Annotated in this window: 92 protein-coding genes (2 of these 92 running past the window's edge); 48 read left to right on the top strand and 44 right to left on the bottom strand. The window is 69.7% G+C overall.

Annotated elements, in window-relative coordinates; genetic code table 11:
- The 5 genes from NKJ47_RS13970 to NKJ47_RS13950 form a co-directional block, all read left to right on the top strand.
- Positions 1–547: the final stretch of a bifunctional aspartate kinase/diaminopimelate decarboxylase gene (locus NKJ47_RS13970; RefSeq protein WP_254458460.1), read on the top strand. Its footprint begins 2063 nt before the window's first position; 547 of the gene's 2610 nt are visible here — the last part of the coding sequence; its start codon lies beyond the left edge, outside the window; its stop codon occupies positions 545–547.
- Positions 531–983, top strand: coding sequence for a hypothetical protein (locus tag NKJ47_RS13965; protein WP_254458459.1), 453 nt, complete (start codon positions 531–533; stop codon positions 981–983). The genes NKJ47_RS13970 and NKJ47_RS13965 overlap by 17 nt, the downstream gene beginning before the upstream one ends.
- A complete protein-coding gene (gene murL, locus NKJ47_RS13960) occupies positions 980–2335 on the top strand; it encodes a UDP-N-acetyl-alpha-D-muramoyl-L-alanyl-L-glutamate epimerase (protein ID WP_254458458.1) in 1356 nt (451 codons plus the stop codon). Before NKJ47_RS13965 ends, murL begins: the two co-directional genes overlap by 4 nt.
- Positions 2316–3752, top strand: coding sequence for a UDP-N-acetylmuramoyl-L-alanine--D-glutamate ligase (murD, locus tag NKJ47_RS13955; protein WP_254458457.1), 1437 nt, complete (start codon positions 2316–2318; stop codon positions 3750–3752). The genes murL and murD overlap by 20 nt, the downstream gene beginning before the upstream one ends.
- 267 nt (positions 3753–4019) lie before the next feature.
- Positions 4020–4805 carry a dienelactone hydrolase family protein gene (locus NKJ47_RS13950; protein ID WP_429002538.1) on the top strand — a complete coding sequence of 262 codons (786 nt, stop codon included), beginning with the start codon at positions 4020–4022 and terminating at the stop codon, positions 4803–4805.
- Positions 4806–5073: 268 nt separating this feature from the next.
- Here NKJ47_RS13950 and NKJ47_RS13945 read toward each other — a convergent pair whose 3' ends face one another.
- Positions 5074–5337, bottom strand: a complete 264-nt coding sequence (locus NKJ47_RS13945) for a helix-hairpin-helix domain-containing protein (protein WP_254458455.1) — start codon at positions 5335–5337, stop codon at positions 5074–5076.
- Positions 5338–5351: 14 nt separating this feature from the next.
- A complete protein-coding gene (locus NKJ47_RS13940) occupies positions 5352–6350 on the bottom strand; it encodes a polyprenyl synthetase family protein (RefSeq protein ID WP_254458454.1) in 999 nt (332 codons plus the stop codon).
- A 281-nt stretch (positions 6351–6631) separates the two neighbouring features.
- On the opposite strand from NKJ47_RS13940, the gene NKJ47_RS13935 reads away from it, so the two are divergent.
- The 3 genes from NKJ47_RS13935 to NKJ47_RS13925 all read left to right on the top strand — a co-directional run bounded on the left by NKJ47_RS13935 (position 6632) and on the right by NKJ47_RS13925 (position 15235).
- Positions 6632–7153: a single-stranded DNA-binding protein gene (locus NKJ47_RS13935; RefSeq protein ID WP_209031722.1), complete on the top strand. Its 522-nt coding sequence runs from the start codon at positions 6632–6634 to the stop codon at positions 7151–7153.
- 1039 nt (positions 7154–8192) lie between these two features.
- Positions 8193–13049, top strand: coding sequence for an autotransporter-associated beta strand repeat-containing protein (locus NKJ47_RS13930; RefSeq protein ID WP_254458453.1), 4857 nt, complete (start codon positions 8193–8195; stop codon positions 13047–13049).
- Between the two features lie 422 nt (positions 13050–13471).
- On the top strand, positions 13472–15235 hold the full coding sequence (locus tag NKJ47_RS13925; RefSeq protein WP_429002428.1) for an alpha/beta hydrolase family protein: 1764 nt from the start codon (positions 13472–13474) through the stop codon (positions 15233–15235).
- A 100-nt stretch (positions 15236–15335) separates the two neighbouring features.
- Here NKJ47_RS13925 and NKJ47_RS13920 read toward each other — a convergent pair whose 3' ends face one another.
- The 5 genes from NKJ47_RS13920 to NKJ47_RS13900 form a co-directional block, all read right to left on the bottom strand.
- On the bottom strand, positions 15336–15758 hold the full coding sequence (locus tag NKJ47_RS13920; protein WP_254458451.1) for a hypothetical protein: 423 nt from the start codon (positions 15756–15758) through the stop codon (positions 15336–15338).
- Between the two features lie 445 nt (positions 15759–16203).
- Positions 16204–17769: an asparagine synthase-related protein gene (locus NKJ47_RS13915; protein WP_254458450.1), complete on the bottom strand. Its 1566-nt coding sequence runs from the start codon at positions 17767–17769 to the stop codon at positions 16204–16206.
- Positions 17770–17882: 113 nt separating this feature from the next.
- Positions 17883–18047 (bottom strand): hypothetical protein, encoded by a 165-nt coding sequence (locus tag NKJ47_RS13910; RefSeq protein WP_254458449.1) that lies wholly within the window; start codon positions 18045–18047, stop codon positions 17883–17885.
- A 50-nt stretch (positions 18048–18097) separates the two neighbouring features.
- Positions 18098–18262: a hypothetical protein gene (locus NKJ47_RS13905; RefSeq protein WP_254458448.1), complete on the bottom strand. Its 165-nt coding sequence runs from the start codon at positions 18260–18262 to the stop codon at positions 18098–18100.
- Positions 18263–18794: 532 nt separating this feature from the next.
- Positions 18795–20561: a peptide MFS transporter gene (locus NKJ47_RS13900; RefSeq protein WP_429002427.1), complete on the bottom strand. Its 1767-nt coding sequence runs from the start codon at positions 20559–20561 to the stop codon at positions 18795–18797.
- An 855-nt stretch (positions 20562–21416) separates the two neighbouring features.
- Here NKJ47_RS13900 and NKJ47_RS13895 point away from each other — a divergent pair.
- The 3 genes from NKJ47_RS13895 (at position 21417) to NKJ47_RS13885 (ending at position 27594) form a co-directional block, all read left to right on the top strand.
- Positions 21417–23375, top strand: coding sequence for an OPT family oligopeptide transporter (locus tag NKJ47_RS13895; protein ID WP_254458447.1), 1959 nt, complete (start codon positions 21417–21419; stop codon positions 23373–23375).
- Between the two features lie 470 nt (positions 23376–23845).
- Positions 23846–25915: an alpha/beta hydrolase family protein gene (locus tag NKJ47_RS13890; RefSeq protein WP_254458446.1), complete on the top strand. Its 2070-nt coding sequence runs from the start codon at positions 23846–23848 to the stop codon at positions 25913–25915.
- Between the two features lie 434 nt (positions 25916–26349).
- On the top strand, positions 26350–27594 hold the full coding sequence (locus NKJ47_RS13885) for a DUF819 domain-containing protein (RefSeq protein WP_254458445.1): 1245 nt from the start codon (positions 26350–26352) through the stop codon (positions 27592–27594).
- Between the two features lie 109 nt (positions 27595–27703).
- Here NKJ47_RS13885 and NKJ47_RS13880 read toward each other — a convergent pair whose 3' ends face one another.
- Both NKJ47_RS13880 and NKJ47_RS13875 read right to left on the bottom strand, forming a co-directional pair.
- Positions 27704–28903 (bottom strand): XVIPCD domain-containing protein, encoded by a 1200-nt coding sequence (locus tag NKJ47_RS13880; RefSeq protein ID WP_254458444.1) that lies wholly within the window; start codon positions 28901–28903, stop codon positions 27704–27706.
- Positions 28904–28937: 34 nt separating this feature from the next.
- Positions 28938–29705 (bottom strand): ankyrin repeat domain-containing protein, encoded by a 768-nt coding sequence (locus tag NKJ47_RS13875; protein ID WP_254458443.1) that lies wholly within the window; start codon positions 29703–29705, stop codon positions 28938–28940.
- A 416-nt stretch (positions 29706–30121) separates the two neighbouring features.
- On the opposite strand from NKJ47_RS13875, the gene NKJ47_RS13870 reads away from it, so the two are divergent.
- Positions 30122–30808, top strand: a complete 687-nt coding sequence (locus NKJ47_RS13870; RefSeq protein ID WP_254458442.1) for an HAD-IA family hydrolase — start codon at positions 30122–30124, stop codon at positions 30806–30808.
- Positions 30809–31200: 392 nt separating this feature from the next.
- Here NKJ47_RS13870 and NKJ47_RS13865 read toward each other — a convergent pair whose 3' ends face one another.
- Complete coding sequence (locus NKJ47_RS13865) at positions 31201–31425, bottom strand: YbdD/YjiX family protein (protein ID WP_254458441.1); 225 nt, start codon at positions 31423–31425, stop codon at positions 31201–31203.
- Positions 31425–33506, bottom strand: a complete 2082-nt coding sequence (locus NKJ47_RS13860) for a carbon starvation CstA family protein (protein ID WP_254458440.1) — start codon at positions 33504–33506, stop codon at positions 31425–31427. Before NKJ47_RS13860 ends, NKJ47_RS13865 begins: the two co-directional genes overlap by 1 nt.
- 933 nt (positions 33507–34439) lie before the next feature.
- On the opposite strand from NKJ47_RS13860, the gene NKJ47_RS13855 reads away from it, so the two are divergent.
- Positions 34440–35300, top strand: coding sequence for a pirin family protein (locus tag NKJ47_RS13855; RefSeq protein ID WP_254458439.1), 861 nt, complete (start codon positions 34440–34442; stop codon positions 35298–35300).
- An 88-nt stretch (positions 35301–35388) separates the two neighbouring features.
- Here the strand turns inward: NKJ47_RS13855 and NKJ47_RS13850 are convergent, their stop codons facing one another.
- The gene (locus NKJ47_RS13850; protein ID WP_254458438.1) at positions 35389–35856 is read right to left on the bottom strand and encodes a hypothetical protein; all 468 of its coding nucleotides are present in this window, start codon (positions 35854–35856) and stop codon (positions 35389–35391) included.
- Positions 35857–36182: 326 nt separating this feature from the next.
- Positions 36183–37052, bottom strand: coding sequence for a pirin family protein (locus tag NKJ47_RS13845; RefSeq protein WP_254458437.1), 870 nt, complete (start codon positions 37050–37052; stop codon positions 36183–36185).
- A gap of 415 nt (positions 37053–37467) precedes the next feature.
- Here NKJ47_RS13845 and NKJ47_RS13840 point away from each other — a divergent pair, with 415 nt between their 5' ends.
- Positions 37468–37749, top strand: a complete 282-nt coding sequence (locus NKJ47_RS13840) for a hypothetical protein (protein WP_254458436.1) — start codon at positions 37468–37470, stop codon at positions 37747–37749.
- Positions 37750–37779: 30 nt separating this feature from the next.
- Here NKJ47_RS13840 and nfi read toward each other — a convergent pair whose 3' ends face one another.
- Positions 37780–38496: a deoxyribonuclease V gene (gene nfi / locus NKJ47_RS13835; protein ID WP_254458435.1), complete on the bottom strand. Its 717-nt coding sequence runs from the start codon at positions 38494–38496 to the stop codon at positions 37780–37782.
- Between the two features lie 239 nt (positions 38497–38735).
- On the opposite strand from nfi, the gene gpmA reads away from it, so the two are divergent.
- Positions 38736–39485 carry a 2,3-diphosphoglycerate-dependent phosphoglycerate mutase gene (gene gpmA / locus NKJ47_RS13830; RefSeq protein ID WP_254458434.1) on the top strand — a complete coding sequence of 250 codons (750 nt, stop codon included), beginning with the start codon at positions 38736–38738 and terminating at the stop codon, positions 39483–39485.
- 36 nt (positions 39486–39521) lie between these two features.
- Positions 39522–39773: an SHOCT domain-containing protein gene (locus NKJ47_RS13825; protein ID WP_254458433.1), complete on the top strand. Its 252-nt coding sequence runs from the start codon at positions 39522–39524 to the stop codon at positions 39771–39773.
- Positions 39774–40117: 344 nt separating this feature from the next.
- Here NKJ47_RS13825 and NKJ47_RS13820 read toward each other — a convergent pair whose 3' ends face one another.
- Both NKJ47_RS13820 and NKJ47_RS13815 read right to left on the bottom strand, forming a co-directional pair.
- Positions 40118–42103: a glycoside hydrolase family 127 protein gene (locus NKJ47_RS13820; RefSeq protein WP_254458432.1), complete on the bottom strand. Its 1986-nt coding sequence runs from the start codon at positions 42101–42103 to the stop codon at positions 40118–40120.
- A gap of 29 nt (positions 42104–42132) precedes the next feature.
- Positions 42133–43536, bottom strand: coding sequence for an MFS transporter (locus NKJ47_RS13815; protein WP_254458431.1), 1404 nt, complete (start codon positions 43534–43536; stop codon positions 42133–42135).
- 187 nt (positions 43537–43723) lie between these two features.
- Between NKJ47_RS13815 and NKJ47_RS13810 the strand changes: the two genes are divergently transcribed.
- Complete coding sequence (locus NKJ47_RS13810) at positions 43724–44542, top strand: helix-turn-helix transcriptional regulator (protein WP_254458430.1); 819 nt, start codon at positions 43724–43726, stop codon at positions 44540–44542.
- A 196-nt stretch (positions 44543–44738) separates the two neighbouring features.
- Here NKJ47_RS13810 and NKJ47_RS13805 read toward each other — a convergent pair whose 3' ends face one another.
- The 11 genes from NKJ47_RS13805 to NKJ47_RS13755 all read right to left on the bottom strand — a co-directional run bounded on the left by NKJ47_RS13805 (position 44739) and on the right by NKJ47_RS13755 (position 61156).
- Positions 44739–45815 carry a protein-glutamate methylesterase/protein-glutamine glutaminase gene (locus NKJ47_RS13805; protein WP_254458429.1) on the bottom strand — a complete coding sequence of 359 codons (1077 nt, stop codon included), beginning with the start codon at positions 45813–45815 and terminating at the stop codon, positions 44739–44741.
- A gap of 28 nt (positions 45816–45843) precedes the next feature.
- Positions 45844–46650, bottom strand: a complete 807-nt coding sequence (locus NKJ47_RS13800; protein WP_254458428.1) for a CheR family methyltransferase — start codon at positions 46648–46650, stop codon at positions 45844–45846.
- An 11-nt stretch (positions 46651–46661) separates the two neighbouring features.
- Positions 46662–47912 (bottom strand): EAL domain-containing response regulator, encoded by a 1251-nt coding sequence (locus NKJ47_RS13795; RefSeq protein ID WP_254458427.1) that lies wholly within the window; start codon positions 47910–47912, stop codon positions 46662–46664.
- Between the two features lie 61 nt (positions 47913–47973).
- Complete coding sequence (locus NKJ47_RS13790; RefSeq protein WP_254458426.1) at positions 47974–48507, bottom strand: chemotaxis protein CheW; 534 nt, start codon at positions 48505–48507, stop codon at positions 47974–47976.
- Positions 48508–48516: 9 nt separating this feature from the next.
- On the bottom strand, positions 48517–50439 hold the full coding sequence (locus tag NKJ47_RS13785) for a HAMP domain-containing methyl-accepting chemotaxis protein (protein ID WP_429002426.1): 1923 nt from the start codon (positions 50437–50439) through the stop codon (positions 48517–48519).
- Between the two features lie 42 nt (positions 50440–50481).
- The gene (locus NKJ47_RS13780; protein WP_254458424.1) at positions 50482–52749 is read right to left on the bottom strand and encodes a methyl-accepting chemotaxis protein; all 2268 of its coding nucleotides are present in this window, start codon (positions 52747–52749) and stop codon (positions 50482–50484) included.
- 186 nt (positions 52750–52935) lie between these two features.
- Entirely contained in the window at positions 52936–54987 is a 2052-nt protein-coding gene (locus NKJ47_RS13775) for a chemotaxis protein CheA (RefSeq protein WP_254458423.1), read from the bottom strand.
- 26 nt (positions 54988–55013) lie between these two features.
- Positions 55014–55322, bottom strand: coding sequence for an STAS domain-containing protein (locus tag NKJ47_RS13770; RefSeq protein WP_254458422.1), 309 nt, complete (start codon positions 55320–55322; stop codon positions 55014–55016).
- A 446-nt stretch (positions 55323–55768) separates the two neighbouring features.
- The gene (mfd, locus tag NKJ47_RS20835; protein ID WP_254458421.1) at positions 55769–59428 is read right to left on the bottom strand and encodes a transcription-repair coupling factor; all 3660 of its coding nucleotides are present in this window, start codon (positions 59426–59428) and stop codon (positions 55769–55771) included.
- A gap of 101 nt (positions 59429–59529) precedes the next feature.
- Positions 59530–60072, bottom strand: a complete 543-nt coding sequence (locus tag NKJ47_RS13760; protein WP_254458420.1) for a GNAT family N-acetyltransferase — start codon at positions 60070–60072, stop codon at positions 59530–59532.
- A gap of 226 nt (positions 60073–60298) precedes the next feature.
- Complete coding sequence (locus tag NKJ47_RS13755; protein WP_254458419.1) at positions 60299–61156, bottom strand: 23S rRNA (adenine(2030)-N(6))-methyltransferase RlmJ; 858 nt, start codon at positions 61154–61156, stop codon at positions 60299–60301.
- A gap of 246 nt (positions 61157–61402) precedes the next feature.
- Here NKJ47_RS13755 and NKJ47_RS13750 point away from each other — a divergent pair, with 246 nt between their 5' ends.
- The 12 genes from NKJ47_RS13750 (at position 61403) to NKJ47_RS13695 (ending at position 74457) form a co-directional block, all read left to right on the top strand.
- Complete coding sequence (locus tag NKJ47_RS13750) at positions 61403–63337, top strand: GGDEF domain-containing protein (RefSeq protein ID WP_254458418.1); 1935 nt, start codon at positions 61403–61405, stop codon at positions 63335–63337.
- 245 nt (positions 63338–63582) lie between these two features.
- Complete coding sequence (locus NKJ47_RS13745; protein ID WP_254458417.1) at positions 63583–64248, top strand: response regulator transcription factor; 666 nt, start codon at positions 63583–63585, stop codon at positions 64246–64248.
- Complete coding sequence (locus NKJ47_RS13740) at positions 64245–65678, top strand: ATP-binding protein (RefSeq protein ID WP_254458416.1); 1434 nt, start codon at positions 64245–64247, stop codon at positions 65676–65678. Before NKJ47_RS13745 ends, NKJ47_RS13740 begins: the two co-directional genes overlap by 4 nt.
- 96 nt (positions 65679–65774) lie before the next feature.
- Positions 65775–66143, top strand: a complete 369-nt coding sequence (locus NKJ47_RS13735) for a YgiW/YdeI family stress tolerance OB fold protein (protein ID WP_254458415.1) — start codon at positions 65775–65777, stop codon at positions 66141–66143.
- Between the two features lie 58 nt (positions 66144–66201).
- On the top strand, positions 66202–66912 hold the full coding sequence (gene creB, locus NKJ47_RS13730) for a two-component system response regulator CreB (RefSeq protein ID WP_254458414.1): 711 nt from the start codon (positions 66202–66204) through the stop codon (positions 66910–66912).
- A 1-nt stretch (position 66913) separates the two neighbouring features.
- A complete protein-coding gene (gene creC / locus NKJ47_RS13725) occupies positions 66914–68356 on the top strand; it encodes a two-component system sensor histidine kinase CreC (RefSeq protein WP_254458413.1) in 1443 nt (480 codons plus the stop codon).
- A gap of 256 nt (positions 68357–68612) precedes the next feature.
- Entirely contained in the window at positions 68613–69971 is a 1359-nt protein-coding gene (gene creD / locus NKJ47_RS13720; protein ID WP_254458412.1) for a cell envelope integrity protein CreD, read from the top strand.
- Between the two features lie 22 nt (positions 69972–69993).
- Complete coding sequence (locus NKJ47_RS13715; RefSeq protein ID WP_254458411.1) at positions 69994–70431, top strand: hypothetical protein; 438 nt, start codon at positions 69994–69996, stop codon at positions 70429–70431.
- 465 nt (positions 70432–70896) lie between these two features.
- Entirely contained in the window at positions 70897–71502 is a 606-nt protein-coding gene (locus NKJ47_RS13710) for a GNAT family N-acetyltransferase (RefSeq protein ID WP_254458410.1), read from the top strand.
- Positions 71499–72383, top strand: coding sequence for a carbon-nitrogen hydrolase family protein (locus NKJ47_RS13705; RefSeq protein WP_254458409.1), 885 nt, complete (start codon positions 71499–71501; stop codon positions 72381–72383). Before NKJ47_RS13710 ends, NKJ47_RS13705 begins: the two co-directional genes overlap by 4 nt.
- A 162-nt stretch (positions 72384–72545) precedes the next feature.
- Positions 72546–73952: a glutamate--tRNA ligase gene (gene gltX, locus NKJ47_RS13700; RefSeq protein ID WP_254458408.1), complete on the top strand. Its 1407-nt coding sequence runs from the start codon at positions 72546–72548 to the stop codon at positions 73950–73952.
- Between the two features lie 16 nt (positions 73953–73968).
- Entirely contained in the window at positions 73969–74457 is a 489-nt protein-coding gene (locus tag NKJ47_RS13695; RefSeq protein WP_254458407.1) for a transcriptional repressor, read from the top strand.
- Between the two features lie 215 nt (positions 74458–74672).
- Here NKJ47_RS13695 and rtcR read toward each other — a convergent pair whose 3' ends face one another.
- Positions 74673–76283 (bottom strand): RNA repair transcriptional activator RtcR, encoded by a 1611-nt coding sequence (gene rtcR / locus NKJ47_RS13690; RefSeq protein WP_254458406.1) that lies wholly within the window; start codon positions 76281–76283, stop codon positions 74673–74675.
- Between the two features lie 184 nt (positions 76284–76467).
- Here rtcR and NKJ47_RS13685 point away from each other — a divergent pair, with 184 nt between their 5' ends.
- The 3 genes from NKJ47_RS13685 (at position 76468) to rtcA (ending at position 81158) form a co-directional block, all read left to right on the top strand.
- Complete coding sequence (locus NKJ47_RS13685) at positions 76468–78015, top strand: VWA domain-containing protein (protein WP_254458405.1); 1548 nt, start codon at positions 76468–76470, stop codon at positions 78013–78015.
- A gap of 807 nt (positions 78016–78822) precedes the next feature.
- Positions 78823–80043, top strand: a complete 1221-nt coding sequence (locus NKJ47_RS13680; protein ID WP_254458404.1) for an RtcB family protein — start codon at positions 78823–78825, stop codon at positions 80041–80043.
- Between the two features lie 95 nt (positions 80044–80138).
- A complete protein-coding gene (gene rtcA / locus NKJ47_RS13675) occupies positions 80139–81158 on the top strand; it encodes an RNA 3'-terminal phosphate cyclase (protein ID WP_254458403.1) in 1020 nt (339 codons plus the stop codon).
- A gap of 61 nt (positions 81159–81219) precedes the next feature.
- Here rtcA and NKJ47_RS13670 read toward each other — a convergent pair whose 3' ends face one another.
- Both NKJ47_RS13670 and NKJ47_RS13665 read right to left on the bottom strand, forming a co-directional pair.
- Entirely contained in the window at positions 81220–81819 is a 600-nt protein-coding gene (locus tag NKJ47_RS13670; protein ID WP_254458402.1) for a hypothetical protein, read from the bottom strand.
- A 1-nt stretch (position 81820) separates the two neighbouring features.
- Positions 81821–83563: a S8 family serine peptidase gene (locus tag NKJ47_RS13665; protein ID WP_254458401.1), complete on the bottom strand. Its 1743-nt coding sequence runs from the start codon at positions 83561–83563 to the stop codon at positions 81821–81823.
- Positions 83564–84101: 538 nt separating this feature from the next.
- Between NKJ47_RS13665 and NKJ47_RS13660 the strand changes: the two genes are divergently transcribed.
- The 3 genes from NKJ47_RS13660 (at position 84102) to NKJ47_RS13650 (ending at position 87149) form a co-directional block, all read left to right on the top strand.
- Complete coding sequence (locus NKJ47_RS13660; RefSeq protein ID WP_254458400.1) at positions 84102–85250, top strand: winged helix-turn-helix domain-containing protein; 1149 nt, start codon at positions 84102–84104, stop codon at positions 85248–85250.
- Positions 85251–85491: 241 nt separating this feature from the next.
- Positions 85492–86541, top strand: coding sequence for an XdhC family protein (locus tag NKJ47_RS13655; RefSeq protein ID WP_429002425.1), 1050 nt, complete (start codon positions 85492–85494; stop codon positions 86539–86541).
- Positions 86541–87149, top strand: a complete 609-nt coding sequence (locus NKJ47_RS13650) for a nucleotidyltransferase family protein (protein ID WP_254458398.1) — start codon at positions 86541–86543, stop codon at positions 87147–87149. The genes NKJ47_RS13655 and NKJ47_RS13650 overlap by 1 nt, the downstream gene beginning before the upstream one ends.
- Positions 87150–87493: 344 nt before the next feature.
- Here the strand turns inward: NKJ47_RS13650 and NKJ47_RS13645 are convergent, their stop codons facing one another.
- The 3 genes from NKJ47_RS13645 to NKJ47_RS13635 are packed head-to-tail and all read right to left on the bottom strand — an operon-like array spanning position 87494 to position 91518.
- Positions 87494–89689, bottom strand: coding sequence for a xanthine dehydrogenase family protein molybdopterin-binding subunit (locus NKJ47_RS13645; RefSeq protein WP_254458397.1), 2196 nt, complete (start codon positions 89687–89689; stop codon positions 87494–87496).
- A 22-nt stretch (positions 89690–89711) separates the two neighbouring features.
- Positions 89712–90713 carry an FAD binding domain-containing protein gene (locus NKJ47_RS13640; RefSeq protein WP_254458396.1) on the bottom strand — a complete coding sequence of 334 codons (1002 nt, stop codon included), beginning with the start codon at positions 90711–90713 and terminating at the stop codon, positions 89712–89714.
- On the bottom strand, positions 90700–91518 hold the full coding sequence (locus NKJ47_RS13635; RefSeq protein WP_254458395.1) for a 2Fe-2S iron-sulfur cluster-binding protein: 819 nt from the start codon (positions 91516–91518) through the stop codon (positions 90700–90702). Before NKJ47_RS13635 ends, NKJ47_RS13640 begins: the two co-directional genes overlap by 14 nt.
- A gap of 344 nt (positions 91519–91862) precedes the next feature.
- On the opposite strand from NKJ47_RS13635, the gene NKJ47_RS13630 reads away from it, so the two are divergent.
- Positions 91863–92195, top strand: a complete 333-nt coding sequence (locus NKJ47_RS13630) for a DMT family transporter (protein WP_254458394.1) — start codon at positions 91863–91865, stop codon at positions 92193–92195.
- A gap of 45 nt (positions 92196–92240) precedes the next feature.
- Here the strand turns inward: NKJ47_RS13630 and NKJ47_RS13625 are convergent, their stop codons facing one another.
- Positions 92241–93158, bottom strand: coding sequence for a LysR family transcriptional regulator (locus NKJ47_RS13625; RefSeq protein WP_254458393.1), 918 nt, complete (start codon positions 93156–93158; stop codon positions 92241–92243).
- A 112-nt stretch (positions 93159–93270) separates the two neighbouring features.
- Here NKJ47_RS13625 and NKJ47_RS13620 point away from each other — a divergent pair, with 112 nt between their 5' ends.
- Positions 93271–94044: an SDR family oxidoreductase gene (locus NKJ47_RS13620; protein ID WP_254458392.1), complete on the top strand. Its 774-nt coding sequence runs from the start codon at positions 93271–93273 to the stop codon at positions 94042–94044.
- 113 nt (positions 94045–94157) lie between these two features.
- On the opposite strand, the gene NKJ47_RS13615 is transcribed toward NKJ47_RS13620, so the two are convergent.
- On the bottom strand, positions 94158–96230 hold the full coding sequence (locus NKJ47_RS13615; RefSeq protein WP_254458391.1) for a TonB-dependent receptor: 2073 nt from the start codon (positions 96228–96230) through the stop codon (positions 94158–94160).
- A 154-nt stretch (positions 96231–96384) separates the two neighbouring features.
- Between NKJ47_RS13615 and NKJ47_RS13610 the strand changes: the two genes are divergently transcribed.
- Together NKJ47_RS13610 and NKJ47_RS13605 are read left to right on the top strand one after the other, a co-directional pair.
- On the top strand, positions 96385–96798 hold the full coding sequence (locus NKJ47_RS13610) for a MerC domain-containing protein (protein ID WP_254458390.1): 414 nt from the start codon (positions 96385–96387) through the stop codon (positions 96796–96798).
- Between the two features lie 111 nt (positions 96799–96909).
- Positions 96910–97095 (top strand): 30S ribosomal protein THX, encoded by a 186-nt coding sequence (locus NKJ47_RS13605; RefSeq protein ID WP_254458389.1) that lies wholly within the window; start codon positions 96910–96912, stop codon positions 97093–97095.
- A 167-nt stretch (positions 97096–97262) separates the two neighbouring features.
- Here NKJ47_RS13605 and NKJ47_RS13600 read toward each other — a convergent pair whose 3' ends face one another.
- From NKJ47_RS13600 to NKJ47_RS13585, 4 genes are all read right to left on the bottom strand, one after another.
- A complete protein-coding gene (locus NKJ47_RS13600) occupies positions 97263–98696 on the bottom strand; it encodes a chloride channel protein (RefSeq protein WP_254458388.1) in 1434 nt (477 codons plus the stop codon).
- A gap of 64 nt (positions 98697–98760) precedes the next feature.
- A complete protein-coding gene (locus tag NKJ47_RS13595) occupies positions 98761–100026 on the bottom strand; it encodes an ectonucleotide pyrophosphatase/phosphodiesterase (RefSeq protein WP_254458387.1) in 1266 nt (421 codons plus the stop codon).
- Positions 100027–100136: 110 nt separating this feature from the next.
- A complete protein-coding gene (locus NKJ47_RS13590; protein WP_254458386.1) occupies positions 100137–100664 on the bottom strand; it encodes a methylated-DNA--[protein]-cysteine S-methyltransferase in 528 nt (175 codons plus the stop codon).
- Positions 100661–102133, bottom strand: a complete 1473-nt coding sequence (locus tag NKJ47_RS13585; protein ID WP_254458385.1) for a DNA-3-methyladenine glycosylase 2 family protein — start codon at positions 102131–102133, stop codon at positions 100661–100663. The genes NKJ47_RS13590 and NKJ47_RS13585 overlap by 4 nt, the downstream gene beginning before the upstream one ends.
- Positions 102134–102342: 209 nt before the next feature.
- Between NKJ47_RS13585 and NKJ47_RS13580 the strand changes: the two genes are divergently transcribed.
- From NKJ47_RS13580 to ubiM, 5 genes are all read left to right on the top strand, one after another.
- Positions 102343–103386, top strand: a complete 1044-nt coding sequence (locus NKJ47_RS13580; protein WP_429002537.1) for a hypothetical protein — start codon at positions 102343–102345, stop codon at positions 103384–103386.
- 87 nt (positions 103387–103473) lie between these two features.
- Positions 103474–103734: a hypothetical protein gene (locus NKJ47_RS13575; protein ID WP_254458384.1), complete on the top strand. Its 261-nt coding sequence runs from the start codon at positions 103474–103476 to the stop codon at positions 103732–103734.
- Between the two features lie 70 nt (positions 103735–103804).
- The gene (locus NKJ47_RS13570; RefSeq protein WP_429002424.1) at positions 103805–104407 is read left to right on the top strand and encodes a DUF4019 domain-containing protein; all 603 of its coding nucleotides are present in this window, start codon (positions 103805–103807) and stop codon (positions 104405–104407) included.
- Positions 104408–104450: 43 nt separating this feature from the next.
- Positions 104451–104840, top strand: coding sequence for an MAPEG family protein (locus tag NKJ47_RS13565; RefSeq protein WP_254458383.1), 390 nt, complete (start codon positions 104451–104453; stop codon positions 104838–104840).
- A 99-nt stretch (positions 104841–104939) separates the two neighbouring features.
- Entirely contained in the window at positions 104940–106127 is a 1188-nt protein-coding gene (gene ubiM / locus NKJ47_RS13560) for a 5-demethoxyubiquinol-8 5-hydroxylase UbiM (RefSeq protein ID WP_254458382.1), read from the top strand.
- 170 nt (positions 106128–106297) lie between these two features.
- Here ubiM and NKJ47_RS13555 read toward each other — a convergent pair whose 3' ends face one another.
- Positions 106298–106651 (bottom strand): hypothetical protein, encoded by a 354-nt coding sequence (locus tag NKJ47_RS13555; RefSeq protein ID WP_254458381.1) that lies wholly within the window; start codon positions 106649–106651, stop codon positions 106298–106300.
- 64 nt (positions 106652–106715) lie between these two features.
- Positions 106716–106937, bottom strand: coding sequence for an RNA-binding S4 domain-containing protein (locus NKJ47_RS13550; RefSeq protein WP_254458380.1), 222 nt, complete (start codon positions 106935–106937; stop codon positions 106716–106718).
- 265 nt (positions 106938–107202) lie between these two features.
- On the opposite strand from NKJ47_RS13550, the gene NKJ47_RS13545 reads away from it, so the two are divergent.
- From NKJ47_RS13545 to NKJ47_RS13535, 3 genes are all read left to right on the top strand, one after another.
- The gene (locus NKJ47_RS13545; RefSeq protein WP_254458379.1) at positions 107203–109170 is read left to right on the top strand and encodes a DEAD/DEAH box helicase; all 1968 of its coding nucleotides are present in this window, start codon (positions 107203–107205) and stop codon (positions 109168–109170) included.
- Between the two features lie 145 nt (positions 109171–109315).
- Positions 109316–110035, top strand: a complete 720-nt coding sequence (locus NKJ47_RS13540; RefSeq protein ID WP_254458378.1) for a pseudouridine synthase — start codon at positions 109316–109318, stop codon at positions 110033–110035.
- A 133-nt stretch (positions 110036–110168) separates the two neighbouring features.
- On the top strand, positions 110169–111236 hold the full coding sequence (locus NKJ47_RS13535; protein ID WP_254458377.1) for a GGDEF domain-containing protein: 1068 nt from the start codon (positions 110169–110171) through the stop codon (positions 111234–111236).
- Between the two features lie 162 nt (positions 111237–111398).
- Here the strand turns inward: NKJ47_RS13535 and NKJ47_RS13530 are convergent, their stop codons facing one another.
- The 3 genes from NKJ47_RS13530 to NKJ47_RS13520 all read right to left on the bottom strand — a co-directional run bounded on the left by NKJ47_RS13530 (position 111399) and on the right by NKJ47_RS13520 (position 114414).
- Positions 111399–112346, bottom strand: a complete 948-nt coding sequence (locus NKJ47_RS13530; RefSeq protein ID WP_254458376.1) for a DMT family transporter — start codon at positions 112344–112346, stop codon at positions 111399–111401.
- A gap of 53 nt (positions 112347–112399) precedes the next feature.
- Entirely contained in the window at positions 112400–113374 is a 975-nt protein-coding gene (locus NKJ47_RS13525; protein ID WP_254458375.1) for a 2-keto-3-deoxygluconate permease, read from the bottom strand.
- Positions 113375–113574: 200 nt separating this feature from the next.
- Positions 113575–114414: a DUF72 domain-containing protein gene (locus NKJ47_RS13520; protein ID WP_254458374.1), complete on the bottom strand. Its 840-nt coding sequence runs from the start codon at positions 114412–114414 to the stop codon at positions 113575–113577.
- 352 nt (positions 114415–114766) lie between these two features.
- On the opposite strand from NKJ47_RS13520, the gene NKJ47_RS13515 reads away from it, so the two are divergent.
- Positions 114767–114996, top strand: partial view of a serine hydrolase gene (locus NKJ47_RS13515; RefSeq protein WP_254458373.1) — the beginning only. It continues 1387 nt past the right edge of the window; the window shows 230 of its 1617 coding nt (coding positions 1–230); the start codon lies at positions 114767–114769; its stop codon lies off the right edge, out of view.

Below are 114996 nucleotides of genomic sequence, written 5' to 3'. Positions count from 1 at the left end.
CGACGAACTGGCCGGCTTCGCGCGGCGCATCGGCAGCGTCGAGGTCATCGACATCGGTGGCGGCCTGCCGATCCCGTACAGCGCCGACGACGAACCGTTCGACCTGGACAGCTTCGCGCAGGGCCTGGCCGAGGCCAAGGCGGTGCATCCGGCGTTCCGCCTGGCGATCGAACCGGGCCGCTACCTGGTCGCCGAATGCGGCGTGCTGCTGGCGCGCGCCACCCAGGTGATCGAGAAGGACGGCATCCGCCGGGTCGGCCTGGACGCCGGCATGAACGCGCTGATCCGCCCGGCGCTGTACGACGCCTGGCACGATGTGGCGAACCTGAGCCGATTGGAGCAGCCGGCCGAGACCGTGTTCGACGTGGTCGGGCCGATCTGCGAGTCCAGCGACGTGTTCGGCAAGCGCCGGCGCCTGCCGGCGGGCACCGCGCCCGACGACGTGATGCTGATCGCCGACGCCGGCGCCTACGGCTACAGCATGGCCAGCACCTACAACCAGCGCGAGTTGCCCCGTGAGGAGGCGATCGATGGGCGCGCAGGCTGAGTTCGTCGCGGGCAGCGCCGCCGCCGGTGCGGTGGCGATGGCCGCGGCCACCGCGCTGGACCAGTCCGGCACGGCGCTGCCGTGGACCGACAGCCTGAAGTGGGCGTTGCCGGCGCTGGTCGCGGCTGCGGCCGGCGCCTGGCTGGCGGTGCGTTGGCAGCGCCGCGGGCCCGCGGCGAGCACCGGCGCGCTGGCCCTGCGCACCTCGTTCCTGGCCGCGCTGGCCTACCTGCCGGCGCTGGCGCTGTATGTGCTGGTGGCCGTCCTGGCCTCTGCCGCGTCGGTGCCAGCCGGACAGCATTGGCAACTGCTGCTGATGGCCTTCGTGTTCGGCTGCCTGCCGCTGCTGTGGGCCGCCTTGCCGTTTTCGATGATCGAATTTCTTCTGTGCCGCCGCTACCTGCGGCACACCCGTGTGCTTGCAGGACGTCCATGACCGCTTTCGACAAACAGCAGATCGCCACCTTCCGCTTCGTGCGCTGCGGCTTCGACGCCGACAGCGGCGTGGCGCGCCTGGTCTATGCGTTCGACGACGGCCCGGAGCTGGTGGAGACCATCACCGTGCCCGGCGCGCCGTTCGCACTCGACCCGGCGCGCGCGCAGGCGGCGCAGCGCGCCCTGCGCCTGCTGCACCTGATCGCCGGCGTCAGCTACTACAAGGCGGCGGTGCCGCCGCGCATCGTCATCGACGACTACGCCATCGATGCCGAGACCGCCGCGCTGCTGGACAGCGTGTACCTGCATGGCCTGGGCGAATTCGCCTACCGTAACGGCCTGGACCTGCGCGGACGCATCCGTTTCCCGGCCGCGGACGCTGCCGCGGCCGACGCGGCGGCGCTGGGGCTGCGCGCGCAGGCGCTGGTGGCGATCGGTGGCGGCAAGGATTCGCTGGTCAGCATCGAAGCGCTGCGCGCGGCCGGCGTGGCGCAGACGGTGACCTGGATCGGCGGCTCGCAGCTGATCCGCGCCTGCGCCGAACGCACCGGCCTGCCGACCTTGAACATCGGTCGCACGCTGGCGCCGGAACTGTTCGAACTGAACCGGCAGGGCGCGTGGAACGGACATATCCCGGTGACCGCGGTGAACTCGGCGATCCTGGTGTTCGCCTCGGTGCTGCACGACGCCGGCCAGGTGGTGTTCTCCAACGAGCATTCGGCCAGCTACGGCAGCCAGATCGCCGGCACCGGCGAGGTCAACCACCAGTGGTCCAAGGGCTGGGCCTTCGAGCAGGTGTTCGGCGCCCAGGTGCAGCGCTACGTGGCCGCGGACCTGCACTATTACTCGCTGCTGCGCCCGCTGTCGGAGCTGGCGGTGGCGCGGCAGTTCGCCAAGACCGACCACTACGACGCGCATTTCTCCAGCTGCAACCGCAATTTCCACATCCTCGGCGAGCGTCCGGCGCACCGCTGGTGCGGGGTCTGCCCGAAATGCCATTTCGTGTTCCTGGCGCTGGCGCCGTTCATGCCGAAGACGCGGCTGGTGCGGATTTTCGGCCGCAACCTGCTTGACGATGCCGGCCAGGCCGGCGGCTTCGACGCGCTGCTGGAGTTCCAGGACCACAAGCCGTTCGAGTGCGTCGGCGAAGGTCGCGAGTCGCGCGCGGCGATGGCCGCGCTGGCGGCGCGCGCGGAATGGAAGGAGGACGCGCTGGTGGCGCGCTTCATCCGCGAGATCCAGCCGCAGCTCGACCCGGCCGACCTGCGCGTGGAGCCGTTGCTGGAACTGGACGCGCAGCACCGCATCCCGGCCGACCTGTGGGAACGCGTGCGTGCGAATTTCGCAGCTTGAGGCGCGTCGCGTCGCGCTGTGGGGGTGGGGCCGCGAGGGCCGTGCGGCGTATGCGGCGGTGCGTGGGCGGGAATCGGGAATCGGGAATCGGGAATCGGCGGCGCCGCTGCCGCTGACGGTGTTCTGTTCGGCCGAGGAGGCCGCGGAAATCGCCGCGCTGCACGATCCCGACCTGCGCGTGGAGACCGAGGCCAGCGCCGAGCGCCTGGCCGCGTTCGACGTCGTGATCAAGTCGCCCGGGATCAGTCCGTACCGGCCCGAGGCGCAGGCCGCGGCCGCGCGCGGCACGCGCTTCGTCGGCGGTACCGCGCTGTGGTTCGCCGAACACGCCGGGGCCGACGGGGTGGTGCCCGGCAGCGTCTGCGTCACCGGTACCAAGGGCAAGAGCACCACCACCGCGCTGCTGGCGCACCTGCTGCGCGCCGGTGGCCACCGCACCGGCCTGGTCGGCAACATCGGCGTGCCGCTGCTGGAAGTGCTGACGCCGACGCCGGCGCCGCAGTATTGGGCGATCGAACTGTCCAGCTACCAGACCGGCGACGTCGCCCGCAGCGGCGCGCGGCCGCAGCTGGCGCTGGTGCTGAACCTGTTTCCCGAGCACCTGGACTGGCACGGCAGCCAGGCGCGCTACATCGCCGACAAGCTCGAGCTGGTCACCCATGCGCGGCCGCGCATCGCGCTGCTCAATGCCGCCGATCCGCAGCTGGCGGCCCTGCAGCTGCCCGACAGCGACGTGCGCTGGTTCAACCGCGAGGACGGCTGGCACATGCGCGGCGAGGTGGTCTATCGCGGCGACACCGCGGTGTACGACAGCGCGCAGGCGCCGCTGCCGGGCCGGCACAACCGCGGCAACCTGTGCGCGGTGCTGGCCGCGATCGAGGCGCTGGGGCTGGACGCGGCGGCGCTGGCGCCGGCGGCCGATCGTTTCCGGCCGCTGCCGAACCGGCTGCAGACCCTGGGCACGCGCGACGGCGTGACCTATGTGAACGACTCGATCAGCACCACCCCGCATGCCAGCCTCGCGGCGCTGGAGTGCTTCCGCGGACGGCGTATCGCGCTGCTGGTCGGCGGCCACGACCGCGGCCTGGACTGGCAGGACTTCGCCGGGCACATGCGCGATGGCGGCGCGCCGCTGGAGATTGTCACCCTGGGCGCCAACGGCCCGCGCATCCATGCGCTGCTGGCGCCGCTGGCCGCCGACGCCGGCTTCGGCCTGCATGCCGCGGCCGACCTGGCCGATGCGGTGGCGCTGGCGCGCGCGGCACTGGGCGAGCAGGGTGGCGTGGTGCTGCTGTCGCCCGGCGCGCCCAGTTTCGGCGCGTACCGCGACTACGTGGCGCGCGGCCGCCATTTCGCCGCGTTGGCCGGGTTCGACCCGGACACGATCAGCGCCATTGCGGGGCTGGGCATCGCCTGAGTCGCGCGCGGCGTCGGCGCACGCGCTGCGCTGGTGTCGCGCTGGCCGCCGCGCGTGCCGCACGTTGCGATGCGTGGCCCCTGGCGTGGCATGCGTGCTGCGGAAAGAGCCTGCCCGGAAGCGACCGCCGGGCCGCCACGCGACGGCGCTGTGCGCCTTGTCCCAGAGCCATCGCCGGCCGCAGTCGCCCTCACCTCGACGTGCATGGCACGCTCTAGACTGCCGCCTGGTTCCCATGGGAGAAGGGCGATGCGCACACGTTCGACGATGCGGTGGGCCGGCGTGCTCGGTCTGGCCTTGGCGCTGCCGCTGCAGGCCTGGGCGGCGATGCAGGCCAAGCCGGTGGAGTGGCAGGTCGGCAAGGACACTTTCAGCGGCGTGCTGGTCTACGACGATGCCGAACACGACACGCGCCCCGGTCTGGTGATGGTGCCGAACTGGCGCGGCGTCAACGATTCCGCGGTGGAGAAGGCCAAGCGCCTGGCCGGCGACGACTACGTGGTGCTGGTGGCCGACGTCTACGGCAAGGGCAAGCGCCCGGCGAACGATACAGAGGCCGGGCAGTTCGCCGGCGCGCTGAAGAAGGACCCGGCCACGCTGCGCGCACGCGCGTTGGCGGCGGTGGCGGCGCTGAAGGCGCAGGCCGGCAAGGCGCCGCTGGATCCGGCCCGGATCGGCGCGGTCGGCTTCTGCTTCGGCGGCACCACGGTGCTGGAACTGGTCCGCGCCGGTGCGCCGCTGGCCGGCGTGGTCAGCCTGCACGGTGGCCTGGCCACCGCGGCGCCGGCCGCCGCAGGCAGCGCCAAGGCATCGGTGTTGGTGCTCAACGGCGCCGACGACAAGAGCGTCAGCCGCGGCGACATCGTCGCCTTCGAGCAGGAGATGAACCGCGCCGGCGCCGACTGGCAGTTCGTCAACTTCAGCGGCGCGGTGCACTGCTTCGCCGAAGCCGACGCCAACAGCCCGCCGGGCTGCCAGTACAACCCGCGTGCGGCCAAGCGCGCCTACCGGATGCTCGAGAACTTCTTCGAGGAGCGGTTCGGCCGGGATTAGGCAGGTGCCGCGCGCTGCGCGCTTGGCGGGATTGGGGATTGGTAGAAGCGGTAGACCGCTCTTTGCCAATTCCGCTGCCGTACCCGACGTAGAGCGTGCGCGCCGCTGACCTGGCCGGGGAGTCCGCAACGCGTCAGGTGTCATTCAAGTCGCGTTTACGAATCCCGATTCCCCAATTCCATCCGGTTTGCGAATCCCCTCGCGGATTCCCAACCCCGTCCGGCGCGCGCAGCGCGCCGGATAGCGGCCAAGCGGGCCTAATGCACCCTTACGGCGTCTCTGAGCAGCGCTTGAGCGCGTGCGTCTGCGCCGCGGCGATAGCACCATTCATCGCTGCGCGCGCTTGCGGGCTGTTGCGCCAGCAGGTAGCGCCGAGCAGCGCCGCAGCCTGTTTGGTGAGTTGCACCGCATTGCAGGCGGCTAGCGCCTGCAGCGTATGCACGCCCAATTGTTCCAGACGCGCAACGACGGTGGGACCGACGCCTTTCACCGCCAACAGCACGGCGCGGTCCTCGGCGTTAAAGACGGTCATGTCCGGGGCGGCTCTCAGTGCTTGCGCTCGACCGCGTAGCGCGCCAAGCCACGCAGCGCGGCCACCGCCTCGTTCTCCGGCAGGCCATCCAGGGCGCGCTCGGCGGCGGCGGCGTATTCGCCCGCGCGGCGGCGGCTGTAGTCGATGCCGCCACTGGCCTGGATCGCCGCCAGCACCTCCGGCATCGCGCTGGCGTCGCCCTGTTCGACGATCTGGCGCAGGCGCGCGCGGGTGGCCTCGTCGGCATGCGCCATCGCGTGGATCAGCGGCAGCGTGGCCTTGCCTTCGGCCAGGTCGTCGCCCAGGTTCTTGCCCAGGTCGGCGGCGTCGGCGGTGTAGTCGAGCACGTCGTCGGCGATCTGGAAGGCATAGCCCAACTGCATGCCGTAGTCGTACAGCCGCTCCTGCACCGCCTCGCTGGCGCCGGAGGCCAGCGCGCCCAGGCGGGTGCCGGCGGCGAACAGCACCGCGGTCTTGCGCTCGATCACGCGCAGGTAGGCGGCCTCGTCGGTGTCCGGGTTGTGCACGTGCAACAGCTGCAGTACCTCGCCCTCGGCGATGCGGTTGGTGGTGTCGGCGAGCAGGCGCATCACCGCCATGCTGTCCAGCTCCACCATCAACTGGAAACTGCGCGAGTACAGGAAGTCGCCGACCAGCACGCTGGGCGCGTTGCCCCACAGCGCATTGGCGGTGCTGCGGCCGCGGCGCAGGTCCGATTCGTCCACCACGTCGTCGTGCAGCAGGGTCGAGGTATGGATGAATTCGATGATCGCCGCCAACTGGTGCTGCATCGGCCCACCGGCGCCGCAGGCGCGGCCGGCCAGCACCACCAGCATCGGCCGCAGGCGCTTGCCGCCGGCGGAGACGATGTGGTCGGCGATCTGGTTGATCAGCACGACGTCCGACGCCAGGCGGCGGCGGATCAGGGCGTCCACCGCGGCCATGTCCGGCGCGGCGAGCATCTGGATCTGGGGCAGGCCCAGGGCGGGGCTGAGGGATTCGGCGATGCTCATGCGGACAGGACTGGAAACGTGCGCAAAGTATAGGCTGCGCGGCCACATCCGTCCCGCGGTGGGCGCGGGCCGGGGCCGGAGGGCTTGCCGCGCCTGGGTTAGCCGCGCCCGGCGGGCCATGTGCCGGCAGGATTCCGACAGGCCAATGCGGCGTTTTCCGGGGTGCCCGCGGGCGCCTGGCGCAGGCCGGTCCAGCCCGGCGATGTTAGGATTGCTCCCCGAAATCTTCTTTACCGCTCTGCGTGCCCCCCGGCCGCGGAGACCCCAGACGGAAGCAGCTCATGGCCCGCGGCATCAACAAAGTCATCCTCGTCGGCAACCTCGGCAACGATCCCGACACCAAGTACACCCAGGCCGGCATGGCCATCACCCGGATCAGCCTGGCCACCACCAGCGTGCGCAAGGACCGCGACGGCAACCAGCAGGAACGCACCGAATGGCATCGCGTGGTGTTCTTCGGAAAGCTGGGCGAAATCGCCGGCGAGTACCTGCGCAAGGGCAGCTCGGTCTACGTCGAAGGCTCGATCCGCTACGACAAGTACACCGGCCAGGACGGCGTGGAGAAGTACTCCACCGATATCGTCGCCGACGAGATGCAGATGCTCGGCGGCCGCGGTGAAGGCGGTGGCGGCGGCATGGGCGGTGGCGACCGTCCGCAGCGCTCGGCGCCGCCGCGCCAGGAGCGTTCCGGCATGGGCGGTGGCGGTGGTGGCGGGCAGGACTATGCCCCGCGCCGGCAGCAGCCGGCGCCGCAGCAGTCCGCGCCGATGGACGACTTCGCGGACGACGATATTCCGTTCTGAGTTTTCGCCGCCGACCCTGGCGAAATGGCGGGAACCGCAGGCCTGGCCGCGCTCCCGCCGGCATACCTTCATTGGTCTTGGATCCGGCCTGCACCGGGCGATGGTGAGCAGGGTGGAAGAGTTGAAATCGATCGAGAGGTTGGTCCAGTCGGGGGCAGGGCTGGAGCACGCCTTGGGGCGGACCTAACAGCGCGTGTGCGATGCATATGGCATGGGGTCGACGCTTGCCGGTATCTCGGCCAGGCAGTTCGGGGAGTAGGCGCGGGATCTGGCGGCAACGTGCGCCTGGCTCCAGTGTGGCTGAACCATTGCCGGGCCTGGTACCTGTCTGCAATCGTCCTCTGAGACTGCGTCCGCTTGGGCGCCTGATTGCCCTGGGCCTGACGCCACACCATGTCCGTTTCCCCTGCGGACATCGTTGGCTTCCAGTGTGCGCCGCCTCAACTGGCTGCCCGCAACGGGCGACAACGACAGTGCGTGCTGCAACCTGTGCGGCCATGGTACCGACCTGGCGCAAAGGCGGGGCGTCAACCATCCCGCACTGAATCAGACTTTCTCGCTATGGATCGGCCCGCAGCTTCTTCGCCTTGACCCTAGGCGAGCTGCGGAGATTGCCGTGCGTGCGAATACGTAGTTGCGATAGCGATGGAGACGGCGCCTTCTACCGTCGTCGGATCGCCTTTCCGTAGCGCGTGTCCCTGGGGGCGCAGGAGTGGCGTCGGGTCAGTGGTACCGCGCCAAGTTCAGTGGCGGATCAATGGAAGCGGCCACATTGATGCCTTCATCTCAATTGTGACTTTTATCACAATTTTTGTGATTGACTCTAAATTTGTGTCACACAATGTCGATACGTGATCGTTTTGTAGACAAATTCTTTGGTTTTTGTCACGAAATAGCGTTAAGCCAATGTCAATGTCGGATCGATGCGATTAGCAGGAGGTTGGCTTACGGCAAGCCCTCTGTTTTGCGTCAAGTCGCTTTCGCCCTCGGTGAGGAGGGCGAACTGCATATGAATCCAGGATCACAGGGGGCGTCATCAATGAACAAAATTTTCCGCATCGTCTGGAACCGCGCGCTCGGCCAGATGGTGGTCACATCCGAACATGCCAGATCCACCTCGCGTGGCGGCCGATCTGCTGTGCGCGGCCGGGACGGTACGCCATTTGTCCTGAATGGTATGAGCAGTCTGGCACTGGCACTGGTATTCACGTTGCCCGCGCACGCTGCCAATCTCGCCATGCCGACCGGTGCGCTCCTGGACATCAATAACGGCTCGGCGTCCAACAGCGCCAGCAATACGCCAAACCAGTTCCAGGTGTACTCCGTCAATTACACCGCAACCAGCAGCGGCAACAATTATGTGCTGTTCGCGTTTCGCCAGGATCCGTCCTACTGGACCTTCGGCAATGTCGGCCTCTACGAGATCAACAGTTCCACCAACCTCTTCGATAATCCGCTTTTCGTGCGCGGCGGCGCGGCGAATGCGCAAAGCGGACTGCAGGCGCCTGCCGGCTGGGGCATCGTCTATCAGACCGGTACGACGCCGGAAGCAGCGGGTGTCTGGCATGCTCCAGGCACGTCCGGTCCGTCGACCACGAACGTGAACCAAGCGGGCGTCGCGGGCTCCTGGTACGACGGCGCGGTCGGCAGCTTCGATGGCATCTACCAGGGCATCAGCCTTGCCGCCGGCACGACCTACACCATCAGGTTCACGGCTTCCACCACCGGATTTGCGAATACCGCGGGCGCTGGCAACAACGACATCGAGCTTGGCGTCTACGCCGGCCAATGCGTCAGCCTCACCGGTCCTGTGGCCGACTGTACTCCCAACAATCCTTATTTCACGTCCCTGGCTTCCCCGTCGCAGACGCAGAATGCGGGTGGTCCCGCCTTAACGGTCATCAATCAGCCGACCACCACGACCACGCTCGGCAGCAACAACGGCAAGTTCGACGGCGGTACGTTGTTGCCGACCCAGGACACTACCCTCAACCAGACCTTCACCATCACCGACCATGGCGGCACGATCGACCAGGCCGGCCACCAGACGACGCTGACCGGTGCCATTTCGGACGATAGCGCAGGTACCCCTGGTGCGCTCACCATCGCCAACAGCGGCCAGGGCGGTGCGGTAACACTGACCGGCCAAAACGCCTATACCGGCCAGACCACGGTCAACACTGGTGCGACCCTCGCCATCGGCGGCGCGGGCAGCATCGCCTCGTCCAGTGGCGTGACCAACAACGGCACGCTCGATCTTTCCGGCGCAGGCGGCAACGTGACGGTTCGCAATATCGGCGGTCTGGGCGATGTCGCGCTTGGCAGCCACGATCTGGTGGTGTCGCAGGCCAATGGCGGCAGCATCGCAGGTACGGTCTCCGGCAGCGGAGGCGTCGACGTCAATGGCGGCACCCAAGTGCTCGGCGGCAACAACACCTACACCGGCGGCACCCGCGTTACCAATGCGACGGTGCAGGTCTCCAGCGATCACAACCTCGGTGACGCGTCGGGCGGTCTGGCGCTGAACAACGGCACCCTGCACACCATGGGCAGCGTGGCTACCGCGCGCAATGTCGTGGTGACGGGCAACGGTACGTTCAATACCGATGCCGGCACCACCACCACCAGCACCGGTACGGTGTCCGGCAGCGGCGGCCTGGTGAAGAACGGCGCGGGCACGCTGGACATCGAAGGCGTGGCCGCGCACAGCGGCGGCACCACGGTCAACGGCGGCACGCTGGTGCTCGGCGGTGCCAACACCTACACCGGCGGCAACACGCTCAACGGCGGGATCCTGCAGATCTCCTCCGACGCCAATCTTGGCGATGCCTCCAATGGCATCGCCTTCAATGGCGGTGCGCTGCATACCACCGGCAACTTCGCCACCGGCCGCGCGCTGACGCTCAACGGCAATGGCGCGATCGCCACGGATGCGGGCACGACGCTGACCGCCAACGGTCCCGTGTCCGGCAGCGGCGGCCTGGTGAAGAACGGCGCGGGCACGCTGGACATCGAAGGCGTGGCCGCGCACAGCGGCGGCACCACGGTCAACGGCGGCACGCTGGTGCTCGGCGGTGCCAACACCTACACCGGCGGCAACACGCTCAACGGCGGGATCCTGCAGATCTCCTCCGACGCCAATCTTGGCGATGCCTCCAATGGCATCGCCTTCAATGGCGGTGCGCTGCATACCACCGGCAACTTCGCCACCGGCCGCGCGCTGACGCTCAACGGCAATGGCGCGATCGCCACGGATGCGGGCACGACGCTGACCGCCAACGGTCCCGTGTCCGGCAGCGGCGGCTTGGTGAAGAACGGCGCGGGCACGCTGGACATCGAAGGCGTGGCCGCGCACAGCGGCGGCACCACGGTCAACGGCGGCACGCTGGTGCTCGGCGGTGCCAACACCTACACCGGCGGCAATACGCTCAACGGCGGGATCCTGCAGATCTCCTCCGACGCCAATCTCGGCGATGCCTCCAATGGCATCGTCTTCAATGGCGGTGCGCTGCATACCACCGGCAACTTCGCCACCGGCCGCGCGCTGACGCTCAACGGCAATGGCGCGATCGCCACGGATGCGGGCACGACGCTGACCGCCAATGGCCCCTTGTCCGGCATCGGCGGTTTGGTGAAGAACGGCGCGGGCACGCTGGACATCGAAGGTGTGGCTGCGCACAGCGGTGGCACCACGGTCAACGGCGGCATGCTGGTGCTCGGCGGTGCCAATACCTACACCGGCGGCAACACGCTCAACGGCGGGACCCTGCAGATCTCCTCCGATGCCAATCTCGGCGATGCTTCCAATGGGGTGACCTTCAATGGCGGCAACCTCACCGTGACCAACACGATGAGCACGACGCGCGGTTTCAGCTTCGGTCCGCAGGGTGCGAGCATCACCACGCTCGACGGCGCCACGCTGTCCCAGCAGGGCGAGATGAGCGGCAGCGGCGGCCTGACCAAGCTTGGCGGCGGCACGCTGGTGGTGAGCGGCAAAAACACCTTCAGCGGCGGTACCCTCATCCAGGGCGGCGTGGTCCGTATCGACAGTGGCTCTTCGCTGGGCACGGGGCAGATCCTGCTGCAAGGCGGCATGTTGCAGACGGTGGCGACGCTGGGCACGAATCAGCAGGTTTTGCTCAGCGGCAACGCGGGCGTCGATGTGGCCACCGGCACTTCCACCGAACTGTCCGGCACCATCGCCGAGGCGTCCGGCAATGGCTGTTTCGTGAAATCCGGTGCCGGACGCCTGAACCTTTCGGGTAACGCGATCCTGGGCAGCGGAACCTGCGTGGCGGAGGGCATGCTCGCGGCGAACGGTGTGCTGGCGAGCAGCTTCGTGCAGGTCAACCAAGGCGCGACGCTGCGTGGCATTGGGGCGATCAGCGGCCCGGTGACCGTCGATGGCAAGCTGGCGCCGGGTGCCTCGCCCGGTACGCTCGTCGTCAGCGGCGATGTGAGGATGAGCGCCGCCAGTACCATGCAGATGGACATCGACGGTCTGGGAACCGCGCATGGTGTCGGCAACTATTCGCGTCTCCTGGTAGTCGGCGCCGGGCATCGCTTCTTCGCCAACGGCGTGTTGCAGCCCTTGTTGCGCGGCATGACCGGCAGCGCAAGCAATACCTATACGCCGGTTCTGGGCACGACCTTCCGCATCGTCACCGCCGATGGCGGCGTCGTCGGTCGCTTCAGCTCGATCGCTCCGTCCGATGGTCTGCCGACCAATGCGCGTTTCGTCGCCTTCTATGGTGTCAACAATGGCAATAGCATCGATCTGCGCGTCGCGCCGTTGTCCTATGCGCCCTTGCTGGGCGACGCCGCGAACCGCAACGCCCTCAACGTCGCCGGTGCGCTCGACAGCACCCTGAACGCGCAAGTGGCCGGATCGGCCACCGCTGCCCAGAGCGGACTGCTGTATGCGGTGTCGTCGTTGGGCGCGACGCAAGTCGCGCCGATGGTCGCCAGTCTCGGCGGCGAAGTGCATGCCGATCAGGCCGCTGCCGCGCGCGTGGCGGGCCTCGGCATCCAGCGCGACGTCGCCGATCATCTCGGCACCGATGCGCAGGCCGCGGCCGGGCACCAGGCCTGGGCCAATGTGACCCGCGACGGCAACCGCACCGTCGCCGACGGACAGGGCTCGGGCTTCGATACCGGAACCGACCGCACCAGCGCCGGCATCGATCTGTATGCGGATGGCGGGACTGTCGTCGGCGTGGGCGCCAGTCACCACGACACCAGCGTGATGTCGCACGGCGGCCGTGGCAATGTCCGCGGCAACGCGGGCATGCTCTACGCGCAGCAGCAGGCGGGTCGTGTCGTGCTGGATGGCATCGTCGCCTACGGCTCCACGGATTGGCTGACGCACCGTGCCGATCCGCTGGGCGGCGCATCGATCGAAAGCCGGACATCGGGCAAGGACCTGATGGCTTCGACCGGCATGCGTTTCCCGATCCAGACGGCGGCGGGTAACCGCGTGGAGCCCTATGCCAGCGTGATCTGGCAGAAGGTCGAGCGCGACGCGACCAGCGAGCGCGGCGGTTCGCTGGCGGCGCTTTCGCTCGACGCCCTGTCGCAGACCGGCACACGGATCCTCGCGGGCGTGGCGTTGGGTTCGAAGGATGCCGATCCGCTCGCCGCCGAGCAGACCTGGCGTGCTGGTGTCGCGGTGGGCGCCGACACCGGCGACCTGCTGGATCCGACGGTGCACAACACCCTGGCCGGCCAGCGCTTCGAGACGGCGGCGCCCGAGATCGGCCGCGGCTTCGTGCAGTTGAACGCCAATGGCACGGTAAGGCTGGCCCAGAGCACCTATGTCTACGTCGGCCTGAACGCGGAAGTCGGAAAGAACCGCTCGGCGTACGGCATCACTGGTGGCCTGCGCGTCGCGTTCTGATCCAACGCAGGCGGTGGCAAGGGGAGGGCGGCCGTAAGGTCGCCCTTTTCGTTTTCGGCAGGCAGCGGCGATCGTGGCCCGTTGTTGCGCGCAATGCCATCTGCGCGGCCCACGTGCGCGGTGCCGGAAGTCGCAGCGCCGCCGGCTGTGACGGATTACACTTCACGCGTACGTCACGCCACTAGGAAACAGGGGAGCAAGGAATGAAGAAGGGGCTGCGCGCAGTCGCATTGTTGTGTCTGCTGGGAGCGGGGAATGCATGGGCGCAGGTGGATCTGGCGCCTTATCTGGTCAAGGAGCAGGTCGAAACATTGAAGCTGTCGCCGACCGGCGAGTATTACGCGGCGACGGTGCCGCTGGAGGATCGGACCGCGCTGGCGATCATGCGCCGTTCCGACAACAAGATCGTCGGCAGCTTCTCGATGGAGAAGAACACGCACGTCTCCGATTTCGTGTGGGTCAACGACACGCGCGTGCTGTTCAACATGGTCCAGAAGATTGGGCAGCGGGATGAGCCGTGGGGGACCGGAGAACTGTTCGCGATCAACGCCGACGGCGGGGCGGCGGAGCTGTTGGTGGGCCAGCGCGTCACCGGCAACGGGCCGGGCACGCTGATCCAGACCAAGAAAGTGGAAAAAGTTGCCGCGTATTTCGTTGGCCTGCTGCCCGGCGACGACCGCAACGTCATCATCCAGGCGGAGCCGTTCAGCACCAGCCAGGACCCTTACAGCCGCACCGAGATCATGGACGTCTATAGCGGCCGCCGGCGGTTGCTGGCCGGTTCGCCCAAGGTGCGCGGTGCCCATTTCTACAGCGATGAGCAAGGCAAGGTGCGCTTCGCCTTGGGGGCGGATGCGGACAACGCCAAGAAGCTGTTCTATCGCGATACGCAGGGCAGCGACTGGAAGCTGGTCAACGACGAAAACGTCAGTCACCACGTGGAGGCGCCGATCGGGTTCTCCGAGGACGGGCATGTCGCTTACCTGCGGGTCCAGCAGGCCAAGGGCAGCGACGTGATCGAGTCCTGGAATGTGGACAACGGGGAACGCAAGGTGGTGGCGCGCGATGCCCTGGCCGATCCCTACGCGATCATCTATCGCCATGGCACCCGCGTCCCGGTGGGTGTCCAGGTGCTGGGCGACACGCCGCGCAGCCTGTTCTTCGATAGCGCCTCGCCCGAAGCCAAGACCCAGCGTTCGCTGGAAGCGGCATTCCCGGGACAGGCGGTCTACGTCACCTCCAGCACCCGCGACGGCCGGCTCAACTTGGTCAACGTGCAGTCCGGTCGTAACCCAGGCGAGTTCTACCTGTTCGACACCGTCGCCAAGAAGGCCGATTTCGTGTTCGCACGCCGTGCCGCGCTGCAGCCGCCGAAGCTGGCGGAAGTGCGGCCGATTGCGTTGCAGGCGCGTGATGGTCTTGCGCTGCACGGCTTCGTGACGCTGCCGGCGGCGGCCAAGTCCGGCAAGGTGCCGATGGTGGTGATGCCGCACGGCGGTCCGTTCGGCGAGTCCGACAAGGGCATGTTCGATGAGGATGCGCAGATCCTGGCCAGTGCCGGTTACGCGGTGCTGCAGGTCAATTATCGCGGCTCGGGCAATTACGGGCGTGCGTTCAAGCAGGCGGGCGCTGGCCAGTGGGGCGGCAAGATGCAGGACGACGTCACCGACGCCACGCGCTGGGCGATCGACCAGGGGATCGCCGACCCGCAGCGCATCTGCATGTACGGTGCCAGCTATGGCGCCTATGCATCGTTGATGGGCGTTGCCAAGGAACCGTCGCTGTATCGCTGCGCCGCTGGTTATGTGGGTGTTTACGATCTACCAATGCTGTACGTCAAAGGCGATACTCAGCAGCGCGATTCAGGCAAGACCTACCTGAGCGAATGGGTGGGCTCTCCCAGCGAGCTGGCCGTGGTGTCGCCGGTGAATCTCGCCGACAAGATCAAGGTGCCGGTGTTCCTGGCGGCTGGCGGCGAGGACGAGCGCGCGCCCATCCAGCACTCCAAGAAGATGGAAGCCGCACTGAAGAAGGCCGGTGTGCCGGTGGAAACACTGTATGTCCCGACCGAAGGCCACGGCTTCTACACCGAGGAGCATCGCCGCGAGTTCTACACCCGGCTGCTGGCGTTCCTGAGCAAGTCGTTGGGTGGTGCGCAGGCGGCGCCGGCGGCAGCGAAGCAGTAGGCGGCTGTCGCCTGAAGAGGGCGCCGAGGCGCCATGCGCTACAGCTCTGCAGCATCAGAGCGGCCCGGTGCTTTCCGGGCCGCACTGATGCCGGTTGGACTCAGTAGCTCAGCGTGACCAACTGGCATTTGGAGGTCTTGCCGCCATCGTAGTCGTAGATGACGCGCAGATTCGCGCCCTTCGAATTGACCAGCGGCAGCAGGATCTGCCAGCGATTGGGTGTGCCCTCGGGGCCTTCGCTGACTTTCTTTAGGATTTCCGACTCCAGATCCGACGGCGTGTTGATGCCATCGGCCGGACCGCGATCGCGGACCCGGCTGTAGAAATGGAAGCCGTTGTCGGTCCATTGCGGCGGCAACATCTTGTTCCACGCCGAATTGGTTACCTGTTTCCATGGCTGGTCGATCTTGCCGCTCAGCCGGAACGGGTAGGGGCATGCGGCCTGAACCGACGCGCAGGTGCAGCAGAGCAATACAAGTCCGGCCAGGCCGCGCGCCGCGACGCGTTTCCAGTGTGTTTTCATGCGATCTCCCTGAGTGAGCTTGTGTGTGATGGGCCTGGTCCTGATCGGACCGGGCGCCTGCAGGTTGCACCTGCCATTGCATGACGCGGAGAAGGCATCGGTTGTGAAGCCCTGGCGTTGCGGGGGCCAGGCCGCGATCCTCGCCGGCAACCCGCTAAGCGCGCCTCATGCATCATCCGCAGCAGTGGCGGCGCGGCAAGGAAGGCCAGGGGCGCGCGACCCGCGCCGGTCCAGGCAGCAGCCAGAACCGGTACACGGACCTGGCCGCCGCCTCGGCGAGGTCGAGGAACTGGCCGTAGCGCGCGCTTTCCCAAGGCGAATGCCGCCGGCTGCCTGGCAGGTAAAACTGGCGTTGCCTCACATGCCGCCGGCCGTTTCGGCGTCGTCGTGCAGCCAGAGCTGCGTACGCTGGGACAGCGGCCTCGGTGCCTGCTGACTGCGATTGTCAGGCAAACTGTCGAACGAAGCGCTCCAGCCAAAGGAACGAGATCAGCGGCGCCGTCAGCGGGCGTGCGCGCGTCGCCACCAACTCGTCCAGCAACTGAAGGGCAGCGTCTCGGTTGACCAGGCCCAAGTCGGCAAGGGCGCACTCGCTCAGTTGCAGGGTGATCGTCTTTGCCTGATGTGCGATCAGTCCAGGAAGCACATGGGCGAACGTTTCCTTGCAATAGTTTCGTGGAAATACGTCGCCTACGTTGGCGCGCAAGTACCGCCACATCGTTTCTCGATCTTTACGGCTCTGCAGAGGCAGGAGCCGACAAAAAGAAACCAAGTGTGGATCGCTCAACGGATTGACCGGCCAAAGGCCTCGCCGAAGCAGATGGGGAGCCTGGCACGCGTTCGACGCCAATACGGATGCAGACAACAGGCCGGCGGGAGCATCAAATCCGCTGATCGAACGTGATGCATTGAGCGCTCGGGGCGTCAACAACAGGTTCGCGCGACGCTTGGCTTCTGCGACCACCCTGTCGCCAGGACTGGCAGTGGGATGGTCCTCGTCACGGTATGTTGGGAACAGCTGGTCTCCGCCAATCCCGGTGAAAAGCCATTCGCTGCCCTGTGATTGAGCGCTGTCCCATAGATTTTCGAACGCTTCGAGATAGAACTCGGCAAGGGGATAGTTCGGTCGATCCGCACTGGGTTGCAGATCGAGCGTTGGCGGAAATGAATCGATAGGGATGCGCGTGTCGCGAAGGCCCAGCCTTTCAACAAGCATGCGGCGGCGTTCGGCCTGGGTTTGACTGTGTCCCTCGTCGAGCAAGATTCCCAAGCTCAGGAAGTTGTCATGCGATCGAGTCAGGGCGCAGGCAACGGTCGCCGAGTCCATGCCTCCACTCAACTCCGCGGCCACCTGCTTCGATGCGGGTCGAATCGAAATCGCACGATGCAACAGTTGCTCGAATCGCTCTACGCCGTAGTCGATCAGTGCTTCTTCGGAAGGCGATAGGGTTTCAGCAGGCGAAGGATAGACGTAACGCGTCTTGCCCGGCTCCGCGTAAAGCGCGGCGCGTTCTGTCAGCATCACAACGCCCGAGCACAATTGCCTGGCGGAGTAGTCTGCGCTGAGTGCGAGACGCCGGCTGGTCATCTCCAGGTCGATGGTGGTGGGCCGGGAAAAAAAGTCGGCCAGATCGTAGGAGATTTCCACTGCGTCATCGGTGACCCGGCAATAGACCGGCGCCGATCCGAGAAGGCCGGCGCGCAACTTCAGTCGGCATCCGGCCTGGGCCACTTCGATCATGAGATAATCAAGCGGCCATAGAAGGGCTTCTTTGTAAAGTTGATTGAATCGATCGGCGTCGACCAACGCGCCCGTCTCGGTGTTTTCCCATGCGACATCCCTGCAACGCTCGCGTACCGTCGCGAACCATTGTCCCTGCGTGCGAACCACGACGGTTTCCACAGCGGAGTGACGGTAGGGCGCGATCTGGCTTTTGCCGAGACACAGGGTATTGTCCTGCCACACCGGGGGATGCTCGAGGTCGGGAAAAGCGATATTGGCCTTGATCATGGCGACTCGGCTGCCTGCGATCGGCGTTGTGTGGTCATCGCGCTTTCGGACAGAAGAACGCCGCCTGATGGCGGCGTTCTTTATCGTGGCGTCTTGATGGAATCGCCGTCGTTTTAGCTACCGGGTTTCGTGGAGAACCCGCGAGAATCTTCACCAAGATAGGGCTTCATCTCGCAGACGCCCGGCGCCGCGATGTTTTGCATGGGCTCGTCGAGCTGGATGGCGAACGGGTTGGAGTGAGAATCCTGTTTTTCGAGTTTGGCATCTTGAATTTTCATCGCGAAGCTCCTTTTCCTAATCGCATCGTCTTGATGGAATCGCCGTCGTTTTAGCCGCCCGGTTTGGTGGAATACCAGCGAGAATCTTCACCGGGATAGGGCTTCATCTCGCAGACGCCCGGCGCCGCAATATTTTGCATGGGCTCGTCGAGCTGGATGGCGAACGGGTTGGGATGGGAATCCTGTTTCTCGAGTTTGGAATCTTGAATCTTCATCACGAAGCTCCTTTTCCTTATGTCGTCATGCGGCGACGGATGGAACCTAGCACTGTGCTCATGGCATGACAAGTTAAGATGGATTCATCATGGTTTCATTTGAAACTTTTGAAATCAAGCCTGTTGAGCGCTGCTCTGCATCCATCTTGTTAACTGTTGCGCCTATGCATCAGTTGATGGCTGTGGCCAAGGAGCCTTCGCTGTATCGCTGCGCGGCAGGCCATGTCGGTGTGGATGAACCGCCGCTGATGTGTGTGAAGGGCGACGTCCAGCAGCGCGCCCATCGGAGCGATCGCCGTGAATGGTTGGGGCAGAGCAGCGACCTGCTGGCGGTGTCGCCGCTCATTCTGGCCGACTTGTGTCCTGGCCGCGGGCGCTCCAGCGGTCGCTATCGCGACTGCACTTGCGCCGGTCGGGTTCGGTGGCTCAGTGTGGCTGGCAGCGGGGATCGCCGTCGTCGTCACCGGCCACGCAACATGCGTCCGCGTCGACATGTGAATCGGTTGCGCCGCCGCGCGGGCGACGCCGCCGCTCAGCGCACCCCGTGCATCATCCGCCGCAGCAATGGCGCGGCAAGGAAGGCAAGGACGCCGCACCCCACGCCGATCCACAGCAGCAGCCAGAACAGGTGCGCGTACTTGGCCGCGGCGTCGGCGATGTCGAGGGTCTGGCCGTCCGGCACCTCGATCGCGGCGAGCTTGCCGAACAGCGCCGCCAGCGCCTCGGAGAACGCGGTGGCCAGGAACCAAGTGCCCATCATCAGGCTGACCACGCGCGGCACCGCGAGCTGGGTCACCGCCGACAGGCCGACCGGCGACAGGCACATCTCGCCGGCCTCCAGCACGAAGTAGGCCAGCACCAGCCACCACACGCTGGCCATCTGTCCGGTGGCGCCGACCTGTTGCGCGGCCAGCGCCAGCGGCACGAAGGACAGCCCGGCCAGCAGCAGCCCCAGCGCCGACTTGGCGGGCTTGGACGGCTCGCGTCCGCGCCGCGCCAGCCACGCCCACAGCGCGGCGAACAACGGCGCCAGCAGGACCAGGAACAGCGCGCCCAGGTAGGTCAGCGAGCCGGCGGTCTGCGGCAGCACCAGGCAGTCGCGGACCAGGAACAGCAGCATCAGCGCGCTGACCGCGACGAACAGCCGCCGCGGTGCCGACGAGCCGGGGCGGCGGTCGGACAGCGAGGCCGCCAGCACGAAGCCCAGTGGTGCCAGCAGCAGCGAGGCGATCGACCAGGGCAGGGGCGTGCCGCCCCGGATCACCAGCGACGGCACGATGTCCTTGGTCATCAGCCGGTCGGTGAAGGTGACCCACGAGCCGTAGGTCTGCTCGTACAGGGTGAAGTACACCAGCGCCATCGCGATCAGCACCATCAGCGCGATCATCTGCTGGCGCTGCATCGGGGTGCACTGGGTGCCGGTGAACCAGGCGAACCACAGCAGCACCGCGCCCAGCACCAGCAGCATCAGCAGCAGGGCCAGGGAGATTTCCCCGCCCAGGCTGAAGGCGCCGTTGGCCGCAGCCCACATCAAGGCGGCCACCGGCAGCACGCCCAGCACCGCGCTCCCGTAGATCGCCCATTCGCGCGGTACGCCGAGCACGCGCTCGCGCAGCAGCGCGGGTTGCGCAGGCTCGGCGTGGCCGTGCAGGTATTTCTGGCCCCACAGGAACATGCCCAGGCCGAGCAGCATGCCGATGCCGGCGGCGCCGAAGCCGTAGCGCCAGCCGTAGGCTTCGCCGAGGAAGCCGCAGACCAGCGAGGCGAACAGCGCGCCGAGGTTGATGCCGGCGTAGAACAGCGAGAAGCCGGCGTCGCGGCGCGGGTCGTCGGCGGGGTACAGCTTGCCGACGATGGTGGAGATGTTGGGCTTGAGGAAGCCCACGCCCATGATGATCAGCGCCAGCGACAGGTAGGTCACGCCCAGGGACGCGGTGTCGCGGACCACCTCGCCGTTGATCCGGGTGGCGGCGTGGCCCTCGAAGGCCATGCCGATGTGGCCGAGCACCAGCAGCAGGCCGCCGAACACCACCGCCTTGCGCATGCCCAGCCAGCGGTCGGCGAGCAGCCCGCCGAGCACCGGCACGCAGTACACCAGGCCGCCGTAGGCGCCGAGCAGGTCGAGCCCGGCGTCGTCGCCGAACAGGTGGTACTTGGTCAGGTAGAGCAACAGCAGCGCCTTCATGCCGTAGAAGGAGAAGCGCTCCCACATCTCGGTGAAGAAGCAGACGTAGACGCCCTTGGGATGGCCGAGGAAATCGTCGCGCGCGTCGCGCAGCGGCAGGGAGGACACGGACACGGCGACTCTCGGCGCAGGAAGGCAGCGGCGGAGTATAGGGGCGCTGGCGCCGGCCCGAATGACGGTGCGCGGCATGGGCGGTGCGGCGGGAGGTCGGACCCTCATCCCAACCCCTCTCCCGGTGGGAGAGGGGCTAGCTGCTATTCCTTCTCCCACCGGGAGAAGGTGCCCCGCAGGGGCGGATGAGGGTCGGGCAGCGCCGGTAGCGGTTGGGTGCGCTGTGCGTGCCGGACCCTCACCCCAACCCCTCTCCCGGTGGGAGAGGGGCTACTCGCTGTTCCTTCTCCCATCGGGAGAAGGTGCTCCGCAGGGGCGGATGAGGGTCGGGCAGCGCGGGTAGTGGCTGGGTGCGCTGCGCGTGCCGGACCCTCACCCCAACCCCTCTCCCGGGGGGAGAGGGGCTAGCTGCTGTTCCTTCTCCCATCGGGAGAAGGTGCCCCGTAGGGGCGGATGAGGGTCGGGCAGCGCCGGTAGTGGTTGGGTGCACTGTGCGTGCCAGACCCTCACCCCAACCCCTCTGCCGGTGGGAGAGGGGCTAACAGCGGTTCCTTCTCCCATCGGGAGTAAGGTGCCCCGCAGGGGCGGATGAGGGTCGGGTGGCGCCGGTAGCGGTTGGGTGCGCTGCGCGTGCCGGACCCTCACCCCAACCCCTCTCCCGGTCGGAGAGGGGCTGCCCGCCGTTCCTTCTCCCGGCGGGAGAGGGGCGACCATCTCTCGCTGCCTCTACGAATCCCCAATCCCCAATCCCCAATCCCCGCTCCCCAGGCATGTGCCACAAGCTGGGCGCCATGAGGCTGGACTTGCCCCGCCCCAGACGCTAGCGTGCAAAGCGTTTTTGTCGTTTCAGGGGTAACCATGAACAACGCTGCCGCGCCGCGCCAGCTCACGTTCCGTGCCGTGGTGCTGGCGATCGTGCTGGCCGTGGTGCTGTCCGCCGCCAATGCCTACCTCGGTCTGTTCGCCGGCCTGACCATCGCCACCGCGATTCCGGCGGCGGTGGTGTCGATGGGCGTGCTGCGCCTGCTCGGCGGCGGCACCATCCTCGAGAACAACATCGTGCAGACCGGCGCCTCGGCCGGTTCGTCGATCGCTGCCGGCGTCATCTTCACCATCCCGGCGCTGGTGATCATGGGCTACTGGCCGGACTTCAAGTACTGGTGGGTGCTCGGCATCGCCGGCATGGGCGGCCTGCTCGGCGTGCTGTTCTCGGTGCCGCTGCGGCGCTCGATGATCGTCGAGGATCCGCTGCCGTTCCCGGAGGGCAAGGCCGCCGCGGAAGTGCTCAAGGCCGGCGAGAATCCCGGGCCGGGGCTGAAGATCCTCGGCCTGTCGGCGGCGATCGGCGGGCTGGTCAAGCTCGGTGCGGCCAGCGGCCTGAAGGTGATCCCCGATACCTGGGCGCAGGCCGCGTACATCGGCAGCAGCAAGATGGTCGGCTACGTCGGCACCAACCTGTCGCCGGCGCTGCTGGGCGTGGGCTACATCGTCGGCCTGAACGTCGGCATCGTGGTGCTGTCCGGCTCGATCCTGTCCTGGCACCTCGCGATCCCGCTGTACCAGCAGTTCTTCATGGGCTCGGATCCGGCGCTGGCGCAGAGCCTGGCCAACGCGCCGGCGGCCGAGGCCGCGTTCGGCATCTGGGCGGCCAAGGTGCGCTACCTCGGCGTGGGCGCGATGCTGATCGGCGGCGTGTGGACGCTGTTCTCGCTGCGCAAGTCGCTGCTGTCGGGCGTCAAGAGCGGGTTCGCCGCCGCGCGCAAGAGCACCGGCGGCGGCGTGGTGGCCGATACCGATCGCGACCTGCCGATGAAGTGGATGCTGGTGGCGCTGCTGCTGTGCACGCTGCCGCTGCTGGGCCTGTACCAGGCCATCGTCGGCCAGTGGCACGTCAGCGTGCCGATGACCCTCATCATGATCGTCGCCGGCTTCCTGTTCGTGTCGGTGTCCGGCTACCTGGCCGGCCTGATCGGCTCGTCGAACAACCCGGTCTCCGGCATCACCATCTCCACCATCCTGTTCGCCTCGGCGGTGCTGGTGCTGCTGCTCGGGCGCGATTCGCCGATCGGCGCGGTCGCCGCGATCATGATCGGCGCGGTGGTGTGCTGCGCCGCCGCGGTGGGCGGCGACAACCTGCAGGACCTGAAGGCCGGTTACCTGGTCGGCGCCACGCCGTGGAAGCAGCAGCTGATGCTGGCGATCGGTGCGTTCTCGTGCGCGCTGATCATGGCGCCGGTGTTGAACCTGCTCGCCCAGGCCTACGGCATCGGCGCGGCCACGCCGCAGCATCCCAATGCGCTGGCGGCGCCGCAGGCCACGCTGATGGCGTCGGTGGCCAAGGGCCTGTTCGGCGGCGAGCTGCCGTGGAGCATGATCGCCATCGGCGCCGGCGTCGGCGCGGCGATCATCGCCCTGGACGAGTGGCTGAAGAAGACCGGCAAGCGCTTCCGCGTGCCGGTGCTGGCCGCGGCGATCGGCATCTACCTGCCGCTGGAGCTGATGGTGCCGATCTTCCTCGGCGGCCTGCTGACCCATCTGGTCGAGCGCTTCCACAAGATCCGCGCCGACGACGAAGAGGGCCGCGACCGCGTGCACCGTCCGGGCACGCTGTTCGCCGCGGGCCTGATCACCGGCGAGGCGCTGATGGGCATCGCCATCGCGGTGCCGATCGTGGCGTCCGGCCGCGCCGACGTGCTGGCATTGCCGGAGGCGTTCCACCTCAACCAGTGGTACGGCCTGGCCCTGCTGGCCTTCGTCGGCTGGCTGCTGTACCGCACCGGCCGCAAGGGCGACGCCGCGGCCGCACCGCGCGCGTAATCGGCGCAACGGCCTGCCGCAACGCAACATCCGAAGCCCGGCCCCGCGCCGGGCTTCGTGTTCGCGGCCGCGCCAGCGCGCCGCGTGCCGCATCCGTTTCTCGCCGGCTGATCCGCACCGCGTGCATCGCTTGGTCCAAGAGCGAATCGCGCCCAGCCGCGTGCGCTTGCCGATGTCGCTCTCACCACCAATGCCAGCTCCGGCACCGGCTTCCTGCGCTTGGCCAAGCCGGCGCATCGCGCTATCACTGCCGATCCCCCTCTCATCCAGCCGCGCGCAGGGCCGCGGCCCGCCCGCTCTCCACCACCTGGCCGGTGCGGATCTCCGTAGCCCCAGCCGAGCCAGCGCCTCGCTCTGACCAATCCCCAATCCCGATTCCCCATTCCCGGCCCCTCCATGACTTCAGTCCTTTGCACCACGCCCACCGCGGCCCCTACCATCGACGTTTTGCCGTGTTCCGGAGATACCCGATGACCCTGCGCTACGCCTTGCTGCCCCTGGCCCTGCTGACCGCGCTACCCGCGCTGGCCGCCACCCGCGGTTTCGATGTCCGCGACATGGTCGCGCTGGACCGGGTGTCCTCGCCGCTGCTGACGCCCGATGGCGGCACGGTGGTCTTCGCCAAGCGGCAGATGGACAAGGCGCTGGAGAAATCCAGCACCAGCCTGTGGCTGCGCGACCTGCGCACCCGCGATGCGGCGCCGCCGAAGCGGCTGACCCCGGACGGCTGGAACGTCAATTCGCCGGAGCTGTCGGCCGACGGCAAGACCGTGTATTTCCTGAGCGCCAAGTCCGGCCGCCAGCAGCTGTACGCGCTGCCGCTGGCCGGCGGCGCGCCGCGCCAGCTCACCGATTTCGCGCTGGACGTGGACACCTACCGCATCGCGCCGCAGGGCGACCGCGTGGCCTTCAGTGCCAGCGTGTTCCAGGAGTGCGGTTCGGACCTGGACTGCACGCGCAAGCGCGTGGAGGAGAAAAAGCACGCCAAGAGCAGCGGCGAGGTCTTCGATCACCTGTTCGTTCGGCATTGGGACGCCTGGAACGACGGCCGCCGCAACAGCCTGTTCGTTGCGCCGCTGCCGACCGGCGCCAAGGCCAAGCCGGTCGTCGGCGCCTCGGCGCTCAGCGTGACCCTGGCCGGCGACATTCCCTCCAAGCCGTTCGGCGGCAACGAGGACTACATCTGGGCGCCGGACGGGCAATCCCTGGTTGCCAGTGTGCGCGTGGCCGGCCGCAAGGAACCGTGGTCGACCAACTTCGACCTGTACCGCCTGGACGCCGCCGGCAAGGCCGCGCCGGTCAACCTGACCGCGTCCAATCCGGCCTGGGACGCCGGCCCGGTGTTCTCCGCCGACGGCAAGACCCTGTTCTACCGCGCGATGAAGCGCCCCGGCTTCGAGGCCGACCGCTTCGGCCTGATGGCGATGGACGTGGCCAGCGGCAAGACCCGCGAGATCGCCCCGCAGTGGGATCGCTCGGCTGGCGACATCGTGCTGTCGGCCGACGGCGCCACTGTGTACACCACCGCCGACGACATGGGCCAGCATCCGCTGTTCGCGGTCGACGTGGCCACCGGCAAGGTCCGCACCGTGGCCGCCGATGGCAGCGTCGGCGCGCCGGTGCTGGCCGGCAACACCCTGGCCTTCACCCGCAACAGCCTCAAGAGCGGCGACCAGATCGTCGTGGCCGATGCCGACGGCCAGCAGCCGCGCGCCATCACCCCCAGCGCCGGCGAGATGCTGCCCGATGTGAAGTTCGGCGACTACGAGCAGTTCTCGTTCAAGGGCTGGAACAACGACACGGTGCACGGCTACGTGGTCAAGCCCTACAACTACCAGGAAGGCAAGACCTATCCGGTCGCGTTCCTGATCCACGGCGGCCCGCAGGGCAGCTTCGGCAACGGCTGGAGCTACCGCTGGAACCCGCAGACCTACGCGGGACAGGGCTATGCGGTGGTAATGATCGACTTCCACGGCTCCACCGGCTACGGCCAGGCCTTCACCGACGCGATCAGCCAGCACTGGGGCGACCGCCCGCTGGAAGACCTGCAGAAGGGCTGGGACGCGGCGCAGAAGCAGTACGGCTTCCTCAACGGCGACAAGGCCTGCGCGCTGGGCGCCAGCTACGGCGGCTACATGGTCTATTGGATGGCCGGCAACTGGAACCAGCCGTGGAAGTGCCTGGTCGACCACGACGGCGTGTTCGACAACCGCATGATGGGCTACGCCACCGAGGAGCTGTGGTTCAGCGAGTGGGAGAACGGCGGCACGCCGTGGCAGAACCCGGCCGGCTACGAGAAGTTCAACCCGATCCTGCACGTGGACAAGTGGAAGGTGCCGATGCTGGTGATCCATGGCCAGCAGGATTTCCGCATTCCGATGGAGCAGGGCCTGGCCGCGTTCGGCGCGCTGCAGAGCAAGGGCATCGAGTCCAAGTTCCTGTACTTCCCGGACGAGAACCACTGGGTGCTCAAGCCGCAGAACAGCCTCATGTGGCACGACACGGTCAATGGCTGGCTGAAGCAGCATATCGGCCAGTGAGGAACCTGGGGCCCGGGTTTCCCGGGCTCCTTTCTGGGGCATGGCCCAGGTCCCGGGATTGGGCATTCGGGATTGGGCATTCGGGATTGGGGATTGGGGATTGGGGATTGGGGAGCTTTCCCGCGATCGCAGCAATCCGATAGCCGTTGTGGGAGGGGCTTCAGCTCCGACGCTTTAGCGGTAAGGCGTCGGGGCTGAAGCCCCTCCCACAAAAAGCAGGGGGCTTGCGGCGCGTCCGCCTTGCGAACGCGCGCGCATTGGCTGCTTTTTTGATCCTTGTCTCACCGCCAACCGCCAACCGCCAACCGCCAACCGCCAACCGCCAACCGCCAATCCCCAATCCCCAATCCCCAATCCCCAATCCCCAATCCCGAATCCCGAATCCCGAATCCCGAATCCCGAATCCCGAATCCCGAATCCCAGCCCACTGCCTAATGCCCTCGACGCCCCTGATCACCAACGACATCGTCATCTTCGGTCTGATCGCTGCCACCCTGGGGGCGGTGTTCTGGAGCGCGGCGCGGCCGTCGGGATTCTGGAAGCGTTTCTACGGCATCGTGCCGGCGCTGCTGCTGTGTTACCTGATTCCCGGCATCTACAACACCGTCGGCCTGATCGACGGACAACACAATTCGCTCTACAACCCGGTTGCGCGCGACGTGCTGCTGCCGGCGGCGCTGGTGCTGCTCACCCTGACCGTCGATCTCAAGGGCATATTGCGGCTGGGACCCAAGCTGGTGGCGATGTACCTGGGCGCGTCCTTCAGCATCATGCTCGGCGCGGTGGCGGCGTTCCAGATCATGAAGTGGCTGCACCCGGTCACCGTGGCCGGCGACACCTGGGCCGGCATGGTCGCGCTGGCCGGCAGCTGGATCGGCGGCGGCGCCAACATGCTGGCGATGCGCGAGGTGTTCCAGGTCGATGCCACCACCTTCGGCCAGTTCGCGGTGGTCGACGTCGGCGTCGGCTACGTGTGGATGGCGCTGCTGATCTTCCTGGCGCAGCGGGCGCCGGCCATCGACGCGCGCAGCGGGGCCGACACCCGCGGCATCGACGACCTCAAGCAGCGCATCGCGCGCTTCCAGGCCCAGCACGAACGCGTGGCCAGCCTTACCGACCTGATGCTGATCGTCGGCGTCGCCTTCGGCGCGGTCGGCCTGGCCCATGCGATCGCCACGCCGACGGCCGCCTGGTTCGACGCCAACGTCAGCTGGGCCAAGCAGTTCAGCCTGGGCTCGCCGTTCGTCTGGGTGGTGGTGCTGGCGACCACCTTCGGCCTGCTGCTCAGCTTCACCCGCGCGCGCACCCTTGAGGGCGCCGGCGCCTCGCGCATCGGCACGCTGTTGCTGTACTTCCTGATCGCCTGCATCGGCATGCAGATGGATCTGCTGGCGCTGTTCGACCGGCCCTGGATCTTCGCGCTCGGCCTGATCTGGCTGGTCGTGCACATCCTGTTGCTGCTGGCGTTGGGCAAGCTGCTGCGGGTGCCGTTCTTCTACTTCGCGATCGGCTCGCAGAGCAACGTCGGCGGCCCGGCCTCGGCGCCGGTGGTGGCCGCCGCGTTCCATCCTGCGCTGGCCCCGGTCGGGGTGTTGCTGGGCACCATGGGCTACGCCACCGGTACCTATCTGGCCTATCTGGTCGGGATCGTGTTGCGGGCGATGGCCGGGGCGGGGTGAGGCGCCTCACCCCGCTGTAGCGGCCGGAGCAGCCGCGACGAAGGCGTTCCGGAGACCTCCGTCGCGGTGCTGCTTGCAAGGGCGCCGCAGCGCCGCTGCGGGGCGATTGCTAGTGCTGCATCGCGACGCTGCGCTGCCGCTCTTCCTGCTGTTGCGGCGGCGCCTGCACGTTCTGCTGCTGCAACTGGCCGACGTTGGCCTGCGACGGCTCGTGGGCCGCGGCTGCGGTCTGCACCTGGCTGCGCAGGTGCGCCGGGTTCTCCGGCTGTCCCTGGACCGCGAACAGGCGGTCGCCATCGCGGCTGGGCAGCACCTGGTCGATACGCTGCAGGCCGTCCCGGCCGGCGTGCGCGGCGACGCTGGCGGCGGTGTTGAGGAAGGCCGCGTCGTCGTGCAGGCCGAGCCGGTCGCGTTGCCCGTCCAACTGCACCACCGCGTCGTTGAACAGGCGGCTGCCGGTGGACAGCGTGCCCAGTTGCGCCTGGGCCTGACTCTGATTCTGCGCCAGGTCCTCGGCCTTCATCACCGAATCGATGCCGTGCAGGTCCAGGCGGTGCTTGAGCATCATGCCGGGGATCAGGCGCTGGCCGAACGACAGCGGGTCCGGTTCCGGCAGCTGGATCTGGCGGCCGGCGGCGTCGGGCATCAGGCCGCGGGTAAGCAGGTTGTCTTCCTGCAGGTAGGTCAGCAGTTCGTTCTTAACGTGGTAGCCGCGGATCAGGCCGTCGGCGGCGTAGGCCTTGGCGGCCTCGGCGTTCAGGCCTTCGCGTTCCAGGGTCTTGTTGTTCACGCCGGCGGCGTTGAAGGTCACCGCTGGCACGTCGTTGACCATCGACGAGGCCGCGGCCAGGCCGCCGCCCAGCGAGTGCCCGGAGATCAGCAGGTTGTCGCCGAAGGCCTGCTTGGCCTGGCTGCCGAGCTGGATCGCCGAGGCGTATTGCGCGTCGGAGAAGCCCAGGCCCTGGCCGAGGTTGTGTTTCCAGTCCTTCAGTTCGTCGGTGCCGCAGAACCCCAGTACCACGTTGCCCTGCGGATTGCGGTAGAACGCGGCGTCGAAGCCGCTCTTGGCGTCGTGCTGCAGGCGGGGATCGATGCCGGCGCGCTGCAGCGCGGTGTCGTCCATGCGCGACCAGCCATCGGGCAGCGCGGCGAAGGTCTCGGCGCCGCCGGCGCGGCGCTCGGCGGCGGTGTGGTAGAGGTCCTGCAGCAGCGGCGGCAGTTGCCGGTCCACCGCCTGCGGCTGCTGGCCGCGGGCCGCTTCGGAGAAGGAGGTGGACGGGTCGGACGGGGAAAGATCGCTCTGGTTCATGCGCGGCTCCGTGCGAGTGTGGCGACCGACCGCGTCAGCGGGTCGCTTCCAGGGGGATGTTGTGGGCGCTCAGCCAGGCGCGCACGTCGTTGCGGGTCTGCTGCGCGTTGGCGTTGAGCAGGCGCTCGGGCGTGTTGAAGAAGTACGCCTGGAAGGTCTTGCCCTGCGCGTTGCGCAGGCTCGGATCGACCCCGGCCTGCAGCAGCTTGGGCACCCAGGGATTGCCGGCGCTGCTCTGCGCGGCCAGGTGCAGCAGCGAGTTGCCGGTGGCGTCGACCCGCTTGGGATCGGCGCCGGCCTTGAGCAGCATCTCGATCTGCGCGTCGCGCTTGCTCTGCACGGCGCGGAACAGCGGCGTCCAGTTCGCGCGCGCGCTCACCGGGTCGACCGGTGCGCCGTGCTGCAGCAGGAGTTGCAGGTACTGCGGATCCTTGGCCATGGCCGCCATGTGCACCACGGTTTCCTGGTCCATGCCCGGCAGCGACGGGTCGGCGCCGGCATCGAGCAGCGCCGCCAATGCGCGTGGCTGTTCGTTCCAGATGGCCCATTCGAGCAGGGTGAGGTGCTGGTCGCCGTGCGCGGACAGGTCCGTGCTGGGCGCCAGGGCGGCGATGCGGGCGACGTCGCCGCGCGCGATGGCGGCGGCGATGTCGGCGAGTGCGGGGTCGCGGAAGGCGACCGAATGGTCCTGCAGCGTGGCTGACATGGCGGAATGCTCCTTGGCGCCGGGCTGTGCGGCGCAACTGACCGAGAAGAACAGCGAGGTCGCGAGTGCGATCAGGGCGGGGACGGGCGTACGCATGCAAGGCTCCTTTCCTGTTCGCGGTCCTGGATGACGGCGCGCGTCCTGGCGCCGTTGCCGATCCTAGCAGCCGATGACTGGGCGATTGCGGTGGTTTTGTGACGACTACCTCGAATTCAGGGCGACATTTCCACGGGCGCGGGCGGTTTAACGGGAAACCAACGGAAATGGGGAGCTCCGGGCAGGCCGCCGTGGACGGGCGGGCGTGCAGGCATCGCGCCGCGTGCGCGTGTGTAGCGCGGGCACGTGGAAGCTGCGCGCGCGCAGCCGCAGGTACAGCATCGCGCCGCGTGTGCCGGCGTGGCGCGCGTCTGCTGCCCGTGCGCGATCGCGCGTGGCACCGCTGCTGCAGGCGGCTGCACAGGCCAGGGACATCTGCAGGACGGCATAATGACGGTTTTCCCAAGGAGCGCGCGATGACGGCGACCCCCTTCGACCTGTTGATCAGCGATTGCGACGGCGTGCTCGTCGACAGCGAGGTGCTGGCCGACCGAGTGATGCTCGACGCGCTGGGCGCCTACGTGCCGCGGGCCGAACTGGAGCGCTTCCTTGCCGGCAGCTTCGGCCTCACCGCGCAGGAGATCGTGCAGCGCGTGCAACGGCACTATGCGCTGGACCTGCCGCCGGGCCTGTGCCAGGAGATCCGCGCGCGCTCGGAGGCGCTGATCGCCGCCGAGGTGCAGCCGATCGACGGGGTGCGCGAGGCCTTGCTGGCGTTGCCGCTGCCGCTGGCGGTCGCCTCCAACAGCGTGCGCGAGAGCGTGGTCGCGTCGGTGGCGCGCGCCGGCCTGCGCGAGCGTGTCGGCGAGCGCATCTTCAGCGCCGACATGGTGGCGCGGCCCAAGCCCGCGCCGGACGTGTACCTGCTGGCGGCGCAGACGCTGGGCGCGGCGCCGGAACGCTGCCTGGTGATCGAGGACAGCGCCACCGGCGCCAGCGCCGCGCTGGCCGCGGGCATGACCGTGATCGGCTTCACCGGCGCCGCGCACATTCCCGCCGGGCATGCCGCGACCCTGCGCCAGCTCGGCGTGGCCGCGGTGATGGAACACATGCGCGAACTGCCGCAGACCTATGCGGATTTGGTGCGCGCTGCGGCGGCTTGAAGAGCCGGGATTGGGGAATCGGGATTCGGGAATGGGAGCAGCGCCGCGAGTGCATGGCGTCCGCATGCCTTTCCGCAGGAGCGGCTTCAGCCGCGACGCGCTATCGGTAAGGCCTCGCGGCTGAACCCGCTCCTACAGCGGCGACGCTGACACTGCTCTCCGAGCGTTGGCGGCCGTCTGTGATCAGCTCAGAACTCTGATTGTCCGAAGGCGGCACGCGACGAATCCCCAATCCCGCTCCAATCCCGGCGCTCAACAGCGAAACGGCGATGCCTGTCCCAGGCATCGCCGCGTTCTTCAGCACGTTTGCAGCCGTGTGATCCGGTCGAATGGCCAAGCGCCTCAAGGCGCCCGCCACCAATCCCCAATCCCGACTCCCCAATCCCGGCCTTTCAACAACACCGAAACCCGCTCTTGCCGCCGTAGCGCGCCTCCTGGCGCTCGCGGAAGAAGGTCTTGTAGTCCATCGGCTGCCGGTCCGGGTGCTTCTCCAGCACGTGCCGCACGTAGTTGTCGTAGTCGGGGATGCCGCAGCACAGCCGCGCGGTCTGCACCAGGCGCCGCCACAGCCGGCGGTGCGCCTGGTACTGCCCGACCGGAACCAGCGCGCCGCCCATTACAGGTCCGCCATCTGGTGCGGCTGCAAGGCCACGTACGCGGTCTCGCGGTCGCTGCGCTGCGGGTTGCGGCGCGCGGCCAGGATGGTCTTGATCGCGTAGACCAGCACCGCGAACACGACGAACAGGAACAGCACGGTCAGCCCGGTGTTGACGTAGGCGTTGGTGACGATCTGCTGCATCTGCGCCACCGACTTGGCCGGCGCGGTGACGGTGCCGCTGGCGATGGCGTCCTGGAACTTGTGCGCCTGCGCCAGGAAGCCCTGCGACGGATTGGCGTCGAAGATCTTGATCAAGCCGGCGTAGGTGGTGCAGATCAGCAGCCACACCGCCGGCACCGCGGTCACCCAGGCGTAGCGGTCGCGCTTCATCTTGAACAGCACCACCGTGCCCAGCATCAGCGCGATGCCGGCCAGCATCTGGTTGGAGATGCCGAACAGCGGCCACAGCGTCTGGATGCCGCCGAACGGATCGACCACGCCGGTGTACAGCAGGTAGCCCCACAGCGCCACGCAGCCGGCGGTGCCGACGATGTTGGCGGTCCACGACTCGGTCTTCTTCAGCGCCGGCACGAAGTTGCCGAGCAGGTCCTGCAGCATGAAGCGGCCGGCGCGGGTGCCGGCATCCACCGCGGTGAGGATGAACAGCGCCTCGAACAGGATCGCGAAGTGGTACCAGAAGGCCATCATCGCGTCGCTGCTGTTGGGGATGGCCTGGTGCAGGATCTGCGCGATGCCCACCGCCAGCGTCGGCGCGCCGCCGGCGCGATGCAGGATGGTCGGCTCGCCGATCGCCGCGGCGGTGGCGGTCAGTTGCTCCGGGGTGATGGCGAAGCCCCAGGTGGTGCTGATGTGGTGCGCGGCGGAGGCGACGTCGGCGCCGATCACCGCGGCCGGGCTGTTCATCGCGAAGTACACGCCCGGGTCGATGATCGAGGCTGCCACCAGCGCCATCACCGCCACGAACGATTCCATCAGCATGCCGCCGTAGCCGATGTAGCGCATGTGCGACTCGTTGGCGAGCAGCTTGGGCGTGGTGCCCGAGGAGATCAGCGCATGGAAGCCGGACACCGCGCCGCAGGCGATGGTGATGAACAGGAACGGGAACAGGCCGCCCTTCCACACCGGGCCGTCGCCGCTGGCGGCGAACTGGGTCAGCGCCGGCATCTTTAGTTCCGGCATCACCACCAGGATGCCGATCGCCAGGGCGATGATGGTGCCGATCTTGAGGAAGGTGGACAGGTAGTCGCGCGGCGCCAGCAGCAGCCACACCGGCAGCACCGAGGCGACGAAGCCGTAGCCGATCAGCATCCAGGTGATCTGCGTGCCGGTGAAGGTGAAGGCCGGGCCCCAGGTGGGGTCGGCGGCGACCTTGCCGCCGAACCAGATTGCCGCCAGCAGCAGGATCAGCCCGACCACCGAGATCTCGCCGATCTTGCCGGGGCGGATGTAGCGCATGTACACGCCCATCATGATCGCGATGGGCATGGTCGCGATCACCGTGAACATGCCCCAGGGGCTTTCCGCCAGGGCCTTGACCACCACCATCGCCAGCACCGCCAGGATGATGATCATGATCAGGAACGCGCCGAACAGGGCGATGGTGCCGGGCACCTGGCCCATTTCCTCGCGCACCAGGTCGCCGAGCGAGCGGCCGTTGCGGCGGCTGGACAGGAACAGCACCATGAAGTCCTGCACCGCGCCGGCGACCACCACGCCGACCACCAGCCACAGCAGACCGGGCAGGTAGCCCATCTGCGCGGCCAGCACCGGCCCGACCAGCGGCCCGGCGCCGGCGATGGCGGCGAAGTGGTGGCCGAACAGCACGTGCTTGTTGGTCGGCACGTAGTCCAGGCCGTCGTTGTTTAGCACCGCCGGTGTGGCCCGGGTGGGGTCGAGCTGCATCACCTTGTCGGCGATGAATAGGCTGTAGAAGCGGTAGGCGATCAGGTAGATCGACACCGCGGCCACCACGATCCACAGCGCGTTGATATGTTCGCCGCGGCGCAGGGCGATGGTGCCGAGACAGAACGCCGCGACCACGGCCAGTGCGGCCCAGGCCAGCTTGGAAAACCCTTTCATCAGAACACTCCCCCACAAGGTGCGTGCAAGGGTCGCCTCGATGGCCTGGGGGGTCAATGGCGGGGAGGGCCGCCGGCCTAGTACTTTGGTCGTAGACAGTGGCCTCGCGCCTACGGGGAGGGGGTTGGGGTGAGGGTGCGGGGCGAAGATCTCGCAAAACCTGCCTGCGCTGTCGGATGCTGCACGAGGCTGCGCCCGTACCCTCATCCGCCCCTGCGGGGCACCTTCTCCCGGTGGGAGAAGGGACGTCATGGCTTCGAACGGGAGAAGGCGCCATCGCACGCGCTTTAGCCCCTCTCCCCCCGGGAGAGGGGTTGGGGTGAGGGTACGGGGGGCGAAGCCCCTCGCAACCCCAACCTGCGCTGCCGGACGCCGCACGAGGCTTCGCCCGTACCCTCATCCGCCCCTGCGGGGCACCTTCTCCCGGGGGAGAAGGGAAGTCATGGCTTCGAACGGGAGAAGGGGCCATCGCAGGCGCTTTAGCCCCTCTCCCCCGGGAGAGGGGTTGGGGTGAGGGTCCGGGGCGAAGCCCCTCGCAAACCCAGGCGTGCGCTGCCGGACGCTGCATCAGGCTGCGCCCGGACCCTCATCCGCCCCTTCGGGGCACCTTCTCCCGGTGGGAGAAGGGAAGTCATGGCTTCGAACGGGAGAAGGCGCCATCGCAGGCGCTTTAGCCCCTCTCCCCCCGGGAGAGGGGTTGGGGTGAGGGTAGGGGGCGAAGCCCCTCGCAAACCCAGGCTTGCGCTGCCGGACGCTGCACCAGGCTGCGCCCGGACCCTCATCCGCCCCTGCTGCGGGGCACCTTCTCCCGGGGGGGAGAAGGGAGCAGCGGTCGCTCCGCCGCAGGCGATGGAACGATGGGTTGCGCCGGTCGCGGTTGGGCGCGCTGGCGGCGGCACCCATGGTGGGCATCTCATCAGGAGATCGCTCACCATGACCGCTTCCACCACCGTCGCCTCCGCGCGCATCCTGCGCGCCATCCGCGGCCACGCCACCGCCGACGGCGATGGGGTCAAGCTGACCCGCGTCATCGGCGGCGCTGCGCTGCCCGAGCTGGATCCGTTCCTGCTGCTCGACGAGTTCGGCACCGACCGTGCCGAGGACTACATCGGCGGTTTCCCCAGCCATCCGCATCGCGGCTTCGAGACCGTCACCTACATGCTCGACGGGCGCATGCGGCACAAGGACAACCACGGCAACGAGGGCCTGCTGACCCCGGGCAGCGTGCAGTGGATGACCGCCGGCCGCGGCCTGGTGCATTCGGAGATGCCGGAGCAGGAAGCAGGGCGCATGCGCGGCTTCCAGCTGTGGGTGAACCTGCCGGCGCGCGACAAGATGACCGCGCCGCGCTACCAGGAGTTCGCGCCCGAGCGCATTCCGGTGGCGCAGCCGGCGCCCGGAGTGACGGTCAAGGTGATCGCCGGCCAGGTCGGCGAGGTGCATGGCCCGATCGCGCAGCCGGCCACCGATCCGCTGTATCTGGACATCGCACTGGACGCGGGCGCGCGCTGGGCGTTCGAGTTGCCGGCCGGGCACAACGCCTTCGCCTACATGTTCGAGGGCGACGCGGCGCTGGGCGAGGGCGAGGCGGCGCGCGTGCTGCCGGCGCAGACGCTGGCGGTGCTCGGTGGCGGCGACCTGCTGCAGCTGCAGGCCGGCGTGCAGGGCGCGCGGCTGATCCTGGTCGCCGGCCGGCCGTTGCGCGAGCCGGTGGCGCGGCACGGGCCGTTCGTGATGAACACGCGCCAGGAACTGATGCAGGCCTTCGTCGATTTCCAGGAAGGGCGCTTCTGAGGGGCACGTTGCGCACCCGCTGTCTGTGCGCTGTGCCGTCGTAGGAGCGGCTGACGCCGCTCCTACGTCGTATCGCGGACCGCCGGCCTCAGCGCTCCAGCGCCAGGCTCGACTGGCGCATGTCCAGGCCCTGCACCAGCGATTGCAGGGTCTGCAGTTCCTGGGTGTCGGCGGCGTCGATCCACACCTGGGCGAACTGGCCTTTCTTCAGTTCCGCGACCGCGATCCGGCGCGAGGCCAGGCCCGGCAGCTCGGCACCGCCGAGGTCCGGCCGGTACCAGTACACCTGCTCGCCGGCGATGGCGCCCTTTTCCTCGCGCAGATTGCGCTGCAGCGGAATGTTCGGATCGCGTGCGGTGAGCATCATGCCCAGCACCTGACGTCCGTCGGCGTCGCTGGCGCGGCAGACGATGAATCCCGTGTCGCTGCGCTCGCTCCACTGCAGTTTGCTCTGCGGCGGCAGCGGCGGGCAGTTCTGCGCCTGTTGCGCGGTGGCGGCAGCGGCGGGCAACGCCGCCGCAGCGGTCAGCAGCGCCTTGCGCAAGAGTGTCTTCATTCGCGATGTTCCCCATACGCCGCGTTGCGACGCGTTCGATCCATACGCACGCCCGTGGCGTCGTCTGCGGGAGCGCCCATCCTGTGTGGGATCCCGGCAGTGCATCCCCCGACGCAGTGCGTGTCCCGTGTGCGGCCACGCGAGCAGCGCCGCGCCTGCACCATAGCCCAGCGCGGCTGCGCTGACAATTGGGATGCGGATTCCGGGATTTCCGCACGCACGGTACGGCGTGGCGGCACTGCGCGGGCGGTGGCGTACAAAGGCGGACGCGGCCGGCGGCATCTCGCGTGTAGGGCTGCACGGCCCAAGACGGGCCTGCCGCGGCCTCAGCGGCCCGGTTCGGGCAGCGGGATGAATTCCTGATCGTCGCCGGGGATGGTCCCGAAGCGGCCCTCGCGCCAGTCCTGCTTGGCCTGTTCGATGCGTTCGACCGAACTGGACACGAAGTTCCACCACAGGTGGCGCGGGCCATCCAGCGGTTCGCCGCCCATCAGCATCGCCTTGAGCGGGGTCTTGGCGCGCAGCCGCCCGCGCGCGCCCGGCTCGGGCAGGACCAGGTGCCGCGCCGGGATGTCCACGCCGTCCAGCTGCGCCTCACCCTCCAGAATGTACAGCGAGCGCTCGGCGTGCCGGGCGTCCAGGTCGAGTTCCGCGTCCGCCTCCAGGTCCAGGGCCACGTTGAGCGTGTCGGCGAACACCGTCACCGGCGATTCCTCGCCGTAGGCGCGACCGGCGATCACCCGCAGCCACGCGCCGTCGCGGCGTTGCTGCGGCAGGCTGACGGCGGCATGGTGGTAGAACGCCGGTGCGGTCTCTTCCGCCGATTTCGGCAGCGCCACCCAGGTCTGCATGCCGTGCAGCGGGTGCGCATGTTCGCGCAACGCCGTCGGCGTGCGCTCGGAGTGGGAGATGCCGCGGCCGGCGGTCATCCAGTTGACGTCGCCGGCGCGGATCACCTGGTCGGAGCCGAGCGAATCGCGGTGGCCGATCTCGCCGGACCACAGGAAGGTGACCGTGGCCAGGCCGATGTGCGGATGCGGGCGCACGTCCACGCCGTGGCCCGGCTCGAACACTGCCGGCCCGATGTGGTCGATGAAGACGAAGGGGCCGACGCTGCGCGCCTGCACACTGGGGACGGCGCGGCGCACTTCGAGGCCGCCGATATCGTGGACGCGGGGGGCGATCAGGGTGGGCATGCCGGCGCTCGCGGTGGCAGGGACGGAAGCGAAGCTTCGCATGCGCGGCGGCCGGGGTGCGGCGCCACGGCAAGATGGACTGTCCCGCATGCGCTGTTGCGCGCTGGCACGACCGATCCTGCGCCATGCCGGGGTATGTCGCACGGTGATGCCGCTGCGCCGGAATCGCATAGTGTGAATTGCGCAAGCTGCTTGTCTGCGACGGTGCCGTGCGCCTGTGAATAATCGGGTCGCGCCACACCGGCCGCGCAGAGCGCAGGCGTGCACGGCGCGGCATCGATTCCTCTTCCCACAAGGAGCTAGCGCAATGAAATCCGCATCCAGCGTCTGCCGTCGGCGCCCCCTCCCATCGTGCCTCGGTGCCGCCCTCGTCGCCTGCGCCGCGTTCTCGGCCCAGGCGCAAGGCGTGCCGGACATGAACGTGCCCACCGAGATCATCAACGATCTGTGGGATGCGAAGGCCTTGCTGGTCAGCGGCGGACAGGGCAGTGGCTGCTACCCGGTCGCCGACGGCCATCGCGTCGCCGGCCCGACCCTGCGCACCAATGTCCGCTATACGGCGATCGGCATGGCGACCGCCGATTGCGCCGCCGGCAGCGGCATGGCCAGCGTCAATGTCCAGTTCTTCGCGCGCCCGCGTCCGGCGGGCATGTCCCTCCACATCGTCGACAACGGCATCGTCGTCAGCAACCGATGATCGACGCGGCCGCCGGCCGCGGCGCCCGGTTCAGAACAACGATCCGGTGTCCGCGGCCGGTGCCGGCATCGCGCCGCGGCGCGATGCCAGCCGGTCGGCCAGGCGGGTCGGTTCCGGCAGGCGGTAGCCGCGCAGGTAGCGCTGGGTCCACTGCCGCGCGCTGTCCACCGCCACGCGGTGCCCGGGCGAGACGATCAGCGGATTGCAGCGCAGCTTGCTGCGCAGCGCCCAGCCGACGATCTCGCCACGGTGCACGATGGGGCTGTGGTCGCCGGGCTGCGGCCCGGGTTCGTCGAAGCGGCCGGCCAGCAGGGTCTTGGCCACGCCGATGCTGGGCAGCCCGGTGACCACGCCGAAGTGCGCGGCGATGCCGAGCCGGCGCGGATGGGCGATGCCCTGGCCGTCGACGAACACCAGGTCCGGACGCTGCCGCAGCAGGTCCAGCGCGGCCAGCAGCGCCGGCAGTTCGCGGAAGCTGAGCAGGCCGGGCACGTAGGCCATCGCGGTGGGCACGCGGGCGACCTCGGCCTGGTGCAGCTGCAGGGTTTGCGCATCGAGCAGCACCGCGGCGGCGCGGGTGACCTGGCCATCGTCCTCGAAGCCCACGTCGAAACCGGCCAGCCAGCGCGGCGGGTCGGGGACGTCGTCCTGCAGGCTGACCTGGTGCGCCAGCGTCGCCTGCAGCGCGCGCGCCTGCACGATGCTGCCGTCCCAGTCGCCGAATACGGGGTGCGAAGAAGTCTCCATGCGCCGATGATCGTGCCATGTTCGTGGCTGGGGTGTGGAGGGGCCGGGAATGGGGAGTCGGGAATGGGGAATCGTGAAAGCCGGTTCCGAGTGGCGGCTGGCGATCAGTGCGTGCCCGGGCGCCCGACTTGCAGGGGAATCCCGCCGTTGCGATTCCCCATTCCCGATTCCCCATTCCCAGCCACCAGCTACAATCCAGGGCCGCACGACCCACGCATTCCCCAACGGAGACCGTCGCAGTGACCCGCAAACTCGTACTGTTGCGCCATGGCCAGAGCCAGTGGAACCTGGATAACCGCTTCACCGGCTGGGTCGATGTCGACCTGACCGAGCAGGGCCGCCAGGAAGCCGTGGCCGCCGGCCGGCTGATGCGCGAGGAGGGGCTGCAGTTCGACGTCGCGCATACCTCGGTGCTCAAGCGCGCCATCCACACCCTGCAGGGCGCGCTGAAGGAACTGGATCAGGACTGGCTGCCGGTGCACAAGAGCTGGCGCCTCAACGAACGCCACTACGGCGGTCTGCAGGGTCTGGACAAGGCCGAGACCGCCGCCAAGCACGGCGAGGACCAGGTCAAGATCTGGCGCCGTTCCTACGACATCCCGCCGCCGCCGATGGACGCGCAGGATCCGGGCCATCCGCTGCACGACCGCCGCTATGCCACCCTGGACCGCAACGCGCTGCCGGCCACCGAGTCGCTGGCGACCACGCTCGAGCGCGTGCTGCCGTACTGGCACGACGCCATCGCGCCGCAGCTCAAGACCGGGCAGACCGTGCTGGTCACCGCCCACGGCAACTCGCTGCGCGCGCTGTACAAATACTTGAACGACGTGTCGCGCGAACAGATCCTCGAACTCAACATTCCCACCGGCATCCCGCTGCTGTTCGAACTGGACGACACCCTGCAGGTGCAGTCCTACCGCTACCTGGGCGATCCGGAAGCGGCGAAGAAGGCGGCCGAAGCGGTGGCCAACCAGGGCAAGGCGAAGTAAGCGCCAGGATCGGCACGCCGCCGGCAGGAGCACGCGATGGGTGGATTCAGCATCTGGCACTGGCTCGTATTGCTGGTCGTGCTCGCGTTCCCGCTGCTGATCGGCGTGGTGGTGTGGCTGGCGATCCGCGCCCAGCGGCACCGGCCGCCGGCCGCGGCGCCGCCGCCGTTGCCGCCCACCGCCTCGGTCGAGCAGCGCCTGCGCGTGCTGGAGCAGCTGAAGGCGCAGGGACTGATCGACACGGCCGAGTACGCGCGTCGGCGCGAGCAGATCCTGTCCACGGTGTGAGTGCGTGAGGCGGCGGCGGCGCGTCGTCGCGGCCGGCCACGACACGACACGACACGACACGACACGACACCATGCGCCGCTGGTAGCCGTACTGCACGGCGTGTCGCGTGCAGTGCGCGTTGCCGCCTCTGTACGGCCCAGGCCCTAAGTCGGAACGTCCTACCCGTCTGCTGGGAACGGACGGACGGCTGCATGGCACCTCGCATCACCGGCTTTCGCCACACGCAAGCCGGATGCAGCTTGTCCTGTAGGAGCGGCTTCAGCCGCGACGGGGCGTTCCCGGAAGGCCGTCGCGGCTGAAGCCGCTCCTACGGGAGATGTCCCGACGTGATGAGCGCTGCGCTTCAGCCGTCGCTGGCGTCCACCCACACCCGCATTTCGCCCTCGCCGCGGTTGGCCCAGGCGAAGTAGGGCACGAAGGTCAGGAGCTGCGGTTGCCGCGCCGGCGGCGGCGCATCGTAGCGGTACAGCGGCGCGGTGGCCGCGTCGACGTCGCCATGCAGGCGTTCGCCCGTGGCCTGCAGCAGCACCTGGCCGGCCAATGCGCCGGTGCCGGGCACGGCCCGCAGCGCGGCGCTGGCGGGCAGGCGCAACTGGTGCAGGTCGGCGCCGTTGTCGGCTTGCTCCAGGCAGTACACCAGCGGCCCGCGCTGCACCGCGACCTTGCCGGCCAGGTGGCGCACGCGCGGGTGTCCGCTGACCCGCATCGGCGGCATCGGCAGGCGCAACTGCAGGGTGTCGCTGGACTGCCAGCGCCGCCGCAGCACGCAGTAGCCGTGCTGGCGGTACGCATCGATCGCCACGGGGTCGCCGTTGAGTCGCAACTGCGGCGCCTGGCACCAGTCCGGCAAGCGCAGGGCCAGCGCCGCGTCCACCGGCGCGCTGCAGTCCATGTCGAAGGCGATCCGGTCCTGCCACGGATACTCGCCGCGCTGGCGCAGGCTCAGGGTCTGCCCGCCGACCTCGAACCGCGCATCGCTGCCGACGTAGAGGTTCACGTACAGGGTGTCGTCGCGGCGGGTGTAGATGTAGTGGCCGAGCGAGGTCAGCACGCGGGCGATGTTGGGCGGGCAGCAGGCGCAGCCGAACCAGCGCTGGCGCACCGGCTTGACGTGGTCGAAGGTGTGGTTGCCGTGCACCGTGGGCGGGTGCACGTCCAGCGGATTGACGTAGAAGAAATGGCGCCCGTCCAGGGCCATGCCGCCGAGCACGGTGTTGTACAGCGCCCGCTCCATCACGTCGGCGTAGCGGCCGTCCGGCGCCAGCTGCAGCATGCGGTTGGCGAACATCATCAGCCCGATCGAGGCGCAACTCTCGTTGTAGGCGGTGTCGTTGGGCAAGTCGTAGTCGACGCTGAAGGCCTCGCCGTAGCTCTGCGCGCCGATCGCGCCGGTCAGGTACATCTGCCGCTGGGTGGCGTTGTTCCACAGGCGTTCGCAGGCCGCGCGCAGGGTGGCGTCGCCGCTGTGCCGGGCCAGGTGCGCCACGCCGGCGTACAGGTAGACGAAGCGCACCGCATGGCCCACCGCGGTGTCCTGCAGCGCCACCGGCAGGTGCGCCTGGCTGTAGGCCTTGTCCTGGATCATCCAGGCCGGGCCGTGCCCGCCCCAGAAGAAGGTGTGGCCGCGCTTGGCGTATTCGGCGTCGTAGTAGTGCGGCGCGGTGCCGCGCTGTTCGACGAAGTAGCGCGCCAGCGCCAGGTAGCGGGCCTCGCCCGTCGCTTCGTACAGGCGCATCAGCGCCAGCTCGATCTCCGGATGCCCGGGATAGCCGTGCAACTGGGTCGGGCCGGGGCCGAAGGTGGCGTCGATGTGGTCGGCGAGCCGGCACACGATGTCGAGCAGGGCGCGCTTGCCGGTGGCCTGGCAATAGGCCACGCCGGCCTCGATCATGTGCCCGGCGCAGTACAGCTCGTGGCACTCGGCCAGGTTGCTCCAGCGCTCCTGCGGCGCCTTCACGGTGAAGTAGGTGTTGAGGTAGCCGTCGGCCTGTTGCGCGGCGCCGATCAGCTCGATGGTGGCGTCGGCATCGCGCTCCAGTGCCGGATCCGGATGCTGCGCCAGCAGGTAGGCCACCGCTTCCAGCCATTTGGCCACGTCGCTGTCCTGGAACACCATGCCGTAGAACGCGCCGTCGCTGCGGCCGGCGGCGATGCGGAAGTTCTCGATGGCGTGGCTGGGTTCGGCATCGGCGACGTTGTCGTTGAGTGCGTCCCACTGATAGGGCAGCACCACCTCCTGCACCAGGCGTTGGTAGCGCTGCCAGAACGGGTCGGCGATGCGCAGGTCGGAAAGCGGCAGTTCCGGAGACGGCACGGGCGAATGCGGCATGGAGCGAAGATCCTGAAGGGTGGGGGAGGTCAGTGCACCGGGCGGGCGGTCAGCTCGGCGGCGATCTTGGCCAGCAGCGGCCGGCGCAGCCGGCAGCGCACGATCACCGCGGCCAGCAGCAGGTGCAGGCCGGCGGGGATCAGGGTTTCCAGCAGGGTGATGGCCTGCAGCGAGGCCGGACTCTGCCGGGCGGCGCCGGCGCGGTAGCCGGCGTAGACGAACAGCGCGCTGATCACCACCGCGCTCGAGGCCCAGGCCAGCTTGATGCAGAACAGGTTGAAGGCGAAGTTGATGCCCGAGGAGCGCACCCGGTTCTTCCATGCGCCGTAGTCGTCGGCGAAGGCCATCAGCGAAAAGTGCAGCGGCAGCGCGAAGCCCAGCACCAGGCAGTGCACGAAGATCACCCCCAGCCACAGCGCCTGCTGCGCCGGCCCGCTCGGCAGCCACCACTGCGCCACGCCGAACGCGGCCAGCGCCAGGTTGGTGTGCAGGTACAGCGCCAGCGGGTCGAAGCGGCGGCACAGCGCGTTGACCACGATCGCGCCGAGCACCGTGGCCAGCGCCACCATCGCGAAGAACAGCGAGGCGTAGCCGCTGCCGCCGCCGAGCACGTAGGTGATGAAGTACAGATAGCCGCCGCCGCGGATGTTGTACACGTTGATCAGCAGGAACGACATCAGCAGCACCAGCCGCAACTGGTCGTTGCGCAGCAGGCCGCGCAGGTGCGCGCCGATGCCGGCGCCGCCGAGCAGGCTGGCCGGCACGCGCTCGCGCACGGCGAAGAAACAGCACAGGAACATCGCCACCGCCAGCGCCGCCAGCACGCCCACGCCGCGCTGGTAGCCGCGTGCGGCATCGCCGTTGCCCAGTTCCCGCACCAGCCACGGCAACCCGACCGACACCAGGAAGCCGGCGATGCCGCACAGCACGAAGCGCCAGGACTGCGCCGAGACCACGTCGCGGTGGTCGCCGGTCATGCTGTTGATCAGCGCGCAGTAGGGCACGTTGATCGCGGTGTAGCACAGCGACAGCAGGAAGTAGCTGGCGAAGGCATAGGCGATCTTGGCGTCGGCGCTGAGCTGCGGCGCGCTGAAGGTCAGCACGCAGGCGATGCCGATCGGTGCCGCCACCCACAGTTGCCAGGCGCGGAAGCGGCCCCAGCGGCTGCGGGTGCGGTCGGCGATCAGGCCCATCACCGGATCGGACACCGCGTCGGCCACGCGCAGCACGGTGAACAGGGTGCCGACCAGCGCCGGGGTCAGGCCGAACACGTCGGTGTAGAAGAAGGTGAGGAAATTGGCGATCAGGCAGGTGACCACCGTGCCGCCGGCATCGCCGAGGCCGTAGCCGAATTTCTCCAGGCGCGACAGGCGCGGCGTGGTCGTGGCCGGTGCGGCGTCTGCGGCGGCATGGCCGATGGCGGTCGCAGTCAACGGGGCGGCTCCTGGCGCGCGCAATCCGGCGCCAGCGCAAAGTGGCATGGCACTGCAACCGCGACAAGAGTCTGTGCGGTATAAAACCGGTACGATTCCGACCACGGTTGCCGCGCCGTCCATGCGCGGGGCCTTTTTTCAATTGCTGCAGTGCAGCGTCACGCAGGCACGGGGAGACGTTTCCGACATGCTCGAGTTCACCGTCGCCTATCCGATCCGGGTCCAGAACGGAGGCCTGTTCATCTCCCGCGGGGTGGGCGCGCATCCGGCGCGGGTGATCCAGTCCTACGAGCTGATCTTCGTCGAGCGCGGCATCCTCTCCATTCGCGAACAGGACAACGACTTCCACGTCGGCCCCGGCGAGACGCTGCTGCTGTGGCCGGGCCGCGCGCACGCCGGCCTGGGCCAGTTCCCGGATGACCTGCGGTTCTACTGGGTGCATTTCGAACTGGAACCGGGCGTGGCGCAGGCGGACCACGCGGTGCCGCTGTCGATGCCGCAGCGCACCGCGATCCGCGATCCGGAACGCTTCGTCGGCCTGTTCCGCTGGTTCCTGGCCGAGCAGGAGGAACGGCGCACGCTGCCGATGCTCGAGCCGATCGTGCTGTCGATGCTGCAATGCGTGGCCGGCGCCTGGCCGGATCCGCACGCGTCCGAGCGCGCCGGGGCGGCGCTGGCGTACCGCGCCAAGCAGTTGATCGGCACCCAGTTCCACACCGCGCTCACCGCCTCGTCGCTGGCCGCGCAACTGCACTGCAATCCGGATTATCTGGGCCGCATCTACCGGCGCAGCTTCGGCACCACGCTGACCGAGGCGATCCACCGTCAGCGTATCGCCTTCGCCGAGAAGCTGCTGCTGGTCAACACCTGCGCGGTGGACGATGTCGCGCAGCGCGCCGGCTTCAGCGACAGCGGTTACTTCCGGCGCGTGTTCCGCCAGCGCTTGGGCATGACCCCCAGCGCCTACCGGCGCCTGTACTGCAAGGAGCACATCAACTCGGGCTGAGGCGGCTGCGGGCGCATGCGCGTCGCCGCCTGCCGGAAACCTGCTTGCGGCACTGCGCGTGCCGTCGGGTGCGCGGCAGGGGCAGGGCCTGGCCTGCCCGCGTTTGCAGGAGCGGCTTCAGCCGCGACCGGCATTCATGGGAATGCTCCGTCGCGGCTGAAGCCGCTCCTACGGGAAAAGCCGCCTTTGCGCTGCTCTAGCTCAACTGCTGGCCGATCTCGCGTGCCATCGCGCTCAGCGGCAGGATCCTCTCCGCGCCGCCGCGCTTGATCGCTTCCTTGGGCATGCCGAACACGACGCTGCTCTGTTCGTCCTGGGCCACGGTGCGCGCGCCGGCCTGGCGCATTTCCAGCAGGCCGACCGCGCCGTCGTCGCCCATGCCGGTCATGATGATGCCCAACGCGTTGCCGCCGGCCGCGCGCGCGGCCGAACGGAACAGCACGTCCACCGACGGCCGGTGCCGATTCACCGGCGGCCCGTCCAGCACCTCGACGAAATACTGCGCGCCGCTGCGACGTAGCAGCATGTGCTTGCCGCCGGGCGCGATCAGCGCGCGTCCGGGCACCACGCGGTCGTTGTTGGCCGCTTCCTTCACCGCGATCTGGCACAGCGTGTCCAGGCGCGCGGCGAAGGCCGCGGTGAACTTCTCCGGCATGTGCTGGACGATGACGATGCCCGGGCTGACCCGCGGCAGCGCGGTCAGCACTTCCTCCAGCGCCTGGGTGCCGCCGGTGGAGGTGCCGATCGCCACCACCCGTTCGGTGGTCTGCGACAACGCACGCCCACCCTGCGCCGGCAGGATCACGTCGGCGGTGTGCTTGATTTCCGGCTCCGCCGGCGCCACTGCCGGGCGCGACGCCAGACGCTTGACGTTGGCGCGCGCGGCGCTCTTCACCGTGGCGATCATCTCCTCGGCCGATTCGGTGAGGAACTGCTTCAGGCCCAGCTTGGGCTTGGTCACCACCGCCACCGCGCCGGCGGCCAGCGCGTCCATGGTCACCCGCGCGCCCTTCTCGGTGAGCGTGGAGCAGATCACCACCGGAGTGGGGCGCTCGCTCATGATCTTGCGCAGGAAGGTGATGCCGTCCATCTTCGGCATCTCCACGTCCAGCACGATCACGTCCGGCCACTGCTGGCGCATCTTGTCCATCGCCAGCAGCGGGTCGGCGGCGGCGGCGATGACCTCGATGCCGGGCGCGTCGTTGAGCACGGCGACCAGCACCTGGCGGACCACCGCCGAGTCGTCGATCACCATGGCCTTGATCGTGGTCATGCGGGGTTCTCTCCTGGCGCGTCGGCGTTCATGGTTTGCGGTAGACCGACGGCGCGATCTGGACGACCTCGCCGTTGACCTCGTTGAGGCTCTCGGAGTGGCCGATGCAGAAGATGCCGCCACGCTTGAGCGTGCCCAGCACCCGCGTCACCACTTCGCGCTTGGTCTGTCCGTTGAAGTAGATCATCACGTTGCGCAGGAACACCACGTCGAACTGGCCCAGGTTGGGCAGCGGCGCGTTGAGGTTGGCGTGCAGGAAGCGCACGTGGTCGCGGATGCGGCGGTCGATCAGCATGCTGCCTTCGTACTCGCCGCGGCCCTTGAGGCAGTAGCGCTTGAGCATGGCCTGCGGCATGTGTTCGATGCGCAGCAGCGGGTAGTGGCCGGTGCGCGCCTTGGCCAGCACGCGGGTGCTGATGTCGGTGCCGACCACCTCGTAGGGGCGGCCCTGCAGGGTGTCGTCCAGCACCATGGCCATGCTGTAGGCCTCCTCGCCGCTGGAACTGGCCGCGCTCCAGCAGCGGAACGGCGCACTGCCGGTATGCGCGGCGGCGACGCTGCGCAGTAGCTCGAAGTGCTTGGGCTCGCGGAAGAAATAGGTTTCGTTGGTGGTCAGCAGGTCGATCGCGGTCTGCACCTCGCCGCTGCCCTCGCGGCTTTCCAGCAGCTTGAGGTACTGGGTATAGGTCTGCAGCGAATGCGCCTTCAGGCGCTTGCCCAGGCGTCCGCACAGCATGGCCTTCTTGGCCGGGGAGATGGTGATGCCGGTCGCGTCGAAGATGAAACGCTGGAACCGGCCGAATTCCTGCTCGGTGATGGTGTCGGTGCTGGTCATGGTCGTGCCGGTCAGTGGGTGACGCCCGAGGCGGAGGCGGGGCCGTGTTCGTGCAGCAGGCGGTGGTGTTCCAGCAGCCAGGCGTGCAGCGCGCCGCCGCCCAGCGGACGCGCCAGCAGGTAGCCCTGGCCGAAGTCGCAACCCAGCGCCTGCAGCAGGTTCCAGTCCTCCACCGTCTCGATGCCCTCGGCGACGGTGCGCAGTCCCAGCCGCTGGGCCATGCCCAGGGCCGACTCGAGGACGGTGCGCAGGTTGCGGCTGCGGTGCGCGTCGTGGACGAAAAGGCGGTCGATCTTCAGTTCGGTGAAGGGAATGCGGGTGAGTTGCTGCAGCGAGGAGAAGCCGGTGCCGTAGTCGTCCAGCGACAGGCCGAAGCCCTGCAGCCGCAGCCGCGCCAGCATGCCCAGCGCGCTGCCGAACACCAGCGAGCTTTCGGTGATCTCCAGCACCAGATCGGACGGGACCAGGCCGTGCCGGCGCAGTTGCGCCAGCAATTCGTCGAGCAGGTTCGGATCCTGCAACAGGCTCGGCGACAGGTTCAGCGCCAGGGTCAACGGGAAGCCTTCCTGTTTCCAGGCCGCCAGCCGTGCCATCGCCTGGTCGGCGACGCTGGCGGTGAGCGCATGGATCAATCCCTCGCGCTCGGCCAAGGCGATGAAGCGGTCCGGCGCGATCGGTCCGGCGCTGGGATGGCGCCAGCGCGCCAACGCTTCCACGCCGCCGACCTTGCCGCTGCGCATGTCGACCTTGGGCTGGTAGGCCACCTCGATGTCGCCGCGCTGCAAGGCCTGCCGCAGTTGCGCCGCATCGATCGCGCTGTCCGCCGCGGCGGATTCCTCGCGCGCATGCGGGTGCGGCCTGGCTTGCAGGGCCGCACCCAGTTCCTGCGCGCGCAACGGTTTCTCCAGCCCGGCCAGCATGTTCAATCCGCTGGCACGCCCGACCTGCAGGGTCGATTCGATCAAGGCCGCGCCGCGTTGCGAGGCCACCACGATCGGCATCTGCACCTTGCAGCGCGCCAGCGCGTCGAGCAATTGCACCCCGTCCATGCCGGGCATCTCCAGGTCCAGGATCAGCAGGCCCAGGGCCGGCGCGCGGAGGCAGCGCGCCAGCGCCGCATGCCCGTCCCCGGCCTCTTCCACCGCCGCCGCCCCCAGCCGCAGGCACAGCGACAACGCGTGTTCCCGCTGCACCTGGCTGTCGTCCACGACCAGGATGGTGCCGAAGTCACTCAGGATGGCGGTGTCGTGGAAGGGAGGCATGCGCATGTCCAGCGGCAGCGGTTGGCGGGGCGGAGACGCAGCGCGCGCTGCGCTGCGTGGGTCACGCCGCCATGGTTTCCTCGGCCCCCGTTTCGATGCCGGCCATGGCGACGAACTCCTGGGTCGACAATACCGCATCGGCATCGAGCAGGATCACGAAGCGTTCGCCGACCTTGCCCATACCGTGAATGAAATCACGGCGGATGCCGGCGCCGAACGCCGGCGGCGGGGCGATGTCGCTGCCGGCGATCTCCAGCACCTCGCTGACCGCGTCCACCAGCAGGCCGAGCACCTGGCGCTCGTCGCCGTTGGCCACTTCGATGATGACGATGCAGGTGCGCTTGCTGATCTCGCTGGGCGCGCGGCCGAAGCGTTGCTGCAGGTCGACCACCGGCACCACCGCGCCGCGCAGGTTGATCACCCCGCGCAGCGCGGGGGGCATCATCGGCACGTCGGTCGGCGTGCGGTACTCGATGATCTCCTTGATGCCGAGGATGCCCACGCCGAACATTTCCTTGCCGAGCAGGAAGGTCAGGAACTGGTCCGTCGCCAGCTCGCCGGCGTCGGAGGGTGAGAGGGAAGCGGGAGCGTTCATGGCCGGGCCTCAGAAGGTTTCGAAATGGGCTTCGTCCAACGTGTCGGCCAGGACCAGCTGGCCGTTGGCCACCCGCGCGATCGGCTTGGAGGGCTGGCCGACGCGACCGCGGACACCAGGACGCCGTGCGGCGCCCTTGGCGATCGGGGCGGCCTGCAGCTTGAAGAAGCTCATCAGCTGCTGCAGCTGCTCGGCCTGCGCGCTCATTTCCTCGGCGGTGGCGGCCAGTTCCTCGGAGTTGGACGCGGCCTGCTGGGTGGTCTGGTTGAGCTGGCCGACCGCGGCGTTGATCTGGCCGACGCCGGAGGTCTGTTCCTCGGAGGCGGCGGTGATTTCCTGCACCAGGTCGGAGGTGCGCTTGATCGACGGCACCATTTCGTCCAGCAGCTTGCCGGCATTCTCCGCCAGCTCCACGCTGGAGCTGGCCACGTCGCCGATTTCCTGCGCCGCGACCTGGCTGCGTTCGGCCAGCTTGCGCACTTCCGCGGCAACCACCGCGAAGCCCTTGCCGTGCTCGCCGGCGCGCGCGGCTTCGATGGCCGCGTTCAACGCCAGCAGGTTGGTCTGGTAGGCGATGTCGTCGATGATGCCGATCTTCTGCGCGATCTGCTTCATCGCCTGCACCGTCGCGCGCACCGACTCGCCGCCATCCAGCGCCTGGTTGGAGGCCTTGCTGGCCATGCCGTCGGTGATCTTGGCGTTTTCGGTGTTCTGCGAGATCGAGGCGGTCATCTGCTCCAGCGAGGCGCTGGTTTCCTCGACGCCGGCGGCCTGCTCGCTGGCCGCCTGGCTCAGCGATTGCGCGGTGGCGCTGACTTCCTCCGAGGCGCTGGCCAGCGCTTCGGCACTGCCGTTGACCTCGGCGACCACCTGCGACAGGCGCGCGATGGTGTCGTTGACGTAGTTCTTCATCTCCGCGTAGGCGCCGTCGTAGTGCTTGTCGATGCTCTGGGTCAGGTCGCCTTCGGCCAGGCCGCCCATCACCCGCACCACGTCCTGGATGCTGCCGCCGGTGGTGGTGGCCAGCTCGTTCAGGCCCTGGCCCATCTCGCGCTGGAACCCGGCCAGTCCATCGAGCGCGACGCGCTCGGAAAAATCACCGCGGTTGGCGGCCGCGACCACGCGGCGCTGGCCGTCGATGACCAGCTTCAGCCGCTCGACCATGCTGCGCATCGCAGACAGCGCGCTGCCGCTGTCGTTGGCGCGCACCGCCACGACCAGGTTCAGGTCGCCCTGGGCGACCTTGTTGGCGATCTCCGCCACGTACGCCGGCTCGCCGCCCAGCAGACGGGTGAGGATGCGCACGATGAAGAACGCCACGACGACGCCGAGCAGCAACGAGGCGACGATGGTGGTGATGATCAGCGCGCGCGCGGAGGCATACAGATCGTCGCCGCGATCGCTGGCGTCCATCCCGCCCTTGACGTTCAGATCCACCAGCTTGTCGATCGCGTCGGCGGTGCCGCGGAACAGTTGCCGCTGCTCGCCGTTCAGCACGGCCAGCGCTTCCTGCGTCTTCGCCTGCGCGTTCAGCGTCAGCAGCTGCTTGTGCAGTTCGTTGTAGCGGTCGAACTTCTTGGCGAAATCCTCGTACAGGGCGTGCTCTTCCGGCGAGGAGATCAGCGGCACGTAGGTCTTGCGGTTGTTCTCGAAGGCCTCGAGGGTCTTCGTCATGCGGGTGTCGTAGTCCTGCATCTCCGCCGGGTCGGTGGCGATGGCCCGCTGCACTTCCAGCAGGCGCAGCTTGTTGAAGTTGGCGCTCATTTCCTCGATGTTGCGGATGCTGGGCATCCAGTTGCCGGCCATCTCCGTGGACGAGCCGTTGATCCTGGCCATCTGCAACGTGGCGAAGATGCCGCTTGCCAGCATCAGCAGCAGCACCAGGCCGAAGCCGATGCCGATGCGTGTTCCGATTTTCATGTTCTTGAACATTGTGCATTCCCCCTGTGGATGCGTGTGTGGTGACTGCGGGTATCAGAAACTGTCGAAATGCAGTTCGTTTGGCGGCGCCAGCGCGAGCGCGCCGTCGCTGTGGCCGAAGCTGCGCGAGCGCGGCGGCGACCTCCTGATCGGGGCGACGCGCGGTGTTTCGACCGGACGTCGCGGCGCGACCGCCTGGTTGGTGTGGAAGAAACTCATCAGTTGTTGCAACTGCTCGGCTTGCCCGCTCATCTCCTCGGCGGTAGCGGCCAGTTCCTCGGAGTTGGCCGCGGCCTGCTGGGTGGTCTGGTTGAGCTGGCCGACCGCGGCGTTGATCTGGCCGACGCCGGAGGTCTGTTCCTCGGAGGCGGCGGTGATCTCCTGCACCAGGTCGGAGGTGCGGCGGATCGACGGCACCATCTGGTCGAGCAGCTTGCCGGCGTTTTCCGCCAGGCCGACGCTGGATTCGGCGACTTCGCCGATCTCCTGCGCCGCGACCTGGCTGCGTTCGGCCAGCTTGCGCACTTCCGCGGCGACCACCGCGAAGCCCTTGCCGTGCTCGCCGGCGCGCGCGGCTTCGATGGCCGCGTTCAGCGCCAGCAGGTTGGTCTGGTAGGCGATGTCGTCGATGATGCCGATCTTCTGCGCGATCTGCTTCATCGCCGCGACCGTGGAGCGCACCGCATCGCCGCCCTCGGCGGCTTCGCGCGCGGCCTTGGTGGCCATGCCGTCGGTAATCTTGGCGTTTTCGGTGTTCTGCGAGATCGAGGCGGTCATCTGCTCCAGCGAGGCGCTGGTTTCCTCGACGCCGGCGGCCTGCTCGCTGGCCGCCTGGCTCAGCGACTGCGCGGTGGCGCTGACTTCCTCCGAGGCGCTGGCCAGCGCTTCGGCGTTGATGTTGACCTCGCCCACCACCTGCGCCAGGCGCGTCACGGTGGCATTGAGGCTGTCGCACAGCTCCTTCAGCTGGCCTTCGCACTGCACGTTGGCCTGCCGGGTCAGATCGCCGTCCTCGATCGCCTTGAGCACCACGCGCGCTTCGTCCAGCGGGCCGATCACCGCGTCCAGGGTCTGGTTGATGCCATCGACGATGCGGCGGAAATCGCCCTGGTGCAGGCCGGCGTCGGCGCGCACTTCCAGGCGCCCGGCGCTCGCCGCCGCGACCAGCAGGCTGGTGTCGCGGATCAGCGCCCGCAGGTTGGCGCGCACCTGTTCGATGGTGTCGTTGATGAACACCTTCTTGCCCGGGAACGTCTCCAGCGGCGCGTCGAAGTTGCCGCGGCCGAACTCGGCGATGCAGGCCATCGCCTTCTTCTTCACCGCGATGTGGCCGACCACCATGCTGTTGATGCCCTCGGCCATGCTGCGGAAGTCGCCCTCGAACAGGCTGCTGTCGATGACCACGTCGATATCGCCGGCGTCGTGTTCGGCGGACATGTGGTTCATCTGCGCGATCAGGCCCAGCAGGTTGCGGCGCACCTGTTCGACGGTGTCGTTGATGAACGCCTTCTTGCCCGGGAACGTCTCCAGCGGCGCCTTGAAGTTGCCGCGGCCGAACTCGGCGACGCAGGCGATGGCCTTCTTCTTCACCGCGATGTGGCCGTTGACCATGCGGTTGATCCCCTCGGCCAGGGTGCGGAAGTCGCCGTCGAAGCGATGGCTGTCGATGACCACGTCGATGTCGCCGGCATCGTGCTCGGCGGACATGTGGTTGATCTGCGCGATCAGTTCCAGCAGGTTGCGGCGCACCTGTTCGATGGTCTCGTTGATGAAGGCCTTCTTGCCGGGGAAGGTCTCCAGCGGCGCGCGGAAGTTGCCGCGGCCGAACTCGGCGACGCAGGCCATGGCCTTCTTCTTCACCGCGACATGGCCGGCCACCGCGCGGTTGACGCCATCGGCGATGTCGCGGAACTCGCCATGCAGCGTGCTGGGGTCGATCGCCGCGTCGATGTCGCCGGCCTCATGGGCGAGGACCATCTGCTTGATGCCCTCGTTGGCGCGGCGCACGTTGCCCTGCACCTCGCGCAACCCCACCACCAGCTCGCAGGCCTGTTCGCTGCCGACCTGCGGCAGCACCGCGTCGAACTTGCCGCGCGAGAAATCGTAGAGGGTTGCGGCGGTGACGCGGACCGAGCGTGCCGCGCTGCTCACGGTCCATCCGAGCACGAGCGCGGCCACTGCGCTGGCCGCGGCGCTCAGGGTCAGCGTCGTGGCCGCCGGCAGCGAGAGCGTGTAGGCGGCGAGGGCGGCCGTCAGCGGCAGCGCAACGGCGACCGCGCTGGCGGTCCAGAGTTTGGAAGCGATGCTGAACTTGGTGGACATGGAGGCAGTTCCCGGACGGTCGGAGTGGATGGAACGATGGAGAGCGACAGGACACACACCAACGATGGCGGCCGGCGCCCCGGAGCGGAGCGCCGCGTCAATGCGAGTTACGCCCTCGAGGGCGTGGTGCGACCCCGAGGGAAATGCACAGGCGTGGCCGCGTTGCCGGACGCGGCCGCCGCCGGATCAGGCCGCGAGCGCCTCGTGCGCCGGCTCGACCTGTTGCAGCAGCGAGGGCACGTCCAGAATCAGGGCGACGCCGCCGCTGCCGAGAATGCTCGAGCCGCTGATGCCCTTGACCCCGGCGAACACCTTGGACAATGGCTTGATCACCGTCTGCCATTCGCCCAGCAGGGTGTCCACCACCAGGCCGAAGCGCTGCGCACCCTGGCGGATCACCACGATGCTCTCGCGCGCCGGGCGTTCGCCGGCGATGGCGAACAGCGAACGCAAGCGCACGTAGGGCAGGATGCCGCCGCGCAGATCGATGTAGTCGCTCTGGTAGGTGGCCTCGAACTCCACGCATTCCTCGACCGCGTCCAGCGGTACCACGAACACCGATTTGCCGACGCCGACCTGGAAGCCGTTGATGATCGCCAGGGTCAGCGGCAAGCGCACCGAGATGGTGGTGCCCACGTCCTGCTGGCTGCTGATGTCGACGCTGCCGCGCAGCGCGGTGATGTTGCGCTTGACCACGTCCATGCCGACGCCGCGGCCGGACAGGTTGGTGACCTTCTCGGCGGTGGAGAAGCCCGGCTCGAAGATCAGCGCGAACACCTCGCGGTCGGAGAGCTGGCGGCCGGGCTCGATCAGCCCGCGCTCCAGTGCCTTGGCCAGGATCTTGTCGCGGTTGAGGCCGCCGCCGTCGTCGCTGATCTGGATGACGATGCTGCCGGAATCGTGGAAGGCGTTGAGCCGTACCGTGCCGCGTACCGGCTTGCCGCGCGCCTGGCGCACCTCGGCCGGTTCGATGCCGTGGTCCATGGCGTTGCGGACCAGGTGGGTCAGTGGATCGGCGATCTTCTCCACCACCGACTTGTCCAGCTCGGTGTCCTCGCCGTTGACCACCAGCGCGATGTCCTTGCCCAGCTCGCGGGCGACGTCGTGGACCACGCGGTGGAAGCGGTTGAAGGTGCCGCCGATCTTGACCATGCGCAGCTGCAGCGCGCTTTCGCGCACTTCCTCGACCAGCCCGGCGAGGATCGAGGTGGACTCCAGCAACTGCGCGTCGCCGGTGCGCTGCGCGTTGGCGCCGGTGCTGGCGACGGCGATGATCAGTTCGCCGACCAGGTCGATCATGCGGTCGAGCTTGTCGGCGTCCACGCGGATCGAGCCGCCTTCGCCGCGGGCGCCCGCGGCCTTGGCGTTGCCGGCGGCAACGCTGCTGGCGGCCGGTGCCGCCGCCGCGGGCGTGGCTGCCGGCGCCGCCGCGGTCTCGAACCCGGCGAAGTCGTCGGCGCTGGCCTGGCTGCCGGCCTCGGCCACCAGCAGCGGCAGCGCCAGGTTGGCGGCGTCGCCGTCCGGGTCCACCGCCAGCACCTGCAGGTCGCAGTCGTCGCGCACGAACTCGAAGATGTCCTCGATCGCGGCCTGCGAGGCGTCCGAGCGCAGCAGGATCTCGAAGCCCAGGTAGCAGGCTTCCGGATCCAGGTCCGGCAGTGCCGGCACGTCGTGGTGATGCGTCCGCACCGCCTCCAGCGTGCCGAGCCTGCCCAGGCAGCGGATCAGATGCAGCGGCGAATTGCCGAAGCGCAGCGCGTCGGCGAACGGCCGCAGCGCGATCCGCCAGTAGCCGGTCTGCGCCGGCGCCGCCGCGACGGCGGCCGCCACGGCGACGGGCGCCGCAGTCGGTTGCAGATAGGTCTGCAGGCGATCCAGCAGCGGCGCGCCGTCGGCGGCCAGGGCGGCCTCGTCGGCCTCGGCGCCGGCCGCCGCTTCCACCAGCGCGCGGATGTGGTCGCAGCAGGCCAGCATCAGCTGGATCAGTTCCGAATCCAGCGCGACCGCATGTTCGCGCACCAGGTCCAGCACGCTCTCCACCACATGGGTGAAGCCGACCAGTTGCGCCAGGTCGAACAGGCCGCCGGAGCCCTTGATGGTGTGGGCGGCGCGGAAGATCGCGTTGACCGCGTCCGGGCCGGCTTCGCCGCGCTCGGCTTCCAGCAGGTTGCGTTCCATGTCCTCGAGCAGATCGCGGCTCTCGGCGATGAAGGTCTTCAGCAGATGGTCGAGGTTCATGGCCATGGGTCGAGTCGGTGGAGAAGTCAGTGGACGCTGCCGCCGGCGGGCGCCAGCTTGTCGTACAGGCCAAGCACGGCGAGCGCCTCGGCGACCGGTGCGCTGCAGTCCTGCAGATGGAATGGCCGTCCCAGTGCGCGCAAGGCCACTTGCGTGGCGAGCAGCAGCTGCACGCCGGTGGCGTCGATCTCGGTCACCTCGCGCAGCTGCAGGCACACCCCGCCCGGATGCTCCAGCGCCGGCAGCAACAAGGGCTTGAGCTCGCTGGCGCGACGGATGGTCATTTCGCCGTCCAGGTGCACCTGCAGCGGCGAATCGTCTGATGTGGAACCCATGCGTGTACTCCTTAGGCGGGGCGGCAGGGCGTGTGTGCTCGATGAGAATAAAAATCATCGAGGCGTCGCAACGTTCTCCGTGGGCTAGGTATCGGCGTGTGCGGCGGAATAATTAGCGTCCAAGACACTTTTTTTTCCGATCGCTGCAATCGATGTCATAGGGCAGCGTGTTTTGCGCCCCGCGGCGGTTTTCCGGCGCGATGTTGCGAGTGCGATAGTATTTTTATGAATTAAAAACGCCGCGCTGCCGACGCGTTTTCCAGGTGTGACTTTGTAACTTCACAAACCTAAATCGTTTTGGTTTCGATCGATCAATACACGGGATTACGGCAGGCGCTGCGCTTGCGCAGGAGCGCGATCAATAAAACGCGGGTACATCCATGAAATCATGAGGCACGGGCCGACCGGCGCGACATCGGCACGCCGGTACTCCTGTTCGCGCAGCCTCAGCGCGGCGACAGCGCCGCGAGCAGGCCGCGCGCGGCATTGAAGCGATCGGCCGCCTCCGGCAGCGGCAGCTTGAGCTTCAGCTTGTCCGGGCCGTCCATCGTGTACAGCCTGGGCTGCTTCTGGATCATCTGGATGATGGTCATCGGGTCCACGTTGGGCTTGGCCTCGAACACCAGGCGTCCGCCATGTTCGCCCAGTTCCAGCTTGCGGATGCCCAGCGCGTTGGCCTGCAGCTTCAGTTCGGCGATCGCGAACAGGTGCTTCACCGGGTCCGGCAGCAGGCCGAAGCGGTCGATCATCTCCACCTGCAGCTCGCGCAGGCCGTCGCTGTCGCGGGCGCTGGAGATGCGCTTGTACAGGGTCAGGCGGGTATGCACGTCGGGCAGGTAGTCGTCGGGGATCAGCGCCGGCACATGCAGTTCCACTTCGGCGCCGCGCGCTTCCTCGCCGGCGTCCAGGTCCGGCAGCTTGCCCTGGCGGATGCTGCGTACCGCGCGTTCCAGCAGTTCGGTGTACAGGCTGAAGCCGACCTCGGCCATCTGCCCGCTCTGGTCCTCGCCGAGCAGTTCGCCGGCGCCGCGGATCTCCAGGTCGTGGGTGGCCAGGGTGAAGCCGGCGCCCAGTTCGTCCATCGAGGCAATCGCGTCCAGGCGCTTCTGCGCGTCCGGGGTGATGCTGCGCCGGTCCGGCACCAGCAGGTAGGCGTAGGCGCGGTGGTGCGAGCGGCCGACGCGGCCGCGCAGCTGGTGTAGCTGCGCCAGGCCGAAGCGGTCGGCGCGGTTGATGACGATGGTGTTGGCGTTGGGGATGTCGATGCCCGATTCGATGATCGTGGTGGACAGCAGCACGTTGAAGCGCTGCTTCTGGAAATCCAGCATCACCTTTTCCAGCTCGCGCTCGGGCATCTGTCCGTGGGCGATGCCGATGCGCGCCTCCGGCACCAGCTCGCTCAGCTCGCGCTGCATGCGGCCGATGCTCTCCACGTCGTTGTGCAGGAAATACAGCTGGCCGCCGCGCGCCAGCTCGCGCTGGAAGGCTTCGCGCAGCAGCGCGTTGTCCCACTGGGTGACGAAGGTCTGCACCGCCAGCCGGTTCGGCGGCGGGGTGGCGATGATCGACAGGTCGCGCAGGCCGGCCATGGCCATGTTCAAGGTGCGCGGGATCGGCGTGGCGGTCAGCGTCAGCAGGTGCACGTTGGCGCGCAGCGCCTTCAGCGCTTCCTTCTGGCGCACGCCGAAGCGCTGCTCCTCGTCGACGATGACCAGGCCCAGGTCCTTGAACTTCACGTCCGGCTGCAGCAGGCGATGGGTGCCGACGATCACGTCGATGCTGCCGGCGGCGACTTTCTCCAGCTCGGCCTTGATCTCCTTGCTGCTCTTGAAGCGCGACAGCACCTCGACCTTGAGCGGGTAGTCGGCGAAGCGGTCGCGGAAGTTGCGGTAATGCTGTTCGGCCAGCAGCGTGGTCGGCACCAACACCGCCACCTGCTTGCCGGCGCTGGCCGCGGCGAAGGCCGCGCGCACCGCGACCTCGGTCTTGCCGAAGCCGACGTCGCCGCAGACCACGCGGTCCATCGGCTGGCTGCTGGCCAGATCGCGCAGGGTGGCGTCGATCGCCGCCAACTGGTCGGGGGTTTCCTCGAACGGGAAGCCGGCGGCGAACGGCTCGTACATCGCGCGGTCCACCTGCAGCGCGAGCCCGGCGCGGGCCTGGCGGCGCGCCTGGATTTCCAGCAGTTCCGCGGCCACGTCGCGCACCTTCTCGGCGGCCTTGCGCTTGGCCTTGGTCCACTGCTCGCCGCCCAGCGAATGCAGCGGCGCGGTCTCGGCCGAGGCGCCGGAGTAGCGGCTGATCAGGTGCAACTGCGCGACCGGCACGTACAGGCGGTCGCCCTTGGCGTATTCGATTTCCAGGAACTCGCCGGGCATGCCGCCGGCATCGAGCACGATCAGCCCGCGGTAGCGGCCGACGCCGTGGTCCTCGTGCACGATCGGCGCGCCCTCGGACAGTTCGCCCAGGTCGCGGATGATCGCTTCCGGTTCGCGCCCGACGCGGCGGCTGCGCCGCGGCTGGCTGGCGCGCTCGGGGAAGAGCTGGCGCTCGGTCAGCACCGCGATGCGCGGCTCCTCCAGCGCGAAACCGTCGTCCAGCGGCGCCACCGCAATGGCGAACCGCGCAGCGATAAGCCCCTCTCCCCCCGGGAGAGGGGTTGGGGTGAGGGTCCGACCGCTAGTGGAGTTCGTCTGCGCAGCCGTGGAACTTGCCGAAGCACCCGCCTTCTTCACTCCAGCCCGCGCAAGCGCCGCCCCCTCATCCGGCGCTTCGTGCCAGCGTCTCCCGCTGGGAGAAGGGAGGAAGGCCGCGAAATTCGGCAGCACCTCCGGCTTCAACTCCGCGGCGGCCAACACCTCCAGCAGCGCCTCGCGGCGGCCGGGCGAGTCGGCCGCGATCAGCACCCGGCCCGGGTAGTGGTCGAGGAAACTCTTCAGCGCCGCTGCCGGCGCGGCGTCCTTTGCCGCCACCGGCAACGGCGGCAGCGGTTGGTCGCCCAGCGCCTGCGCCTCGTCGATGCGCGGGTGGTCGGCGGCCCACACGTCGATGCGCGGCAGGCCGTTGAGGCGCTCGCGCAGCGCGTCCGGCGCCTGGTACAGCTCTTCCGGCGCCAGCAGCGGGCGCTCCACGTCGTGGCGGCGTTGCTCGTAGCGGGCCTGGGTCTGCGCCCAGAACGCATCGGCGGCGGCGCCCACGCCCGGCGCGATCAGCGGCAGCACGCGCTCGCTCAGGTAGTCGAACAGGGTCGCGGTGGTTTCGCGCGCACCGCTGCTGCCGCGCGCGTCCTGGAAGAACAGCGGCAGGTAGTACTCGATGCCCGACGGCGCCAGACCGGCCTTCAGATCCTGGTACAGCGCACTGCGCCGGGTGTCCACGTCGAAGCGCTCGCGCAGCGCGGTCAACACCCGCTCCACGCTGGCATCGTCCATCGGCACTTCGCGCCCGGGCAGCATGTGCACCGCCTGCACATGATCCAGCGAGCGTTGCGATTCGGGGTCGAAGGCGCGGATCGAGTCGATGTCCTCGTCCAGCAGTTCGATCCGCAGCGGCGCGTCGGTGCCCATCGGGTACACGTCGAGCAGGCCGCCGCGCACGGCGAAATCGCCCGGGTCCATCACCTGCGGCACGTTGCGGTAGCCGGCGCTTTCCAGCCGGCGCTTCTCCGCATCCAGGTCCAGGCGCTGACCCACGCGCAGGTCGAAGCTGCCGCCGACGATGTAGCGCAATGGCGCCACCCGCTGCATCAGCGTCTGCACCGGCACCACCACGATGCCCTGGGTCAGCGTCGGCAGCCGGTGCAGCGCGGCCAGGCGCTGGCTGACGATGTCCGGGTGCGGACTGAACTGGTCGTAGGGCAGGGTTTCCCAATCCGGGAACGGCACCACCGGCAGGCTGGGATCGTCGCCGAGCAGGCTATGCAGGTCGGCTTCGAGCTGATGCGCGCTCTGGTTGTCGCGGGCCACCACCAGCAACGGTCCGCGATGCGCGGACGCGGCGCAGGCGATGTGCCAAGCCAATGCGGTGGAGGACGCGGGAGCGCGCCAGTGCGCGCGGAGCTGGCCGGACTTGGGCAGCGGCGGAACGGGGAAGGAATGGGGCGGCATGGACCAACTAGTTTAGCAAGGTCGGGACCGGGGACCCGGAAGCGCAGGCGCCAGGGGCGCCGACGGAGCTCTGGCTTTCCCGGGTCCCGGGCCCCGAGTTTTCAGTTACCCAGTTCCAGCACCACCCGCACCAGGTCCGGATTGTCTGGGTGCGGCATGCGCTGGAAGCCCAGCGACTCGGCCAACTGAAGCATCGGCACGTTGCGTTCGAGCACGTCGCCGTAGAGCCGGTCCAGGTACTTGCGGCGCGCCCACTTGACCAGCTTGCGCATCAGTTGCCGGCCCAGGCCCTGGCCGGAGACGAAGCTGCTGACCAGGATCGCGTACTGCGCCTCGCGGGTGCCCGGGGTGATCGCCGCGCGCGCCACCGCGCCGACCACGGCCTCGCCCGGCGGCAGCGGTTCGGCCGCGACCAGGATCAGCTCCGACTTCGGATTGGGATGGGTGAGGCGTTGCGCCATTTCCTCGGTCAGCTCCTGCATCGAATGCAGGAAGCGCTCGCGGATCTCGGTCGGCCCGAGCAGGCCGAACGCGCCCTGCAGCGGCGCGCTGTCTTCCGGCCGGATCGGCCGGATCAGCAATTCGCGCCCACTGGGCAGGGTGAAGGTTTCATGCCACGGAGGCATGCGGTTGCGGGTAGCCATGGCCGTATGATCCTGGACGAAGCCTGGATTCTCGCATTACCGGACGCCCGCGCCCGTGAACGCAGCGTCCTGCGCATGTGCTGGTGCGGCGGTCTTGCGACAGTGGCGCTTCGTCCAAGGGAATGGGCGACGGTGACGACTTCGCATGCCGTCGCGTGTCCGCGGCGATCGGGCTCGGCCTGGCGGTATTGCTGGCGGTGTGCTGCTGGGGGCGCGCCTCGGCAACTCACCCCTCGCGCTTGAGCCATTCCAGGCGCGTGCTGGCGCCGCCTTCGCCCAGGTGCGCCTTCAGCGGCGGCAGCGCTTGCGCCAGCGTCTGCTCGAACTGCCAGGGCGGATTGAGCAGCAGCATGCCGCTGCCGTTGAGCCGCAGCGGCGAGTCGTCCGGACGCACCTGCAGTTCGGCGACCAGTGCCGACGCCACCGGCAGGGCCGCGGCCTTGCGGAAGAACGGCTGCAGGCTGCGGCGCTGCTTGATCGGGTACCACACCGCGCACACCGCCTGCGGCCAGCGCCCCAGGGTCTCGCGCAGCGCGGCCACGATCAGCGGATATTCGGCGTCCTGCGCCTCGTAGGGCGGGTCGATCAGCACCAGCCCGCGGCCGATCCGGTTGGCCCCGGATTTCGGCGGCAGGAACGCCTTGATCGCCGCATAGCCATCGCCGGCATGTACCTGCACGCGGCGGTCGTGGGCGAACAGTGCCTTCAGTTCCGCGGCTTCCTCGGCCTGCAGTTCGCAGGCGGCGAGCCGGTCCTGCGCGCGCATGGCCTGCGCCACCAGCAGCGGCGAACCCGGATACGCGACCAGGGCGCCCACCGGATTGTCGGCCTGCACCGCGCGCAGGTAGCGTTCCACCACCTCCGGCAGGGTCGGCTGGCCCATCAGCCGCAGCACGCCGGCGGCGGCCTCGCCGGTCTTGCGCGCCTCGTTGGCGGCGAACAGGTAGCGGCCACGCCCGGCGTGGGTGTCGAGCACGAAGAACGGGCTGTCCTTGCGCTTGAACGCATCGAGCAGCGCCAACAGCACGATGTGCTTGAGGACGTCGGCATGGTTGCCGGCGTGGAAGGCGTGGCGGTAATTCATCCGCGCAGTGTACGGGGCGCCACGCCAGCCGGCCATGCTTGGCGGCGATGCCGGCCCGGGGCCGGTTCGCGGGCACGGTACACTAGCCCGGCGACCGCCGCTGGCGGCCGCGCGGTGCCTCCCGGGCATGGTGGGGAGGTGCGGACGATGGGCCTGTGCATCCGGGCGCAGGCGTCGTCGCAGCGTTCGGGTGCGCAGTGCCAGTGCCGCGTGGGGCGGCCGGCGAGTGCCACGGTTTGCATGTCCATGTCTTCTTCCCTGTTGTTCGGTGTGCTGGCGCTGTCGTTCGCCGCATTCGGCGCCTCCCGTTCCGAGGCGTCCACTCCCCGCGCGGCGCAGGCCGCGGCGTTCGATGCACTGATCGAGGACGTCGGTGCGCACGGCAAGGACATGGCCGCCGACGAGCAGGCCTACCGCGTCGCGCACGCGCGCCTGCAGGCATTGCTGCCCGCCGACGACCCGGTGCGGCGCGCGCGCCTGGACGCCTTCGACTGCCAGCATTTTCCGCAGGGGCCGGCCGCGGCGGTGGAGCAGGCGCGGCGCGGCGAGCGCGGCGCGGTCGCGCGCGCGCATGTGCAGGTGCGCCTGGAGTACCTGTTGTGCGAGACCTACGCGCTGTACAACGACGGGCAGCGTCCGGCCTATCTGCGGCCCGCCACCACGATCCTGGCGTTGACCAGCGCGCAGCGGTTCCCGCGCCTGCGCGCGGCGGCCTTGCGCATGCGCGCCTTCGCCGAGCGCGATGCCGGCCATTACGCGCAGTCGCTGCGCACGTTGCAGGAACTGCGCCGGCTCGACGCGCAGCGCGATGGCGGCTGGGTGGCGCTGCTGACCCTGATCGGCGTCGCCGACGCCTACCTGGACATGGGCCTGCCGGACCTGTCGCACGAGGTCGTCGCCGAGGTCCTGCAGCGGGCCAGGCACGGCGATGGCGGCTACATGCAGGCGCTGGCGGTGGAGCGCGAAGGCGCCATCGCCGAGCAGCGCGGCGACCTGCCGGCGGCGCTGGCCGCCTACCTGCGCGCGGCGGAGCTGCATGGCCGGCATCCGCAGGAGGGCTCGCAGGCGTCGTTGCTGCTGCGTGCGGCCCGGGTCAACACCTTGCTGGGCCAGCTGCCGCAGGCGCGAGCGCAGCGGCAGCAGGCCGAGGCGCAACTGGTCGCGATGGGCGCCACGCGGCTGATGCGCGCGCGGCGCGACTACGTGGATGCGCTGATCGCCGCGCGCAGCGGCGACGCGCGAACCGCCCTGGCGCTGGCCGCGCAGGCCGAGCAGGGCTACCGCGCCAACGGCGACCTGCGCAGCCTCAGCGACGTGCTGGACCTGAAGGCCACCGCGCTGCGCGCGCTCGGTGCATGGCGGCAGGCGCTGGATGCGCGCGAGGCGCAGATGCGCGTGCAGCAGGAGCTGGATACGCGCATGCAGCGCGAGCAATCGCAGTTCCTGATCGCCGAGTCGGAAAGCCGCGAGCGCGACCTGGCGGCACTGCAACTGGCGCAGAAGGCCGAAACCCAGCGCAACCAGCTGCGCGCGATGGAGCGCGAGGCGACCCTGCGCCGCGCGCTGCTGGGGGTGTTGCTGCTGTTGCTGGCGGTGCTCGGCGGCGTGCTGTTCCTGACCCTCGGGCGCCTGCGTGGCGCCCGCCGCGAAGTGCGCATCGACAGCCTCACCGGCGTGGCGTCGCGGCGCCAGGTCCTGGGCGAACTGGACGCCGCGCTGGCGGCGCTGCCGCGCGGCGGCCGCATGCCGCTGTCGGTGCTGGCGCTGGACGTGGACCACTTCAAGCGCATCAACGACGAGCACGGCCATGCGGCGGGCGACCAGGTGCTGCGGCTGGTCGCCACGACCCTGCGCCAGAGCCTGCGCAGGAGCGACAGCTTCGGCCGCACCGGCGGCGAGGAGTTCCTGGCGTTGCTGCCGAGCGTGGCCCGCGCCGAGGCGCAGGAGCTGGCCGGGCTGCTGCGCGAGGTGCTGGAACGGCAGTCGTTCGATGCGATCGTGCCGGGCCTGCGCCTGACCGTCAGCATCGGCCTCGCCGAGGCCGGCGCCGGCGAGAGCAGCCAGGCACTGCTGGCGCGCGCCGATGCCGCGCTGTACCGGGCCAAGCACGGCGGCCGCAATCGGGTGGAGCTGGCGACGCCGCCGGACGCGGCGGGCACGCGCGGCGGCCGCGGCGCCTGACGCGCCGGGTCCACTTGCGCCAGGCACGTGGCCGCGACGGGCGGGTCCGGTCGCCGACGTCAGATTCGCTTAAGAACCGTCGATCACCCTGCCGCATGGCGCCGCCCTGGCAGGTGCGGACGGTCGTGGCCTGCCCATGCCGGCCCGGTACGGCGCGGTTCCTGCACGCCCTTCATCCCCGCCCGGCGGCGGCACGCAAGGTCGCGTCGTCGGCCACTCCACGCCTCTTTCGCTATGGTGACGCCATGCGCATCCTCCTGGTAGAAGACGATCTCTCGCTCGGCGACACCCTGCGTGCATGGCTGAAGCTCGATGGCTACACCGTGGACTGGCTGACCCGCGGCGACGAGGCGCGCGCCGCGCTGCGGGCGCAGCCCTACCAGTGCGTGCTGCTGGATCGCGGCCTGCCCGGGGTCGAGGGCGATGCCGTGCTGCGCGCGCTGCGTGCCGCGCGGGTGAGGACGCCGGTGCTGCTGATCACCGCGCGCGATGCGCTGGAGGATCGCGTGCAGGGCTTGGACCTGGGGGCCGACGATTACCTGGTCAAGCCGTTCGACCTGGAGGAGCTGTCGGCGCGGGTGCGCGCGGCGTTGCGCCGCGGCAGCGGCGGTGATCCGTACGTGCTGCTGCGCCACGGCGCGGTGACGCTGGATCCGGTGGCCAAGCGTGTCACCCGCGATGGCGAGGTGGTGGCGCTGACCGCGCGCGAATATGCGCTCCTGCATGCGCTGCTGGCGCGCAAGGGCCACATCGTCGCGCGCGGCGAGCTCGAGGATGCGCTGTACGGCTGGGGCGAGGAGGTGGAAAGCAACGCGATCGAGGTGCATATCTCGCACTTGCGCAAGAAGCTCGGCAGCACGCTGATCGCCACTGTCCGGCGCCAGGGCTATTGCCTGGGAGGATCGGCGTGATCCGTTGGGGGCGCGGCCGGGGCCGCGCCAACGCCGCCGCCGCCGATCGGCGCTACTCGCTGCGCCGGCGCCTGATCGCCACCACGCTGGGTTCCAGCGTCGCGTGCTGGCTGGTCAGCCTGGCGATCATCGTCGGCGTGGCCTGGAACGAGACCAGCGACGTGTTCGACGATGCCCTGGAGGAAAGCGCGCGCCTGCTCGCCGCGTTCGGCCCCGGGCTGCTGCAGGGGGCTGCGCAGGACGACGACGCTGCGGCGTCGCCGATCGGCGGGGGGCGGCTGTACTACCAGATCGTCGATCGTCACGGCACGGTCCTGCGACGTTCGCAGGAGGTGCCGTCGCGGCCGTTCGTGGCGCCGCGCCAGGTGCACGGCGAGGACGCCACGCGCACCGTGCTGCACGCGCAGCGGCTGTGGCGCGTGTACGTGCTGCATGCGCCCCGGCAGGACGTGTACGTGCAGGTCGCGCAGCCGCTGGAGGAGCGCAGCGAGTTGCTGGAGGACATGGCCGAGAACCTGGTCTGGCCGGCGCTGGCCTTGCTGGCGTTGCTGGCCGCGCTAAACGGGTGGGTCATCCGCCGGCAGCTGCAGCCGCTGGACCGGCTGATGCGGGAGATCGGCCGGCAGTCGCCGCAGGCGCTGGGGACGGTGTCGGCGCACGGACAGCCCGACGAGGTGCGTCCGATCGTGGATGCGCTCAACGGCGTGCTGGCGCGGCTCGGCGAGGCGTTGCAGTCCGAGCGTCGCTTCACCGCCGACGCCGCGCACGAGCTGCGCACGCCGTTGTCGGCACTGCGCATGAAGATCCAGTTGATCCAGCGCACCCTCGGCGACGCGCCGGACCCGGCGCAAGCGCAGCCCCTGGCGATGCTGCGCGCCGACGTGGACCGGGCTACCGCGCTGGTGGAGAACCTGCTGATGCTGGCGCGGCTGGAACCGCGCCAGGCCGGCAGCCTGGCATGCGAGACGGTGGCATTGGCGCCGTTGCTCGAGACCCTGCTGGCCGAACTGGCGCCGGCGGCCGCGGCCAAGGGCATGCGCCTGGAGGTGGCGCTGGCCGTCGACAGCGTGTGGGCGCATGGCGAACTGTTGCGCAGCGCGCTGCGCAACCTGCTCGACAACGCGGTGCGCTACGGCCGCCAGGGTGGGCAGGTGCACATCGACGCCGGCGCGTTGCGCGATGCCGCCGGCACGGTCACGGCCGTGCGCCTGGTCGTGCGCGACGACGGGCCCGGCGTCGCCCCGGCCGATCTGGCGCGCATCACCCAGCGCTTCTTCCGGGTCCTGGGTACCGCCACGCAGGGCAGCGGGCTGGGGCTGTCGCTGGTCGAGCGCATCGTCGCCCTGCATGGCGGGACCCTGCGGTTCGCGTCGGGCGAGGGCGCCGGCATGACGGTGGCAGCGACCTTGCCGCAGGGCAGGGCGGCCTGACCTGCGTCGGCAGCGGCCGGCATCAGATTCGCTTCAGCTTCGCGTGGTCCCATGGCCTCCGTGGCGATTGGCCATGATCTTTCAGTGGAGTCCCCCATGCGCAAGCCCATCCTGCCTGCACGCGTCCTTGCCGTCCTCGCCGTCCTTGTCGCGCTGCCCGCCGGCCAGGCCATGGCCCAGTACACCGGCCCCAGCAGCGTGCAGCTGACCACGGTCAAGCAGCTGCTCGATCAGGGCAAGGACGACCAGCAGGTCGTGCTGCGCGGGCGCATCGTCTCGCACGACGGCGGCGACCGCTATACCTTCCGCGACGCCACCGGCAGCATCAAGGTCGAGATCGACGCGCATCGCCTGCCTGCCGGGCGCCCGTTCGACGACAAGGTCCAGGTCGAGCTGCTGGGTGAACTCGACAAGGACCTGCGTTCGCTCGAAGTCGACGTGGACGAAGTGCGCTTCCTGCGCTGAGCCGTCGCGGCCCGCCGCACGCGCCGGGCCCCGCTGCGCAGCGGGGGGCGCTGCGGCTATGCTGCGCGGCATGTCCACGCCCGCCGCCGCCTGTGTCCTCGTGGTCGAGGACGAACCCGCCATCGCCGATACCGTGCTGTACGCGTTGCGCAGCGAGGGCTACCAGGTGCGCCACTGCCAGCTCGGGCGCGAGGCCCTGGCGCAGTTGCGCGAGGGCGGCATCGACGTGGTGGTGCTGGACGTGGGCCTGCCGGACCTGAGCGGGTTCGAGGTCTGCCGCACGCTGCGCGGTTTCAGCCAGGTGCCGGTGCTGTTCCTGACCGCACGCAACGACGAGATCGACCGCGTGCTCGGCCTGGAGCTGGGCGCCGACGACTACGTGGCCAAGCCGTTCTCGCCGCGCGAACTGGTCGCGCGGGTGCGCGCAAGGCTGCGGCGCCCGGCGGCGGTCGTCGGCGATGCCGAGGCCGGCTGGCAGCAGCACGGCGATTTCGCCATCGACCGCGACGGCCGCCGCATCCGCTGGCGCGGCGCACCGCTGGACCTGACCCGCTACGAGTACGCGCTGCTGGCGGCGTTGCTGCAGCGCCCCGGCGCCATCCTCAGCCGCGCGCAACTGATGGACCGCGGCTGGGACAGCAGCGCCGACAGCGCCGACCGGACCGTCGACACCCATATCAAGACCCTGCGCGCCAAGCTGCGCGCGGCTGGCGCCGCGCGCGACCCGATCCGCACCCACCGCGGGCTCGGCTACGCGCTGGAGGCCTGAGGTGCGGCTGGGGCTGAAGCTGTTCCTGGGGTTCTTCCTGATCGTTGGCGTGGCCGCGTTCTTCGTGATGCGGGTGTTCGTCAACGAGGTCAAGCCGGGGGTGCGCCAAGCGATGGAGTCGACCCTGGTGGACGCGGCCAACGTGCTGGCGCAGATGGCCGCGCAGGATCTCAAGGACGGGCGCATCGGCAGCGGCGGTTTCGCCCGCGACCTGGCCGCCGCGCAACGTCGCGATCCGCGCGCGATGGTCTGGCGCTTCCCCAAGCACAGCGTCGACTACCGCGTGACCATCACCGATGCGGCGGGCATCGTGGTGTTCGACTCGCGCGGGCAGGACATCGGCCGCGACAACGCGCGCTGGAACGACGTGTACCGCACCCTGCGCGGCGAGTACGGCGCCCGCTCCAGCCCCGAGGCCGACGGCGACCCCAACCACACGGTGATGCACGTGGCCGCGCCGGTCTACGACCCGGCCGACCCGCGGCGGTTGATCGGCGTGCTGACCCTGTCCCAGCCCAACCGCAGCATCGAACCCTTCATCGTCGCCAGCCAGCGCAGCATCCTGTTGCGCGGCGCCTGGCTGATCGGCATCTCCGCGCTGATCGGGATCCTGATGACCTGGGGCCTGCTGCGCGGGATCGGCCGGCTCAACCGCTATGCGCAGGCGGTCAGCGCCGGCGCGCCGGTACCGCCGCCGCCGCCGCGCCGCGACGAGATCGGCGATCTCGGCCGCGCGCTGGAAACCATGCGCCGCAAGCTGGAGGGCAAGCAGTACGTCGAGCAGTACGTGCAGTCGCTGACCCACGAGATGAAGAGTCCGCTGGCGGCGATCCGCGGCGCCGCGGAACTGCTGCAGGAGCCGCTGCCGGAGCCGGAGCGGCAACGCTTCGTGCGTAACATCGCCGAGCAGCAGCAGCGCCTCACCGAGACCATCGACAAGCTGCTGGCGCTGGCCGAGGTGGAGCAGCACGGCTGGCTGCAGCGACGCGAGCCGGTGGCGCTGGCGCCGCTGTGCGCGGACCTGGCCGAAGCGCTGGCGCCGCAGCTGCAGGCGCGCGGGCTGCAGCTGCAGCTGCAGGCGCTGGACCCGGCGTTGGCGGTGTCGGGCGATCCCTACCTGCTGCGCCAGGCGTTGCACAACCTGCTCGACAACGCCATCGCCTTCTCGCCGGAGGGCGCGAGCATCGTGCTGCGCGCCGAACGCGGCGCCGACGCACGCGTGCGGCTGTCGGTGCAGGACGCAGGCCCGGGCGTTCCCGACTACGCGCTGGAGCGGGTGTTCGAGCGCTTCTACTCGCTGCCGCGTCCGGCCACCGGCCAGCGCAGCTCCGGCCTCGGCCTGCCGTTCGTGCGCGAGGTGGCGCGCCTGCACGGCGGCGACGCCAGCCTGCGCAACCGCGACGGCGGCGGTGCGGTGGCCTGCCTGGCGTTGCCGCTGGCCTGAGCAGGATCGATTCGCGCGAGGGCACGCTGGATGTGGGGTGCCGGCGTTCCCGCGTCGGGACTGAAGTCCCTCCCACAGTGGGGCGCACGCCGCGTCGCAAGTACGCCGGCGTTCCAATCCCCAATCCCCAATCCCAAATCCCGAATCCCGAATCCCGAATCCCGAATCCTCCCACTTCACACCCACTTCAAATTCGCCTCAAACCCCGCCCACGCAGCGACAGCATCCTGGCGCCCTCCCAACACGCGAGGCGGCCATGACGTCCCTGAAACTGCTCCTGCGATTCGCCACCATCGGCGGATTGATCCTGTTGTTGCTGATCCCGTTGCTGATGATTCGCGGCACCGTGCAAGACCGCCAGCACTACCGCGAGGAGGCGGTGCAGCGGGTGTCGCAGAGCAAGGCCGGCGAACAGCGTCTGCTCGGCCCGCTGCGGGTGATCCCGTGGACCCAGGAGCGCGACGTCGCGGTGCTCGATGCCGACGGCAAGCGCGTGACCAAGCGCGAGACCGAGAGCGGCTACGTGCTGCAGGCGCCGCGGCGGCTGCAGGTCGAAGGCGAACTGAAACCGTCGCAACGCCGCATCGGCCTGTTCAAGGTGCAGGTCTACAGCTGGCATGCGCGGCTGAAGGCCGAGTTCGAGGATCTCGACTACGCCGCCGCCGACCGCCGCCGCTATGGCACGCCGTACCTGGTGATCGGCCTGCAGGACGTGCGCGGGCTGGTCGGCACGCCGAACCTGCGTGCCGATGGCCGCGCGCTGCCGCTGCAGCCGGGCTCGGAGGGATTGGCCAACCTTTCCAAGGGCGTGCACGCCTTGTTGCCGGCCTTGCACGATGCGCAGCAGGGGCGGCTCGCCGACCTGCACGACGTGCAGATGGAGTTCGTGCTCGACGGCACCCAGGCGCTGTCGATCGTGCCGGTCGGCGACGACAATCAGATCGCGCTGAGTTCGCCGTGGCCGCATCCGCTGTTCGGCGGCCGCTTCCTGCCCAACGAGCGCCGCATCGGCGCGCAGGGGTTCCAGGCGAGCTGGGCGCTGTCGTCGCTGGCGACCGGTGCGCAGGCGCAGCTGCAGTCCGCGCTGGAGACCCGCGCGCCGTCGCCGCTTCCGGAATCCGGCGGCCAGGACCTGGACGCGCTGCGCGTGGACCTGGTCGACCCGGTGGACGTGTATACCCAGGCCGAGCGCGCCAGCAAGTACGGCCTGCTGTTCGTGGTGCTGACCTTCGTCGCCTTCGGCCTGTTCGAACTGATCAAGCGCTTGCCGATCCATCCGCTGCAGTACCTGCTGGTCGGCCTGGCGCTGGCGATCTTCTTCCTGCTGCTGCTCAGCCTGTCCGAGCATATCCCGTTCTGGCAGGCGTATCTGGTCTCGGCGGCGGCCTGTATCGGGCTGCAGTTCTTCTATCTGTCCGGGGTGTTGCGCAGCCGCCTGCGCGCGGCCGGCTTCGCCGCCATGCTGACCGCGCTGTACGGCGCGCTGTACGGCCTGCTGGCCTCGGAAGACAACGCCTTGCTGATGGGCTCGCTGCTGCTGTTCGGCGTCCTCGGCGCGATCATGTGGATCACCCGCCGGATCGACTGGTACGCGCTCGGCGCGGCGCTGCGCTGAGCCGCCGCGAGGAGCGCCGGACATGCTCGCGCACCGTCATCTGCACCGCCGTTTGCAGGCGCTGTTGCCGGCCGCCCTGGAGACCCAGGGCCTGCACCCCGGCAACCTGCCGACGCTGCTGGCGCGCAGCGCGCAGGCCGCGCTGGTCACCGCCGCCGACCGCGGCGGGGCCCTCTGGCTGCGCTTGAGCGAACGCAGTTGCGCCGCCCTGGCCGGCGACGCGGCAACGTTGTTGGCCAGCGCACTGCAGGCGCGTGCGGCCTTGGCTGGCGACGCCGCGCCATGGCGCTATCGCCCCTGGCGCCCGCTACGTCGCGATGCGCCCTGGGCTGCGGGCCAGGGCGCGCAGGACGCCGCCGATGCGTCCACAGCGGGCTTCGTCACCTGGGAGGCGCAGGGCCGTGCGCGGCTCCTGGTGCTGCCGGCGCAGGCGGCGCTGCTGTGCCGCTGGTGGCGCTGAGGCCGGGCGCCCACGTCGACCGCGACCATGGCCGGCCCGATGGCCATCGGCGTCAGCCATGCCGGTGGTGGCAGGACGCCATCGTCGGTCACGGGACGGGCAGGACGCGGGTGCAGGGAAGCGGCAAGGGCGTGCGCACTCGCATCGCCACGCAGGCAGTGCAAGAGGCGCATGCGGCACAGGACAGGCAGGGCGCCCAAGCAGGGACAGTGGCAAGGCCGCGCACGCAAGGACATCGCCGGACAGACAGCGCAAGGAAACGCATGCGTCAAGGGACGGGCAGGACGCCTGCGCAGGGACGCGGCAAGGAGGCACATGCAAGGGCATCGCTAGGCAGATAGCGCAAGGAAACGCATGCGTCACGGCACGGGCAGGACGCCCGCGCAGGGAGGCGGCAAGGACGCGCATGGCAAGGGCATCGCCAGGCAGGCAGCGCCAGGGAAACGCTTGCGGTAGAGTGCACGGATGCACTCTCCGCTCTCCATTCAGCGCCTGCGCGGCGCCGGGATCGTGCCGTTCCTGGACGCGGTCGCACAGTTGCGCATCGCGGTGTTCCGCGACTGGCCCTACCTCTACGACGGCGACCTCGGCTACGAACGCGACTACCTGGCCGCCTATGCCGCCTCGCCGGACAGCGTGTTCGTGCTGGCCAGCGACGGCGAGCGGGTGGTCGGCGCCTCCACCGGGCTGCCGCTGGCCGACGACGCCGACGCCTTCGCCGCGGCCTTCGCCGGCAGCGGTATCGACCCGGCCGAGGTGTTCTATTTCGGCGAATCGGTGTTGTCGCCGCAGTACCGCGGTCGCGGCGTCGGCCACGCCTTCTTCGACGGGCGCGAGGCGCACGCGCGCGATCTCGGCCGCTTCCGCCTGACCGCGTTCTGTTCGGTGGAGCGGGCGCCCGACGATCCGCGGCGGCCGCCGGACTATCGCGGCAACGATGCGTTCTGGCGCAAGCGCGGCTACCAGCCGCAGCCGGCCTTGCGCATGCACCTGCCGTGGAACGAGGTCGACCGCGGCGAAACGCCGCATACCCTGGGTTTCTGGACCCGTGCGTTGGAGCCTGCCGCATGAAAGTCGCCGTCGCCAAGTATCCGATCGGCGCGCCCGCCGATTTCGCCGCCTTCGCCGACAAGCAGGCCGTGCTGCTCGGCGAGGCCGCGCGGGCCGGCGCGCAGCTGGCGGTGCTGCCCGAGTACCTGTCGCTGGAACTGGCCGCGACCTTCGGCACGGCCGTGTCGGCGCGGCTGCCGGCCTCTCTCGCCGCGATCCAGGCGCTGCATGCGCCGTACATGGCCTTGTTCGCCGACCTGGCGCGGCGCCATCGCCTGCACGTGGTCGCCGGCAGCTTCCTGCTGGACGGCGGGCAGGGGCGCTACCGTAATCGCGCCTACTGGTTCACCCCCGACGGCGGCCACGGCTGGCAGGACAAGCTGCAGCTGACCGGCTTCGAAAAGGCCACCGGCCTGATCGACGGCGGCGAGGCGCTGAAGGTGTTCGAGGCCGAGGGCGTACGTGCCGGCGTGGCGGTCTGCTACGACAGCGAGTTCCCGCTGCCGGTGCGCGCGCAGTACGAAGCCGGCGCGCGCCTGCTGGTGGTGCCCAGTTGCACCGACACCGAGGCCGGCGCCACCCGCGTGCGCGTGGGGTGCCTGGCGCGGGCGCTGGAGAACCGCATCTTCGTGGCCCAGTCGGTGACCGCCGGCGTCGCCGAATGGAGCCCGGCGCTGGACGTGAACACCGGCGAGGCGACGCTGTACGCACCGATGGACGCCGGCTTCCCCGCCGACGGCATCGTCGCGCAGACCCGCGGCGAGCAGGTCTGGGCGATCGCCGAGCTGGATTTCGCCGCGTTCGAGGCCAGCCGCGGCAACGCCCAGGTGGCCAACGACCGCGACTGGCGCGGGCAACTGGCCCCGGCCGTGGTGCGCGCGGAGCTGAGCCGCTTCGCGTAGCGGGAAGTCCCCTGCGACTGCGCAGACGGCTCGCCAGGATCTGTCCCCTCGGCACCAAGCCGCTTGCACCACTGCCGAATCCCCACTCCCGAATCCCGCGGCGCCAGCAGGCGCCGCCACGGCAAGGTAAAATCGCCCGATTCCCGTCGTTTCGAGCGTTCCATGGCCTGCCGCACCCGTTTCGCCCCCAGTCCCACCGGTTACCTGCACATCGGCGGCGCGCGTACCGCGCTGTACTGCTGGCTGGAGGCACGCCACCGCGGCGGCGAATTCGTGCTGCGGATCGAGGACACCGACCGCGAGCGCAGCACCCAGGCGGCGATCGACGCGATCCTGGAAGCGATGGAGTGGCTGGGCCTGGACTACGACGAAGGCCCGATCTACCAGACCCGGCGCCTGGACCGGTATCGCGAGGTCGCCGAGCAGTTGCTGGCGCAGGGCAAGGCCTACTACGCCTACGAGACCCGCGAGGAACTGGACGCCATGCGCGAAGCGGCGATGGCGCGGCAGGAGAAGCCGCGCTACAATGGCGCCGCGCGCGAACTGAACCTGCCGCACCGCGACGATCCCAACCGGGTGATCCGCTTCAAGAACCCGACCGAGGGCGTGGTGGCGTTCGACGACCTGATCAAGGGCCGCATCGAGATCGCCAACAGCGAGCTCGACGACATGGTGATCTTCCGTCCCGACGGCTACCCCACCTACAACTTCGCGGTGGTGGTGGACGACTGGGACATGGGCATCACCGAGGTGATCCGCGGCGACGACCACATCAACAACACCCCGCGGCAGATCAACATCTACCAGGCGCTGGGCGCGCCGGTGCCGAAGTTCGCGCACATGCCGATGATCCTCGACGAGCAGGGCGCCAAGCTGTCCAAGCGCACCGGCGCGGCCGACGTCATGCAGTACAAGGATGCCGGCTACCTGCCGCACGCGCTGATCAACTACCTGGCGCGGCTGGGCTGGTCGCACGGCGACCAGGAACTGTTCGGGCGCCAGGAGCTGATCGACCTGTTCGACGTCAAGGACGTCAATTCCAAGGCCGCGCGCCTGGACATGGCCAAGCTCGGCTGGGTCAACCAGCACTACCTCAAGAGCGACGATCCGGCCACGATCGCGCCGCAGCTGGAGTATCAGTTGCGCAAGCTCGGCATCGACCCGGCCGCCGGCCCGGCCGCGGCCGAGGTGGTGGTGGCGCTGCGCGAGCGCGTGCAGACCCTGAAGGAAATGGCCGAGAAGGCCGAGGTCTGGTACCGCCCGCTGACCCGCTACGACGACGCGGCGGTGGCCAAGCATCTCAAGCCGGGCGCCGAGCTGGCGCTGGGCAAGGCCCGGGAGCTGCTGGCGGCGCTGCCGCAGTGGAGCCTGGAGGGCGTCGCCGCCGCGCTGCACGATACCGCCGCGGCGCTGGAGATCGGCATGGGCAAGGTGGCGCAGCCGCTGCGCGTGGCCATCACCGGCACCCAGGTCAGCCCGGACATCTCGCAGACCGTCTACCTGGCCGGTCGCGACGAGGCCTTGAAACGCATCGACGCCGCGCTCATCAAGATCCCAGCGGGAAGCTGATTCCCGGGAGACCGCCATGTCCAGCAAGAAGACCGCCTGCACCGAGCCGCACCACCACGTCCACGACGCTGCCGACTTCGTCAAGGTGGTGGAGCGGGTGAGCCGCGAGCGCGGTCTGCGCCTGACCCCGATCCGTGCCAACGTGCTGCGGCTGATCGCCGAGGCCGGGCGCCCGGTGAAGGCCTACGACCTGCTGGAATGGGTGCGCGAAGGCAAGGGCGTGGGCGCCGACGCCCCGCCCACCGTGTACCGCGCGCTGGACTTCCTGATGGCCAACGGCTTCGTGCACAAGCTCGAGTCGGTCAACGCCTTCGTCGCCTGCCACCACCCGAGCAGTGCTCAGCATTCGGTGCCGTTCCTGATCTGCGACCGCTGCCACAGCGCGGTGGAGCTGGAGGACCGCGAGGTGGTCGCGCAACTGGAGCAGCGCGCCAAGGCGCTGGGGTTCCAGCCGCAGGCGCAGACCCTGGAAGTGCACGGTCTTTGCGCGAAGTGCGCGGGCTGAGCCGGCGCACGTTGCTGGGCGCTGCGTGGCGACCGGGCAGACAGGGCAGGGCGTTCGATTGATCTGAGCCTGGCTGTCGCACGCGCGGGGTCTGCGTGTTGCGCCGCCGCGGGTAGGGTGGTTCCGTCACTGCGTTTTCTTGGCCAGCCCGGTTGCGGCCCTTTCGTGTCTCGCAGGGTCGCATGCCCGAACGCGTGAGGTGGTCGGGCGATCACTCAGTCCTGCACCGCGGCGCGCCCGCCCTCGCGCACCTGCTCCCAGTCCAGGCCGAACCGCGCCAGGTACTTGCGCAGGCGGTCGGCGTCGTTGGTGCTGGCGCGCTGTGTGCGCGACACGGCAAACAGTTCACGTCCTGCCTGCGATAGCGACTTTGCCGTCGCGCAGACCCGGACCACGTCTTCTAGTTGTACGCGCTCGAAGCGGTCCAGGTGCGCCGCCGCCTCGCCAAGCAGGGCATCCAGCGGCGAGGGTGGGGTGCCGTCGCGCCATTGCCGGCGTAGGCGCTCGATTTCCTCCTCCACCAGCTCGAGTTGGATGCGTCCGGCATTGGCCAGCGTCGCCAGGCGCATCACCGAGGCGCTGAGGTCGCGGAAGTTGCCGTGCCAGCGCGCCTCGGCGCCGGTGGCGAAGGCGAGGTAGCGGCTGCGCGCCTCGCGATTGAAGGTCACCCGCTGGTGCTGTTCGCGCGACCAGCGTTCCAGTTCGAAGTCCAGGTTCGGCTCGATGTCCTCGCGGCGTTCGGCCAGGCCGGGCAGGTGGTAGGTCCACAGGTTCAGGCGTGCCAGCAGGTCCTCGCGGAAGCGGCCTTGCGCGACGTGCTGGTGCAGGTCGCGGTTGGTGCCGGCGATCAGCTGGAATTCGCTCTCCACCTCGCGATCGCTGCCGACCGGCAGGAAGCGCTTCTCCTCCAGCGCCCGCAGCAGCATGGCCTGCTCGTCCAGGCCGAGCTCGCCGATCTCGTCGAGGAACAGCAGGCCCTGGTGGGCCGAGCGCAGCAGCCCCGGGCGGTCGCTGACCGCGCCGGTGTAGGCGCCCTTGGTGTGGCCGAACAGCGCGCTCATGGCGCCGTCGCCGCGCAGGGTGGCGCAGTTGACCTCGACGAAGCGCCCAGGCAACTGGTGCTTGAGCTTCTTCAGTTCGAACACGCGCTTGGCCAGCTGGCTCTTGCCGGCGCCGGTCGGTCCCATCAGCAGCATCGGCGCCCTGGAGCGCGTGGCCACGGTCTCGATCTGTTCGATCATGCGGTTGAACGCCGCATTGCGCGTGGCGATGCCGCTCTTCAGCAGCGCACGGTCCTGCAGTTGTTGCTGCTGGAAGCGCTGCGCGATGCGGTCGTAGCGCGACAGGTCCAGGTCGATCACGGTGTAGGCGCCGGCCTCGCCGCTGCCCTGTTTGCGCGGCGGCGAGGTCTGCAGCAGGCGTCCGGGGAAGTGCCGGCTCTCGGTCAGCAGGAAGCCGCAGATCTGGCTGACGTGGCTGCCGGTGGTGATGTGCAGGTAGTAGTCCTCTTCGTCCGGGCGGAACGTATAGCCAGCAAAGAAGTCGTGCAGGGTGGCGTACACCCCTTCGAAGTCCCAGGGGTCGGCCAGGTAGGTGTCGTGCAGCTGCACCTGCGTCTCCGGCGAGACCTGGCCAAGGTCCTCGCTCACCAGCTGCGCCAGCTTCTGGTAGCGGCGCAGGTCGGTCAGCAGCTCCAGGCGGCTGAGCAGGAAGTCCTCGTGCATCCCCAGCGCCACCGTCGGGCGCCACTTCTCCCAGCGTCCGGGGCCGCTGCCCGCATCCAGCTGGGTGCCGAGCATGCCGAACACCACCTGTGGCTTGTCCATATCCATCCTTATAAGAATTTCGCTGAATTTATATAAATATCCACTGTAGGGCAAGCAGCTGGGTCTTGTCGATTGGAAATTATTTCTTTTAAATCAATGTATTAAATGTTTTTTGGGAAAGTTGGCACGGCCATTGCGATACCTGGGCATTACCAACGCGGGCCGTTCCCGCCAGGAGCCTGAGATGGCCAACATCACTTTGTTCTCGTCCTCGCGTGGCGCGCTGTTGCCACCGGCGACCGTGCGCAACGACGCGGGCGGCGCCGCCTATGCGCGTTCGCCGCAGGCGGCGCTGGCGCTGTACGCGGCTACCGGCTGCTTGAACGGCACCTTCCATGCCGGCGCCGAGCTGCAGCTGCAGCAGGTGCTCGGGCTGTGCGCGCAGGTCGATCCGGCCTTCGTCGCGCAGACCGCGATTTACGCACGTCAGGTCGCGCACATGAAGGACATGCCGGCATTGTTGTTGGCCACGCTGACCACCCGCGATCCGGACCTGTTCGCACGGGCCTTCCCGCGGGTGATCGACAACGGCCGCCTGCTGCGCAACTTCGTGCAGATCGTGCGCAGCGGGCAACTGGGGCGCAAGTCGCTGGGGTCGCGGCCCAAGCGCCTGGTTCGGCAGTGGCTGCAGCAGGCCTCGGCGCAGACCATCGTGCAGGCAGCGATCGGCCAGCAGCCGTCGTTGGCCGACGTGATCCGCATGGTCCACCCGAAGCCGGCCGACGCCGAGCGCGAGGCGCTGTACGCGTGGGTCGTGGGCAAGCCGTATCGCGAGGACGCGCTGCCGGCGATGCTGCAGGCGTACGAGGCGTTCAAGCGCGCCCCCTCGGGGGCGTTGCCGGAGTTGCCGTTCCAGTACTACACCGCCTTGCCGCTGACCGCGGCGCATTGGGCGGCGCTGGCACGGAACGCCTCGTGGCAGACCTTGCGCATGAACCTCAACACCTTCGCGCGGCATGGAGTGTTCGAGGATCCGGCGATGGTGGCGCAGGTGGCGGCACGCTTGCGCGATCCGGCGCAGATCCAGCGCGCCCGGGTGTTTCCGTACCAGTTGCTGGTGGCCAGCACCGCGGCCAGCCAGTTGCCGCCGCAGATCGGCCAGGCGCTGCGCGACGCGATGGAGATCGCGACGCGGCAGGTGCCGCGGTTGGACGGCAAGGTGGTGGTCGCGGTGGACGTGTCCGGGTCGATGGCCGCACCGGTGACCGGCTTCCGCCGTGGCGCCAGCAGCAGCGTGCGCTGCGTGGATGTCGCCGCGCTGATCGCGGCCTGCGTGCAGCGGGTCAATCCGCGCGCCACGGTGTTGCCGTTCGACACCCAGGTGCGGTCGCTGCGCTTGCGGCAACGCCAGGACGTGATCGCCCAGGCGCAGCAACTGGCCGCCCTGTGCGGTGGCGGGACCAGCGTCAGCGCGCCGTTGCTGCAGTTGAACGCGCAACGCGCGCCCGTCGACCTGCTGGTGCTGGTGTCGGACAACGAGAGTTGGCGCGACACCCGTAGCGGCGCGACCGCGACCATGCAGGCCTGGGCCGAGTTGAAGGCGCGGTGTCCGCAGGCGCGCATGGTCTGCATCGATCTGCAGCCTGTGGCCACCAGTCAGACGGTCGAGCGCGCCGACATCCTGCATGTCGGCGGCTTCAGCGACGCGGTGTTCGACCTGCTGGCCACGTTCGCGGCCGAAGGCGCAGGCGCCAAGCGCTGGGTCGAGCGGATCGGGTCGATCGTGGTGTGAGGCAGGCCGAAAGCAAGGTTTACCCGGCGGGCAATGGGGCCCGCCGGGCTGAGGGAGAAACACGATGCGAGTTGAAAGAGGCGGCGATGGCGGTCTCCTTGTTTCGCCGCCGGCGTCCACGAATGCCGATGGAACTACAGCCTCTTAAGCTCCAGGTCGCGGGTTCGAGTCCCGCCCACCCCAGGGATGGGGTTGGTAGCTCAGTTGGTAGAGCAGGAATGTTCCATCCCTCTTGTCGCGGACGTCGTCGGTCTTGTTGTGTGCGTTGCATGGAAGCGATGGACCCGGCGGGCAATGGGGCCCGCCGGGCTGCAGGAGACGCAGGATTTCAGTTGATGGAGGCGGCAGTTGCCGCTTCCCGGTTTCGCCGCCGGCGTCCACGAATGCCGATGGAACTACAGCCTTTTAAGCTCCAGGTCGCGGGTTCGAGTCCCGTCCACCCTTCGATGGGGTGGTAGCTCAGTTGGATAGAGCGGGAACGTTCCATCTCTCTTGTCGTGGACGTCGTCGGTCCTTTTATGCGCGTTGCCTGGCGGATGCAGGCGGGACTCCATCGGTCGCGGGTTCGAATCCCGCCCGCCGGTTGGCGGTAGCTCAGCGGTAGAGCGATCGTTCCGCAGACGGACTTGCCGCGTGAGGCGATGCGTTGGTTTTTGCGGTGAATGCAGGTGGAACTCCATCTGGTAGCCCTTCATGGGTCGGGTTCAAGTCCCGGCCGCGTGGCGGCAGAGCCGCCATGCGGAAGGTTCCACCCTTCCTCGTCACCGCGCTTTTTATTTGAAGATTCGTTGCACAAGGAGCAACACCATGAATACCGAACAGTACGACGTCATCGCGCAGCCGGGAGCGGCGCCGATCAAGCTGTGGACCCGCGGCGTGCCGCTGGAGGACGAGGCGCGCCAGCAGCTGCAGAACATCGCCAAGCTGCCCTTCATTCATCGCTGGATCGCGGTGATGCCGGACGTGCACCTGGGCAAGGGCGCGACCGTCGGCTCGGTCGTGCCGACGATCGGCGCGATCGTGCCTGCCGCGGTGGGCGTGGACATCGGCTGCGGCATGATCGCCGCGCGCACCTCGCTGGTCGCCAGCGATCTGCCGGATAACTTGGCGCCGATCCGCAGCGCGATCGAGCGCGCGGTGCCGCATGGACGTACGCCCGGCGCGCGCGACAAGGGCGCGTGGCAGACCCCGCCGGGCGCGACAGTGGACGGCTGGTCGCAGCTGGCCAGCGACTTCGCGCTGATCTGTGAGCGCCATCCGCGCCTGCGCAAGACCAATAACCTGCAGCATCTCGGCACGCTCGGCACCGGCAACCACTTCGTGGAGATGTGCCTGGACGAGACGCAGCGGGTGTGGTTCATGCTGCACTCCGGCTCGCGCGGCGTGGGCAACGCGATCGGCAACCACTTCATCCAGTTGGCCAAGGAGGAGATGCGACGCTGGATGATCAACCTGCCGGACCAGGACCTGGCCTACCTGCCGGAAGGCAGCCAGTACTACGGGGACTACGTGTTCGCGGTGGACTGGGCGCAGCGTTATGCGCGGATCAACCGCGAGATCATGATGCGCAGCGTGGTCGAGGCGGTCCGCACGGTGATCGCCAAGCCGTTCGAGGCGCAGGCCGAGGCGGTGAACTGCCACCACAACTACGTCAGCCGCGAGCATCACTTCGGCAAGGACGTGTTCGTGACCCGCAAGGGGGCGGTCAGCGCGCGCAAGGGCGAACTGGGCATCATTCCCGGTAGCATGGGGGCCAAGAGTTTCATCGTCCGCGGGCTCGGCAACGCGGACAGCTTCCATAGCTGCAGCCACGGCGCCGGCCGGGTGATGAGCCGCACCGAGGCGCGCCGGCGCATCAGCGTCGACGAACACGCCAAGGCCACCGCGCACGTGGAGTGCCGCAAGGACCAGGATGTGGTGGACGAGTCGCCGGCGGCCTACAAGCCGATCGAGGCGGTGATGGCCGCGCAGCGCGACCTGGTGGAGATCGTGCACACGCTGCGGCAGGTGGTGTGCGTCAAGGGGTAGCAAGAGGTGCCGGCCGGCGTGCCGTGCTGCCGGCCGGTGCCGATCGTCCGTGCGGATTTGTCTGCACGGGGCTTTCAACGATGGATTGTTTTGCAATGGACATGATCGAACTCGATGGCGCCGCGGGCGGCGGGCAACTGCTGCGCACGGCGCTGACGCTGAGCCTGTGCACCGGGATCGGCTTTACTTTCTTCAACATCCGCGGCGCACGTCCGCGGCCGGGCCTGATGCGCCAGCACCTGACCGCGGTCGTTGCCGCGGCCGCGGTCGGCCAGGCGTGCACCCACGGCGCGCAGCTCGGCGCGACCACGCTACGGTTCGAGCCGGGAACGGTCGTGCCCGGCGACTACCATTTCGCTACCGGCAGCGCCGGCTCGACCACGCTGGTGCTGCAGACGCTGCTGCCGGCGCTGTGGCGCGCCGGTGCGTCGTCGTGCCTGACGCTGGAAGGCGGCACCCACAACCCGCTGGCGCCCTGCGCCGACTTCCTCGCCGAGACCTATCTGCCGGCGTTGCAGCGCCTGGGCGTGAGCGTGGGGCTGACGTTGGACCGGCATGGCTTCTATCCGGCCGGCGGCGGCGCGCTGCGGGCCAGCATCGCGCCTTGTGCGCAGTTGCGGCAGGTGGACTTCGATGCACGCGGTGCGTTGCAGGCGCTCGAGGCGCAGGTGCTGGTCTCGGGCCTGTCCGGCAAGATCGGCCGGCGCGAACTGGCGGTGCTGGCCGAGCGTCTCGGGGTGGACGCCAGCCCGCGCCACGTGCACAGCGTGCGTCCGGCGATGGGGCCAGGCAACACCGCGTTGGTACGGGTGCGGCATGCGGCGCACGTGGAGGTCTTCGCCGGTCACGGCGAGCGCGGCGTCTCCGCCGAGCAGGTCGGCGAACGCCTGGCGGCGCAGGTGCGACGCTACCTCGACGGCGGCGCCTGCGTCGGCGAGCATCTCGCCGATCAGTTGCTGCTGCCGATGGCGCTGGCCGGCGGCGGCGCCTTCACCACCGACACGGTCAGCGCGCACCTGTCCAGCAATGCCCGGTTGATCGAGAAGTTTCTGCCGGTGGAGATTGCCTGGGAGCAGGTGGCTCCGCAGCAGTGGCGGGTGGTCGTGTCCAGCTGAGGGCGAGGGGACTGCCGCCATGCTGTGACCGCCCAGCATCGCTGGGCGGTCCGCCTACGCATCACAGTGCGCGGTTGAAGCCCTGTACGATCTCCATGGAGACCTCGCGCGTGCCCGGCGCTCCCTGGAGTTGCCTGGATGCCGCCATTGCCGCGTCGACCGAACCGTAGTCGATCATGGCGCTGCCATCGACGTCCGAGGCATACACCACGCTGCCGCCGCTGCGGCGGGCCAGTGCCCGGGCCACATCCGGCGTGGTGCCGAACAGCTTGAGCTTGCCGGTGACCACCACCGGCTGACCGCTGCGTTCGTCGATCGCGGCGCGCAGCGCGGTCGCGTCCGTTGCGCGGGATTGCGTAGCCGTTGCGGTGTCCGCGCGGGCATTGCCACCGAGCACGATGGCATACGGTCCGACGCGGGCGGCGACGGTGCCGCCGCCATCGGCGGCAGCCACCTGGGCGCGTTGCGTTCCGGTGCCTGCCATCTGCGGCGCCGTGCGCACCGTGGCATCGGGCAGCAGACGGTAGGTACTGCGGCCGATCTGGAAGCGCGCGCCTTTGGCTGCCTGGTGCAGTGCCTGGGCATCGGCGTATTGGGCCGATGCGGGCGCGGCCGCGGTCAGTGCAAGCACGGCGAAAAGAAAGAGCGTATTGGTCTTCATGTCAGTGGCCCACCACGCGGAGTTCGAAGTCCTGCAGTTGTTCCTCGCCGTGCGCGTCGAGCATGTCGGCGACCTCCAGGGTCCAAGACCCGGCCGCATCCTCGTCCAGGAAGGCGTTGCTGGCGGTCAGCGGGATCGACATGCCCTGGGTATAGACGTCCTTGTTCAAGGCCGAGAACGGGGTCATCACATAGCTGCGGGTGCCATGTGGAGAGATCAGCACCACGCGCAGGCGGCTGGGATCCTTGTGGGTGCCGTCGAAGTACAACTGCACCGTCTCGACCTTGAAATGCTGCTTGATGGCCACGGTCAGTCTGGCCGGCGAGGCGACGCCGCCGATGGTGCTGGCCGCGTCGGTGGTGACCTGGTAGTCGGTGTCCTGCAGCGGCGGGAGGGTGTTGAAGTGCGTGGCCGCCTCGACGGCCGCCGCGGCATCCACCAGCCCGAAGCCGTACCAGTTGCTGAAGCGATGGCCGGCGGCATTGGTGATCCAGCCGGGATCGATCACGCTGCCGTTGTAGAGCGCCTTCGGCTGCCCGCTGTCGATCGGCCGCGCGGTCGTGGCCAGGATGTATTTCACGTCGCGCCAGGTCAGTTGCGGATTCACGCCGAGCATCAGCGCCGTCACCCCTGACACCGTCGGCGTGGCCGAGGACGTGCCGTTCATGAGCCCGGTGTAGTTGCACGATGCGTCGATCGGGGACTTGCTGCCGTCCAGCGCGTTCTCCACCGGCACCCCGTCGCGGTTGTAGCCGGCGGCACAGCCGCTGAGGTCGGTGGTCACGATCGCCGGGTCGTAGTGGGGGTCGCTGGCGGTCGTCGCCGACCGGGACTGCTGGTAGCGCCTCTGCCGCCCGTATTCGCCGCCGAAACCGCTGACCCAGACCGCCGAGCCGGGGGACGAGTACGAACTGCGCACGCCTCGCGCATTCACCGCACCGACCACGATGGTGGTGATCAGGTCGTTATTCGGATCGACGTTGGCCAGGCTGCAGGCGACGTTGTAGCGCTTGGGCAGGTCCGGGCAATGATCGGCCAGCGTGCCTTGCGCGTCCGCGTAGATGAAACTGTTGAAGTCGTTGCCGGCCGCCTTGACGTAGATGGCGCCCTTGCCGTTGCGCCCGGCGCGCATGAGTTTTTCCCAGGCGTACTGCGCTTCGACCGAGACGTTGGGATAGAAATTGGAGACGATGCCCCAGCTGTTGTTGAAGATGTCCAGCGTCCTGGCCTCGGCGCCATTCCCCCAGGCATTGCGGAGCTTGTCGTCGCTCTGGTCCGAATCGAGGAAGTTGAAACCAGCCAGCGACGCGTCCGGGGCGACGCCGCGTCCGCCTTTGCCGTTCCAGCCCACCGCGGCGGCGATGCCGGCCACCGCCGTGCCGTGCGCGTCGCCGACGTCGCTGGGCTTGGGGTCGTGCGAACCGTCCAGGAAATTGTACGAGCCGTTGGGCAGGATGTTGGCGGCGAGGTCTTCGTGGTGGATGTCCAATCCGCCGTCGACCACGCCGATCTTGGCACCTGCGCCGCGGATGTGCAGTTCGTGCAGGACATCCACATCCAGGTCGACACCGGGCGTGGGAAGCGTGTCGCCGATGACCGCCTGGCCCTGGTTGTGCAGGTACCACTGATAGCGGAACAGCGGATCGTCGGCGGCGCTTGCGGCGGCCGCGGTAGTGCCTGCGGCGATGCCGAGCGCGAGTGCCGACAGCAGGACAGTGACCGGTCGTGTACAGGGAGGTGTCATGTGGCGGATCCAGGGGAGGTGAGGGACAGTCGATGGCGCTTGCCACGTGCATGCCAGGCATCGCCTGCGCAGTGCCGATCGAGGTGTTGCCTGCTGGCGTTCGCCATCGGGTCGGATACGGTCGATCGCCAAGCGCGGCGCAAGCTACCCGCATCCGGATTTCCGCCGCAAGCGCAACGCACACCGCGAAAATGACGTAGTTCGCATGTGTTTCGGTACTGTGCGGATCGCCGCGCGATGACGCGGGATTTCAGTCGAAACGCGCTGCCGGCGCGTGCAAAGCGTTTACAAAATGCTCCAGCGCGGCGTCGGCTTACGCAAGCGCGGGCAACCGGCGCGGTGCGAAGCCATCGGGAGTTGCGCACGCCATCGCCTTGCGCACGCCATCGCCTGAAGCATGCGCCGCAAGGCCGGTTCTGCGCGGGAACGTTCAACGTGGCGGATGCCGACCAGACACACCGCGACGGATGCGATCCACCTTGCGCGCCGGGGTTGTTATCCTGGCGGGCGCTGCCGCGTTGCCAGGAAGGTCGTTCCGATGCGCACTCCCATCGCCTCCGTCCCGATCGCGCCCGCCCGGGCGCGCGCGTTGTGGCTGCACGCGCAGCGCCTGACCACGCCGGCGCCGTTCGGCCGCGGTGCCGAGGCGGTGCGGCAGGCCACCGCGCACCTGGGCTACGTGCAGATCGACACCATCCACGTGATCGCGCGCAGCCACCACCACGTGCTCTACACGCGCATTCCCGAGTACCGCGAACAGGACCTGGAGCAGGCGCAGTCGCAGGACAAGTCGCTGTTCGAGTACTGGACCCATGCCTTGGCCTACGTGCCGGTCGCCGACTACCGCATGTACGTGGCGCAGATGGCCCGGCGACGTGCGCAGGCCGACGCCAGGGGCGCGGTGGATGCGCAGGACTACGCGCGACTGCTGCGGCGCATCCGCAGCGAGGGGCCGTTGTCGATCCGCGACATCGACGACGAAGTCCTGGTCGAGAAGACCCATCCGTGGGGCAGCCGCAAGCCGTCGCGGGCGGCGTTGCAGTACGGTTTCTTCGGCGGCGACCTGGTGATCAGCCGGCGCAGCGGCATGCTCAAGACCTACGAGCTGGCGGCGCGGCATTTCGGCTGGAGCCGGCGGCCGCGCCCGGTCAGCGAAGCGCAGTTCGCGCAGTACCTGCTGCAGCGTGCGCTGCGCGCGCAGGGCATCGTCGGCGTGGAGTCGATCTGCTACGGGGAGACCGCCGCCAAACCGGCGGTGCGTGCGTTGATCGCCGCGGAGGTGGCGCGCAAGCGCCTGCGCCCGGTGCATCTGCAGGGGCAGGAAGGCGTGGCCCTGTGGGCCGCGCCGGAGGTGCTGGACAGCGCGCCGCCGCCGCCGGACCCGACACGGGCGCAGCTGCTGTCGCCGTTCGATCCGCTGGTGATCCAGCGCAAGCGGCTGCAGCAGTTCTTCGGCTACAGCCATCGCTTCGAGGCCTACGTGCCGGCGCCGCAGCGGGTGCTGGGCTACTTCGCGCTGCCGGTGCTGGTCGGCGACCGCATCGTCGCCGCGCTCGACCTGAAGATGGACCGCCGCGCCGGCCGCCTGCTGGTCCAGCAATGGACCTGGCTGGAACCGCGACGCCCGGCGCTGCAGGCGGCGGTCGACGCGGCGCTGCAACGCTTCGAGCGGTTTCATCTGCCCTAGCGGCCCGTCGCCGTCACGGATGGCGGATGGCGCCCGCTCGACGGCAGCGGCATCCGCGGCGGAGCGCCGGGCGCCGGGCGCCGGCGCGGTGCCATACAGGGCCGATCGCAGGATCGCGACGGTCGCACACTTCGTGCGCTGCGGTCCCCGCGAACGCGAGGCCTGCGAACGGCGACCAGGGTCACCTCGCGACCACAGGCCGCTGCTTAGGCTCCGGATTCCCCCTTCGCCTGGCCGCCGCATGTCCGCTGCCCGACACTGTCTCCATGATGCCCTCGACGCCTGCCGTCGCGGCGCGCCCGCGGTCCTGGCCGTGGCGATGGCCCGCGAAGGCTCCACCTACGCGCATGCCGGCGCGATGGCCTTGTTCGGCGCCGATGGCGCACAGCAAGGCTGGCTCAGCGGCGGTTGCCTGGAGCCGGAGATCGCGCGGTGCGCCGCCGAGGCCGCCGTCGCCGGCATGCCGGTGTGGATGGAGATCGATACGCGCGAGGACGAAGACCTGCTGTCGGGTTCGTCCGCCGGTTGCCGCGGCCGCCTGCACCTGGCCTTGTTGCCGCTGCTCGCCTTGCCCGGTTTCGAGGAGCTGGCCCAGGCCTGGCTGCAGGGGCGCGGTGGCTTGACCCTGGCGCTGGATGTCGACGGCGGCATCGCCGCCAGCGTGGCCGATCAGGCGTTGCGGTGGTGCCTGCCGTGGCACACGCTGTCTGCGGCTCCGCGCGCTGGCGAGGTGCACGTGCCGCCGGCGCCGAGGGTCAGCGTCTTCGGTGCCGGCCCGGAAACCGCCTTGCTGCTGCCCTTGCTGCGGCAGTTGGGCTGGATGACCACCCTGGTCGAACAGCGGCCGCGCTGGTCTGCGTTGGCTGCGTTGGCCGATCGCGCCCTGGCGTGCACGCCGACACGCGCGCTGGCCGACTGTGCCGGCAGCGATGCGGCGCTGGTGATGCACCACAATTTCGAACTGGATCGCGAAGCGCTGGATGCGCTGGCCGGCAGCGCGATCCCGTTCCTCGGTCTGCTGGGGCCGGTGCGGCGACGCGAGGACCTGTTCCGTTTGCTGAGCCCGACGCAACGCGCGCAGTTGTCGCCGCGCCTGCATTCGCCGATCGGGCTGCGCCTGGGAGGCAATGGCGCGGAAGCGATCGCGCTGAGCATCGCCGCGCAATTGCAGGCCAGCCGGGCCGCGCCGCCGCGGCTGAGCGCGGTCGCGCAGGCCAGCGACAGGCTGCGGCGATCGCATCGCGATGCGCTGGCGGCGGCGCCGCGACGGCTGGCCGAGGGCGGCGGCTGATGGCGCAGGCGCACGCGGCGCTGATCCTGGCCGCCGGCGGCAGCCGCCGCCTCGGCCGCGCCAAGCAGGCGCTGACCAGCGCCGGCGAACCCCTGTTGCGTCGGGTCGTGCGTCTGGCGCTATCCACGGCGCCCGCGCGCTGCGTGGTGGTGCTGGGCGCGCACGCCGAGGCGCTGTATCCGTTGCTGGACGGATTGCCGGTGGAATGCGTGCGCAATCCGGACTGGTCCACCGGCATGGGCGGCAGCCTGGACTGCCTGCGCGCGGCGGTACGCGACGATGCCGCGATCGCCCGCAGCCTGGTGCTCGGCTGCGACCAGCCCGCGCTGGCCGCGGCGCATCTGCAGGACCTGTTGGCCGCGGCCGCGCGGGCGGCGTCCGGTTGCGCGGTCAGCGCCTACGCGGGCGTGCGCGGGATGCCGGCGGTGGTGGCGCAGCAGCGCTGGCGCGCTTTGCCATTGGCCGGCGACGAGGGCTTGCGCGCGCTGTTCGCGACGCTGGCGCCGGACAGCCTGGGCTGCATCGCCGCACCGGCATTGGCCCTGGACCTGGACACGCCGCAGGACGTGGAGGCGGCGGTGGCAAAGGGGTGGCTGGATCCGTCGTAGCGGTTGCCGGCGGGCGCACGGTGTTGTGCGGGGCGTGCTGCGCCGTGCGCGAGGTGCGGCCGAACGGGGTCTCGGTTCAGACGGCGGTCGACGTCGGGGCGTTCGCCATTGCGTTCGTCATGGTTGCAGGCGCTGCGGTGGCGCGTCGGCCAGCCACACCGCAGGAGCGGCTTCGGTCACGACGGTGGCACAAGCCGACATGGCGTTCTGCGTCGTTCGTCGTGACGGAAGCGCACCTCTCGTACTCTGCTTTCGCTGTCCTGCCGTTGGAGGTCACCTGAAGTCGCTCCCGCGGCGGCCTGGGTCGCGTCGGCTGGACGTAACGGTCGAAAACCCGATCGCGCTCAGCCGATCAACTTGTCCGGGGTGATCGGCAGGTCGCGGATGCGCTTGCCGGTGGCGTGGAACACGGCGTTGGCGATGGCCGCGGGAATGCCGACCATGCCCAGCTCGCCCATGCCCTTGACCCCGAGCGGGTTGACGATGGTGTCGTCCTCTTCGACGAACATGGTCTGGATCTCGTGCACGTCGGCGTTGACCGGCACGTGATAGTCGGCCAGCGAGGCGTTGAGCATGCGTCCGTAGCGATGGTCGATCTCGGTGCCTTCGCTGAGCGCCATGCCGATGCCCATCACCACGCCGCCGATCTCCTGGCTGTGCGAGGTCAGCGGATTCATGATCTTGCCGCAGGCGGTCGCCTCGATGACCCGCGTCACCTGCACCATGCCGGTATCCGGATCGACCTTGACCTCGATGAACTGCGCGCCGTGCGCGGCGGTCGCGTACTTTTTGCGTTCGGCCGAGGGCTTGGATTCGTGCACCACCTCCAGTTCCTGCAGGCCGTGCTGGTGCATCAGCTTGGCGACGTCCAGGCCGGCCTCGGGCTTGCCGATCGGGCGCAGCCGGCCATCGACCAGCTCCACCGCGTCCACGTGCAGCCCGCTGAACGCGGCCTGCCCGTCCTGCCTGGCCAGTTCCAGCAGCTTGCCGCGGATCTCGCGCGCCGCGCCGTGGATCGCGCTGCCGACGCTGGCGGTGGTCCACGAGCCGCCCTGCGCGGGCGCCTTGGGCAAGCGCGTATCGCCGAGTTCGAACTGCACGCGCTTGGCGTCGATGCCCAGGTACTCGGCGGCGATCAGGGTCATCACCGTGTAGGTGCCGGGGCCGATGTCGGCCGTGGCGCTGCCGACCCGCGCGCTACCGTCGGCCTTCAGCACCACCCGCGCCAGCGCCGGCATCTGCATCGCCGCCCAGGTGCCGGTGGCCATGCCCCAGCCGACCAGCAGGCGGCCGTCGCGCATGGAGCGCGGTTCGGGCGTGCGCTTGCTCCAGCCGAAGGTTTCGGCGGCCAGCGCGTAGCACTCGCGCAGCGCCTTGCTCGAGAACGGCTTGCCGCTGTCCGGATCGGTCTCGGCATAGTTGGCCAGACGCAGCTGCAACGGGTCCATCTTCAGCGCATAGGCCAGTTCGTCCATCGCGCACTCGATGCCGAACATCTGGCTGATCGTACCGGGCGCGCGCATCGCCTGCGGGGTCGGCAGGTCGGTCTCCACCACCTCGAAGCGATCCTCCACGTTCGGACAGGCGTACAGCGAGCGCGCATTACGGAAGATCGCCTCGTTGAACGCCTCGATGCGCGAGGTATTGAGCACGTGCCGGTAGCGGATCGCCTGCAGCGTACCGGCAGCGTCGGCGCCCAGGCCCAGCTCCACGCGGTAGTAGGGGCGGTAGCCATGGCCGCTGAACATCTGCCGCCGGGTGTAGACGATCTTCACCGGCAGGCCGACCGCCTTGGACACCGCGCCGAGCAGAAACGTGTAGTAGTTCGGGCGCAGGCACGAGCCGAACGCGCCGCCGACGAACAGCGACACCACGTTGACCTTGTCCAGCGGAATGCCGAAATAGCCGGCCAGCTGTTCGCGGTCCTGGTAGACGTTCTGGCTCTTGTTCACCACGGTCAGGGTGTCGCCGATCCAGTAGCCGATGCCGCCATGCGGCTCCATCGGGTTGTGATGCTCGACCGGCATCGTGTACGCGGCTTCCAGCTTCACCGGTGCGGCGGCGAACGCGGCGGCCGGGTTGCCGCGCGGCTTCGGCGTCTTGTCCGGGGTCGGATCGTGCGCCTGGTCGAGCAGCGCGTCGAAATCGGTTTGCGCGGTCTCGGCGGCGTAGTCCACCTGGATCAGCCGCGACGCATGCCGCGCCTGCTCGAAGGTGGCGGCCACCACCACCGCGATCGGCTGCGCATTGAAATGGATGCGGTCGTCGACCAGGGCACGGAACGACAGGTCCTCGCCCTTCTTCTTGATCTCATCGGACACCGGCTTGATCGCATTGAGGTGGGTCAGCACCTTGATCACGCCCGGCGCGGCCTCGGCGGCGCGGGTGTCGATGCGCACGATGCGGCCCTTGGCGATGGTGCTGGTGAGGATGTAGCCGTGGACCAGGTGCGGGATCTGGAATTCGGCCGCATAGCGCGCCTTGCCGGTGACCTTGGCGTAGCCGTCGACGCGGCGCATTTCCTTGCCGATGTAGTTCATTGCCGGTTCTCCGGTTGGCCGCTCACGCGGCGTCGCTGCCGCTGGCGCGGTGCAGGGCGCGGATCATCGCGTGCGTGCCCATCGGGATCTTGTAGGCGTTGTGCGCCAGCGGCCGCGCCGCGGCCATCTCGGCCTGCGCGGCGGCGGCGAAGGCGGCCTCGCCGACCTGTTGCCCGACCAGCGCACGTTCGGCGGTGCGCGCGCGCCAGGGTTTGTGCGCCACCCCGCCCATGGCGATGCGCGCTTGGCGGATGCGTCCGTCCGGTTCCAGCGCCAGCGCCGCGGCCACCGAGACCAGGGCGAACGCGTAGCTGGCCCGGTCGCGCACCTTCAGGTAATGGCTGTGCGCGGCGAAGTCCTGCGCCGGCAGGGTGATCGACTCGATCAGTTCGCCGTGCGCCAGTTGGTTGTCCACATCGGCGCGTGCATCGGGCAGCAGGTGAAACTCGGCGAACGGGATCTCGCGGCGCGCGCCGGCCGGCGTGCGCACCTGCACCGTCGCATCCAGTGCGGCCAGCGCCACGCACATGTCCGACGGATGCACCGCCACGCAGTGCGCGCTGTGGCCGAAGATCGCGTGGGTGCGGTTGAGCCCTTCGCGCGCGCCGCAACCGCTGCCCGGCGCGCGCTTGTTGCAGGGCAGGGCGGTGTCGTAGAAGTAGCCGCAGCGCGTGCGCTGCAGCAGGTTGCCGCCGTTGCTGGCCATGTTGCGCAGTTGCATCGTGGCCCCGGCCAGGATCGCCTGGCTCAGCAGCGGGTAGCGCTGCCGCACCAGCGGATGGTTGGCGGTCTGCGTGTTGTTGGCGAGCGCGCCCAGGCGCAGGCCGCCGTCGGCGGTTTCGGCGATCTCGGCCAGGTCCTTGAGCCGGGTCAGGTCGACGATCTCGTCGGCACCGGTGACCCCTTCCTTCATCAGGTCGAGCAGGTTGGTGCCGCCGCCGAGGAAGCGCGCGTTCGGGTTGGCGGCGACACGGCGTACCGCGTCTTCCGGCGATGTCGCGCGCTGGTACTTAAACGGCGTCATCGGCCACCTCCTTCGCCATCTTCAGGGCGGTCAACTCGGACTGGTCGACGTAGCGCCAGGTCAGCGGCCGCGGCGCGCCGCCGCTGTGCACGTCCTGGATGGCGGCGACGATCTTGGGGTAGGCGCCGCAGCGGCAGATGTTGCCGCTCATGCGCTCGCGCACCTCCGCGTCGCTGAGCTCGGTGACCGGCCGGCTGACGTCGGCGCTGGCGTGGCTGGCGTCGCCACGCTTGATCTCGTTGAGCAGCGCTACCGCCGAGCAGATCTGCCCGGGCGTGCAGTAGCCGCACTGGAATCCGTCGTGCTGCACGAACGCGGCCTGCATCGGATGCAGCCGTTCGCCGTCGGCCAGGCCTTCGATGGTGGTGATCTGCGCGTCTTCGGCCTGTGCGGCCAGGGTCAGGCAGGACAGGCGCCGCTCGCCGTCGACGATTACCGTGCAGGCGCCGCACTGGCCGTGATCGCAGCCCTTCTTGGTGCCGGTCAGCGCCAGGTGCTCGCGCAGCGCGTCCAGCAGCGTGGTGCGCGGGTCCAACTGCAGCGCGTGGCGCTGGCCGTTGACCTGCAAGACCACGGGCAACGCGTTCTGCGGCGGCGCGGCCTTGGCGGCGGGTGCGGCGAACGCGGCCTCGCTGAAGAGGATCTGGCCGCCGGCGCTGCTCAGGCCGGCGGCCGAGAGCAGGGCGATGAAGTCGCGGCGCGACAGGCCGTTGATGCCGAGCCGGCGTGCGAGCGCGGCTTCGTCCTCGCTCAGCGGGGTATCGCGCGCGGTGTCGGCGCCGGAACGGCTGGGGTCGTGCTGCATCGGTCTCTCCTGCCTGGGGACCGCCACCGCGCGCGCCGCGGCGCGGCATGGGGCGAGTCGACCTGGGTAGCGGCACCGCCATCGCGGCACCGGCGTGCGGGCACGCCTCGGCACCCAGGGGCAGCATCGCGGCGGTGCCGCGAAGGGATTGCGAAGAGCATGCGAAGGGACGGTGTCGAGGCCGCGACGCGTGCGTGGAGGCGGGATCGGAGCGCGTTCACCTGGCCCAGCCGGCGGCATTGGACGCAACGCGCCTACGCGCCTGCATCCGGGACAAGGACCGTCGCCATGGTCCCCACGCGCGCATTGCTATCGTGGCGCGTGGTCCGCACGGATGTGTTGCAATGAAAAACTGGCTGTTCCTGTTGGTGGCCATCCTCGCCGAAGTGGTCGCGACCTCGGCGCTGAAGGCCAGCGAGGGCTTCACCCGGCTGTGGCCGACGCTGCTGGCGCTGTGCGGCTACGGCATCGCGTTCTACCTGCTGTCGCTCACCTTGCGCAGCGTGCCGGTCGGCGTGGCCTATGCGTTGTGGTCGGGCATCGGCATCGTGCTGATCTCGCTGCTGGCCTGGTGGCGGTTCGGGCAGGCGCTGGATCCGCCGGCGCTCCTCGGCATGGCGCTGATCGTTGCCGGCGTGGTGGTCATCAACGTGTTCTCGCGCAGCGCGCCGCACTGATCGTGGGCCGGCGAGGCCGGTCGCGCGGTGCGCTGCCGGCATGGCTCAGGCGGGCGGTCCTTCCAGGCAGGGCTGCATCACGCTGGCCAGCCAGTCGCTGAAGGCCTGGACGCGCCGCGACAGATGGCGGCGATGCGGATAGACGATCTGGACCGGCATGGAGGGCGCGGGCCAGTCGGCCAGCACGGCGACCAGGTCGCCGCTGTGCAGATGCTCCTGGACGTCGAACGCCGGGATCTGGATCAGCCCCAGGCCGGCCAGGCAGCAGGCGATGTAGGTTTCGGCGTTGTTGGCCGCAACCTGTGCCGGCACTGCCTGCGTGCGCAGCCGTCCGTCCTCGCGCCATTCCCAGATGGCGGTGTGGGGATGACCCGGCACGGCATAGTGCACGGCCAGATGGTTCCGCTGCAGGTCCTGCGGCGTGGCCGGGGTGCCATGCCGTGCGAGATAGTCCGGGCTGGCGCAGTTGATCAACTGCAGCGCACCGAGCGATCGCGCCACCAGGCTGCTGCCGGTCTCCAGCGTGCCGACGCGCAAGGCGCAGTCGATGCCTTCGTGGACCAGGTCGAGGGTGCGGTCGCTCGACCCAAGCTCCAGTTCGATGCGCGGATGCCGCGCGAAGAAGCCGGGCAGCGCCGGCGCCACCTGCCTGCGGGCGATGCGGCTGGGCAGGTCCACGCGCAACCGGCCCTGCAGGGACTGGCCGGACGGCCGGAACTGCTGCTCCAGTTCCTCGCTGTCGGCGACCAGGGCAATGGCGCGCTCGACAAGCGCCGCGCCATCCTGGGTCAGGCTCACGCGCCGCGTCGTGCGGCTGAACAGCCGGGTGCCCAGCCGGCTTTCCAGTTGCTGCACCGCCAGCGACACCGTGGGCCGGGGCAGCCCGAGTTGCGCGGCGGCGATGGAAAAGCCGCCGCTCTGGGCAACGCGAAGGAAGATGCGCAGTTGATCGATGCGGTCCATGGAACGGATCCATTGGTAGCGATTCCTGTCCAGTCTATGAGCAAACCGGCGATTTATTGACCGGAATGGCGAGAATACAGTCGTCGAACCCGATGACTGACTAGGAGTTCGCATGTCTCGACACAGCATTGCAGGCAAGGTCGTCCTGATCGCCGGCGGCGCCAAGAATCTGGGTGGGCTCATCGCCCGCGATCTGGCCACCAACGGCGCCAAGGCCATCGCCATCCACTACAACAGCGCCGCGAGCCGGGCCGATGCCGACGCCACGGTGGCCGCCATCGAGCAGGCCGGTGCCAAGGCGGTGGCCCTGCAGGCCGACCTCACCACGGCCGCGGCCGTCGAAACGCTGTTCGCCGATGCCGTGGCCGCCGTCGGCCGCCCCGATATCGCCATCAACACCGTGGGCAAGGTGCTCAAGAAGCCCATGGCCGAGGTCAGCGAGGCCGAGTACGACGCCATGGCGGCGATCAACAGCAAGGCGGCGTTCTTCTTCCTGAAGGAGGCCGGTCGGCACGTCAACGACCACGGCAAGATCGTGACCCTGGTGACCTCGCTGCTGGGCGCGTTCACCCCGTTCTATGCCGCCTACGCCGGCTCCAAGGCGCCGGTCGAGCACTTCACGCGCGCGGCGGCCAAGGAACTGGGCGAGCGCGGGATTTCGGTCACGGCCGTCGGTCCCGGCCCGATGGACACGCCGTTCTTCTATCCGGCCGAAGGCGCCGAGGCGGTGGCGTACCACAAGACCGCTGCCGCGCTGTCGCCGTTTTCCAGGACCGGCCTGACCGACATCGAGGACGTGGTGCCGTTCGTTCGCCACCTGGTCAGCGACGGCTGGTGGATCACCGGCCAGACCATCCTGATCAACGGTGGCTACACCACCAAATAGGCCGCCGCGTCCGTTTCACGATGCCGCTGGTGCCCTGCGTCGGGCACGTGTGCCTGCATGAAAAAGGGCCGCCCGAAGGCGGCCCCGTGTGACACCGCGGCGAGCGCGCCGGATCAGAAGAACAGGCGCACGCCGAACGAGGCGCTGCGGCCGGGCAGCATGACGTCGTCCTTGAGGAACGAGGTGTGCACCCGCGCATCCTGGTTGGTCAGGTTGTTGCCGTCCAGGAACACTTCCCAGGCAGTGCTGCCGGCATCGACGTGATACGCCAGGTGCGCATCGACCAGGGTGTAGCCGGCGGTCGGGGTCTCGTTGACCGCCACCTTGTCCTGCTTCTGGTAGCGGGTGGCGCCCAGCGCGGCGCGCCAGTTGCTGGCATCCCAGCGCAGCTGCGCACCGTAGCGCGCCGGCGCGATGCGCGGCAGGTTGCCGCCGTCCTTCAGCCGCGCGCGCACGGTGTCGCCGAACACGCGCAGGTCCCAGGCGCCGCTGTCGTTGTCGGCCAGGTGGAAGGTGGCTTCGCCCTCGAAGCCGTGGAATACCGCATCGGCTTGGGTCCACTGGCGGATCGGCAGGAAGTCGTTGTCTTCCTCGTGGTACCACTGGCCGCCGGTGTCGACGATGTAGATGAAATCGTCGTAGCGGTTGTAGTAGCCGGACACCTTGGCGTCCACCCAGTCGTTCTTGAAGTTCAGGCCAAGCTCGGCCTGGTTGGCCTTCTCGGTGCGCAGGTCGGGGTTGCCGATCTCGTAGGCGAGGGTGGCGATGTGCGGGCCGTTGGCGAACAGTTCTTCCTCGGCCGGGGCGCGCTCGGCGTGGTCGAGGTTGGCGGTCAGGCGCCACTGTTCGTTGAAGCGGAAGCCGCCGCTCAGCGACAGGCTCTTCGGGGTGAAGTCGCGGTCCACGCCGGTGTCGGTCTCGTACTTGATCTTGTCCACGCGCGCGCCGACTTCGGCCTGCACGCGGTCCCAGGTGTTGCGCGCCAGCGCGAACACGCCGAGGGCGCGGGTGTCGGTCTTGGGCACGAAGGCCTCTTCGCCGGTCGCCTGGAAGGTCGAATCGCTGCCCTGCACGCCGACCGCGGTCTGCCAGCCGCCGCCCAGGCCGAAGGATGCCTCCACGCGGCCTTCGTTGGCGCGCTTGTCGAACTTGGTGCCCACTTCCGCGCCTTCGAACTCGGTGTGGGTGTAGGCGGTGTGGCCGAAGCTGTAGCGCAGCGCGCTGCCGTCGCCCCACGGGTCGTTCAGCGCGCCCTTGAGCTCGAAGCGGTCCTGATGCAGCTGCAGCGACACGCCGCGCTCGCCGGCAGCGGGGTCGCCCGGCTCGCCCGGGTTGCCGTAGTTGTCGCGGAAGCGCGAGACCGACACGCCGACGAAGCCCCAGTCGCCGGCCAGCGAGCTGCCGATCGAGCCGACCTTGGACTTGACGAACGAGTTCAGCTGCGGGCCCTGCGGCGTGTCGTAGTCCTTCAGGTTGCGATACACGCCGTCGGCATGGATCGACAGGCCGCTGCCGTTGCCGGCATCGACGCGGAACATGTCGGTGTTGCCGCTCTTGTCGCCGCCTTCCCAGCGCGCCTCGGCGCGGCCATGCACGCCGTCGACCGGGGTCTCGGCGATGCGCCCGTCGACCACGTTGACCACGCCGCCGATGGCGCCGGAGCCGTACAGCAGGGTGGACGGGCCCTTCAGCACTTCGATCTGGTCTGCCAGGAACGGCTCCACCGCCGGCGAATGGTCCTGGCTGACCGTGGACACGTCCTGCGAGGACAGGCCGTCGTTGAGCACCGCCACGCGCGGGCCGTCGAGGCCGCGGATGATCGGCCGGCCCACGCCGGGGCCGAAGTTGGAGCTCTGCACGCCGGGCAGGCTGGCCACGGTCTCGCCGATGCTGGCGCCGCGGTTCTCGTCCAGGCGCTCGCCGGCCAGCACGTCCACCGGCTGGCTCAGCGCGCCGGCGGCATCGCGCAGCGGGCTGGCGGTGACCACCACCTGGTCCAGGTCCTTCACGTGCCGGTCCTGCTTGTGGCCTGCGACATGGCGGCTGTCGCTGGCCGGCGGCGTGGCGTCGGCGGCGGCCGGCGCGGGGCTGGGGTCGGCGGCCAGCGCCAGCGAGGGGCTGAGCAGGCCAAGCAGGGCCAGGGACAGGGCGGAACGGCGGAGCGGGGCGGGACGGTGAGAGGGCATGGGCATTCCATTAGGAGGGACATTCGGGGCGACGCGCGCGCTGCCGGCACCGCATGGCGGCGGTGCACGGTCGAGGAGGAGGCGCGGGGCGCGCTGGTCGCCGGCGGCCGAATGTTATATTATTCTGTAACACATTCAACCCGTGCCGACCGTCATGTCCCCATCGTTCGATCTGCGCGCCCTGCTCGACCGTCTCGGCGCCACCGGCTCGCTGTTGTGCGCGGTGCACTGCGCGGTGCTGCCGCTGGCGCTGGCGCTGCTGCCGTCGCTGGGTCTGGCGATGTGGCTGGGCGAGGGCGTGGAGCGCAGCCTGGTGCTGTTCGTGACCTGCCTGGGCCTGTTCAGCCTGGTGCTCGGCTATCGCCGGCACCGCGCCTGGCAGGCGCTGGGTCTGCTGGTGCTGGGCCTGCTGGCGCTGTGGGCCGGCCTGCTGGTGCCGGCGCTGCACCACGCGGTGGCGCCGCACGCGGCGATCATGACCTTCGGCGGCACCCTGGTCGGCCTGGCGCATCTGCTCAACCTGCGCCTCAACCATGGCCACGTGCACGACGCAAGCTGCGCCCATTGAGCGCACGTGGTAGGCTTGCCGCCCTTGCGCGAGGGCGCCGACCGCGTTGGCCTCGCCAAACCCCGTGCGTCGCGCGGGGGTTTTCGCACATACATTCAGGAGTCGATGAGCATGGGTAAGGGTGACCGCAAGACCGCCAAGGGCAAGCGCTACAACGCCAGCTACGGCAATGCGCGCTCGCACAGCGTGAGCAAGGTGGCCGTGGGCGCTACCGCGTCGGTCGCGAAGAAGTCGGTGGTCAAGGCGCCGGCGGCCAAGAAGGCCGTGGCCAAGAAGACGGTCGCCAAGGCCGGCTGAGCCAGCCACCGGTTGCGACGAAGAACGCGGCGCTTGCGCCGCGTTTTTTTATGCCTGCGTGTATGGCTGGCGGTCGCCGCGAGGCACCGGTGAACGGCTTTGCGGCGGCAGCGGGTGAAGCGGAACGGGCTTCCCGATCGCGCCAGTAATCCGGGCCGCACGGCCGCTCAGTGCGGGCGTGGCGCGGCGGGGCCGTCGTCGTGGTCGTCGTGGCCGCTGCCGGCCAGGTCGGCGACCAGCGAGGTCGGCGCGTCCTCCTCGGCGGGCGGAGCGGGCGCCGGCGGCGGTGCCACCAGCAACAGCTCGGCCAGGCCGCGATAGATCGGCGTGCGGCAGACCAGGGCCGAGGCGCCGCGGGCGATCAGCACCGTCGCCAGGATCGGCAACAGCATGTCGCTGCTGTCGGTGAGTTCCAGCGAGATCACCGCCGAGGTCAGCGGCGCCTGGGTCACCCCGGTGAGATAGGCGCACATGCCCAGCAGCACGAAGATGCGCGGGTCCACGCCTGGCATCAGCACCGCCAGGTTGTGGCCGAGCCCGGCGCCGACCGCCAGGGCCGGCGAGAACAGGCCGCCGGGAATGCCGGCCACGTAGGACACCAGGTTCGCCAGCAGCTTCATCAGGCCGAATTCGTGGCCGACGCTGGCGTGCCCCTGCACCAGGCTGCGCGCCTGTTCGTAGCCGGTGCCGAACGCGCCGGCGCCGAAGATCAGGCCCAGCAGCACCAGCGCCAGGCCGCACAGCGCGGCCAGCAGCACCGGCTGCCGCCGGCGCAGCTCGCCCAGCCAGCGCGGCTTGCCGGCGACGGTGAGCAGCACCATGCGGGAGAAGGCGCCGCCGAGCAGGCCGGCGACCACGCCGCACAGCAGGATCGCCAGCCACGCCTTGCCCAGCGGCAGGCCGGCGGTGGCGACCCGGCCGAAGTAGGTGTAGTCGCCGAGCAGGCCCAGCGAGATCACGCCCCCGACGATCACCGCGGTCAGCAGGGTGCCGGAAAAGTGATGCTCGAAGCGCCCGCTCAGCTCCTCGATGGCGAACACCACCCCGGCCAGCGGCGTGTTGAACGCGGCGGCGATACCGGCGGCGCCGCCGGCCAACAGGAAATGGCTGGCCTGACGCGCATCGCGGAAGCCGAACCAGCGCCCGAGCACGTACATCAGGCTGGCGCCGACGTGCACGGTCGGGCCCTCGCGGCCGATCGAGGCGCCGCCGAACAGGGCCATGGTGGTCAACATCAGCTTGCCGGCGGACACGCGCAGCGACAGGTTGGACTGGCGGAAACCGTCGTCGGTACGGTCCAGCGCGGCGATCACCTGCGGAATGCCGCTGCCGCGGGTCGGACGCAGCGCGCCGTTGGTCAGCCAGGCGAGCAGGGCGAACACGCCCGGGGTCAGCAGCAGCGCCCACCACGGCGAATGCGCGGTGATGCGCTGGAACATGTGGAAGGCGGCGTCGCTGGCCTTGGCGAAGACGATGGACACCAGCGCCACCGCCACCGCGCCGCCCCACAGGACGGCGCGCTGCTTCCAGCTCTCCTGCGAGATCAGCGGGCGCAGACGCTGGCGAAGGCGGGGCGGTTGCGCGGAATCGGGCGAGTGCATGCGGCAATTGTCGCATGCGTTGCCGTGGTCGGGCGTCGGTGCGCCGCCGCCGTTGCCGTGGCGCTCAGCGCAGCGCCGGCAGCAGCGCCTGCGGGTCGCCGTCGTTGGGCGCGGCGGGGATGCCGAGCAGGCGGGTCAGCAGCGGATACACGTCGACGTTGTCGATCGGCGCCAGGGTGACGCCGCGGCGGAACGCCGGGCCGCGGGCGACGAACACCGCGCGCATCGACGGCAGCGCCGGGTCGTAGCCGTGCGAACCGCGCAGGCTGCGCGGCTTCCCGGCGATGCGCGCCCGCGGCAGCGCATCCCAGCCCTCGTGCATCTGGCACACGATCGGCGGGATACGCGGGTTGCTGCCGTAATGCCAGCGCGCCGGCAGCTCGCCCTTGCGCCAGCAGTCGTATTGCGGATGCGCACCGAGCAGCCGCGCCTCGGCCGCGGCCTCCTGGCCCGGACGCGGGGCGATGCCGACCGACTGCCCGTAGCTGATCACCGTGGCCTGCTCCGGCGACACCATGTCCTCCACCGCCAGCACCTGCTTGGGCGGCACCGCGGCCATGCCGTGGTCGGACACCAGCACCAGGTTGATCCGGTCCAGTTCGCCGCGCTGGGCCAGGCCGTCGAGCAGATGCCCGATCGCGGCATCGATCCTGGCGATGGCCTGCGCGTACTGCGGCGACTGCGGGCCGTGGCCGTGGCCGGCTTCGTCCACCTGTTCGAAGTACAGCGTCAGCAGCTGCGGGCGCGGCGCACTGGCGTCGTCGAGCCAGCCCAGCACCTGGTCGACCCGCGCGTTCGGCGGCATATCCGCATCGAAGGCCTGTTGGCGGCTGGGGCGCACGCCCTGGATGGCCGCCTCGCTGCCCGGCCAGGCCCAGGTCGCCGCGTGCAGGCCGGCCTTCTCGGCACTCACCCAGATCGGTTCGCCGCCCCACCAGCGGCCGTCGCCGACCGCGGCGCGATCGCTGATCTGGAACGTACCCAGCAGCGGGTCCTGCATGCTGTTGTGGACGATGCCGTGATGGTCCGGGCGCAGGCCGGTGGCGATGGTGTAGTGGTTGGGGAAGGTCAGCGACGGGTAGGAGGGCGTCATCCACTGCGCACGCACGCCGTCGTGGATCATGCGGCTCAGGTTCGGGGTGATGCCGCGATCGAGCATGTCCGCGCGCAGGCCGTCGATCGAAATCAGCAGCACCGGCGTGGGGGATGCCGCCGGCGCGGCGGCGCTGGCCGTAGCGGCCGCGTGCGGAGCCGGGGAGGGGGCGGAGGCGCAGGCACCGAGCAGCAGGGTGGCGCAGACGAGCGTGGAGCGCAGGGCGGAGGACATCATCGCGGCATGATACGGGGCCGCGGTGACGTGGCGAAGACACGGGCCGCCGCCGCGCCCATCGGCGCGCGGGCTGCGCGCCGCCGCCGCGGGGCCGCCGCATGGCGTGGCGCTCAGCCGAACAGCGCGGCCGTCGTGCCAGCGGCCGCGCCGCCGCCCTCGCGCCGCTCCAGCGCCAGCAGCGCGGCCTTGGTCGGCAGGCCGCCGCCGAAGCCGGTGAGTGCGCCGTTGGCGCCGATCACCCGATGGCAGGGCAGCACGATCGGCAGCGGGTTGCGGCCGTTGGCGGCGCCGACCGCGCGCACCGCACGCGGCTGGCCGAGGTGCTGCGCCAGTTGCGCGTAGCTCCAGGTCGCGCCGAACGGGATCTCGGCCAGCGCCAGCCACACCCGGCGCTGGAAGTCGGTGCCGTGCGGCGCCAGCGGCAGGTCGAAGTGCTCGCGCTCGCCGGCGAAGTAGGCCAGCAACTGCTCGCGCGCGGCGCGCACCGGGACCGGATCGTGGATCCAGTCGGCGCGGCCGCGGGCGTCGTAGCGGTTCTCCGGGAACAGGATGTGGCGCACGCCGTCGGCGCCGACGGCCACGGTCAGGACGCCGATCGGGGTGGCGAAGCGGTCGTAGTACAGCGGGGACGCGGTCATGCGCGGGTCTCCTCGGGAGGATCGTTGGCCAGGTGCCACAGGTGCAGCACCGCGTAGGCGCGCCAGGGGCGCCAGGCCTGCGCGCGTGCCTCGGTGGCGCGTTCGCTCAGGCGCGCGCCGTCCGCGCCGAGCCTGCGTTGCAGCACCAGGTCGCCGGCGGGGAAGGCGTCGGGCTGGCCGAGCGCGCGCAGGGCGATGTACTGCGCGGTCCAGGCGCCGATCCCGGGCAGCGTGATGGCGTGGGCGACGAAGTCGTCCAGGCGCTGGCCGGCGCGGAACGACAGGCGGCCGTCCAGCACCGCCTGCGCCAGCGCGCGGATCGTCGCGGCGCGCGAGCGCGGCAGGCCGATCGCTTCCAGTGGCGCGGCGCGCAGCGCCTGCGGGGTCGGAAAGGCGCGGTCCAGCCCCGGCGGCTGGCCGGGCCGCGCGGCGCCATGGCGATCGACCAGGCGCGCGGCCAGGGTCGCCGCGCCGGCCACGCTGACCTGCTGGCCGAGCACCGCGCGCACCGCCACTTCGAACCCGTCCCAGCCGCCCGGCACGCGCAGCCCGGGGCGCCGCGCGATGGACCGCGCCAGCAGCGGATCGTCGCCGAGCGTGGCGTGCACCGCGCGCAGGTCGGCGTCCAGGTCGAACACGCGGCGCACCCGGCGCACGATGTCGGGGATGGCGCGCGGATCGGCCGCGGCGATGTGCAGGCGCAGTTCGTGGCGCTGCGGGTCGGCCTCGACGCGGATGCGGGTGGAGGCCTCGCAAGGGCCGAGCACGCGTTCGTAGCTGGCCTCGCCGATGCGTTCGATGCCGGGAATCGCGCGCTTGCGCAGGAACGCCAGCATCGCCGGGAAGTCCAGCGGCGGCCGGTAGCCCAGGCGCAACACCAGGTCGCCGCCGGGACTGTCGGCGCGCTGCTTGCGGATCGCCGAGGGCGGCATGCCGCAGCCGTCGAGGAAGGCGGCGTTGAAGCGGCGCAGGCTGTTGAAGCCGGCGGCCAACGCCACCTGGGTGATCGGCAACGCGGTCTCGGTGAGCAACTGCTTGGCCAGCAACAGGCGCCGGGTGGCGTGCACCGCCGCCGGCGTGGCGCCAAGCTGGGCGACGAACAGGCGCTGCAACTGGCGCGCGCTGATGCCCAGTTCGGCGGCCAGCGCGGCGACGCTGGCGTCCTGCAGCGCGCCCTCGGCGATCAGCGCCAGCGCGCGCCGCACCACCTCTTCGCCCAGGTGTTGCTGCGCCTCCGGCGACAGCTCGGGGCGGCAGCGCAGGCACGGCCGGTAGCCGGCCGCAGCGGCCGCGGCCGCGCTCGGGTAGTAGCGCACGTTGCTGCGCTTGGGCGGCGGCGCCGGGCATACCGGCCGGCAATAGATGCCGGTGCTGCGCACCGCGGTGAAGAACACGCCGTCGAAGCGCGCATCGCGCGACTGGCGGGCGCGGTCGTAGAGGGCGTGGTCGGTGGCGGCGAGGGCAGGCATGGCGCCAGTCTAGTCGGCCCAGGTGCGGCGGACTGGCCGTTTTCGGACAGCAATGCCGGCGCTGTCGCGTGGCCGTGGTGCCCGCGGTTTAGGCGCAGTTGGGGCGGCTCCGCCCCGCCACACTAGACTAGGTCCACAGGCGCCTGGCGCCCGCCTTTTTCGTGTTCGCCTTGGATCCCTGCTTGGCCGCTCCGTTCAGACTCTGCTGGTTGTCGCTGTGTTGCCTGGGCCTGATGGCGTGCGGGCAGCAGCCGACGTCGGCGCCGCGGACCGTTGCCGACAGCCCATCCGCCGACGGCGAACACATGGTCTCGATCGGCGCGCCGCCGGCGCCGCTGCCGCCTGCGGCCGCGCCCAAGCGCGATCCGCAGGCCTGGGACGAGGCTACCCTGGAGAACGGCGAGGCCTTCATCAGCTGCGACACCGACTATGCCGCCGAGGCCGGCGACGGCCAGCCGCTGGCCGGGCTCGATCGGCCTGCCGTGGAAGCGGCGCTGGCGCCGTGCCGCGAGCGCGGGCTGATGCGGGTGCGCTATGTCGGCAAGATCAACGCCGGCTTCGCCGAGCTGGTGCGGCGTCTGGCCGAGGTGGCCCGGCAGACCGGCATCGGCAGGCGCGTGCTCGACCTGGATTCCAGCGGCGGCCAGGTCGAGGCGGCGATCCGCGCCGGCGACGCGATCGGCGAATCCGGCTGGACCGTGTGGGTGCGCGAAGGCTCGGTCTGCCACAGCGCCTGCGTGTTCGTGCTGGCCGCCGGCGACAACCGGCTGATCTCCGGCAAGGTCGGCATCCACCGGATGATGCGGATCAGTTCCACCGCGACCTCGCGCGCCGAACTCAACCGCGAGCTGCAGGAGGTCTATGGCAACGTCAAGGACTACCTGGAGCGCAACGGCGTGGCGGTGGCGGTGGCCGACCTGATGATGACCGTGCCCAACCGCAGCCTGCGCCTGCTCAGCAGCGACGAACTCAAGCAGTACGGCCTGGACGGCACCAACGCGGTGCAGGACGACCTGGAGCGGATCAAGCAGTTGCGCAAGTGCGGCGACGACTTCGTGCGGCGCAAGGATGCGTTCCTGGTCGCCTTCGACCAGGAGTGCAAGACCAGGAAGGACATGGACCTGGAGAGCCTGACCGCCTGCGGCCAGGCGCTCAAGCAGCGCTTCGGGTTCCCGGACCAGGCCTGCCCGATGGAAAGCCCGCTGTCGGAGATCGACGTGGCGACCCTGCCGCTGGCCTCGCCCGGCGCCTGAACGGAAACCGGGGCCTGCCGCACCCGTTCACGTGGCCGGCATCCAGGCGGCGCTAGCGTCCGCGGCAACCCTCCCCGGAGCATGCGCATGGCCGCCGGAACCCGCTTGATGCTGCGGCTGTATCTGCCCCCGGCGCTGCTGGCGCTGGGCGGCTTCGTGCTCGCCGAAGTGCTGTTGCACGTCGCCAACGGCCTGCATGCGCCCTGGCTGGCGCGGACCGGTTCGCTGCTGAGCCTGTTCGGCCTGCTCGCGGCCACCGCCTGGGCGCTGTGGGTCAGTTGGCGCGCCTGGCACCGCCAGCGCTACGCCGCCCCGGCCGCGGCGGTCCCTGGCGAGGAAGCGCCGTAGGCGCCGCTGCGCTGGCCCGCGACGACGGCGTAGACTGCGGCCTCGCCACCGCCGCTGCCGAGCGATGTCCTTGTCCACGTCCGTCCCGTTTCGCCTGCCCGTCGTCCTGTTGGCGCTGATTGCCGGCGCCGCTTCTGCGCAGACCGCCGCACCGGCGCCGTCCACTGCGCCTGCGCCTGCGCCGCCTGCCGCCGCGTCCGCGCCGCCTGCCACCTCGTCCGCCACGCCGCCTGCCGCGCCCGCGGCCGTGCCGAAACCGGCACCGCGCCATGCCGGCGCCGCCGCGCCCGCGCCCGGGCCGCTGGCCAAGCAGGATGCGCAGATGGCCCAGGCCGGGCTGCGCGCCGCGCAACTGGTCGATGCCGGGCGCACCGGCGAACTGTGGGACGGCGCCTCGGCGGTGGCGAAGAAGGCGGTGACGCGCGCGGTGTTCGTGCGCGAAGTCGACGCCGCGCGGGCGCGGCTGGGCGCGCTGCTCGGCCGCGGCGTCGCCAGCGTGGCGCGGGTGCAGTACGCCGCCGGCTCGCAGGTGCCGCCGGGCACCTACGTCAACATCAGCTTCCCCAGCCGCTTCGCCAACGCGCCGCAGCCGGTGCGCGAGCTGGTGTCGTTGCGGCTGGACGAGGACAAGACCTGGCGCCTGGTCGGCTATCACGTCGCCATGCCCGATTGAGCGGCATGCTGCGCGCCGTCCTCCCTTTCCCGGCGAAACTCCGATGCCCATCGAAATCCGCATGCTGGCCTGGGCGATCCTGCTCGGGATCGCGCAATTGCTGCTCGCTTCCGCCTTCGTCACCGCGCAGCGCGGCTTGAAGTGGAACGCCGGCGCGCGCGATGCGCCGCAGCCGCCGCCGGCCGGCGTGGCCGGGCGCCTGGACCGCGCGCTGCGCAACTTCCTGGAGACCTTCCCGTTCTTCGCCGCCGCGGCGGTGGCGGTGGCGGCGCTGGGCAAGGGCGATGCGCACACCGCGCTGTCGGCGCAGATCTACTTCTGGGCGCGGGTCGCCTACGTGCCGCTGTACGCGGCGGGCGTGCCGTACGTGCGCAGCCTGGTGTGGGTGGTATCGCTGTGGGCGATCCTGCAACTGGTGTGGGCGTTGTTCTGAGCGCCGCCGGCTGCGACCGATCGTCGCGGCGCTGATCCAGATCAAGGCCGCGGTGCGCGCTGGTCGTATCCTGGGCGGGTCCGATCACGGAGTCGCCGCATGCAAGTGGATATCGCCATCGTCGGGGCCGGCCCTGCCGGCCTGTGCTTCGCCCGCTCATTGGCCGGCAGCGGCCTGTCGCTGGCGCTGATCGAGCCGCAGCCGCGCGCGGCGTTGGCCGAGGCCGCCTTCGACGGCCGCGAGATCGCCCTGACCCATGCCTCGCGCGCGCTGCTGGAGCGGCTGGACCTGTGGGCGCGGATCGACCCGCAGGCGATCGCGCCGCTGCGCGATGCGCGGGTGATGAACGGCTCCTCGCCGTTCGCGCTGACCTTCGCGGCAGGCGAGGGCGGCCGCGGCGATCTCGGCTGGCTGGTGCCCAATCACCTGATCCGCCGCGCCGCGTTCGCCGCGGTGCAGGACCAGCCCGGCCTGCGCCTGCTCGACGGCGTCTCGGTGCAGGCGCTGCGCCGCGACGCGCGCCAGGCGCAACTGCAGCTCTCCGACGGGCGCAGCGTGACGGCGCGCCTGGTGGTGGCGGCCGACAGCCGCTTCTCCAGCACCCGGCGCATGAGCGGGATCGGTGCGCAGCTGCGCGATTTCGGCCGCACCATGGTGGTGTGCCGGGTGCGCCACGCACGTCCGCACCATCAGACCGCCTGGGAGTGGTTCGGTTACGGCCGGACCATGGCCCTGCTGCCGCTGCAGGGCAACGAGGCCTCGGCGGTGCTGACCCTGCCGCCGGAGCGCGCGCAGGCGCTGCTGGAGATGGACGAGGCGGCGCTGGGGGCGGAGATCGGCGCCTGCTTCGAGCATCGCCTGGGCGCGATGACGCCGCTGCTGCGGCCGCAGGCGTATCCGCTGGTGGCGGTGTACGCGCAGCGCTTCGTCGCCGAGCGCTATGCGTTGATCGGCGACGCCGCGGTCGGCATGCATCCGGTGACCGCGCATGGGTTCAACTTCGGCCTGCAGAGCCAGGCGCGGCTGGCGCGCGCGCTGCACGACGCGGTCGCGCGCGGCGGCGACATCGCCGCGCCGGCCTTGCTGGCCGGCTACCAGCGCGGGCACCGCCTGGCCACGCGGCCGCTCTACGAGGCGACCAATGCGATCGCCGCGCTGTACACCGACGACCGCCTGCCGGCGCGGGCCCTGCGCGGCGCGGCGCTGCGCGTGGCCGACCGGGTCGCGCCGTTCAAGCGGGCGATCGCGGCGCACCTGACCCAGCGGGTGGCGGCGGTGGCGCGCTGAAGACAGGCGCGCGGCGAGAGGAGGAACGCGTCGGCGCATGCGATGCGGCGTGCGGCGGGGCGGTTGTCGCCAGGGCCGAGCCCGTTGTGCGCGTTTCTGTAGGAGCGGCTTCAGCCGCGACGGGCTTCAACGGGAACGCCTGTCGCGGCTGAAGCCGCTCCTACGCACAACTACAACGTGCAGCCTGGGCCCAGCAACCTCAGGTCGCATGCAGCCGTTGCCGCACCGGCGACGCACTGGGCGAGGGCGCTTTGCAGGTCGCCGGAGCGCTGCGCCGCGTCGATCGGGGCGGTGGCCCATGCGCAGCCGGCATGGCGCAGGTGCTGGCGCCAGTCGCCGGGCCAGGCCTCCAGTTCGTCCAGCGCCAGGTGGATGGCGCCGCCGCGCTCGGCATGTCCGCCGCCGATGGACTGGCCCAGGCAGAACGGCCGCGCCGCGTCGGGATCGAGGTGCGCCGTGTACACGTCGTGGTGCGGATCCTGCGCGGACGGCGCGATGTTGCGGATGCCGAGCGCGATCAGCATCGCCCGGCAATCCGCGGCGTGCAGCGCAGCTGGCCGGCGCGTGGCGGGGCGGCTGCGCCGGCGGTCATACCTTGCCGAGCACCTGCACCTGCACCTCGCCCAGCTGCACCACCTGGCCCGCGCGGACCTTGCAGGCCTTGCGCAGTTCGACCTCGCCGTCCACGCGCACCTGGCCTTCGCTGATCACGGCCTTGGCCGCGCCGCCGCTGTCGCACAGGCCGGTCAGTTTCAACAGGTGCTTGAGTTCCACGTAGTCGCTTTCTAGCTGGAGATCGATGGTCTGCATTGGGGAGCTTTTCGGAAATCGGCGCCCATTGTCGGTCATTCGCGGGCAAAACGCCCGCCATGTTGCGCGCCGCGCGCTGTCCTGGGCGCGGCGGGCTGCTGCGCCTGGCCTCGCGCGGCCGGCCGCCAGCGCCTGCGTCCGGCAGTGCGGAGCGGGTCACGCCTGAACGGTGTCGTTCACCTGCTTTCGACATGCGGCCCGGCAGGGCGCACAATAGGGGCTTCTTTGCGCCTGCCGGTTCTCTGCGGCGCCCCCGGAGTCTCCCATGTCCCAAGATACCCCCGCGCCGCTGCTGTTCGCAGATCTCGGCCTCTCCCCTGCTGTGATGAAGGCGGTCGCCGACGTCGGCTACGAGTCGCCGTCGCCGATCCAGGCTGCCACCATCCCGGCGTTGCTGACCGGCCGCGACCTGCTCGGCCAGGCGCAGACCGGCACCGGCAAGACCGCCGCGTTCGCGCTGCCGATCCTGTCGCGGCTGGATTTCGACCAGCGCAAGCCGCAGGCGCTGGTGCTGGCGCCGACCCGCGAACTGGCGATCCAGGTGGCCGAGGCGTTCCACCGCTACGCTGCGGCGATCCCCGGCTTCCAGGTGCTGCCGGTGTACGGCGGCCAGCCCTACGTGCAGCAGCTGTCGGCGCTCAAGCGCGGCGTGCACGTGGTGGTGGGGACCCCGGGGCGGGTGATCGACCATCTGGACCGCGGCACCCTGGACCTGTCCGAGCTGAAGACGCTGGTGCTCGACGAAGCCGACGAGATGCTGCGCATGGGCTTCATCGACGACGTCGAGGCGGTGCTGAAGAAGCTGCCGGACTCGCGCCAGGTGGCGCTGTTCTCGGCGACCATGCCGTCGGCGATCAAGCGCATCGCGCAGACCTATCTGAACGACCCGGCCGAGGTGATCATCGCCTCCAAGACCACCACCTCGGCCAACATCCGCCAGCGCTACTGGGCGGTGAGCGGGCTGCACAAGCTCGACGCGCTGACCCGGATCCTGGAGGTTGAGCCGTTCGACGCGATGATCATCTTCGCCCGCACCAAGGCCGGCACCGATGAGCTGGCGCAGAAGCTGCAGGCGCGCGGCCTGGCCGCGGCGGCGATCAACGGCGACATCCAGCAGGCGCAGCGCGAGCGGGTGATCCAGCAGCTCAAGGACGGCAAGCTCGACATCCTGGTCGCCACCGACGTGGCCGCGCGCGGCCTGGACGTGGAGCGGATCAGCCACGTGCTGAACTACGACATCCCCTACGACACCGAAAGCTATGTGCACCGCATCGGCCGCACCGGCCGTGCCGGGCGCAGCGGCGAGGCGATCCTGTTCGTCAGCCCGCGCGAGCGCGGCATGCTGCGCGCGATCGAGCGCGCCACCCGGCAGCCGATCGAGGAAATGCAGCTGCCGAGCGTGGACGCGGTCAACGACCAGCGCGTGAGCCGCTTCATGGAGAAGATCAGCGAGACCATCGCCGCTGGCGGCATCGACATGTACCGCGACCTGCTGCAGAAGTTCGAGGCCGAGAAGAACGTGCCGATGGTGGAAGTGGCCGCGGCGCTGGCGCGCCTGCTGCAGGGCGATACGCCGCTACTGCTGGCCCCGGATCGTCCGCGTCCGCCGCAGGGCGAACGCTTCGAGCGCCGCGAGCGGCCCGAACGCAGCGAGCGTGGCGAGCGCCCGGAGCGCCCCCGTTTCGAGCCGAAGTTCGAGCGCGAGGCGCGTGCGCCGCGCCGCGACGACGGCGAGCGCCCGGCGCGTCCGGCGCCGGCTGCGCGTGGCGAGGATTTCGACTACCACCGCGACGTCGGCAGCTTCGAGGCGCCGCGCCGCGACAAGGCGCCGAAAGCGCCGCGCGGCGCGGCGGAAGTGGGCATGGAGACCTACCGCATCGAGGTCGGCCACCAGCACGGGGTCAAGCCGGCCAACATCGTCGGCGCGATCGCCAACGAAGCCGGGCTGGAAAGCAAGTACATCGGCCGCATCGACATCCATGACGACCACTCGGTCCTGGACCTGCCGGCGGACATGCCGCGCGAGCTGCTGACGCACCTGAAGAAGGTCTGGGTCTCCGGCCAGCAACTGCAGATGCGCAAGCTCGAGGGCGACGATGCCGGCAGCGCGCCGTTCAAGCCGAAGTTCGCCCGTACCAGCAAGCCCGGCGGCAAGCCCAACGCCGCCGGCCCGCGCCCGGCCGGCCGCTTCGCCGCCGACCGCCCGCCGCGCAAGGGGCCGCCGAAGCGCTGAGAAGCTGGGAATAGGGAGGAGGGAATCGGGAATGGGGGGCGTCCCCGCTGCCGCTCCCTGCCTTCCTTCCCGAAGCTGACCATTGCCCCAGCCGGCAGTTGCCCGCTGTTGCCATTCCCCATTCCCGATTCCCCACTCCCAGCCCATGTCCACCCGCCTCAACAAGCACATCGCCGAGACCGGCTTTTGCTCGCGCCGCGAGGCCGATCGGCTGATCGCCGCGCGCCGCGTCACCGTCAACGGCATGCCCGGCGGGGTCGGGTCGGTGGTGGGCGAGGGCGACGAAGTCAAGGTCGATGGGCAGCCGCTGCGCGCGCGCGCCAAGGCCAAGAGCGGCCGCCGCCACGTCTACATCGCGCTGAACAAGCCGGTCGGGGTGACCTGCACCACCGAGAGCCAGGTCAAGGGCAACATCGTCGACTTCGTCGGCCATGAGCAGCGCATCTTCCCGATCGGGCGCCTGGACAAGGAGTCCGAGGGGCTGATCCTGATGACCAGCAACGGCGACATCGTCAACGAGATCCTGCGCGCGGAGAACCGCCACCAGAAGGAATACCTGGTGGCGGTGAACAAGCCGGTCACCGACGAATTCCTGCGCGGCATGGCGCGCGGCGTGCGCGTGCACGACCAGATGACGCTGCCGTGCCGCACCGCGCGGATCGCCAAGTTCGGCTTCCGCATCGTGCTGGAGCAGGGCCTCAACCGGCAGATCCGGCTGATGGCCGCCGCGTTCGACTACCGCGTCACCCAACTGCGCCGCGTGCGCATCGACAACATCAAGCTCGGCGCGCTGAAGCCGGGCCAGTGGCGCAATCTCACCGAGCAGGAGCTGCACGGCCTGCTGCCGCAGCGCCAGGAGTGGTAACCGCGTCGCAGTGTCGGCGGCCGGTCGCCGCCGCGCGGCCCGATTGCGCAGACAAGACGCCCGCCAGGGCTGGCGTCCGCTGCGGATTGGGCGATACTGCGCAACGCCAACCGTCGCTTCCGCCGGGTACTCCGTGATCAAGCCTCGCAAGCCCGACAACGAAGCCGCACGCCTGCAGGCGCTGCATGCGTTGCAGATTCTCGATACCGAACCGGAAGCGTCCTACGACGATCTGGTCGACATCGCCGCCAAGCTGTGCGGCACGCCTTCGGCGCTGATCTCGCTGGTCGACGACGAGCGCCAATGGCTCAAGGCGCAGCGCAACGTATGCCTGTTGAGCACCGCGCGCGACGAGTCGTTCTGCGGGCACACGATTCTGACTCCGGAACAGGTCATGGTGGTCGCCGACGCCACCGCCGATGCGCGTTTCCAGCACAATCCGCTGGTCACCGAAGGCGGGGTGCGGTTCTACGCGGGCGCGCCGCTGCTGACCCGCGACGGCCTGCCAGTCGGCACCGTGTGCGTGCTCGACAATCAGCCGCGCACCCTGCTGCCGGCGCAGCTGGAGGCGCTGCAGGCGCTGTCGCGGCAGGTGATGCAACTGATCGAGCTGCGCCGCACCAGCCATGCGCTGGCGCTGCAACTGCGCGAGCGCGCCTGGTACGAGCAGCAGTTGCTGCAGTACCAGGATTCGCTGGAATCGCTCAACGCCGAACTGCTGGAGCAGGCGCGCACCGATCCGCTGACCGGCCTGCTCAACCGCCGTGCCTTCGCCACCGCGTTGATGGTCCACGCCGAGGCGGCGCAACTGGTCGCCGCGCCGCTCAGCGTGGCGATCCTGGATCCCGACTACTTCAAGAGCGTCAACGACCTGCACGGCCACGACAAGGGCGACGAGGTGCTGCTGGCGCTGGCCGACATGCTGCGTACGCGGATGGCGCCGGACAGCGTGGTGGCGCGCTACGGCGGCGAGGAGTTCGCGCTGTTGTTGACGGGGCTGGACGCGGCGCAGGCGGTGCGCCTGTGCGAGCGCCTGCGCCACGACGTCAGCCTGCTGCAGCTCGGCGTGCGGCTCACCGCCAGCATCGGCGTGGCGACCCTGCAGCCGCGCGAGAGCGCCGAGCAACTGCTCAAGCGCGCCGACCAGGGCCTGTACCAGGCCAAGCGCGCCGGCCGCGATTGCGTGTCGCTGGCCGCCTGAGTCGTTGCCAAGGGCGCGCGCCTGCGCAAGCGAGCGCGATCCCCCGCCGTCATGGGGCGCGGCTGAAGCCGCTCCTGCGATGGCCTTTGCCTGTGGCAGCCCCGCGGCTCAAGGCGAATCCCCAATCGCGAATCCCCACTCCCGGCGGGAGCGCGCCAGCGCTCACTCCACCGCGTTCTTCGCTTCGCAGGTCGCCAGCAGCTCCGGGTGCTGGAGCGGACGCGCGCGGGTCAGCAGCGGATGCAGGAACACCGCGCCCAGGATCACCGCCACGCCGAGGTAGAACAGCCCGGTGAGCTGGCGCTGCTCGTCCAGCAGCACGATCGCGAACACGATCGCGTAGACCGGTTCCAGGTTGGTGACCAGTTGCACCGCGTAGGCGCTGAGCCGGCGCAGCGCGACCAGGGCCAGGGCGAACGGCAGCAGCGTGCACAGCAGCGCCAGCGCGAGCAGCAGCGCGGTGTCGTGCAGGCTGGGCAGCACCAGCAACGGCCCGCTCAGGGCCGGCAGCACGAACGGCAGCAATGGCGCCAGCGCGGTCAGGGTCAGGGTGCCGGCACCCAGTTCCAGTGCGGTCACGGTCAGCGGATCGGCATGGTCGACCAGGCGCTTGTTGAGCGAGCCGAACGCCGCCACCAGCAGCGCCGACACCGCACCGACCGCCACGCCGGCGCGCATCCCGTGCGGCACCCCGCCGACCACCAGGGCCACGCCCGGCAACACCGCCAGGCCGAAGGCCAGTTCGCTGGGCCGGAACGGCCGTTTCGCCACCCAGGGTTCGATCACCGCGGTGAACACCGGCGCCAGTGCGATGCATGTCGCCGCGACCGAGGCGTTGGCCAGCTTGATCGCGCCGTAGAAGGTCAGCCAGTGCAGGCCGACCAGGGCACCGACCACCGCGTAGCCGAGCGCCAGTTTCGGCGTCAGCGCCGCCAGCCCGCGCCACACTCTTGGCAGCAGGGCCAGCGCGGCCACCACCATCAGCATCCGCCACCACACCAGCGGCAGCGCGGGCAGGGTGATCAGCTTGCCGAGGATCGCGGTGATCCCCCACAGCAGGACGCAGAAATGGATTTGCAGCTGGGCTTTGGTGGTGGGGGGCATCGGCATCCGCGTATTGTCGCGCAAACCATCGCGCGGCGGTCGGATGCCGGGACGCGCGGTCAGGCGTGCGGTGCGGATGGCGACGCGGCCCGCGCCATCCTGCGCGCATAGGCGGCGGTCAGCGGCGGCACCAGCAGGGCCGTGACCACCACGGACGTCGCCACCAGTGCGGTCGCGGCGGGCGCGGCGGCCTGGAACTGCGGCGCCACCGCCGCCACCAGTGCCGGCGTGGCCACCGCCGCGCCGGCGGTGCTGGAGGCGGCCAGGCCGGCGCTGCCGTTGCCGCCGGCCAGCCAGCGATCGGCCAGCAGCAGCGGGATCCCGGTCGCGACGATCACCAGCAGGCCCAGTGCGACCCCGGCCACGCCGGCGTGGGCGACCATGCGCAGGTCCAGAGTGTTGCCCAGGGCGAAGGCGAAGAACGGAATCAGCGCCGGCACCGCGCGCGCGAACAGCGCGCGCAGCGCCGGGTCCAGGTTGCCGAGCGCGAAACCGGCCAGCAGCGGCAGCACCGCGCCGAGCAGCAACCGCGGTTCGAAGTGGGCGACGCCGGCACTGCCGAGGATCAGCATGGTCACCAGCGGTCCGGATTCCAGCGACATCAGCGCCATCGCGCCGGCCTCGCCGTGGCGGCCGTACTGCTGCATCAGCGCGGCGAACAGGCCGGCATTGGTCATGTCCATCGCCGCCACCAGCGCCAGCACCGACAGGCCGCTCCAGATGCCGGAGACGATGCCGCCCGGCGGCAGCAGGCGCGCGGCGATCACCGCACTCAGCCACGCCACCGCGATCTTGGTCAGCACCAGCACGCCGGAGGCGCGCAGCACGCGGCCGCCGCTGCGCAGCCGGATCGAGGCGCCCAGGCAGAAGCACCACACCGCCAGGATCGGCACCAGCCCGCCGATCAGGCCCTGGGTGAACGAGCCGAACCAGGCGCCGGCCTGCGGCCACAGGGTGTGGCAGAGGGCGCCGAGCAGCAGCGGCGCCAGCATCATGCCGCCGGGAAGACGTTCGAGCGTGCGCTTGATCCGCATCGAGGGGCTCCGTGTGTGGGGGCGCGGCCGGCGGCCGCGGACCGGCGATGGTGCCGGACGGGCGGTGTTGTACCGCGGCGCGGCGACGGCCGGGTGTCGCCGGCACCGCGCGGTCGATGCCCGGTTCAGCGTCTTGCGGCCACTGCGTTCAGCGTCGCGATTGCGCTGTGCCGGGCGTCGCGTGCGTGCGGCCGAGCGCGTCACGCCTGGGCGGCGGACCCCAGGAGCTTCAGCAGGGCCATCGCCGCGGCGGGATTGCGTTCCTTGGCGGCGCTGATGAAGTAGACGAAGACCTCGCGCGGCGTGGCGGCGGCCACCGTCGCATCGGCATGCGGCAGTTCCTGCAGGTCTTCGCCGCGGCGCCAGGCCTGGGCGCGCGCGGCCCAGGCCTGCAGCGCCTTGGGCGGGTAGCCATGGGCGACGTCGGCGCGGCTGCGCATCAGCCGCGCGTAGACGAAGTCGGCGCCCAGGTCGGCGAAGGAAGGGAACTCGGGGGAATCGGTGAACACCGTGGCCACGCCGTGCCGGCGGGTCAGTTGCAGCAGGGCCGGGCCGACGCAGGCCGGATCGCGCACTTCCAGCACGTGGCGCAGCCGGCGTCCGTCGATCGCGCGCGGCAGCAGGTCCAGGAACGCGGCCAGCTCGTCCAGGTCCAGGCGATGGCCGTGCTCGAACTGCCACAGCAGCGGGCCGAGGCGGTCGCCGAGGCTGGCGATGCCGCCGACGAAGTCCTCGATCTGCGGGCCGGCGCCGGCCAGTCGCCGCAGCGCGGTGATGCGCTTGGGCGCCTTGGCCGAGAACAGGAAGCCCGGCGGTGTCTCGTCGCGCCAGCGCGCATAGGTCTGCGGCTTCTGCGCGCCGTAGTAGGTGCCGTTGATCTCGATGCTGGTGACGTGGCGGCTGGCGTATTCCAGTTCGCGGCGCTGCACCAGGCCCTGCGGATAGAAGGCGCCGCCGCGCCACGGCGCATAGGTCCAGCCGCCGATGCCGACGCGGATGCCGTCCGGCGCGGCCGGGGCGGAGTCGAAGAGGTCGTTCATGCGGGCGTGTCCGGCTGCAGGCGGGGGGCGATTGTGCCGCAGCGCGGCGTTGCCGGGTGTCGTCGCGGGAATCGCGCGCTTGCGGGGCCACGGGCGGTGCGCGGCCGCGGTGCGTTCGCGACGTGCGCGATGCCGGCACGCGCGCGGAGGGTGGGGCGCCGCGGAGTCGTGCTGGCCGCGTCTTGCGAGCTGGACCGCCAGCGTCGGCGCCCACCGGGACCGCAGCCGGCAGCGCGCGGCAGCGCCGCGACGCAGCGTGGCTCCGCCGCAACGGGCCCGGCAGGCTCTACACTCGCCGGGTACGCGCGCGGCGGCGTGCGGCCTTGGTTTCCCTTCTTCAGGAGCGATGCAGTTGAAGAACATTTCGATGGGCTGCGGCCTGTTGCTGGCGATGAGCGCCACCGTGCAGGCGCAGGCGCCTGTCCCCGCCGCGGCTCCCGCGCCGGCCCCGGCCGCGTTGCCGCCGGGACTGCAGGATTTGGACGCGCAGGTGGAGCGTGTGCGCAAGCAGTTCGATGTGCCCGGCATCGCCATCGCCATCGTCCAGGACGGCAAGGTGGTGCTGGAGCGCGGCTACGGCGT

It is taken from the genome of Xanthomonas sacchari, assembly GCF_024266585.1.
Taxonomy (GTDB): Bacteria; Pseudomonadota; Gammaproteobacteria; order Xanthomonadales; family Xanthomonadaceae; genus Xanthomonas_A; species Xanthomonas_A sacchari_C.
This window is presented reverse-complemented; position numbering and strand designations above follow the sequence as displayed.

Coding starts and splice junctions, on each gene's coding strand:
- NKJ47_RS13660 (WP_254458400.1), top strand. CDS start 84,102: ATGCGCACTCCCATCGCCTCCGTCCCGATCGCGCCCGCCCGGGCGCGC.
- NKJ47_RS13890 (WP_254458446.1), top strand. CDS start 23,846: ATGACCCTGCGCTACGCCTTGCTGCCCCTGGCCCTGCTGACCGCGCTA.
- NKJ47_RS13945 (WP_254458455.1), bottom strand. CDS start 5,337: ATGACCGTCTTTAACGCCGAGGACCGCGCCGTGCTGTTGGCGGTGAAA.
- creB (WP_254458414.1), top strand. CDS start 66,202: ATGCTGCGCGGCATGTCCACGCCCGCCGCCGCCTGTGTCCTCGTGGTC.
- NKJ47_RS13565 (WP_254458383.1), top strand. CDS start 104,451: ATGCCCATCGAAATCCGCATGCTGGCCTGGGCGATCCTGCTCGGGATC.
- NKJ47_RS13575 (WP_254458384.1), top strand. CDS start 103,474: ATGGCCGCCGGAACCCGCTTGATGCTGCGGCTGTATCTGCCCCCGGCG.
- NKJ47_RS13915 (WP_254458450.1), bottom strand. CDS start 17,769: ATGATCAAGGCCAATATCGCTTTTCCCGACCTCGAGCATCCCCCGGTG.
- NKJ47_RS13790 (WP_254458426.1), bottom strand. CDS start 48,507: ATGAACGCTCCCGCTTCCCTCTCACCCTCCGACGCCGGCGAGCTGGCG.
- NKJ47_RS13840 (WP_254458436.1), top strand. CDS start 37,468: ATGAACGTGCCCACCGAGATCATCAACGATCTGTGGGATGCGAAGGCC.
- NKJ47_RS13855 (WP_254458439.1), top strand. CDS start 34,440: ATGACCGCTTCCACCACCGTCGCCTCCGCGCGCATCCTGCGCGCCATC.
- NKJ47_RS13645 (WP_254458397.1), bottom strand. CDS start 89,689: ATGAACTACATCGGCAAGGAAATGCGCCGCGTCGACGGCTACGCCAAG.
- NKJ47_RS13635 (WP_254458395.1), bottom strand. CDS start 91,518: ATGCAGCACGACCCCAGCCGTTCCGGCGCCGACACCGCGCGCGATACC.
- NKJ47_RS13665 (WP_254458401.1), bottom strand. CDS start 83,563: ATGACACCTCCCTGTACACGACCGGTCACTGTCCTGCTGTCGGCACTC.
- NKJ47_RS13850 (WP_254458438.1), bottom strand. CDS start 35,856: ATGAAGACACTCTTGCGCAAGGCGCTGCTGACCGCTGCGGCGGCGTTG.
- NKJ47_RS13780 (WP_254458424.1), bottom strand. CDS start 52,749: ATGTCCACCAAGTTCAGCATCGCTTCCAAACTCTGGACCGCCAGCGCG.
- NKJ47_RS13650 (WP_254458398.1), top strand. CDS start 86,541: ATGGCGCAGGCGCACGCGGCGCTGATCCTGGCCGCCGGCGGCAGCCGC.
- NKJ47_RS13640 (WP_254458396.1), bottom strand. CDS start 90,713: ATGACGCCGTTTAAGTACCAGCGCGCGACATCGCCGGAAGACGCGGTA.
- NKJ47_RS13630 (WP_254458394.1), top strand. CDS start 91,863: ATGAAAAACTGGCTGTTCCTGTTGGTGGCCATCCTCGCCGAAGTGGTC.
- NKJ47_RS13745 (WP_254458417.1), top strand. CDS start 63,583: ATGCGCATCCTCCTGGTAGAAGACGATCTCTCGCTCGGCGACACCCTG.
- NKJ47_RS13895 (WP_254458447.1), top strand. CDS start 21,417: ATGAACAACGCTGCCGCGCCGCGCCAGCTCACGTTCCGTGCCGTGGTG.
- NKJ47_RS13935 (WP_209031722.1), top strand. CDS start 6,632: ATGGCCCGCGGCATCAACAAAGTCATCCTCGTCGGCAACCTCGGCAAC.
- NKJ47_RS13820 (WP_254458432.1), bottom strand. CDS start 42,103: ATGCCGCATTCGCCCGTGCCGTCTCCGGAACTGCCGCTTTCCGACCTG.
- NKJ47_RS13875 (WP_254458443.1), bottom strand. CDS start 29,705: ATGCGTACGCCCGTCCCCGCCCTGATCGCACTCGCGACCTCGCTGTTC.
- NKJ47_RS13880 (WP_254458444.1), bottom strand. CDS start 28,903: ATGAACCAGAGCGATCTTTCCCCGTCCGACCCGTCCACCTCCTTCTCC.
- NKJ47_RS13530 (WP_254458376.1), bottom strand. CDS start 112,346: ATGCCGATGCCCCCCACCACCAAAGCCCAGCTGCAAATCCATTTCTGC.
- NKJ47_RS13615 (WP_254458391.1), bottom strand. CDS start 96,230: ATGCCCTCTCACCGTCCCGCCCCGCTCCGCCGTTCCGCCCTGTCCCTG.
- ubiM (WP_254458382.1), top strand. CDS start 104,940: ATGCAAGTGGATATCGCCATCGTCGGGGCCGGCCCTGCCGGCCTGTGC.
- creD (WP_254458412.1), top strand. CDS start 68,613: ATGACGTCCCTGAAACTGCTCCTGCGATTCGCCACCATCGGCGGATTG.
- NKJ47_RS13735 (WP_254458415.1), top strand. CDS start 65,775: ATGCGCAAGCCCATCCTGCCTGCACGCGTCCTTGCCGTCCTCGCCGTC.
- NKJ47_RS13620 (WP_254458392.1), top strand. CDS start 93,271: ATGTCTCGACACAGCATTGCAGGCAAGGTCGTCCTGATCGCCGGCGGC.
- NKJ47_RS13520 (WP_254458374.1), bottom strand. CDS start 114,414: ATGAACGACCTCTTCGACTCCGCCCCGGCCGCGCCGGACGGCATCCGC.
- NKJ47_RS13555 (WP_254458381.1), bottom strand. CDS start 106,651: ATGCTGATCGCGCTCGGCATCCGCAACATCGCGCCGTCCGCGCAGGAT.
- NKJ47_RS13870 (WP_254458442.1), top strand. CDS start 30,122: ATGACGGCGACCCCCTTCGACCTGTTGATCAGCGATTGCGACGGCGTG.
- NKJ47_RS13785 (WP_429002426.1), bottom strand. CDS start 50,439: ATGTTCAAGAACATGAAAATCGGAACACGCATCGGCATCGGCTTCGGC.
- NKJ47_RS13680 (WP_254458404.1), top strand. CDS start 78,823: ATGAATACCGAACAGTACGACGTCATCGCGCAGCCGGGAGCGGCGCCG.
- NKJ47_RS13865 (WP_254458441.1), bottom strand. CDS start 31,425: ATGGGCGGCGCGCTGGTTCCGGTCGGGCAGTACCAGGCGCACCGCCGG.
- NKJ47_RS13925 (WP_429002428.1), top strand. CDS start 13,472: ATGGAGAAGAACACGCACGTCTCCGATTTCGTGTGGGTCAACGACACG.
- NKJ47_RS13695 (WP_254458407.1), top strand. CDS start 73,969: ATGTCCAGCAAGAAGACCGCCTGCACCGAGCCGCACCACCACGTCCAC.
- rtcR (WP_254458406.1), bottom strand. CDS start 76,283: ATGGACAAGCCACAGGTGGTGTTCGGCATGCTCGGCACCCAGCTGGAT.
- NKJ47_RS13800 (WP_254458428.1), bottom strand. CDS start 46,650: ATGACCAGCACCGACACCATCACCGAGCAGGAATTCGGCCGGTTCCAG.
- NKJ47_RS13940 (WP_254458454.1), bottom strand. CDS start 6,350: ATGAGCATCGCCGAATCCCTCAGCCCCGCCCTGGGCCTGCCCCAGATC.
- NKJ47_RS13595 (WP_254458387.1), bottom strand. CDS start 100,026: ATGATGTCCTCCGCCCTGCGCTCCACGCTCGTCTGCGCCACCCTGCTG.
- NKJ47_RS13920 (WP_254458451.1), bottom strand. CDS start 15,758: ATGAAAACACACTGGAAACGCGTCGCGGCGCGCGGCCTGGCCGGACTT.
- mfd (WP_254458421.1), bottom strand. CDS start 59,428: ATGCCGCCCCATTCCTTCCCCGTTCCGCCGCTGCCCAAGTCCGGCCAG.
- gltX (WP_254458408.1), top strand. CDS start 72,546: ATGGCCTGCCGCACCCGTTTCGCCCCCAGTCCCACCGGTTACCTGCAC.
- NKJ47_RS13885 (WP_254458445.1), top strand. CDS start 26,350: ATGCCCTCGACGCCCCTGATCACCAACGACATCGTCATCTTCGGTCTG.
- NKJ47_RS13705 (WP_254458409.1), top strand. CDS start 71,499: ATGAAAGTCGCCGTCGCCAAGTATCCGATCGGCGCGCCCGCCGATTTC.
- NKJ47_RS13710 (WP_254458410.1), top strand. CDS start 70,897: ATGCACTCTCCGCTCTCCATTCAGCGCCTGCGCGGCGCCGGGATCGTG.
- nfi (WP_254458435.1), bottom strand. CDS start 38,496: ATGGAGACTTCTTCGCACCCCGTATTCGGCGACTGGGACGGCAGCATC.
- NKJ47_RS13550 (WP_254458380.1), bottom strand. CDS start 106,937: ATGCAGACCATCGATCTCCAGCTAGAAAGCGACTACGTGGAACTCAAG.
- NKJ47_RS13605 (WP_254458389.1), top strand. CDS start 96,910: ATGGGTAAGGGTGACCGCAAGACCGCCAAGGGCAAGCGCTACAACGCC.
- rtcA (WP_254458403.1), top strand. CDS start 80,139: ATGGACATGATCGAACTCGATGGCGCCGCGGGCGGCGGGCAACTGCTG.
- NKJ47_RS13930 (WP_254458453.1), top strand. CDS start 8,193: ATGAACAAAATTTTCCGCATCGTCTGGAACCGCGCGCTCGGCCAGATG.
- NKJ47_RS13825 (WP_254458433.1), top strand. CDS start 39,522: ATGGGTGGATTCAGCATCTGGCACTGGCTCGTATTGCTGGTCGTGCTC.
- NKJ47_RS13610 (WP_254458390.1), top strand. CDS start 96,385: ATGTCCCCATCGTTCGATCTGCGCGCCCTGCTCGACCGTCTCGGCGCC.
- NKJ47_RS13540 (WP_254458378.1), top strand. CDS start 109,316: ATGTCCACCCGCCTCAACAAGCACATCGCCGAGACCGGCTTTTGCTCG.
- NKJ47_RS13750 (WP_254458418.1), top strand. CDS start 61,403: ATGTCTTCTTCCCTGTTGTTCGGTGTGCTGGCGCTGTCGTTCGCCGCA.
- NKJ47_RS13625 (WP_254458393.1), bottom strand. CDS start 93,158: ATGGACCGCATCGATCAACTGCGCATCTTCCTTCGCGTTGCCCAGAGC.
- murL (WP_254458458.1), top strand. CDS start 980: ATGACCGCTTTCGACAAACAGCAGATCGCCACCTTCCGCTTCGTGCGC.
- NKJ47_RS13685 (WP_254458405.1), top strand. CDS start 76,468: ATGGCCAACATCACTTTGTTCTCGTCCTCGCGTGGCGCGCTGTTGCCA.
- NKJ47_RS13585 (WP_254458385.1), bottom strand. CDS start 102,133: ATGCCTGCCCTCGCCGCCACCGACCACGCCCTCTACGACCGCGCCCGC.
- NKJ47_RS13525 (WP_254458375.1), bottom strand. CDS start 113,374: ATGCGGATCAAGCGCACGCTCGAACGTCTTCCCGGCGGCATGATGCTG.
- NKJ47_RS13590 (WP_254458386.1), bottom strand. CDS start 100,664: ATGACCGCGTCCCCGCTGTACTACGACCGCTTCGCCACCCCGATCGGC.
- NKJ47_RS13770 (WP_254458422.1), bottom strand. CDS start 55,322: ATGGGTTCCACATCAGACGATTCGCCGCTGCAGGTGCACCTGGACGGC.
- NKJ47_RS13545 (WP_254458379.1), top strand. CDS start 107,203: ATGTCCCAAGATACCCCCGCGCCGCTGCTGTTCGCAGATCTCGGCCTC.
- NKJ47_RS13905 (WP_254458448.1), bottom strand. CDS start 18,262: ATGAAGATTCAAGATTCCAAACTCGAGAAACAGGATTCCCATCCCAAC.
- NKJ47_RS13655 (WP_429002425.1), top strand. CDS start 85,492: ATGTCCGCTGCCCGACACTGTCTCCATGATGCCCTCGACGCCTGCCGT.
- NKJ47_RS13795 (WP_254458427.1), bottom strand. CDS start 47,912: ATGCCTCCCTTCCACGACACCGCCATCCTGAGTGACTTCGGCACCATC.
- NKJ47_RS13670 (WP_254458402.1), bottom strand. CDS start 81,819: ATGAAGACCAATACGCTCTTTCTTTTCGCCGTGCTTGCACTGACCGCG.
- NKJ47_RS13860 (WP_254458440.1), bottom strand. CDS start 33,506: ATGAAAGGGTTTTCCAAGCTGGCCTGGGCCGCACTGGCCGTGGTCGCG.
- NKJ47_RS13910 (WP_254458449.1), bottom strand. CDS start 18,047: ATGAAAATTCAAGATGCCAAACTCGAAAAACAGGATTCTCACTCCAAC.
- NKJ47_RS13845 (WP_254458437.1), bottom strand. CDS start 37,052: ATGCCCACCCTGATCGCCCCCCGCGTCCACGATATCGGCGGCCTCGAA.
- NKJ47_RS13950 (WP_429002538.1), top strand. CDS start 4,020: ATGCGGTGGGCCGGCGTGCTCGGTCTGGCCTTGGCGCTGCCGCTGCAG.
- NKJ47_RS13775 (WP_254458423.1), bottom strand. CDS start 54,987: ATGAACCTCGACCATCTGCTGAAGACCTTCATCGCCGAGAGCCGCGAT.
- NKJ47_RS13600 (WP_254458388.1), bottom strand. CDS start 98,696: ATGCACTCGCCCGATTCCGCGCAACCGCCCCGCCTTCGCCAGCGTCTG.
- NKJ47_RS13965 (WP_254458459.1), top strand. CDS start 531: ATGGGCGCGCAGGCTGAGTTCGTCGCGGGCAGCGCCGCCGCCGGTGCG.
- NKJ47_RS13810 (WP_254458430.1), top strand. CDS start 43,724: ATGCTCGAGTTCACCGTCGCCTATCCGATCCGGGTCCAGAACGGAGGC.
- NKJ47_RS13805 (WP_254458429.1), bottom strand. CDS start 45,815: ATGACCACGATCAAGGCCATGGTGATCGACGACTCGGCGGTGGTCCGC.
- NKJ47_RS13760 (WP_254458420.1), bottom strand. CDS start 60,072: ATGGCTACCCGCAACCGCATGCCTCCGTGGCATGAAACCTTCACCCTG.
- NKJ47_RS13755 (WP_254458419.1), bottom strand. CDS start 61,156: ATGAATTACCGCCACGCCTTCCACGCCGGCAACCATGCCGACGTCCTC.
- NKJ47_RS13715 (WP_254458411.1), top strand. CDS start 69,994: ATGCTCGCGCACCGTCATCTGCACCGCCGTTTGCAGGCGCTGTTGCCG.